This is a genomic window from Gordonia sp. DT30 (assembly GCF_049844915.1).
In the GTDB taxonomy this organism is placed as follows: Bacteria; Actinomycetota; Actinomycetes; order Mycobacteriales; family Mycobacteriaceae; genus Gordonia.
Genome location: NZ_JBNCLY010000003.1, coordinates 230,319 through 322,526 on the forward strand (window position 1 = coordinate 230,319; position 92,208 = coordinate 322,526).

At 67.0% G+C, this 92,208-nt stretch carries 99 protein-coding genes, 1 tRNA gene and 2 pseudogenes (1 of these 102 cut by a window edge); 41 read left to right on the plus strand and 61 right to left on the minus strand.

All coding sequences use genetic code 11. The features are described from left to right. The 4 genes from ACLQ3C_RS04775 to dapE all read right to left on the minus strand — a co-directional run. Positions 1 to 1,769: the 5' portion of a long-chain-acyl-CoA synthetase gene (locus ACLQ3C_RS04775; protein ID WP_425703880.1), read on the minus strand. The gene continues 1 nt to the left of window position 1, outside the view; 1,769 of the gene's 1,770 nt are visible here — the first part of the coding sequence; the start codon lies at positions 1,767 to 1,769; its stop codon straddles the left edge of the window (only 2 of its three bases are visible, at positions 1 to 2). Positions 1,770 to 1,849: 80 nt separating this feature from the next. Further along, the gene (locus ACLQ3C_RS04780) at positions 1,850 to 2,389 is read right to left on the minus strand and encodes a TIGR00730 family Rossman fold protein (RefSeq protein WP_425703881.1); all 540 of its coding nucleotides are present in this window, start codon (positions 2,387 to 2,389) and stop codon (positions 1,850 to 1,852) included. A gap of 2 nt (positions 2,390 to 2,391) precedes the next feature. Then, entirely contained in the window at positions 2,392 to 3,234 is an 843-nt protein-coding gene (locus ACLQ3C_RS04785) for a TIGR00730 family Rossman fold protein (protein ID WP_425703882.1), read from the minus strand. A 54-nt stretch (positions 3,235 to 3,288) separates the two neighbouring features. Further along, positions 3,289 to 4,386 (minus strand): succinyl-diaminopimelate desuccinylase, encoded by a 1,098-nt coding sequence (gene dapE / locus ACLQ3C_RS04790; RefSeq protein ID WP_425703981.1) that lies wholly within the window; start codon positions 4,384 to 4,386, stop codon positions 3,289 to 3,291. A gap of 39 nt (positions 4,387 to 4,425) precedes the next feature. Here dapE and ACLQ3C_RS04795 point away from each other — a divergent pair, with 39 nt between their 5' ends. The 4 genes from ACLQ3C_RS04795 (at position 4,426) to ACLQ3C_RS04810 (ending at position 7,443) form a co-directional block, all read left to right on the plus strand. Next, on the plus strand, positions 4,426 to 5,442 hold the full coding sequence (locus tag ACLQ3C_RS04795) for a zinc-dependent alcohol dehydrogenase family protein (RefSeq protein WP_425703883.1): 1,017 nt from the start codon (positions 4,426 to 4,428) through the stop codon (positions 5,440 to 5,442). A gap of 163 nt (positions 5,443 to 5,605) precedes the next feature. After that, positions 5,606 to 5,890: a hypothetical protein gene (locus tag ACLQ3C_RS04800; protein WP_425703884.1), complete on the plus strand. Its 285-nt coding sequence runs from the start codon at positions 5,606 to 5,608 to the stop codon at positions 5,888 to 5,890. A gap of 49 nt (positions 5,891 to 5,939) precedes the next feature. Next, entirely contained in the window at positions 5,940 to 6,905 is a 966-nt protein-coding gene (gene dapD / locus ACLQ3C_RS04805; protein WP_425703885.1) for a 2,3,4,5-tetrahydropyridine-2,6-dicarboxylate N-succinyltransferase, read from the plus strand. A gap of 91 nt (positions 6,906 to 6,996) precedes the next feature. Then, positions 6,997 to 7,443: a VOC family protein gene (locus tag ACLQ3C_RS04810; protein WP_425703886.1), complete on the plus strand. Its 447-nt coding sequence runs from the start codon at positions 6,997 to 6,999 to the stop codon at positions 7,441 to 7,443. Here the strand turns inward: ACLQ3C_RS04810 and ACLQ3C_RS04815 are convergent. From ACLQ3C_RS04815 to fdxA, 3 genes are read right to left on the minus strand one after another with little or no spacing between them, the layout of a single operon-like run. Then, the gene (locus ACLQ3C_RS04815) at positions 7,425 to 8,120 is read right to left on the minus strand and encodes a helix-turn-helix domain-containing protein (protein ID WP_425703887.1); all 696 of its coding nucleotides are present in this window, start codon (positions 8,118 to 8,120) and stop codon (positions 7,425 to 7,427) included. The genes ACLQ3C_RS04810 and ACLQ3C_RS04815 overlap by 19 nt on opposite strands. Before the next feature lie 17 nt (positions 8,121 to 8,137). After that, entirely contained in the window at positions 8,138 to 9,256 is a 1,119-nt protein-coding gene (gene dapC, locus ACLQ3C_RS04820) for a succinyldiaminopimelate transaminase (protein WP_425703888.1), read from the minus strand. A gap of 7 nt (positions 9,257 to 9,263) precedes the next feature. Then, positions 9,264 to 9,596: a ferredoxin gene (gene fdxA / locus ACLQ3C_RS04825; protein WP_425703889.1), complete on the minus strand. Its 333-nt coding sequence runs from the start codon at positions 9,594 to 9,596 to the stop codon at positions 9,264 to 9,266. A 358-nt stretch (positions 9,597 to 9,954) separates the two neighbouring features. Here fdxA and ACLQ3C_RS04830 point away from each other — a divergent pair, with 358 nt between their 5' ends. After that, positions 9,955 to 10,563 carry a cysteine dioxygenase gene (locus ACLQ3C_RS04830; RefSeq protein ID WP_425703890.1) on the plus strand — a complete coding sequence of 203 codons (609 nt, stop codon included), beginning with the start codon at positions 9,955 to 9,957 and terminating at the stop codon, positions 10,561 to 10,563. Between the two features lie 19 nt (positions 10,564 to 10,582). After that, positions 10,583 to 10,984 (plus strand): rhodanese-like domain-containing protein, encoded by a 402-nt coding sequence (locus ACLQ3C_RS04835; RefSeq protein ID WP_425703891.1) that lies wholly within the window; start codon positions 10,583 to 10,585, stop codon positions 10,982 to 10,984. Here ACLQ3C_RS04835 and cofG read toward each other — a convergent pair. The 11 genes from cofG to ACLQ3C_RS04890 all read right to left on the minus strand — a co-directional run bounded on the left by cofG (position 10,955) and on the right by ACLQ3C_RS04890 (position 24,572). Next, on the minus strand, positions 10,955 to 12,199 hold the full coding sequence (gene cofG, locus ACLQ3C_RS04840) for a 7,8-didemethyl-8-hydroxy-5-deazariboflavin synthase CofG (protein WP_425703892.1): 1,245 nt from the start codon (positions 12,197 to 12,199) through the stop codon (positions 10,955 to 10,957). The genes ACLQ3C_RS04835 and cofG overlap by 30 nt on opposite strands. Positions 12,200 to 12,205: 6 nt before the next feature. Beyond that, positions 12,206 to 13,717, minus strand: a complete 1,512-nt coding sequence (locus ACLQ3C_RS04845; RefSeq protein WP_425703893.1) for a flavin-containing monooxygenase — start codon at positions 13,715 to 13,717, stop codon at positions 12,206 to 12,208. Next, positions 13,714 to 14,901, minus strand: a complete 1,188-nt coding sequence (locus ACLQ3C_RS04850; protein ID WP_425703894.1) for an FO synthase — start codon at positions 14,899 to 14,901, stop codon at positions 13,714 to 13,716. The genes ACLQ3C_RS04845 and ACLQ3C_RS04850 overlap by 4 nt, the downstream gene beginning before the upstream one ends. 69 nt (positions 14,902 to 14,970) lie before the next feature. Then, positions 14,971 to 15,348: a facilitated glucose transporter gene (locus tag ACLQ3C_RS04855; protein ID WP_425703895.1), complete on the minus strand. Its 378-nt coding sequence runs from the start codon at positions 15,346 to 15,348 to the stop codon at positions 14,971 to 14,973. Continuing rightward, a complete protein-coding gene (gene mshB, locus ACLQ3C_RS04860; RefSeq protein ID WP_425703896.1) occupies positions 15,345 to 16,259 on the minus strand; it encodes an N-acetyl-1-D-myo-inositol-2-amino-2-deoxy-alpha-D-glucopyranoside deacetylase in 915 nt (304 codons plus the stop codon). Before mshB ends, ACLQ3C_RS04855 begins: the two co-directional genes overlap by 4 nt. A gap of 13 nt (positions 16,260 to 16,272) precedes the next feature. Further along, positions 16,273 to 18,210 carry an ABC transporter family substrate-binding protein gene (locus tag ACLQ3C_RS04865; protein ID WP_425703982.1) on the minus strand — a complete coding sequence of 646 codons (1,938 nt, stop codon included), beginning with the start codon at positions 18,208 to 18,210 and terminating at the stop codon, positions 16,273 to 16,275. Positions 18,211 to 18,264: 54 nt separating this feature from the next. After that, entirely contained in the window at positions 18,265 to 20,175 is a 1,911-nt protein-coding gene (gene typA, locus ACLQ3C_RS04870) for a translational GTPase TypA (RefSeq protein ID WP_425703983.1), read from the minus strand. 215 nt (positions 20,176 to 20,390) lie between these two features. After that, a complete protein-coding gene (locus tag ACLQ3C_RS04875; RefSeq protein ID WP_425703897.1) occupies positions 20,391 to 20,801 on the minus strand; it encodes a (deoxy)nucleoside triphosphate pyrophosphohydrolase in 411 nt (136 codons plus the stop codon). Then, a complete protein-coding gene (locus ACLQ3C_RS04880) occupies positions 20,798 to 21,826 on the minus strand; it encodes an ABC transporter ATP-binding protein (RefSeq protein WP_425703898.1) in 1,029 nt (342 codons plus the stop codon). Before ACLQ3C_RS04880 ends, ACLQ3C_RS04875 begins: the two co-directional genes overlap by 4 nt. Beyond that, on the minus strand, positions 21,826 to 23,529 hold the full coding sequence (locus ACLQ3C_RS04885; RefSeq protein WP_425703984.1) for an ABC transporter permease: 1,704 nt from the start codon (positions 23,527 to 23,529) through the stop codon (positions 21,826 to 21,828). Before ACLQ3C_RS04885 ends, ACLQ3C_RS04880 begins: the two co-directional genes overlap by 1 nt. Continuing rightward, positions 23,505 to 24,572, minus strand: coding sequence for a thiamine ABC transporter substrate-binding protein (locus tag ACLQ3C_RS04890; protein ID WP_425703899.1), 1,068 nt, complete (start codon positions 24,570 to 24,572; stop codon positions 23,505 to 23,507). Before ACLQ3C_RS04890 ends, ACLQ3C_RS04885 begins: the two co-directional genes overlap by 25 nt. A gap of 450 nt (positions 24,573 to 25,022) precedes the next feature. On the opposite strand from ACLQ3C_RS04890, the gene ACLQ3C_RS04895 reads away from it, so the two are divergent. From ACLQ3C_RS04895 to ACLQ3C_RS04910, 4 genes are all read left to right on the plus strand, one after another. Beyond that, positions 25,023 to 25,868 carry a hypothetical protein gene (locus tag ACLQ3C_RS04895; protein ID WP_425703985.1) on the plus strand — a complete coding sequence of 282 codons (846 nt, stop codon included), beginning with the start codon at positions 25,023 to 25,025 and terminating at the stop codon, positions 25,866 to 25,868. Between the two features lie 234 nt (positions 25,869 to 26,102). Continuing rightward, positions 26,103 to 27,059 carry a hypothetical protein gene (locus ACLQ3C_RS04900; RefSeq protein WP_425703900.1) on the plus strand — a complete coding sequence of 319 codons (957 nt, stop codon included), beginning with the start codon at positions 26,103 to 26,105 and terminating at the stop codon, positions 27,057 to 27,059. Between the two features lie 38 nt (positions 27,060 to 27,097). After that, positions 27,098 to 28,360: an alpha/beta hydrolase family protein gene (locus ACLQ3C_RS04905; protein WP_425703901.1), complete on the plus strand. Its 1,263-nt coding sequence runs from the start codon at positions 27,098 to 27,100 to the stop codon at positions 28,358 to 28,360. Continuing rightward, the gene (locus ACLQ3C_RS04910) at positions 28,357 to 29,043 is read left to right on the plus strand and encodes a lysoplasmalogenase family protein (RefSeq protein ID WP_425703902.1); all 687 of its coding nucleotides are present in this window, start codon (positions 28,357 to 28,359) and stop codon (positions 29,041 to 29,043) included. Before ACLQ3C_RS04905 ends, ACLQ3C_RS04910 begins: the two co-directional genes overlap by 4 nt. A 30-nt stretch (positions 29,044 to 29,073) precedes the next feature. Here ACLQ3C_RS04910 and ACLQ3C_RS04915 read toward each other — a convergent pair whose 3' ends face one another. Next, complete coding sequence (locus ACLQ3C_RS04915; protein ID WP_425703903.1) at positions 29,074 to 30,558, minus strand: sugar porter family MFS transporter; 1,485 nt, start codon at positions 30,556 to 30,558, stop codon at positions 29,074 to 29,076. Between the two features lie 178 nt (positions 30,559 to 30,736). Continuing rightward, positions 30,737 to 31,189 (minus strand): hypothetical protein, encoded by a 453-nt coding sequence (locus tag ACLQ3C_RS04920; protein WP_425703986.1) that lies wholly within the window; start codon positions 31,187 to 31,189, stop codon positions 30,737 to 30,739. A 95-nt stretch (positions 31,190 to 31,284) separates the two neighbouring features. Between ACLQ3C_RS04920 and ACLQ3C_RS04925 the strand changes: the two genes are divergently transcribed. Both ACLQ3C_RS04925 and ACLQ3C_RS04930 read left to right on the plus strand, forming a co-directional pair. Beyond that, on the plus strand, positions 31,285 to 31,869 hold the full coding sequence (locus ACLQ3C_RS04925) for an HhH-GPD-type base excision DNA repair protein (protein WP_425703904.1): 585 nt from the start codon (positions 31,285 to 31,287) through the stop codon (positions 31,867 to 31,869). Between the two features lie 9 nt (positions 31,870 to 31,878). Beyond that, positions 31,879 to 32,835 carry a hypothetical protein gene (locus ACLQ3C_RS04930; protein WP_425703905.1) on the plus strand — a complete coding sequence of 319 codons (957 nt, stop codon included), beginning with the start codon at positions 31,879 to 31,881 and terminating at the stop codon, positions 32,833 to 32,835. On the opposite strand, the gene ACLQ3C_RS04935 is transcribed toward ACLQ3C_RS04930, so the two are convergent. From ACLQ3C_RS04935 to ACLQ3C_RS04965, 7 genes are read right to left on the minus strand one after another with little or no spacing between them, the layout of a single operon-like run. Then, positions 32,825 to 34,198 carry a hypothetical protein gene (locus tag ACLQ3C_RS04935; RefSeq protein ID WP_425703906.1) on the minus strand — a complete coding sequence of 458 codons (1,374 nt, stop codon included), beginning with the start codon at positions 34,196 to 34,198 and terminating at the stop codon, positions 32,825 to 32,827. The two genes, ACLQ3C_RS04930 and ACLQ3C_RS04935, sit on opposite strands and share 11 nt — an antisense overlap. Continuing rightward, a complete protein-coding gene (locus tag ACLQ3C_RS04940) occupies positions 34,195 to 34,752 on the minus strand; it encodes a hypothetical protein (RefSeq protein ID WP_425703907.1) in 558 nt (185 codons plus the stop codon). The genes ACLQ3C_RS04935 and ACLQ3C_RS04940 overlap by 4 nt, the downstream gene beginning before the upstream one ends. Next, the gene (locus ACLQ3C_RS04945) at positions 34,749 to 35,351 is read right to left on the minus strand and encodes a DUF6286 domain-containing protein (protein ID WP_425703908.1); all 603 of its coding nucleotides are present in this window, start codon (positions 35,349 to 35,351) and stop codon (positions 34,749 to 34,751) included. Before ACLQ3C_RS04945 ends, ACLQ3C_RS04940 begins: the two co-directional genes overlap by 4 nt. Beyond that, on the minus strand, positions 35,348 to 35,905 hold the full coding sequence (locus ACLQ3C_RS04950; RefSeq protein ID WP_425703909.1) for an Asp23/Gls24 family envelope stress response protein: 558 nt from the start codon (positions 35,903 to 35,905) through the stop codon (positions 35,348 to 35,350). The genes ACLQ3C_RS04945 and ACLQ3C_RS04950 overlap by 4 nt, the downstream gene beginning before the upstream one ends. Continuing rightward, positions 35,898 to 36,080, minus strand: coding sequence for a DUF2273 domain-containing protein (locus ACLQ3C_RS04955; RefSeq protein WP_425703910.1), 183 nt, complete (start codon positions 36,078 to 36,080; stop codon positions 35,898 to 35,900). Before ACLQ3C_RS04955 ends, ACLQ3C_RS04950 begins: the two co-directional genes overlap by 8 nt. Next, positions 36,073 to 36,507 (minus strand): hypothetical protein, encoded by a 435-nt coding sequence (locus tag ACLQ3C_RS04960; protein WP_425703911.1) that lies wholly within the window; start codon positions 36,505 to 36,507, stop codon positions 36,073 to 36,075. The genes ACLQ3C_RS04955 and ACLQ3C_RS04960 overlap by 8 nt, the downstream gene beginning before the upstream one ends. Next, positions 36,507 to 36,998, minus strand: coding sequence for an Asp23/Gls24 family envelope stress response protein (locus tag ACLQ3C_RS04965; protein ID WP_425703912.1), 492 nt, complete (start codon positions 36,996 to 36,998; stop codon positions 36,507 to 36,509). Before ACLQ3C_RS04965 ends, ACLQ3C_RS04960 begins: the two co-directional genes overlap by 1 nt. 154 nt (positions 36,999 to 37,152) lie before the next feature. Between ACLQ3C_RS04965 and ACLQ3C_RS04970 the strand changes: the two genes are divergently transcribed. The 3 genes from ACLQ3C_RS04970 to ACLQ3C_RS04980 all read left to right on the plus strand — a co-directional run bounded on the left by ACLQ3C_RS04970 (position 37,153) and on the right by ACLQ3C_RS04980 (position 39,771). Next, entirely contained in the window at positions 37,153 to 37,860 is a 708-nt protein-coding gene (locus ACLQ3C_RS04970; RefSeq protein ID WP_425703913.1) for an RNA polymerase sigma factor, read from the plus strand. Then, positions 37,841 to 38,308, plus strand: a complete 468-nt coding sequence (locus ACLQ3C_RS04975; protein ID WP_425703914.1) for a hypothetical protein — start codon at positions 37,841 to 37,843, stop codon at positions 38,306 to 38,308. Before ACLQ3C_RS04970 ends, ACLQ3C_RS04975 begins: the two co-directional genes overlap by 20 nt. 191 nt (positions 38,309 to 38,499) lie before the next feature. Then, entirely contained in the window at positions 38,500 to 39,771 is a 1,272-nt protein-coding gene (locus ACLQ3C_RS04980; protein WP_425703915.1) for an AI-2E family transporter, read from the plus strand. An 11-nt stretch (positions 39,772 to 39,782) separates the two neighbouring features. Here ACLQ3C_RS04980 and ACLQ3C_RS04985 read toward each other — a convergent pair whose 3' ends face one another. Then, positions 39,783 to 40,580 (minus strand): enoyl-CoA hydratase, encoded by a 798-nt coding sequence (locus tag ACLQ3C_RS04985; protein ID WP_425703916.1) that lies wholly within the window; start codon positions 40,578 to 40,580, stop codon positions 39,783 to 39,785. A gap of 129 nt (positions 40,581 to 40,709) precedes the next feature. Further along, on the minus strand, positions 40,710 to 42,200 hold the full coding sequence (locus ACLQ3C_RS04990; protein ID WP_425703917.1) for an LCP family protein: 1,491 nt from the start codon (positions 42,198 to 42,200) through the stop codon (positions 40,710 to 40,712). A 375-nt stretch (positions 42,201 to 42,575) separates the two neighbouring features. Here ACLQ3C_RS04990 and ACLQ3C_RS04995 point away from each other — a divergent pair, with 375 nt between their 5' ends. After that, positions 42,576 to 42,905, plus strand: coding sequence for a transglycosylase family protein (locus tag ACLQ3C_RS04995; protein ID WP_425703918.1), 330 nt, complete (start codon positions 42,576 to 42,578; stop codon positions 42,903 to 42,905). Positions 42,906 to 42,980: 75 nt separating this feature from the next. On the opposite strand, the gene ACLQ3C_RS05000 is transcribed toward ACLQ3C_RS04995, so the two are convergent. From ACLQ3C_RS05000 to ACLQ3C_RS05015, 4 genes are all read right to left on the minus strand, one after another. Beyond that, entirely contained in the window at positions 42,981 to 44,204 is a 1,224-nt protein-coding gene (locus tag ACLQ3C_RS05000) for a cation:proton antiporter (protein WP_425703919.1), read from the minus strand. Positions 44,205 to 44,305: 101 nt separating this feature from the next. After that, positions 44,306 to 44,740 carry a hypothetical protein gene (locus ACLQ3C_RS05005; RefSeq protein WP_425703920.1) on the minus strand — a complete coding sequence of 145 codons (435 nt, stop codon included), beginning with the start codon at positions 44,738 to 44,740 and terminating at the stop codon, positions 44,306 to 44,308. Between the two features lie 114 nt (positions 44,741 to 44,854). Next, positions 44,855 to 45,508: a response regulator gene (locus tag ACLQ3C_RS05010; RefSeq protein ID WP_425703921.1), complete on the minus strand. Its 654-nt coding sequence runs from the start codon at positions 45,506 to 45,508 to the stop codon at positions 44,855 to 44,857. An 83-nt stretch (positions 45,509 to 45,591) separates the two neighbouring features. Continuing rightward, on the minus strand, positions 45,592 to 46,752 hold the full coding sequence (locus tag ACLQ3C_RS05015; protein WP_425703922.1) for a sensor histidine kinase: 1,161 nt from the start codon (positions 46,750 to 46,752) through the stop codon (positions 45,592 to 45,594). A 125-nt stretch (positions 46,753 to 46,877) separates the two neighbouring features. Between ACLQ3C_RS05015 and ACLQ3C_RS05020 the strand changes: the two genes are divergently transcribed. From ACLQ3C_RS05020 to ACLQ3C_RS05035, 4 genes are all read left to right on the plus strand, one after another. Continuing rightward, on the plus strand, positions 46,878 to 47,798 hold the full coding sequence (locus tag ACLQ3C_RS05020; protein WP_425703923.1) for an ABC transporter ATP-binding protein: 921 nt from the start codon (positions 46,878 to 46,880) through the stop codon (positions 47,796 to 47,798). Next, positions 47,798 to 48,604, plus strand: a complete 807-nt coding sequence (locus ACLQ3C_RS05025) for an ABC transporter permease (protein ID WP_425703924.1) — start codon at positions 47,798 to 47,800, stop codon at positions 48,602 to 48,604. The genes ACLQ3C_RS05020 and ACLQ3C_RS05025 overlap by 1 nt, the downstream gene beginning before the upstream one ends. Positions 48,605 to 48,709: 105 nt before the next feature. Next, positions 48,710 to 50,227 (plus strand): trypsin-like peptidase domain-containing protein, encoded by a 1,518-nt coding sequence (locus tag ACLQ3C_RS05030; protein ID WP_425703925.1) that lies wholly within the window; start codon positions 48,710 to 48,712, stop codon positions 50,225 to 50,227. Positions 50,228 to 50,876: 649 nt separating this feature from the next. Then, a complete protein-coding gene (locus ACLQ3C_RS05035) occupies positions 50,877 to 51,974 on the plus strand; it encodes a hypothetical protein (protein WP_425703926.1) in 1,098 nt (365 codons plus the stop codon). Positions 51,975 to 52,101: 127 nt separating this feature from the next. On the opposite strand, the gene ACLQ3C_RS05040 is transcribed toward ACLQ3C_RS05035, so the two are convergent. Both ACLQ3C_RS05040 and ACLQ3C_RS05045 read right to left on the minus strand, forming a co-directional pair. After that, positions 52,102 to 52,959 (minus strand): aldo/keto reductase, encoded by an 858-nt coding sequence (locus tag ACLQ3C_RS05040; protein ID WP_425703927.1) that lies wholly within the window; start codon positions 52,957 to 52,959, stop codon positions 52,102 to 52,104. 225 nt (positions 52,960 to 53,184) lie between these two features. Beyond that, positions 53,185 to 53,973: an SDR family NAD(P)-dependent oxidoreductase gene (locus ACLQ3C_RS05045; protein ID WP_425703928.1), complete on the minus strand. Its 789-nt coding sequence runs from the start codon at positions 53,971 to 53,973 to the stop codon at positions 53,185 to 53,187. A gap of 86 nt (positions 53,974 to 54,059) precedes the next feature. Here ACLQ3C_RS05045 and ACLQ3C_RS05050 point away from each other — a divergent pair, with 86 nt between their 5' ends. Next, positions 54,060 to 54,917 carry a helix-turn-helix transcriptional regulator gene (locus ACLQ3C_RS05050; protein WP_425703929.1) on the plus strand — a complete coding sequence of 286 codons (858 nt, stop codon included), beginning with the start codon at positions 54,060 to 54,062 and terminating at the stop codon, positions 54,915 to 54,917. A gap of 53 nt (positions 54,918 to 54,970) precedes the next feature. Here ACLQ3C_RS05050 and ACLQ3C_RS05055 read toward each other — a convergent pair whose 3' ends face one another. From ACLQ3C_RS05055 to ACLQ3C_RS05065, 3 genes are all read right to left on the minus strand, one after another. Further along, complete coding sequence (locus ACLQ3C_RS05055; RefSeq protein WP_425703930.1) at positions 54,971 to 55,234, minus strand: type II toxin-antitoxin system RelE family toxin; 264 nt, start codon at positions 55,232 to 55,234, stop codon at positions 54,971 to 54,973. Continuing rightward, positions 55,231 to 55,515, minus strand: a complete 285-nt coding sequence (locus ACLQ3C_RS05060; protein WP_425703931.1) for a type II toxin-antitoxin system Phd/YefM family antitoxin — start codon at positions 55,513 to 55,515, stop codon at positions 55,231 to 55,233. The genes ACLQ3C_RS05055 and ACLQ3C_RS05060 overlap by 4 nt, the downstream gene beginning before the upstream one ends. A gap of 195 nt (positions 55,516 to 55,710) precedes the next feature. Then, on the minus strand, positions 55,711 to 56,247 hold the full coding sequence (locus ACLQ3C_RS05065; RefSeq protein WP_425703932.1) for a TetR/AcrR family transcriptional regulator: 537 nt from the start codon (positions 56,245 to 56,247) through the stop codon (positions 55,711 to 55,713). 73 nt (positions 56,248 to 56,320) lie between these two features. Here ACLQ3C_RS05065 and ACLQ3C_RS05070 point away from each other — a divergent pair, with 73 nt between their 5' ends. After that, a complete protein-coding gene (locus tag ACLQ3C_RS05070) occupies positions 56,321 to 57,376 on the plus strand; it encodes an aldo/keto reductase (protein ID WP_425703933.1) in 1,056 nt (351 codons plus the stop codon). A gap of 26 nt (positions 57,377 to 57,402) precedes the next feature. Next, positions 57,403 to 57,759 carry a VOC family protein gene (locus ACLQ3C_RS05075; RefSeq protein WP_425703934.1) on the plus strand — a complete coding sequence of 119 codons (357 nt, stop codon included), beginning with the start codon at positions 57,403 to 57,405 and terminating at the stop codon, positions 57,757 to 57,759. 149 nt (positions 57,760 to 57,908) lie between these two features. Here ACLQ3C_RS05075 and ACLQ3C_RS05080 read toward each other — a convergent pair. The 10 genes and pseudogenes from ACLQ3C_RS05080 to ACLQ3C_RS05125 form a co-directional block, all read right to left on the minus strand. Then, positions 57,909 to 58,075 (minus strand): annotated as a pseudogene (locus ACLQ3C_RS05080) (hypothetical protein); the annotation flags it as partial. Further along, a pseudogene (locus tag ACLQ3C_RS05085) lies at positions 58,038 to 58,154 on the minus strand (type II toxin-antitoxin system VapB family antitoxin); the annotation flags it as partial. The pseudogenes ACLQ3C_RS05080 and ACLQ3C_RS05085, both read right to left, overlap by 38 nt. A 164-nt stretch (positions 58,155 to 58,318) precedes the next feature. After that, a complete protein-coding gene (locus tag ACLQ3C_RS05090) occupies positions 58,319 to 58,501 on the minus strand; it encodes a type II toxin-antitoxin system RelE family toxin (RefSeq protein WP_425703935.1) in 183 nt (60 codons plus the stop codon). A gap of 335 nt (positions 58,502 to 58,836) precedes the next feature. Next, a complete protein-coding gene (locus ACLQ3C_RS05095) occupies positions 58,837 to 59,274 on the minus strand; it encodes a type II toxin-antitoxin system VapC family toxin (protein WP_425703936.1) in 438 nt (145 codons plus the stop codon). Further along, complete coding sequence (locus ACLQ3C_RS05100; protein ID WP_425703937.1) at positions 59,271 to 59,504, minus strand: FitA-like ribbon-helix-helix domain-containing protein; 234 nt, start codon at positions 59,502 to 59,504, stop codon at positions 59,271 to 59,273. The genes ACLQ3C_RS05095 and ACLQ3C_RS05100 overlap by 4 nt, the downstream gene beginning before the upstream one ends. A gap of 803 nt (positions 59,505 to 60,307) precedes the next feature. Beyond that, positions 60,308 to 60,721, minus strand: coding sequence for a PIN domain nuclease (locus tag ACLQ3C_RS05105; protein WP_425703987.1), 414 nt, complete (start codon positions 60,719 to 60,721; stop codon positions 60,308 to 60,310). After that, positions 60,718 to 60,942 (minus strand): hypothetical protein, encoded by a 225-nt coding sequence (locus ACLQ3C_RS05110; RefSeq protein ID WP_425703938.1) that lies wholly within the window; start codon positions 60,940 to 60,942, stop codon positions 60,718 to 60,720. The genes ACLQ3C_RS05105 and ACLQ3C_RS05110 overlap by 4 nt, the downstream gene beginning before the upstream one ends. A gap of 206 nt (positions 60,943 to 61,148) precedes the next feature. Then, positions 61,149 to 61,652 (minus strand): AAA family ATPase, encoded by a 504-nt coding sequence (locus ACLQ3C_RS05115; protein ID WP_425703939.1) that lies wholly within the window; start codon positions 61,650 to 61,652, stop codon positions 61,149 to 61,151. Next, entirely contained in the window at positions 61,649 to 61,921 is a 273-nt protein-coding gene (locus ACLQ3C_RS05120; RefSeq protein ID WP_425703940.1) for a HigA family addiction module antitoxin, read from the minus strand. Before ACLQ3C_RS05120 ends, ACLQ3C_RS05115 begins: the two co-directional genes overlap by 4 nt. A 40-nt stretch (positions 61,922 to 61,961) precedes the next feature. Next, on the minus strand, positions 61,962 to 62,243 hold the full coding sequence (locus ACLQ3C_RS05125; protein WP_425703941.1) for a type II toxin-antitoxin system RelE/ParE family toxin: 282 nt from the start codon (positions 62,241 to 62,243) through the stop codon (positions 61,962 to 61,964). Between the two features lie 276 nt (positions 62,244 to 62,519). On the opposite strand from ACLQ3C_RS05125, the gene ACLQ3C_RS05130 reads away from it, so the two are divergent. The 6 genes from ACLQ3C_RS05130 to ACLQ3C_RS05155 all read left to right on the plus strand — a co-directional run bounded on the left by ACLQ3C_RS05130 (position 62,520) and on the right by ACLQ3C_RS05155 (position 68,588). Then, a complete protein-coding gene (locus ACLQ3C_RS05130) occupies positions 62,520 to 62,879 on the plus strand; it encodes a helix-turn-helix domain-containing protein (protein ID WP_425703942.1) in 360 nt (119 codons plus the stop codon). A gap of 445 nt (positions 62,880 to 63,324) precedes the next feature. After that, positions 63,325 to 65,952, plus strand: a complete 2,628-nt coding sequence (locus tag ACLQ3C_RS05135; protein WP_425703943.1) for a hypothetical protein — start codon at positions 63,325 to 63,327, stop codon at positions 65,950 to 65,952. A 64-nt stretch (positions 65,953 to 66,016) separates the two neighbouring features. Then, the gene (locus tag ACLQ3C_RS05140) at positions 66,017 to 66,328 is read left to right on the plus strand and encodes a hypothetical protein (RefSeq protein WP_425703944.1); all 312 of its coding nucleotides are present in this window, start codon (positions 66,017 to 66,019) and stop codon (positions 66,326 to 66,328) included. 178 nt (positions 66,329 to 66,506) lie between these two features. Next, positions 66,507 to 66,938: a hypothetical protein gene (locus tag ACLQ3C_RS05145; RefSeq protein ID WP_425703945.1), complete on the plus strand. Its 432-nt coding sequence runs from the start codon at positions 66,507 to 66,509 to the stop codon at positions 66,936 to 66,938. Then, positions 66,935 to 68,122: a relaxase/mobilization nuclease domain-containing protein gene (locus ACLQ3C_RS05150; protein WP_425703946.1), complete on the plus strand. Its 1,188-nt coding sequence runs from the start codon at positions 66,935 to 66,937 to the stop codon at positions 68,120 to 68,122. Before ACLQ3C_RS05145 ends, ACLQ3C_RS05150 begins: the two co-directional genes overlap by 4 nt. A gap of 97 nt (positions 68,123 to 68,219) precedes the next feature. Then, positions 68,220 to 68,588: a hypothetical protein gene (locus tag ACLQ3C_RS05155; RefSeq protein WP_425703947.1), complete on the plus strand. Its 369-nt coding sequence runs from the start codon at positions 68,220 to 68,222 to the stop codon at positions 68,586 to 68,588. Positions 68,589 to 68,649: 61 nt separating this feature from the next. Here ACLQ3C_RS05155 and ACLQ3C_RS05160 read toward each other — a convergent pair whose 3' ends face one another. The 3 genes from ACLQ3C_RS05160 to ACLQ3C_RS05170 form a co-directional block, all read right to left on the minus strand. Next, complete coding sequence (locus tag ACLQ3C_RS05160; protein WP_425703948.1) at positions 68,650 to 69,363, minus strand: HNH endonuclease signature motif containing protein; 714 nt, start codon at positions 69,361 to 69,363, stop codon at positions 68,650 to 68,652. A gap of 30 nt (positions 69,364 to 69,393) precedes the next feature. Beyond that, positions 69,394 to 70,338 carry a DNA adenine methylase gene (locus ACLQ3C_RS05165; protein ID WP_425703949.1) on the minus strand — a complete coding sequence of 315 codons (945 nt, stop codon included), beginning with the start codon at positions 70,336 to 70,338 and terminating at the stop codon, positions 69,394 to 69,396. Positions 70,339 to 70,447: 109 nt separating this feature from the next. Beyond that, positions 70,448 to 72,091: a recombinase family protein gene (locus tag ACLQ3C_RS05170; RefSeq protein ID WP_425703950.1), complete on the minus strand. Its 1,644-nt coding sequence runs from the start codon at positions 72,089 to 72,091 to the stop codon at positions 70,448 to 70,450. Between the two features lie 152 nt (positions 72,092 to 72,243). On the opposite strand from ACLQ3C_RS05170, the gene ACLQ3C_RS05175 reads away from it, so the two are divergent. Together ACLQ3C_RS05175 and ACLQ3C_RS05180 are read left to right on the plus strand one after the other, a co-directional pair. Next, entirely contained in the window at positions 72,244 to 73,071 is an 828-nt protein-coding gene (locus ACLQ3C_RS05175) for a serine/threonine protein kinase (protein ID WP_425703951.1), read from the plus strand. Then, positions 73,071 to 74,219 (plus strand): hypothetical protein, encoded by a 1,149-nt coding sequence (locus ACLQ3C_RS05180; protein WP_425703952.1) that lies wholly within the window; start codon positions 73,071 to 73,073, stop codon positions 74,217 to 74,219. The genes ACLQ3C_RS05175 and ACLQ3C_RS05180 overlap by 1 nt, the downstream gene beginning before the upstream one ends. Here the strand turns inward: ACLQ3C_RS05180 and ACLQ3C_RS05185 are convergent. From ACLQ3C_RS05185 to ACLQ3C_RS05200, 4 genes are all read right to left on the minus strand, one after another. Beyond that, on the minus strand, positions 74,175 to 74,930 hold the full coding sequence (locus ACLQ3C_RS05185; protein ID WP_425703953.1) for a hypothetical protein: 756 nt from the start codon (positions 74,928 to 74,930) through the stop codon (positions 74,175 to 74,177). The genes ACLQ3C_RS05180 and ACLQ3C_RS05185 overlap by 45 nt on opposite strands. A 141-nt stretch (positions 74,931 to 75,071) precedes the next feature. Beyond that, positions 75,072 to 76,169 (minus strand): redox-regulated ATPase YchF, encoded by a 1,098-nt coding sequence (gene ychF, locus ACLQ3C_RS05190; protein WP_425703954.1) that lies wholly within the window; start codon positions 76,167 to 76,169, stop codon positions 75,072 to 75,074. Between the two features lie 56 nt (positions 76,170 to 76,225). Then, positions 76,226 to 77,431, minus strand: coding sequence for an AI-2E family transporter (locus ACLQ3C_RS05195; RefSeq protein ID WP_425703955.1), 1,206 nt, complete (start codon positions 77,429 to 77,431; stop codon positions 76,226 to 76,228). Between the two features lie 57 nt (positions 77,432 to 77,488). Continuing rightward, positions 77,489 to 77,791: a hypothetical protein gene (locus ACLQ3C_RS05200; RefSeq protein ID WP_425703956.1), complete on the minus strand. Its 303-nt coding sequence runs from the start codon at positions 77,789 to 77,791 to the stop codon at positions 77,489 to 77,491. 132 nt (positions 77,792 to 77,923) lie between these two features. On the opposite strand from ACLQ3C_RS05200, the gene ACLQ3C_RS05205 reads away from it, so the two are divergent. The 4 genes from ACLQ3C_RS05205 to ACLQ3C_RS05220 are packed head-to-tail and all read left to right on the plus strand — an operon-like array spanning position 77,924 to position 82,527. Then, positions 77,924 to 79,495 (plus strand): Ada metal-binding domain-containing protein, encoded by a 1,572-nt coding sequence (locus ACLQ3C_RS05205; protein ID WP_425703957.1) that lies wholly within the window; start codon positions 77,924 to 77,926, stop codon positions 79,493 to 79,495. A gap of 11 nt (positions 79,496 to 79,506) precedes the next feature. Next, on the plus strand, positions 79,507 to 80,100 hold the full coding sequence (locus ACLQ3C_RS05210) for a methylated-DNA--[protein]-cysteine S-methyltransferase (protein ID WP_425703958.1): 594 nt from the start codon (positions 79,507 to 79,509) through the stop codon (positions 80,098 to 80,100). Positions 80,101 to 80,153: 53 nt separating this feature from the next. Further along, on the plus strand, positions 80,154 to 81,386 hold the full coding sequence (locus ACLQ3C_RS05215; RefSeq protein WP_425703988.1) for a DNA recombination protein RmuC: 1,233 nt from the start codon (positions 80,154 to 80,156) through the stop codon (positions 81,384 to 81,386). Between the two features lie 46 nt (positions 81,387 to 81,432). After that, positions 81,433 to 82,527: a DUF6542 domain-containing protein gene (locus ACLQ3C_RS05220; protein ID WP_425703959.1), complete on the plus strand. Its 1,095-nt coding sequence runs from the start codon at positions 81,433 to 81,435 to the stop codon at positions 82,525 to 82,527. Positions 82,528 to 82,542: 15 nt separating this feature from the next. Here ACLQ3C_RS05220 and ACLQ3C_RS05225 read toward each other — a convergent pair whose 3' ends face one another. The 6 genes from ACLQ3C_RS05225 to ACLQ3C_RS05250 form a co-directional block, all read right to left on the minus strand. Next, the gene (locus ACLQ3C_RS05225; protein WP_425703960.1) at positions 82,543 to 83,154 is read right to left on the minus strand and encodes a nucleosidase; all 612 of its coding nucleotides are present in this window, start codon (positions 83,152 to 83,154) and stop codon (positions 82,543 to 82,545) included. After that, positions 83,151 to 83,918 carry a fructosamine kinase family protein gene (locus ACLQ3C_RS05230; protein WP_425703961.1) on the minus strand — a complete coding sequence of 256 codons (768 nt, stop codon included), beginning with the start codon at positions 83,916 to 83,918 and terminating at the stop codon, positions 83,151 to 83,153. The genes ACLQ3C_RS05225 and ACLQ3C_RS05230 overlap by 4 nt, the downstream gene beginning before the upstream one ends. Positions 83,919 to 83,922: 4 nt before the next feature. Continuing rightward, positions 83,923 to 84,855, minus strand: coding sequence for an SDR family oxidoreductase (locus ACLQ3C_RS05235; protein ID WP_425703962.1), 933 nt, complete (start codon positions 84,853 to 84,855; stop codon positions 83,923 to 83,925). Between the two features lie 32 nt (positions 84,856 to 84,887). Continuing rightward, entirely contained in the window at positions 84,888 to 85,991 is a 1,104-nt protein-coding gene (locus ACLQ3C_RS05240) for an N-acetylmuramoyl-L-alanine amidase (protein ID WP_425703963.1), read from the minus strand. A gap of 219 nt (positions 85,992 to 86,210) precedes the next feature. Beyond that, on the minus strand, positions 86,211 to 87,281 hold the full coding sequence (locus tag ACLQ3C_RS05245; RefSeq protein WP_425703964.1) for a CobW family GTP-binding protein: 1,071 nt from the start codon (positions 87,279 to 87,281) through the stop codon (positions 86,211 to 86,213). A 10-nt stretch (positions 87,282 to 87,291) separates the two neighbouring features. Continuing rightward, the gene (locus ACLQ3C_RS05250) at positions 87,292 to 88,191 is read right to left on the minus strand and encodes a rhodanese-related sulfurtransferase (protein ID WP_425703965.1); all 900 of its coding nucleotides are present in this window, start codon (positions 88,189 to 88,191) and stop codon (positions 87,292 to 87,294) included. On the opposite strand from ACLQ3C_RS05250, the gene ACLQ3C_RS05255 reads away from it, so the two are divergent. From ACLQ3C_RS05255 to ACLQ3C_RS05280, 6 genes are all read left to right on the plus strand, one after another. Next, on the plus strand, positions 88,178 to 88,987 hold the full coding sequence (locus tag ACLQ3C_RS05255) for a hypothetical protein (RefSeq protein ID WP_425703966.1): 810 nt from the start codon (positions 88,178 to 88,180) through the stop codon (positions 88,985 to 88,987). The genes ACLQ3C_RS05250 and ACLQ3C_RS05255 overlap by 14 nt on opposite strands. Before the next feature lie 207 nt (positions 88,988 to 89,194). Then, the gene (locus ACLQ3C_RS05260; RefSeq protein WP_425703967.1) at positions 89,195 to 89,533 is read left to right on the plus strand and encodes a histone-like nucleoid-structuring protein Lsr2; all 339 of its coding nucleotides are present in this window, start codon (positions 89,195 to 89,197) and stop codon (positions 89,531 to 89,533) included. 65 nt (positions 89,534 to 89,598) lie between these two features. Then, on the plus strand, positions 89,599 to 90,393 hold the full coding sequence (locus ACLQ3C_RS05265; RefSeq protein WP_425703968.1) for a DsbA family protein: 795 nt from the start codon (positions 89,599 to 89,601) through the stop codon (positions 90,391 to 90,393). Between the two features lie 113 nt (positions 90,394 to 90,506). Beyond that, positions 90,507 to 90,579, plus strand: a tRNA-Ala gene (locus ACLQ3C_RS05270). 259 nt (positions 90,580 to 90,838) lie between these two features. Beyond that, on the plus strand, positions 90,839 to 91,378 hold the full coding sequence (locus ACLQ3C_RS05275) for a hypothetical protein (protein ID WP_425703969.1): 540 nt from the start codon (positions 90,839 to 90,841) through the stop codon (positions 91,376 to 91,378). Positions 91,379 to 91,571: 193 nt separating this feature from the next. Then, on the plus strand, positions 91,572 to 91,952 hold the full coding sequence (locus tag ACLQ3C_RS05280; protein ID WP_425703970.1) for a hypothetical protein: 381 nt from the start codon (positions 91,572 to 91,574) through the stop codon (positions 91,950 to 91,952). Positions 91,953 to 92,208 lie beyond the last annotated feature (256 nt).

A 92,208-nucleotide genomic window follows, 5' to 3' on the forward strand; every position in this document is an offset into this window, starting at 1 on the left:
CAGTTCTTGGGCGCCTTGGCCGCAGCGACGTCGTCGGGGTAGGCGTCGTAGTACTCCACGTAGCCCCCGGCCCGTCCGGCGAGCACGTAGAGCGGATCGTCGCCGACCTTCGCATACCCCTCGTCGCGCAGTTCGACCTTGCGGTTCTTGAAGGTCGAGGTGGCCTCGAGATGATCGACGATCCGGATGAACAGCGGAATCGCATACGCGGGCAACGTCTCGTACAGGTGATCGGCGACCGCCTTGCCGTCGAACGACACACCCTCGCGCAGGGTGGCCGCGGCCATCCCCGCCTTGCCGTCGGTACCGGGGACCTCCACCCCGAACACCACCGATTGGGTGATCGTCGGCACGCCGTCGAGGCCGGCCTCGACCTCGGTGGTGGCGACGTTCTCACCCTTCCAGCGGAACGTGTCGCCGAGGCGGTCCACGAAGGCGATGTGGTGCATGCCCTGATCACGGACGAGGTCACCGGAGTTGAACCAGGCGTCGCCTTCCTTGAACGCGTCGCGCAGGATCTTCTTCTCGGTCTCCTCCGGGTCGGTGTAGCCGTCGATCGGCACCCGGTCGTTGATCCCCGAGAGGAGCAGCCCGGTCCCACCGCGCTTGACCTTGGTCAGTCGGCCCTCGGCGTCGCGCTTGGGCTTGCCGTCCTCGTCGTATTCGACGATCGCGTACGGCAGCGGGCAGAAGCCAGCGGTCCGGCTGGCGCTGAAGGCGTTGACGAAGACCAGGTTCAGCTCACTGGCACCGTAGAACTCGACGATCCGGTCGATGCCGAACCGCTCCCGGAACTCGTCCCAGATGTCGGGGCGCATGCCGTTGCCGACGATCAGCCGGACCCCGTGGGCGCGATCGGTCGGCTTCGCCGGCTGCGCCAGCAGGTAGCGGCACAACTCGCCGATGTAACAGAAGGCGGTCGCGCGGTTGAGGATGACGTCATCCCAGAACTTCGACGCCGAGAAGTGCTTCCCGATCGCGATACAGGCACCCGAGGCGAGCACCGACGACAACGACACCGAGAGCGCATTGTTGTGATAGAGCGGCAGCGGGACGTACATGGTGTCGCTGGGCCGTAGCCGGACGGCCAGACCCCCGATCCCCGACAGGCTCGCCAACCACCGATTGTGGCTCATCACACTGGCTTTGGGCATCCCGGTCGTCCCGGAGGTGAAGATGTAGAACGCCTCGGTGGCGGCCGGCAGGGTCGCCGTCACCTCGGGGTCGGTGTCGGGGTGTCCCGCGGCGGCGGCGTCGAGGGCGCCGAAGTCGAGCACGTGATCGGGCAGCGCGCCTTGCGGAATCGATTCGAAGGCTTCGGCACAGTCCGGGTCATGGATGAGGACCCGCGCGCCGAGGAGCTTCATGCTGTGCTCGAGGACATTGCCGCGCTGGTTGTAGTTGATCATGCCGGCGATCGCGCCGAGCTTGACCGTCGCCAGCATCGTGAACAGGTCGGTCGGGCAGTTCTTCGACAGGATCGCGACGACGTCGCCGGTGCGCACCCCCTTCTCGGCGAGTACCGCGGCGTAGGTGTTGACGATGCGGTTGGCGTCCCCGTAGGTGACGGACTTGCCCTCGAATCGCACGAAGGGGCGATCGGGGTGGTCGGCGGCATGGCGTTGGAAGATCGAACCGATGGTCCGCTTGGCATCGGCCGGGCGCCGGATCAGGCCGGGAGCGTGTCTGATCATCTGATGGGCCTGCGGCGCCATCTTGAGCACACCTTTGACCAGGTCTGTGATTCCGACGGTGTCCTGAGACGACATCGACTTACTCGCTCTCGGGGTTGGACGACGATGGCGTGTGCTGCCCGGCGCGGAACGTCGCGGCAACTCGTTGGCACACCCTACCGGTCAGTAGCATGACGCAGCGCACCCTCCACCGTTTCGGTGACGACGAGCCGGTCGAGCGAGCTCTGTGCGACGAATCCCGGCGCCACCAGATCCTGCAGCCACGACAGCAGCGGCGTGTAGAAACCGGACGGGTCGAGCAACACGACAGGCTTGGCGTGCATCCCCAGAAAGCCGCCGGTCCACGTCTCGAAGAGTTCCTCGAGCGTGCCGATCCCACCGGGCAGTGCGATGAAGCCGTCGGCGCTCTCGTCCATCAACCTCTTGCGTTCCCGCATGGTCTCGGTGATGACGAGCTCGTCGGCGTCGAGATCGGCGACCTCGCGGTCCATCAGTGCCCGCGGGATGATGCCGACCGTGCGGCCCCCGGCGGCGCGGGTGGCCGCGGCGACCGACCCCATCATCGACACGTTGCCGCCCCCGGACACCAGGGTGTGCCCGGCCGAGCCGATGGCCGTGCCGAGCGTGGCGGCAAGATCGAGATACTCCTGCCCTACTCCGGTGCCCGATGCGCAATACACGCAGATCACGCTCATCGTCAGCCCTGCTTCTTTTGTTCCGCCCGGCGGACCGCGGCCGCCCGGATGATCGCCACCGCCTCGTCCGGCTCGTCGACGACGTGGAGTAGATCGAGATCGTCGGGGGAGATCATCGCCTTGCCGACCAGGACGTCGCGCATCCAGTCGAGTAGTCCGCTCCAGTGCTCGCGGCCGACGAGCACGATCGGGAAGCGGACGACCTTTTTGGTCTGCACCAGCGTCAGCGCCTCGAACAGTTCGTCGAGGGTGCCCAGACCGCCGGGCAGACAGACGAACGCCTGCGCATACTTCACGAACATGGTCTTGCGGACGAAGAAGTAGCGGAAGTTCATGCCCAGATCGACCCACGGGTTCAGATGCTGTTCGAAAGGCAGCTCGATGTTGAGTCCGATCGAGGTCGCCGACGATTCGAAGGCCCCCTTGTTGGCCGCCTCCATGGATCCGGGCCCACCGCCGGTGATCACGGCGTAGCCGGCCTCGCCGAGCGCGCGCCCCATACCGACCGCGAGCTCGTAGCCGGGCGAACCGGGTGTGAGGCGCGCCGACCCGAACACGGTGACCGCCTCCGCGACGTCGGACAGTGCGTCGAAGCCCGCGACGAACTCCGATTGGATGCGCAACACCCGCCAGGAGTCACGCATGGTGCGTTCGGCCCGGCGCTCGGCGTCGCGAGGATCGACCCATTCGAGCAACCGGCGGTCGGTGGTGTGTTCGTCGGCTTCGCCCGGGCGCAGCCGCATCGGCCCGACGTAGCGGGTGCCCCGCCGATCATCGACGATGCGCTCACCACCCGGCTGCTCGTCACGATCTGCTGGATCGGCATCGCTCGCGGAGGTCGTCATGGCGGTAACGCTAATGCGCCCGCGGGCACCGGCACCAACGGTAGGGACTGCGCGTCAGCCCAAGTAGTGCCGTAGCAGGTCGTTGACCTCACGGATCTGTTCGACCGGCACACGCTCGTCCACGCGATGCGCCAGGCTGGGGTCGCCGGGCCCGAGATTCACCGCGGGAATTCCCCGTGCCGAGAACCGCGACACGTCGGTCCAGCCGTATTTCGCGCGGAACCGGCCACCCGCGGCGTCGACGAGGGCGGCGGCGGCCGGATGTGCGAGTCCCGGTAGTGCGCCCGCGGCCGAGTCGGTCACTTCCATACTCACCGCGCCGGAATCGAGGGGGCCGGCGAACACCTCACGCAGATGTGCGAGCGCGTCGTCGATGCTGCGGTCGGGCGCAAAGCGGAAGTTGACGTCCACGTGGGCGGCATCGGGTACGACGTTGCCTGCCACCCCGCCACCGATCGAGACCGCGGACAGGCCTTCGCGGTACCCACACCCGTCGATGTCGACACGCCGCGGCGAGTAGTGGTCAAGGATGGTGAGCACCTCACCCAATTTGTGGATCGCGTTGTCGCCCATCCACGCTCGGGCCGAATGTGCCCGTGTCCCCGTAGTCGACAACCGCACCCGCACCGTGCCCTGACAGCCGGCCTCGATCTGGCCTGCGGTCGGCTCACCGAGGATCGCCACGTCGCCGGCAAGCCAGTCCGGTAGCTCTCGTTCGATCGCGCCGAGGCCGTTGAACTCGGCGGCGATCTCCTCGCAGTCGTAGAAGATGAGAGTGAGATCGTGGCGCGGGCTCGCCATGGTGGCCGCCAGATGCAGGAACACCGCGTCACCGGACTTCATGTCGACGGTCCCGCATCCGTGCAGCACGTCGCCCTCGGCGTCGTCGACGGTGCGGCGACTCGGCAGATTTCCTGCGACCGGCACGGTGTCGAGATGGCCGGCGAGGATGACCCGGCTACCGAGTCCGCGGTTGGTGCGCGCCAGCACCCGGTTGCCGTGCCGCAGGATATCGAATCCGCTGGTCTGCTCGCGCAACGCGGACTCGACGGCGTCGGCGATGACCGCCTCGCTGCGGGATTCGCTGTGGATATCGACCAGTGCCGCGGTCAGGTCGACGGGGTCACCGTGCAGATCGAGCTCGCTCACCACACCACCGTAACCGGGCACTCGAGCGTAGGCTGAGCGCCCATGCGCGCAACCGTCATCCACGCCCCGGGCGACATCCGGCTCGACGATCTCGATCAGCCCCGCATCATTGATCCCACCGACGCGATCATCCGGGTGTCGGCGACCTGCGTCTGCGGCTCCGACCTGTGGAATTACCGCGGTATCAACAAGATTGCGCGTCCGACGCCGATGGGCCACGAGTACGTCGGCGTCGTCGAGGACGTCGGTGCCGAGGTGACGACGATACGTCCCGGGCAGTTCGTGATCGGCTCGTTCACCGCCTCCGACAACACCTGCGCCATCTGCCGTGCGGGATATCAGACCGGATGCGTCCACGCCGCGCCCGTGCGCGGCGCGCAGGCGCAGTACCTGCGGGTGCCGCTGGCCGAGGGCACCCTGGTGGCGACCGACGAGATACCCGACGACGATCTCGTGCCCGACCTCCTCGCGGCCTCCGACGTGCTGGGCACGGGATGGTTCGGAGCGGTTGCCGCACAAGCGGGTCCGGGTAAGACGGTGGCGGTCGTCGGCGACGGCGCCGTCGGACTGCTGGGGGTTCTGGCAGCCCGCGAGCTCGGCGCCGAACGCATCATCGCGATGAGCCGGCACGAGCCGCGTCAACGCCTGGCGCTCGACTTCGGCGCGACCGACATCGTCACCGAACGCGGCGCCGACGGCGTCGCCGCCATCAAGGAGCTGACCGGCGGACTCGGGGCCCACTCGGTGATCGAGGCCGTCGGGACCGACGAATCGATGTCCCAGGCGATCGACTCGGCCCGGCCGGGTGGCCACGTGGGCTTTCTCGGTGTGGCGCACGGCGTCACCATCTCCGGGGACACCCTGTTCCGGCGGCTGGTACATCTCCATGGCGGTCCGGCCCCGGTGCGCCGCTTTCTGCCCGAACTGGTCGACCTGATCGTGTCGCGAAAGATCGCTCCCGGCAAGGTGTTCGACCTGACGCTACCGCTCGACGAGGTGGCCGAGGGCTATGCGGCGATGGACGAACGCCGCGCGATCAAGGCACTGCTCCGTCCATAGTGGGCACGTCCGTGGTGTCGACGAAGACGGTTGCGCCGTCAGAACGGCTGGACATCGCTCTCGGAAACCGCGATATAGATGTCTACCGATTTCCCTTCCGGTCGGCGGGACACGGACGTAGCCTGAGGTAAGCGGATTCTTCCACCTGAGGAGATGGTCACCCATGTCCGCACATCATCACCAGTCACACGGCCAGCACCCCATGGGTGTGATGGCGTTCTTCCTGCTCCTTCTCGGCTTCGCGGGTTTGGCCGTCCTGGTGGTCTCCGCGGTTGCCGGCAACGCGGCGCTGGCCGCCGTGGCTGCCGTCGTGATGGTGGCGGCATTCGCGGTGGCTGCCACGACGATGGCCATGTTGGGTCGCCGACTGCACCACAGCGCGTTCCTGCCCGATTACACCTCCGTGGAACAAGAGCATTACCTGCGCGACTACCGCCATCAGGTCTGAACCGACGCCCTCACGCCTGCCGCGGGTGTCACCGGTAAGCTCGGTTGCCGTGACAAACAACGGTGCACACGCAGTCGGAATCGCCACGGTGACCAACGGAGGGTCGGCCGACCCCGGCGTCGTCCTCGACGTCTGGTTCCCGGAGCCGCAGCTCGGCACGAACGGGCACAACGGCACCACGATTCTCGATGACGACGCGGTTCCCGGGGAGTTGCGCGATCTCGTCGGCGCGGATGCCGTTCGCCGCGTCAAGACCGTCCCCGTGGCGACCACCATCACCGATCTGGCCGCAGCACCCGTCGACGCCTACGACATCTATCTGCGCCTGCATCTGCTGTCGCATCGCCTCGTCACCCCGAACTGCACCAGCCTCGAAGGGATCTTCGGGTTCCTGTCGAACGTCGTGTGGACCAACCACGGACCGTGCCCGGTCGAAGGGTTCGAGAAGATCCGAACCGGACTCAAGGCGCGCGGCGCGGTAACCGTCTACAGCATCGACAAGTTCCCCCGCATGGTCGACTACGTGGCGCCCGGCGGCGTGCGGATCGGCGACGCCGACCGCGTTCGCCTCGGCGCGCACCTTGCCCCCGGAACGACGGTGATGCATGAGGGCTTCGTCAACTACAACGCGGGAACCCTCGGCGAATCGATGGTCGAAGGCCGCATCTCGTCCGGTGTGGTCGTCGGTGACGGGTCCGACATCGGCGGCGGCGCCTCCACGATGGGCACCTTGTCCGGCGGCGGCAAAGAGCTTGTCGCACTGGGCAAGCGCTGCCTGCTGGGAGCCAACTCCGGCTGCGGTATCCCGCTCGGTGACGACTGCGTCGTCGAGGCCGGACTGTATCTGACGGCAGGCACCAAGGTCGCCGGACCGGACGGGACGACGATCAAGGCCCGCGAACTCGCCGGCCAGTCGAACCTGCTGTTCCGCCGCAACAGTCTCACCGGCGCCGTCGAGGTGGTGCCGTTCAAGGGCGACGGAATCGCCCTCAACGCGGCACTTCACAAGAACTGAGGCGCTCGGCGAGAACTGTCGGCAGCGCTCGTGCGGGAGCGTGGCCGAAAAGTTCAAGACGCGCGGCCGGCGGCGGATCTATGTTCATGCCATGACAGATCCAGACATCTCCACCCCGCCCGTCTCCTCCCCACCCATCTCCTCACCGGCCCGTCCGGTTCTCGATGCCGTGTCCGTCGTGGTCGGCGATATGGCTGCGACCATCGCGTTCTACTCGCGGCTCGGCCTGCGGTTCGAGCCCGGCGCCGAGCAGGCACCACATGCGGAGACATCGGCGGGCTCGATGCGGGTGCTCTTCGATACCCGCGCCGTCATCGAGTCGTTCATGCCCGGATGGACACCACCGGCGGGCGGGCACCGACTCGCACTCGCCTTCGCGTGCGCCTCACCGGCCGATGTCGACCGAGACCACAAGGCGCTCGTCGCGGCGGGATACCGGTCGGTGCTCGACCCCTTCGACGCGCCGTGGGGACAGCGCTATGCGGTGATCGCCGATCCCGACGACAATCCCGTCGACCTCTACAGCGCGCCGGCCTGATCGGGATCGGTGAATGCGGTCGGCGGCGCACCCGCGAGCTCGACGAACTCGCGATACATGTGCGCGTAGTCGGCGTACCCCACGTGCTGGGCCACCTCCGACAAGCCTCGGCCCGTGCCGGTGATCAGCGTCAGGGCCGCGCGCATCCGCAATATCCGGGCCAGCGTCTTGGGTCCGTAACCGAAGCACTGCAACGAGACTCGGTGCAGCGTCCGCACCGACACCGACACCGCGTCAGCACACGCGGCGACCGGCGTCCCGTGGCGCAGATGTTCGGTGGCCGCGCCGATCCAGGGTGGGGCCGGCTCACCGGGACGTGCGGCACACAGCTCGACGAGCATCGCGCCGACGTTGTCGGTGGCCGACAGCATCTCCGACCAGCGCCCGACCTCGGCGGCCGGCCACACGTCGGACAACCGAATCCGCAGATCCCGGAACTCCGATGCCGGAATCCCGAGCAGCCCCGGGGCATGTCCGGGAGCGAACCGCAGCCCCGTCATGTCACGCGGGCGCCCGGTGCGAAAGGTGTTCGCCACAGTGTCGGGACCGGCCACCAGCAGGTCGTCGCCGGTCCAGATCAGATCCATGCACCCATCGGGCAGGATGACCGCCTCGCCGGCCGGGGCGTGGTTGCGCCACAGCGTTGCCGGTCGCTGCGGACGACCGGCGCGGTTCATCGGTTCCGGCTCGCGGCTCAGGCGGCCAGCCGCGCGACGGCCGCAGCGATACGCTCGTCGGTGGCGGTCAGCGCGATCCGCACGTGTTCGATGCCGGCCGGGCCGTAGAAGTCGCCGGGCGCCACCAGGATGCCGCGGCCCGCAAACCAGTCGACGGTCTCCCGGCACGGTTCCCCCCGGGTGGCCCACAGGTACAGGCCGGCCTCGGAGTGGTCGATGTCGAAGCCGGCACCGCGAACCGCCGCGGCCAGTTCGGTGCGACGCTTCTCGTAGCGGACGCGCTGCGCGTCGACATGTTCGTCGTCACCGAGTGCCGCGGTCATCGCCACCTGGATCGGATAGGGCACCATCAGACCGGCATGTTTGCGCACCGCGAGAAGCTCGGCGATCAGCTCCCGGTCGCCGGCGAAGAATCCGGCACGGTAGGACGCCATATTCGAGATCTTCGACAGTGAGTGCACCGCCAGCAGCCCGGCATGGTCCCCGTCGGAGACGCGTGGATCGAGGATGGACACCGCCTCGGCGTCCCAGGACAGACCCAGATAGCACTCGTCGGAGATGACGACGGTGCCACGTTCACGTGCCCAGGACACCACCTTGCGCAGATGGTCGACACCGAGCACCTTCCCGGTGGGATTCGACGGCGAGTTGAGGAACAGGACCGCCGCCCGGGCCGGACCCAGTGCCACCGTCGAATCGGCGCGCACCGGGGTCGCCCCGGCCAGCAACACACCCACCTCGTAGGTCGGGTAGGCGACCTCTGGGATGACGACCAGGTCGCCTGCTCCGACGCCCAGCGTGGACACCACTCCCGCGATCGCTTCTTTGGTGCCGATGACCGGCAGGATGCCCGACTCGTCGAGGCCGGCGACGCCGTAGCGGCGTGTCAGTGCCTCGGCGGCGGCCGTCCGCAACTCGGTGGTACCGGTCGTCGTCGGGTAGCCGGGGAACTCCGAGCCGCGTGCCAAACCGTCGCGGATCACCGGGTCGACCGGATCGACCGGTGTCCCGACCGACAGGTCGACGATCGCGTCCGGATGCGAATTGGCCAGCGCCTTGGCACCGGTGAGGGTGTCCCACGGAAAGTCGGGAAGGACGGCGCTGACCCGGCGCCGGGCCGGGCGGGAGGCGGTCACCGCGAACTCAGTCCTCGTCCTCGTTCATCGGGGGCAGCGCCTTGATGAACGGCGGGTCGTAATCGACCTTGCCGACCTTGCTCGCGCCCCCTGGCGATCCGAGATCGTCGAAGAAATCGGCGTTGGCGCTGACATACGGATCCCATTCGTCGGGGACGTCGTCCTCGTAGAAGATCGCCTCCACCGGACACACGGGCTCGCAGGCGCCACAGTCCACGCATTCATCCGGTTGGATGTAGAGACTGCGACCACCTTCATAGATGCAATCGACCGGGCACTCCTCCACACATGCCCGGTCCATCACGTCCACGCAAGGTTCCGCGATGATGTAGGTCACCACACACTCCTTTGTTGCAAGCACTCAGGCCGACCCACCGCTGTGATGGGCCGAGACGAACGCGAGGGCTGTTCGCGCCGAACACGCCCGCGACGGCACCCGCAGCCCCGGCCGCGCACACGTGTACCTCCACAGTATCTGCCTGCCGACGGGGCAACCGACACCCGGCCCCCGACCTGCGGATGACGGCCAGGGCGTCGGCCATCGGTGGCAAGTGGTTGCATTCACCCTGACGACAACCCTCGCGCCGGCGCCCGGCGGCGTTCACCCTGGTCGGGTGAGCACTCCGTCGCTTCGATGTAGCGGTCCCGCGTCACCGCACCCGGCCCGCTCCCATCGACCATCGATCACCGGAGGACACATGACCTCGACACTGCCACCGCGAACCGCACATACCCGTCCGGTCAATCGCCACACCGCCGCTCATCTGCCGACCCGCCTGCGCCCGGCCGACCTGCTACGCATCACCGATCAGGGAGTTGCCGACGTCCTCGACGGACGCTACGACCACCTCATGCCCACTGCCTGGGATCCGGTGGAACGGTGGTCGACACGCCTGGAAACCGACGACGACCTCGACCTGTGGCTGATCAGCTGGACACCCGACCGCTCGACCGACCTCCACGATCATGCCGGTTCGCTCGGCGCGCTGACCGTTCTGTCAGGCGCCCTGCGCGAATACCGGTGGACCGGCGACGATCTTGCCCTGCGGATCCTCTCGGCCGGAGATCAGGCGGCCTTTCCGCTCGGGTGGGTGCACGACGTCCAACATCACGACAGCACTCCCCCGGTGCGTGGACTCGCCGACGACCGGCCGGCCGCCCCCGCGCCCGGCGAGCTCACCTCGGCCGGGCCGACGCTGAGCGTGCACGCCTATTCGCCGCCGCTGACCGCGATGTCGTTCTACGAGGTCACCGAGTCGGGGACGCTGCGACGCAGCCGCACCGAGCTGACCGACGAACCCGAGTAGTCCGCTCTATCGTGAACTCATGCCGATGACCATCGACGACATGCTGTCCGCGGCACGCAGATCCCTCCGGCGCCTGCCCGCGGCACAGGTCGACGCCGAACTCGCGGCCGGAGCCGTCCTCGTCGACATCCGCCCGGCCGCGCAGCGCGCCGCCGAGGGCGAGGTACCCGAGGCCCTCGTCATCGAGCGGAACGTGCTCGAGTGGCGGTGCGACCCGGCCGGTGACGCGCACCTCGACGAGGCGACCGATCACGACGTGCGCTGGATCATCCTGTGCTCGCAGGGCTACACCTCGAGCCTCGCCGCGGCGTCGCTGCAGCAACTCGGTCTGCACCGGGCCACCGATGTCGTCGGCGGATTCGAGGCGCTGGCGCAGGTGCGCGCCGCGCGATCAGGCGAGGGCCGGCCAGGGGTGCGGTGACGGAATCCGGTCGGCAGCCAACCCGCTGACCGGATTACTCAGTGCGCCAACATGTTCGGCCAGCGCAGGATCGATCCACCTCGACGCGCCGCGGATATAGGGCGGCTGCGCGGTCAGACGTTCGGTCAGCGTGAATCCGCAGTCGGCGGTGATCTCGGCGAGGGCGTCCAGATTCGGCCACGGACGTTCGGGATTCACGTGATCGGGCGTCAGCGGTGACACACCGCCCCAGTCGTCGACGCCGGAGGCGATCAGCGCGGCACACTCGGCCGCCGACACCAGATTCGGCGGTGCCTGAATACGCATGTGCGCTCCGAAGACCACGCGGGCGGTCGCCACCGTCGCGAGGAATTCGGTCATCTCCGCATCGGGCGTGCCGCGCATCGCGGTGTCCGGCTTGGCCCGGAAGTTCTGGATGATGACCTCCTGGATGTGTCCGCCGGCACGGGCGATCTCGGCCATCGCGAGTAGCGATTCGGCCCGCTCGGTGAGATCCTCTCCGATTCCCACCAAAATGCCGGTGGTGAACGGGATTCCGACGTCGCCGGCGTCGCGCAGCACCTGCAGCCGCACCAGCGGATCCTTGTCCGGACTGCCGTAGTGCGGCATACCCTTCTCGGTGAACAGCCGTCGCGACGTGGTCTCGAGCATCATCCCCATCGACGGTGCGACAGGCCGCAGGGTCGCCATCTCCTCGGCGCTCATCACGCCCGGATTCAGGTGCGGCAGCAGGCCGGTCTCGGTGAGTACCGCCACCGCGGCCGCACGCACATAGTCCAGCGTGGAGGTGTAGCCACGCTCGGCGAGCCACTCGGCGGCCTGTGGCCACCGGTCCTCGGGCCGGTCACCGAGAGTGAACAATGCCTCCTTGCAACCGAGTTCGGCACCTCTGCGGGCGATGTCGACGACCTCGCCGAGCTCGAGAAACATGCCCTGCCCGGCGCGGGCGAGTTTGCCCGGCACCGTGACGAAGGTGCAGTAGTGACACCGATCCCGGCAGAGTTTGGTCAGGGGGATGAACACCTTGCGGGAGTAGGTGACCTGCCCGGCGCGCCCTGTCGCGGCCAGCCCCTCGTCGCGCAGTCCGGCCGCAACCTCTTGCAACGCTTGAAGTTCCGCGCCCGAAGACGACAGCAGCGTGCGCACCACCTCGACGTCGGGTGGGTCTTGCTGTGCCGCGGCGGCGAGTGCTGCGGTCTGTGCCGACTGCTGCATTGATCCTCACTCCCCTAGCTCGATGACGGACGGCTCGGTGACGGACGGCCCTGTGACGTATGGCGCTGGTTCGAATCTACCGTTGCGTTCCCGGAATGACACCGCGGTACCCGGCCACAGCAATGTCAGGCGCCCGCTGCCGGGATCGACATACCAACTGCCGCAACCGGTCAGCCACACCGTCTCGGCACTGCGGTCGTCGATCTCGCGGGTGTAGGCGCGTTCGGCCGCCGCGGTCACCTCCAGCGACCTGACGGTCTGCCGTGCCATATGGTCGAGAGCGCCGACGACGTAGTCGAGTTGAGTCTCGATCATGTAGATCGCCGAGTTGTGGCCGAGTGCCGCATTGGGGCCGTCGAGCACGAACATGTTGGGGAATCCGGCGACCACCGTGGACGCATAGGACACCATGCCGTTGCGCCAGTGCTCGGCGAGGACCTCCCCGTCGCGACCACGCACGCGCGAGGCCACCGGCGGGCGGGCGGCCTCGAAACCCGTTGCCATCACCACGATGTCGAGGTCGTAGCTGCGGCCACTGGCCGCCCGGGCCTTGGTTTCGACCACCGATTCCAGCGCACTGGGCTCGAAGACCACGTTCTCGCGCAGGAGTGCGGGATAGAAGTCATCGCTGAGAAGGATGCGCTTGCAACCGATCTCGTAGTCGGGCAAGAGTTCGGCGCGCAATACCGGGTCGGGGATCTGGCTCTGCAGATGTCCGAGAGCGCGGCCGCGGATCTCGGTGATGTCGGGGTGGTGCCGCAGTCGTTGGGCAAAAGCGTTGTCCGCGTTGCGCAGTAACTCGTCGCGGTGAGCTGCGGCCGTCGCCGGGTCGACGAGCGAGGCCCGCTCCTCGGCGTCGAGCAGGCGATCCGCACGCGGGACGATGTAGGGCGGTGTCCGGCTGAAGACCACGAGCTCGGCGGCATCGTGTGCCATATGCGGGACGATCTGGATCGCCGATGCCCCGGTGCCGACGACACCGACGCGCTTGTCCGTCACCTCGAGATCGGGATCCCATTGCGCGGTGTGCACCACCGGCCCGGGAAACGAGTCGAGCCCCTCGATGGCGGGGACCTTCGGTTCCGACAGCCGGCCCACCGCGAGCAGCAGCACCCGTGCGCTCAGCGTTGCGGGACCCGCCGCGCCGACGGTCGTCAGGTGCCAGCGCGCCGCCACCGCATCCCAGGTGGCCGACATGAGTTCACAATCGAGCCGGATGTGCGGATCGAGCCCCTCGTCGCGGACGGTCTGCTCGAGGTACTCGCGGATCTCCGCCCCGCCGGGATAGATCGCCGACCAATCGGCCGGGGGCCGGAAGGAAAACGAATAGAGGTGTCCCGGGATGTCACAGGCGATGCCGGGATAGATGTTGTCACGCCAGGTGCCGCCGACCGCACCGGCGCGTTCGAGTACCACAAAGGATTCACGTCCCCGCCGCGCCAGCTGGGTGGCCATGCCCAGCCCGGCGAACCCCGCCCCAACGATGGCGACGTCGATGGAGGTGACGGACCCGGTCACCGGCCTACCCGGTCGAGGCGAAGCAACTGCCCGGCGTCGGGTTGCCGATAGGCGGTGGTGCGGCGGCGAGGTACCCGCCCGGCCCGCTCGGCGAAGCCGGTGAGGGCCGCCGGGTCCAGCACCCGTCCGGCCTCCGCCCCGGCCGTTGGCAACAGCTCACCATCGAGCAGCATGCCGCCGATATCGTCGACGCCGCCGAGCAGCACGTCGTCGACGACGTCGGGATCGAGTTTCGTCCACGCGACCTGGACATGGTCGAACGCGCCGAGTGTGAGCAGCCGGGCCACGGCGTGCACCGCGCGGGATTCGCGCGGCGACGCCGTGCGCACCGCATGCGATCGCAGGTGCGGCGGCGTGTTGTCGGCGACCATCGGCATCAGGATGAGCTCACTGAAGCCGCCGGTACGCGACTGGATCTCGCACAGCCTGCGCAGATGAGCCACCTGGTGGGCGGGAGTTTCGACATGCCCGTACAACAACGTGGCCGTGGAAAACAGTCCCGCCGCGTGCGCCGCCTCGATGACCTCGATCCACTGGTCGGCAGCGGCCGGTACGCCCGGCGGAGCCAACACACGACGGACCTCGTCATCGAGGACTTGCGCCGCGGTGCCCGGCACGGACCCGAGTCCCGCCGATCGTGCGCGCTGCAGGAATTGGTCGATGCCGATCCCCATCCGGGACGCCGCATCGCGGATCTCCGGCGGCCGCAACGCGTGCAGATGCACCGGTGCAGCGGCGGCGATCCGTTCGATGAGCCGCAGATAGCCGTCGGCGGGGGCATCGGCGGGCAGCGGGCCCTGCATGCAGATCTCCGTGGCGCCGAGGTCGTGGGCCTCGACGACGAGGTCCTCGAGCCGCGGCCGCCCGGTGAGGCCGGCCGCGACGGCGGTGTCGAGGTTCCGGTTCACGACGAACGTCAGGGCGTCCGGATCGGTGACGGCGCGCCGGGCGGCGTCGGCGTGCGCGCACAGCTCCTCGAGTTGCTCGCCGTCGGCGCCGAGCAGCGCCACCCACTCGTCATCGGTGAGAGTCGGTGCGGTGGTGAGAGTCGGTGCGGTGACGGGATCCGGTGCGGCACCGTCGATAGGCGTGCGATCGGAGAACCACCCGCCGACCCGCTCCAGCGCCGCGGCGACCTGCTCGACGGGGGCTCGGTGCTCGACCGCCCACGCGCGCAAAACCATGTTCACACTGTAACCGTCGCGGCATTCCTGCCCGGTCGGGCTCGAGTGTCGCCCGACGCCGAGGACGACCTATGTCCGGTCGGGCCGTGGCAGGCGGCCCGACCAGATCACCGCCACCGGAATCCCGAGGCCGAACAGGACCAGCATCCCGGTGGCCGGAATCGTGGTGCCGCCCAGATAGAGGGCGGTGTCGCCACCCGGACCGGTGAACGCCGCGATGAGCAGCACCAGCACCCATGCCGCCAAGGGTGCGAACCGCACGGGCGAGTCGGTGGTTCGCGACGCGAGCCAGAGCAGCGCCACGTTGACCAATCCGGCGAGGACGGCCACGACCGGGATCGGCTGCCCCCACCATCGCAGGTAGCAGAATCCCACCGACATCAGCCCGACGACGAACCCGTCGACGACGAGTAGCGCCAGCATCAGGCGGTCGAACCAGCGTGTCACGGGTGTGCCTGCGTGACGTCGGTGATCACGCCGTCCGGCCGGAACAGATCGGTGCCGCGGCGCCCGGCGTCCGGGCTACTCGGGCTGTCCAGGCGGCGCAAGATGAAGTACTCCGTCGCCAGGATCGGCTGGGCGATGGTGTTCGACAGCGCGTAGTCGGTCCGCGACGGCGACACCGTCACCTGCGTCGCGTGCGCGGCCAACGCGTCGACCTTGCGTTCATAGACTGCGCTGACATCGAGTTCGGTGGTGACCTGCCCATCGGGATAGCTGGGCAGTTCGCCGTCGCGGGGCAGCCGCCAGCCGTCCGGGACCCGCTCGGCCGCCGCGCGGAGACCGGCGCGCAACGCGCTGTCCTCGGTCACCGACTCGTAGACGAGGTAATCGGTGCCGGTGCGCCGCGTCGCGATGGGCAGCGCCGCCATCGACGCCTCGTGGACCATCATGTGGTCGGGGTGTCCGTAGGTCCCGGCGGAGTCGTAGGTGACCACGACCTGCGGATCGAAATCGACGATCTCGTCGACGAGGGCGCCGACCACCGCATCGAACGGGCCCTGGGCGAGCGCCCGCGGATGCTCGGCCGAGGGCGTGCCGGCCATCCCGGAGTCCCGCCACCGGCCGGCACCACCGAGGAAGCGGGGTCGCAGCGGTGCGCGGCCCGGCGGCGTGAGCGCGGCGAGTGCGCTGGTGAGTTCATGGATGCGGTAGCCGCCGAGTTGGTCGGCCCCGCCGTCGGCGGCCAACTGCGCCCACTCGTCGCCGATCACCTCCCCCTCTTCGCCGAGGGTGAAGGTGAGCACCCGCACGTCGACGCCTTCGGCGAGATACCGGGCGATCGTGCCGCCGGTCATGATGGTCTCGTCGTCGGGGTGGGCGTGCAGCAACAGCAATCGCCGGCCGGGTGTCGTCATGTCAGATCCCAGCTCATTTCAGATCCCACGTTGCTGCGGTGCCGTAGATGGATGTCTGGATCGGGCCGGCCAGCGGGACGCCGGTCACCGCACGGGTCACCCCGACGAGCATGCTGTCCTGGTAGAGCGGCAGATAGATCGCCGCTCCGGCCAGCAGCGGCTCGGCCTCGGCGAGCATCGGGGCCGGGTCGTCGGCCGAGAGCGCCTGGCGGGCCAGTGTGATCAGTGCCGGATCACAGACTCCTGAGGTGTTGCTGGCGTAGACGGTGGTCGCGCCCGACGCATCCTGCCCGGGCGCGACGCTGGTCGGCGTCGGGGGGGTCGACAACGATGGCGCGGTGCCGGGTTTCGGTTGATCACAGTCGACCTGTGAGGCGAGCGCGGCCTCCGGCGGTACCCCGAGTCCGGTCCATCCGACGACCAGATCGACACGCGAGTCGGTCAGTGCGACCCCGTAGAGATCGCTGTTGGGCAACGACACCACTCCCGCCCGCACCCCGGCCGACCGCAGCTGGTCGACGATGTTGGCGGCCGCCGACGTCGAGCGCGGATCACCGCTGATCGCCCCGACGCGGACCACCAGGTCGTGCCCATCCTGCCCGTACGGGATGACGCCATCTGGCACGGGTGCGACGCTCGGCGCCGCCGATGACGGGGAACCGCCCGGACTCGACGAGTCGCTCGGACGCGACGCCGTCGTACTCGGCGCGGCGGACCCGGTCGATGTCTCGGTACCCGATGCCGGCGGACCAGATGCCGGCGGACCAGATGCCGGTGCGCCCCGCCGGTAACCGGCCGACGCGAGCAGGTCGTCGATCGCCTGCGACGACGGGCGCGGTCGATTCACCGGGAAATAGCCCGGATCAGACGGCGCGTACACCGTGTTGGCGTACTGCTGGATCACTCCCTCACCCGCACCGGCCAGCGACGCGAGGTTGGTGTCGATCATGCCGAGGACGGCGCGGCGCACCTCGACCCGGTTCATCACCGGGGTGCGCGCGTTCACACTGATCGTCAACGCCCGCGAGGTGGGACTGCGCTGACCGGTCAGGCCGGGCACCGCGGTGAGTTCGGCCGCGGTCGCCGGCCCGGCACCCACGGTCGCCAGCGCCGAGCCACCCGACCGGATCGAGTCGACCATCTGCGAGTCGGTACCTGCGCGGCGCAGCACCACCTGATCGAGTTTCGACGGCGTCATCCAGTAGCGGTCGTTGCGGATCAGCCGCACCTCGTCGCGGGTCGGATCGAGGGAGAAGATCTGAAATGGTCCGGCCGACACCGGCTTTCCCGAGTCCATTCCGGTCTGAAATCCAGCCGGGGTACCCCGCAGGACGTGACTGGGAAGCAGGTTGGTGAACAGTTCGCGCCACTGCGGATAGGGCTGGGCGAAACGCACCTCGACGACCTTGCTGCCGGCGCTGGAGGTCACCGAGTCGATCAGCCGGTAGCCGGCCGGTGCCACCACATTCGGCTGGCGCGACATCTGCTGCCACAGATAGTTGAAATCGTCCCCGGTGACCGGGAGCCCGTCGGACCATTGGGCGTTGGTGTGGATGTGGTAGGTGACGGTGAACGGCTGGGTGGAGGTGACCTCGGCGGAGGTCACCAGCGCGTCGTTGCGGTGCCATCGGACGCCGTCGGGGGTCTGAACGGGCAGGAAGGCACTGGGCAGCGTCATCGCCGCGATCGCGGTGGTCACCGGATTCTGGTCGGCGCCCAGATGCGGGTTGAACCCGGTCCCGATCGAGTCGGTGGCGACGTAGATCGTCTTCCCATCCGGATATTCGGTCGCGGTCTGCGGGGTCGCGGTGTCCCGGACGGGCGGCGGCGGATCGGCGGTGCAGGCGGCCACCCCGAGAACGGTGATCAGCACCGCCATCCCGAGCAGCAGCGGCCGCACCGTCGAACGCACCACCCGGTGCCGCGCCGCGCGCCCACATCCCTCTTCCATCACGTACCCACTCACCCCCGCCATCGCTCACCCCGACCGTTACCCTCTACGGGATCAGCCCGCAGCGGCATCCCGCGTCTTCGCACGGGAACGCTCCCGGGCCCGGGTGGACGCATCGAGATGCACCTTACGCACCCGCACCACCTCCGGTGTCGCCTCGACACATTCGTCGGCGGCGCAGAACTCCATTGCGCCCTCGAGCTCGAGATGCATCGGCTTGGCGAGGGTCTCCATCACGTCCGCCGACGACTGGCGCATGTTGGTGAGCTTCTTCTCGCGGGTCGCGTTGATGTCGAGATCCTCGGCGCGCGGGTTGATGCCGACGACGTGTCCCTCATAGGTGTCATCACCCGGGTTGACGAAGAAGGTGCCGCGGTCGGCGAGCTGGATCATCGCGAACGGCGTCACCGTGCCTGCGCGGTCGCTGACCAGCGACCCGGTGTGTCGGGCGCGGATCTCGCCGGCCCAGGGCGCGTAGCCGTCGAAGACCGCGTTGGCGATGCCGGTACCGCGGGTCTCGGTGAGGAAGTCGGTGCGGAAACCGATGAGGCCACGCGAGGGCACGGTGAACTCCATCCGCACCCAGGCCGAGCCGTGGTTGTTCATCTGATCCATCCGGCCCTTACGGGCGGCCAGCAGCTGGGTGACCGCGCCGAGGTACTCCTCGGGGACGTCGATGGTGAGGTGCTCGAACGGCTCGTGCACCTTGCCGTCGACCTTGCGGGTGACCACCTGCGGCTTGCCGACGGTCAGCTCGAAGCCCTCGCGGCGCATCTGCTCGACGAGGATGGCCAGCGCGAGCTCACCACGTCCCTGCACCTCCCAGGCGTCGGGTCGGTTGATGTCGACGACGCGCAGCGAGACGTTGCCGATCAGCTCGGAATCGAGGCGGTCCTTGACCATGCGCGAGGTCAGCTTGTGTCCCTTGACCCGGCCGGCCAGCGGCGAGGTGTTGGTACCGATGATCACCGCGATGGCGGGCTCGTCGACCGTGATGCGCGGCAACGGCACCGGATTCTCGGAATCGGCGAGGGTATCGCCGATCATGATCTCCGGGATACCCGCGATCGCGACGATGTCGCCGGCGACTGCCGACTCGGCCGGGGTGCGATCGACACCGACGGTGGCCAGCAGTTCGGTGATCTTGGCCCGCTCGACGACGGCCTCGCCGTCCACCTCGCGGCACCAGGCGACGGTCTGCCCCTTCTTGAGGGTGCCGTTGTGGATGCGCACCAGTCCCAGCCTGCCGAGGAACGGTGAGGCATCGAGGTTGGTGACGTGGGCCTGCAGCGGGGCGTCGGGATCACCCTTGGGCGCCGGGACGTACTCGAGGAGGACGTCGAAGAAGGGATCGAGGTTCTCCCCGGCCGGGACCTCGCCGTTGGCAGGTTGTTCGGTGCTGGCGATCCCGGCGCGGCCCGAGGCGTAGAGGACCGGCAGATCGAGTACGAGCTCGGCGGCCGAGGCGGCCTGCTCGTCGAGGTCGGAGGCCAGGTCGAGCAGCAGGTCGTGGGTTTCCTCGACCACCTCGGCGATGCGGGCGTCGGGGCGGTCGGTCTTGTTGACGACCAGGATCACCGGCAGCGACGCCGACAGCGCCTTGCGGAGCACGAACCGGGTCTGCGGCAGCGGCCCCTCGGAGGCGTCGACGAGCAGCACCACACCGTCGACCATCGACAACCCGCGCTCGACCTCGCCACCGAAATCGGCGTGGCCCGGGGTGTCGATGACGTTGATGACCACCTCGGTGCCGTCGGGCTGGCGACGGTGCACGGCGGTGTTCTTCGCGAGGATGGTGATGCCCTTTTCGCGCTCCAGATCACCGGAGTCCATGACACGGTCGACGAGCTCGGCGCGCTCGCCGAACACCCCGGACTGTCGGAGCATCGCATCGACCAGCGTGGTCTTGCCGTGATCGACGTGCGCGACGATCGCGACGTTTCGGAAGTTGGGAGCAGCGCTCACTGAGATCTCTTTCATGTACGGGGACGGTCGCTCGGCGCACGCACGACGGCGACGCCGACAGACTGACGACGCATAACAGAGTATCGGTTCATTGGGAGAGACCGCGATCACAGCGGGCGCAATCGGCGAAAACGCCAGGTCGCGGCGAGCTCGAGCCACTGTGAGTCTTCCATCGACGCTCTATCGCGCCGCGGCCAGGGGCTGACGCCGCGGGATCAGACGCCGCCCAAACCGGCAGCCAGTTCGGGTATCCACGCGGTGTCGGCGGGCACGAGTTCACCGCGCTCGCCCATCGATGTGAGTGCCTTCGCGTCGACCCACCGCAGGGCGCGGTGTTCGCGGGCCAGCGGCGCGCCGCCGACCACCCGCACCCAGCGGGCAATCAGCACGAGCTCGTCGTTCAGCACGACGTGTTGCCGCAGCGGCTCACCGACGGCGACGTCGATGGCCAGTTCCTCGGCGAGTTCGCGCCGAAGCGCCTCGTCGTCGCGCTCCCCCGGTTCGGCCTTGCCGCCCGGCAGCTCCCACAGTCCGGCCAGTTCCGCCGGCCGCGCACGCTGCGCCAGCAGCAGCCGGGTACCGGTGTCGTCGACGATGGCGCCGGCAAGCACGTGCCGCCTGCTCACTTCCCCACCACCGCAACCCGTTCCGGCACCAATGTCAGGGCCAGCCGGTCACCGACGGCCACGGGCACCGCGGCCACCGCGTCGACCTCGCCGAGGCCGGTGGCCACGCGCACGCGCGGCCCACCCGGCAGATCCGCGACCACCAACGCGGTACCCGTTGCCCCGCTACCGGTTTCGCCCACGGGTACCGGTGTGGCATGAACCGACTCGGCGCGCAGTCCGAGCCGTCCCGTCGATCCGGACAGCTCGACGGCGACCGGCCCGAATTCGGTATCGGCGCGCCCCGATCCGGTGCGGCGGGCGTCGATGATGCTGCTACAGCCCAAGAATCGCGCTGTCCACTCGTCGGTCGGCGTCCGCCACAGCTGGGCAGGCCGGGCGGTCTGCACGATCTCACCGGCACGCATCACCGCGATGGAGTCGGCCATCAACGCCGCCTCGCCATGATCATGGGTGACGACGATCGTCGGAATCCGTGCGGCCCGCACGATCTCGGCGATCTCGACGGCCAGACTGTCGCGCAGTCGACGATCCAGTGCCGCCAGCGGCTCGTCGAGCAGCAACAACCGGGGCCGGGGCGCCAGGGCCCGCGCGAGGGCGACGCGCTGCGCCTGGCCACCGGAGAGTTCCTCGACGCGCCGCTTCGACGTATCGGGCAGCCGCACCAGCTCGAGCATCTCGCCGATGCGATCCGCCATGTCGGATCGGGACCATCGGTGCACCCGGAGCCCGTAGGCAATGTTGGCGGCCACGGTTCGGCCCGGGAAGAGCTGGCCGTCCTGGAACACCACGCCGAAGTCGCGGCGATGGGCGGGCACGTCGGCGAGGTCGGCTCCGTCGAAGCGGATTCGGCCGGCGCCCGGGCGTTGCAGTCCGGCGACCGCACGGATCAGCGTGGACTTGCCGCACCCGGAGGGCCCGAGAAGAGCCGTGACGAGCGAATCCTGGCCTCCCGCAGACCAGTTGAGGTCACCGATCACGGTCTCTGTTCCGTAGCCGACGCTCATGTGCTCGATCTCCAGCATCAGATCAGTGTCCCCGAGCGTGGCCGGACGACCTCGACCGCCAGCACGGCGAGCGAGGTGATGATGACCAGCAGGGTCGATGCCGCCATCGCGGTGGCCAGCTCGGTGGCCCCCGGACGGTTCAACGCCGAACCGATCAGCACCGGCAGCGTGGTGGTGTCGGCACGGGCCAGGAAGCTGGTCGCACCGAATTCACCGAGCGCCATGACAAAGGCGAATCCGCCTGCGGCACCCACAGATCTGCCGATCAGCGGCATGTCGACGGTACAAAAGACCCGTAGCGGACCGGCGCCGAGCACCGCGGCCGCCTCCCGTAGCCTGCCGGGCACCGATTCCAGCGCGGGCAGGACGATCCGGATGACGACGGGAACGGCGATCAGCGCCTGCACACACGGGATCACCACCGGCGATGCGGCGACCTCGGCGGGCAGGGCGGCGAGCACGATCAGGTAGCCGAAGCCCAGGGTGACCGCACTGATGCCGAGGGGGACCATCGCGATCAGGTTGCCCAGGGCACCGGCGACACCGTGCGATCGGTGCAGGGCGATGGCCGCGAGTACACCCACCGCGAGAGCGATCACCATCGCCAGCACTGCGCTGGTCAGCGAATAGCGCAGCGTCGCAAGCGGTGTCACCCCGTTCACGGGCTCGGCCAAGGCCCGGTATCCGGCGAACGTCCATGCACCGCCGGCACTCGGGCGCACCGACCGCAGCGCCAGCACGACGATCGGCCCGAGGAGGACCAGCAGGCTCCAGGCCCAGGCGGCGGCGACCGGAATCCACGTCGGCCCCGTCACCGCCGCGGGCGTCCGACCCGCCCCCGCGGTCCCCGGGGCCCCGGCCGGGCCGGCAAAGATCCTGGTACACAACAGCACCGCGACCACCACGACGATCTGCAACAGCGACAGCATCACCGCTTCGGGGATGCGGAAGTACCCGATGGCCTGTGTGTAGATCTCGGTTTCCAGCGTTCGCAAGGTGCCACCGCCCAAGATGATGATCACCCCGAAACTGGTGGAGCAGAACAGGAACACCAGAGCGGCCGCGCCGCCGATCGCGGGTACCAGCCGCGGCAGCACCACCGAGAACCAGGCGCGCGTACGGGTGGCCCCGAGCGCTCGAGCCGCCTCCTCGGCACGGGTGTCCTGCGAACGCCAGGCCGCACCGACGACCCGCACCACCACCGCGACGTTGAGGAATGCGTGCGCGGCGAGCACCGCGGGCCAGCCGCTCCCCATCCCCAGACCGGCGAGCGGCCCATTCAGCAACGCGCGGAAGGCGACTCCCACGACCACGCTCGGCAATACGAACGGCACGGTCACGATCACCGTCAGCACCACCGATCCCGTACCTGGCAGACGGGCGTAGAGCCACACGATCGGCGCGGCGACGATCAACGCCACCAAGGTGGACGCACCGGCCTGCCCCAGCGTGACAGCGAGCAGGTGCAGCGCATGCGTCCGCGCCAGCAACGTGAACACCGAGTCGCCCGCGGAGTTGACGGCGACCGCCCGGCGCACCAGCGCCGCCACCGGCCACAGGAAGAAGATCCCGAGGAACAGCAGCGGAACGGCATTGCGCACCGTCGTCGCGATGCGCGTCGGGATCGCGTGGCCGCCGGAATTCCTGGATTCGATTGCCCCGCTGTGCGGTGTGCCGGGTTCGGTCGCCGATTCGATCAACGACCGACCGCGGCGCGCCACTGTTCGAGCCACGACTCCCGGTTGTCGGCAATGTATTTCGGCGGCATGCTGACCGTCCACTGCGGCAGCGGCGCCTGTTGCGCCCAGCCGTCGGGCAGTGGCGTGTTCTTCTGGACCGGGTAGACGTACATCGACGACGGCAACGCCCGCTGCACGTCCGGACTCAGCATGAAATCGACGGCCTTGCGCGCACCGCTCTCGTTCTTGGTGCCCTTGAGGATTCCGACGTATTCGACCTGCCGGAAACATCCGTCGAGCAGTGCGCTGGTGCCCGGTGTGGCGGCGGGCGAGGACGCATAGGACAGCACGATCGGCTTGGGACCCTTGCCTTCTCCAGCGCTGAAGAGCTGGTTGTAGGCGATCTCCCAGCCGGACACGATGCTTGCCCCGCCGGCGTTGACGGCCTGCCAGTAGGACTTCCAGTCGTTGCCGAACATGCCGATCGTGGCGAGCAGGAACGCCATACCGGGCGAGGACGTGCCCGGGTCGATCAGTGCCGTCTGCGCGGCATACGCCGGGTTGCGCAGGTCGCGCACGCTCGTCGGCGGTTGCTGGTGGTGGCTGGTGAACCACTTGTTGTCGATGTTGAGGCAGACGTCGCCGCGGTCGACGGCGGTGAGTTCGTGGTTCGAGTCGGGCACGGCGAACTGTGCGGCACCGTCGGCGGCTGCGGGCGGATCGTAGGGGGTGAGCGCTCCGGCATCGATCGGCCGTGAGGCGAAGGTGTTGTCGATGCCGTAGACGACATCGGCCTTCGGTGAGCCCGGCGTCAGCGACACCGTGGACGCGAGAGCGCCCGCGTCACCGGACTTCACGATCTTCAGCGTCAGCCCGGTGTCGGTGCGGAACTTGTCGAGTACCGACTGCGGCAGGCTGAACGAGTCGTGTGTGAGCATCGTGATCTCGGCCGACGACGCGGAGTCCTCGCCGCACGCGGTGAGCACCGTCGCCCCGGCGGCCAGGGCGAGGGCCGCGATCGACAGCCGCCGAAGCGTGGCGGCCACGGGACGAACGGGCCTGCGTACGAACGACTTGGTGCTCACGGGGCTCCCTGGACGATGTCGGTTCTCGATGGACACTTGAGTCCCGGCGCGCGACCGGGTTCCCCCCGGGACACGCCCAGCGGTCCGTACCGGTTTCGGCCCGGACCGGGCGCAACAATCGGCCCGACGGCACTCGCGTTGATCTAACCAGGTGATTCCCCGGCCGACGACCCGGCATCGCGACTTCCGCCGATAACAATTGCATCAACTGTCACTTCTGTAACACACTGGAGCGTTAGGCTGCCTGGACAGCGCCCCACCTTTGGGGCATAGAATGACCCGCGACGTCCGCGGTGTGCTCACCGAGCGCCGGGTCCGATTACTCGCCCACGCCGCAGTGTGTCCGGGTGTCGGGGGACGTCCGAGTCAGAGAACGCCAGCGTGGGCCGTGAATCATCTCGGCGCACACCGACATTGATAGGACTTCGCCTCGTGCGTCTGCCAGTCTCGATGAGCCGATCACGACGTCTGATCGCGGCCTCAGCCGTCGCGCTCGCCACGTCGCTCGCCATCCCCGCGATCGCCTCGGCGGCCCCCAGCACCGCCACCCCGGCAGCCCCGACCCAGCAGTCGCCCGACCAGCAGATCACCCGCCAGCAGCCCCCCGACCAGCGCACCCTCGATTCCCTGGGCGCGTTCGCACCCGCCATCATCGGCGCGGTCACCACACCGGGGCCCGACGGCCGCATCAACGCCGATCTGCTTCACCAGGCACAGACCCTGGCGGACAATCCGCAATTGCCGCCGCAGATCAAGGACATCTGGCGCCAGATCACCGACTTCCTCGGTGAGCCCGGGCGCCAGCAGCTCGCGGCCGCCCAGGCGCCGACCCGGGTGGCCAAGCCCGGCGACCCGGTGATCCCGCAGGGTCCCCACGCACCCCGCATCCAGCAGTTCCTCTATCCCACTCTCGGATTCGGCTGCATGCCCGGCAACGGCAACTCGCTGGGACGCGCGCTCGTCACCGCCGGCCCGCAGGCCGCCCCGGCACCCGGCCCCAAGGTCGGCGAGGCGGGCTATGTCTACACCAGCCTCGGCACCGGTCCGGCAGTCGACAATCCCGCACGCAAACTGTGGGTGAGCTGGCTCAACATCGACAACGGGCGTACCGGTCAGCAGCCACTGACGCGCAATGCCCGGATCAACGCCCAGGACGGGCCGGGCACGTTCACCGGTATCGCGCGCACAGGCAAGGGCCGCATCATCTCGACCATCTACGGTGACCTCACGACCAAGACCAAGGGCAAGGTCATGACCTGCACCATCGCACCGACGATCGGCACCGCGATCATCTGATCCCATCTGACAATCGCGACGGCGCCCCGGCCATTCGGCCGGGGCGCCGTCTGCGCTCTATCCCCGATCGTCGACGGTCTCTCGCCGGTCGCAGCCGCGTCACAACTCGGACTCGCGACTTGTCGATGTGACAACAGCCGTGCTTTGTTTTAACTTCAGCATCACCTGTCACAGTAGTATCAGCGGTCGTATCCGACTCGTGACCGCAGCCGTACCGCCGTTCGAGGAGAACCCATGTCCGCCGTGTCGCGTCCCACGCCGAGTTCATCACCCACCGCGCGCCTGTCCCCAACGACGCGACGCTGGGGACGAGGTGTCGCCGCGGCAGCGATGGCGACGACGCTCGCGCTCGGCGGCGCCGGCCTTGCACACGCCGCTCCCCCGGCCCAGACCGACCAGCCGTCGGGGACGGAACTGCTGAGCAACCTCGAAGCCGAGGCCGTCCCGCTCGACAGCGAACTCGCCGACGCCGTCCGCAAACTCAAGGCCGCCGGCGTCGATCAGGCCGCACTCAAGGCCGCCGAGGCCGTCAAGAACAGCCTCGGACAGATCTCGCCCGACCAGATCACCGGGTCCTTCGGCCAGTTGCCGCTCGGCGAACTCTCCACCGGCACCGCACCGGCCGCCGGAGCACGCCAGGTGGCCGCGGATGCCGATCCGCTGAGCCTGTTGCGTACGGCCGGAATTCAGACCTTCAGTCCGTCGGTCGCACCGTTCTGCGCCGCACCGACCGACGACAATCCGTTGGGTCTCGTCACCGCCGGGGCGGGTGCGGCGCCCGGACCCTGGCCACTCAAGCGCGAACCGACGAGCGACATCAACCAGATCTTGCAGCTGATCCCCGGTGTCAAGATCGATCCACTCGCGCCGATCAATCTCGTCCCCGACGGCCATACCGGATATGCATTCGTTCCCGCCGCCGACACCATCGACGGGAAGATCCAGGTGGCGTGGTTCAACACCACCACCCTGCAAGGTGGCTTCGCCGACCTCAACCCGGTGGGTGGTCCGCAAAGCGCCCTGTTGGCCAAGCTGGTACCCGGCCTCGGGGGCATTCGTCTCGCCCCGGTCAACACCGGCAAGGGCACCATCCTCTCCGCGGTGTACGGCACCGCCCGCAATGGCTCGCAGACCTGCTTCTTCCTGCCCGCCGTCGGCGTCGTCGACACCTCCATGACGACCACACGATGACGACCACACGATGACGACGACACGATGACGACCTCACCATGACGATCACCCTGCGCCGCCGACCCGGATGGGTGGCCACCAGAACCCGGCTGACCGTCGCCGCCCTCAGCACTGCGCTCGCGGTGTCCGGAGGTATCACCGGCTCGGTGATCGGCGTCGCTCACGCCGGCCCGGACGCGGACTCCGCGACCGCCTCCACCGGAACGACCACAACGACTACGACCACAACGGCTACGACCACAACGGCTCCCACCGCAGACCAGCAAGCCGGCTCGGTGTACGCCAACCGCCAGCTCCCCGGTTCTCGTCTCGTCGCCGGCGCACGGGCGGGCAACCTGTTCACCTATTGGAGTGCCGGCGCCGACGGCGACCGGCATCTGAGTACCGGAACGCTGTACCTGCCGACGCCATCGGCACCCGCGGGCGGTTACCCGCTGGTGGTGTGGGCGCATGGATCTCGTGGTCTCGCCGATGGTTGCGCACCCACCCTGCACCCCACCGACACCGATGTGGATCAGCTCCGCACCTGGCTCGGTCGTGGGTACGCGGTCGTGACCACCGACTACACCGGTCTCGGAACCAGCGGAACGCCACAGTATTACGACGTCGATACCACCGCACACAACATCGTCGACGCGGTCCGGGCCGGCCACGATCTCTCCGATCAACTCTCCGGCAAATGGGCGGTCGTCGGCGAGGGTCAGGGCGGGTCGGCAGCCATCGCGCTGGCGCGCACCGCCCCCGAACTACAGGGCGCGAACCTCGACTACCGCGGAAGCGCAGCCACGTCGATACCCGCCGAATTCGCCACACTGCTCACCGATCTCGGGCCCACTACCTCCATCACCGCGCCATCCGGGTGGGTCTCCGACGCGCTCTACACGCTCGCCGCCATCGACAGCGCACATCCCGACCTCGGCCTCGGCGGATACCTCACCGACACCGGCCGTTCCTGGATCGCCAAGGCGCGCAACCTCTGCGTCGGAGATCTCACACGCGCCGTCACCGGTGTCACGCTCGGATCGTTGTTCAGCAGGCCACTCGCCGACAACACCGCACTGACCCGGACGCTGGCGTCGGCGTCGACGCTGCCGACCCGCGGATTCACCCGCCCGGTCCTGATGACCCAGACATTGCAAGACCCCGATGTCGTTGTGCCGCTGTCACTCAAATACATCAATGAGGCCCGGACCGCCGACAGCCGCGTCGATGGCCGCACGTATCTGACCCTCGACGGGACGCAGGCAGCATCGCTGGCCGCCGACAACACCCGCGACTTCGTGTCCCGGGTGATGCGGTGAGACGCGCGGCCTACACCGTCGCCGCCGCGATCGCGTCGGTCGCCGGCGCCTACGGCTCACGACGTATCGCATCGCTGACCAAGCCGGTTCCCCTCGCGCTACTCGCCGTCGATGCAGCACGCGGATGGCGTACGCGGCCGGCGGTCGAATCGGCGTTGCTGGCGACCGCGCTCGCCTGCTCGGCGGCCGGCGACCGGGCGATGCTGCTCGAGGAGTTCGCCCCGATCGGCCCGGACGACCGGTACACACGGCTTCCACTCGCACACCCATTGACGCAGAAAGACTTTCGCCTGGCGCTGGGCGCCGCGTTGTTCGCCGGCGCCCAGGTCTCCTACAGCACGCTCCTGTGGCGGCGTGGTGCCCGAGCCGGGACGTCCGGCCTGGCGCCGCGAATGCTCGCACTCGCCGAGTCGGCAACCGTCATCGGTTATCACCGGCCCCGACTGCTCGCGATACTCGGCCCCTACGGCCACACACTCGCCCTGATGTCGGCGCTGGCAGGCGCCGCACCGTCGGGACAACCAGGTCTACGCGCGAGCGGAATACTTTTTCTCGCCTCAGATCTGAGCATCCTGAACCGACGCCATCTGATGCACGATCCGGCGCTGCGACGGGCAGCCGAGGTGTGGGTCCTCGCCTCCTACTTCACCGCGCAGGCACTGCTCGTCGAGAACCTCGGCTGACACCGACCCGCGAGCGACTCGACGAGAACCTCAGCGGGACTTGGCCTTGGCGGCGTAGCGCTCCTGCAATGCCGACAACTGCGAGTCGGCGACGGCGTCCATGTCCTCGAGTTCCATGCCCTTGGTCTCACGGACCTTGTACCGCACGAAGAAGAACGACGCGGCCGCGCAGAAGGCGAAGAAGCCGTAGATCCAGCCGAGGCCGAGGACCTTGCTCATCTGGGGGAAGAGCATCGAGATGATGAAATTGGCGATCCAGTTGAACGCCGTGCAGACACCGAGCGCCACCCCGCGGATGCGGTTGGGGAACATCTCCCCCAGCATCACCCACATGATCGGCCCCCAGGTAGAGGCGAAGGCCACCACGAACAGGTTGGCCCCGACCAGGGCCAGCGGACCCCACGGATCGGACAGCGAGGTCTTGGGCTCACCGTCGACCACGGTGGTAACCGCCTGGGTGAACGCCACGCACGCCATCACGAGGCCGATGAACATCCCCACCGATCCCCACAGCAGCAGGATGCGTCGGCCGATCCGGTCGACGAACAGAATGGCCACAAAGGTCATGACGACATTGATCACCGCGGTGATGACCGAGGTGGTGAAGGCGTCGTCGGTGGAGAATCCGACCGACTGCCACAGGGTCGTCGAATAATAGAAGATCGCATTGATTCCGACGAACTGCTGAAAGACGGCCAGCCAGATTCCGACCCAGATCAACGGATGCAAACCGAACGATGGTCCGCGGATGTCGCTGAGCGAGCTGGCGCGGTCGCGCTTGACGGTCAGCCGGATTTCTCGCACCCGCTCGAGCGGATTGGCCTCACCGGTCACCTCCTGCAGGATTCGCGCGGCCTCCTCATCTCGGTTGCGTCCGACGAGGTAACGCGGTGACTCCGGGATGGACAGCGCGAGCAGACCGTAGACGAGCGCGGGCACGACCCCGACGAGGAACATCCACCGCCACGCATCCAGGCCCCACCACAGTTGGTTATCCGGTCCCCCAGCGTGGTTCTGTAACAAGGTATCCGAGAGAAGCGCGGCGAAGATGCCCAGCGTGATCGCGAGTTGCTGCATGGAGGCCAGCGCACCGCGGTAGCGGGCGGGCGCGATCTCGGAGATGTAGGCGGGCGCGATCACCGACGCGATGCCGATGCCGAGTCCGCCGAGAATGCGCCACAGCAACAGATCCCACAGCGTCTGCGTATAGGCGGTACCGATGGCCGAGATGATGAACAGCACCGAACCCAACAGCATGACGCGTTTGCGGCCCCACATATCGGCCAGACGACCGGCGAACCACGCACCCACCGCGCAGCCCAGAAGGGCGACGGCGACGGCGAATCCGTTGAGCAGGAAACCCAGATGGAAGGTGTCCTGGATGGAATTGACCGCTCCGTTGATGACCGAGCTGTCGAATCCGAAGAGAAAGCCGCCCACCGCGGCGGCGATGGAAACGCCGATGACCTTCGCCGTGTGTTGTGCGTCGATCTCGGCGTTGTGCGCTTCTGACATGATCCGAACCCCATCTCTTCGGGCCCGGTACGGGGCCCCCTCGGGCTACCTGTGATCGCTACCTGTGATCACGCTACCCCGTCAGGTAAGCGGCCCCTGCGGAATTCGCGCACCGGCGTGCCAACAATTTCCGGTGGTGTCCGCACCCCGCGATCTCACCGATACATCGGCCGACGCATCAGGCGGTGGCCCGCCCGCGACAACTCGAATACTGCGGATTGACCATCGGGACAAATGCCAGCGCACCGATCTTCTGATCGATGCTGAACGCCACCGGACCGCTTCCCGGATGGAGCACCACTTCCCATGAGACGACCTGGTTTCGGGCCGGCACGTCGACGGTCCCGGTACGTCCGGTCGCCAGATTGCGCCACGACACCCGGACGTCGATGGTGTACTCCAGAACGCCGGGCCGATCCCGCGACGAGCCGACCAACGAGATCGCCGGTCCGGGTAAACCGTCGGACGGGAAGGCGATCTGGTTGTACACGTCGACCCACACGGGAATGCGGGGCGCCGGCCACGGATTGGCGCTGTCACACCGCAGGGTCGTGACGTGGTTCGGCTCTGCGTCGGGTAGAGCCGACGCAGAGCCGATGCCGGTCACCGCCAACCCGAGCGCAACGACCATCGATGACAGCACAGCAATGGCCTGCGCCCACAAACGTCTGAAATGCACGGACCCACGCAGCATGCGGCTCAGTGTAGGGGCACTACGCTGAGGTCATGGCGAAATTGCAGATTGCCCAGGATCCCGTCGCCGACGAGTTGTTGTCGTCGGATCCGTTCGCACTGCTCACCGGAATGCTGTTGGATCAGCAGTTCCCGATGGAACGGGCGTTCGCGGGCCCCGCCAAGATCAAGGACCGCTTCGGCAGCCTCGATCCGGCCGCGATCGCTGCCGCCGATCCGGCGGAGTTCGCCGACCTCTGCGCCACCCCGCCGGCCATCCACCGGTACGGCCGGTCGATGGCCGGCCGGGTACAAGAAGTGGCCCGCGCCGTCGTCGACGAGTACGACGGTGACGCGTCACGGATCTGGACCGAGGCCACCAGCGGTGCGCAACTGCTGGCCCGGCTGCGGGCGTTGCCGGGCTTCGGCGAACAGAAGGCCAAGATCTTCACCGCGCTGGTGGCCAAGCAACTCGGGGTGACACCGGACGGCTGGACCGAGGTCGTCGGGGATTACGGCAAGGACGGCTTCCGGTCGGTCGCCGACGTAACCGACGCCGACTCGCTGCAGCGGGTCCGCGAATTCAAGAAGGCGGCGAAGGCCGCGACCAAGGCCAAGTCCGCGGCCCGCGGACGCTAGGGTTCGCGCATGAATTCTTCCGACGCCGATCACAAGAACAGTTCGTCGGCCGACCGCGGAGCGACTGGGCCGATCGGTCTGCGTTCGCTGGTGGAGTTCCCGTTCCAGTTGGGCTTTGCGGTCACCGGCGTGTCGCTGACCGCTGCCGAATCGGCCATCAACATCGCCCGCATCACCGCAGGCAGCGTGCAGCACGAGGTGACCAATGCACTCGGCATCCCCGGCGGCGATTTCGGTGGCACCGGCGCCCCGTTGGCACTACTCGGGCAATTGGCCGACCTGCTCGGGCCGGACCGTCCGTTCGGCCGGATCATCGCTCCCGGCGGCCCGCTCGAACGGCTCCTGATTCCGGGCGGGGTGATCGATCGGCTGACCGCCAAGAACGGCCTCCTCGAGAAGCTGACGGCTCCGGGCGGCATCCTGGACCAGATGTCGGAGGACGGCGGCATCCTGACCCGGCTGACCGCCAAGGACGGCCCGCTCGACCGGCTCACCCGTACCGGCGGGGTGATCGACCAATTCACCGAGAACGAGGGCATTCTCGAACGGCTGACGTCGCCGGACGGCATCATCGACAAGCTCACCGCACCCGACGGCGTGCTGGAGAAGGTGAGTGCGGATGGCGGCATACTCGATCGGCTCGCCATCGACGGCGGCCTACTCGATCAACTCGTCGGCGAGAACGGCGCAGTGGAGCGCGCCATCGCCCCGGGCGGCCCCCTCGACCGCATCACCGAACTCACCGAGGTGATCGGCCAGTTGGCGCCGAATCTGCTTGCGATGCAAGACACCGTGCACGAACTGGCCGAGACGGTCGATCTGCTCAATCAGACCGTCGCGCCGCTGGGCGGACTGGCCGAGCGACTACCGAAGCGGCTGACACGCGGATCGAAGGGCGGCAACGTTCCCGGCACACCGGCCCGCGACCATGGCGGACACGAGGGGCCACCGCAGATCACGCCGTGATCCAACCGCCGCCGGCCGCAACCGCGTCGGACAACAGCGCCATGTACCGGTCGATGTCGGGACACACGTCGGGCGCGGCGATCACCGAAATACTCACGCGCCCACCGATTCCATGGATCCCATGATTGAGTCCGTGCACCGGCGAGAGCGCGGGAAATCCTGCGGTGACGACCGATTCGCCGCCCCCGAGGGCCAGATCGGCCGGCCCACGGTTCACCGATGACACGACGCTGATCCCGTCGATCCGTTCCGGCGGTTCGCCCCGCCCGGCCTGCCGCGCGCCGAGGATCCGCAGCGGGGCCGGAGTGACATGTTCGGCGCGACGACCCGCTTCGATCACCGGATCGGGCGCAGCGGCCCGGGCCGCGACGATGGCATCGGCAATCGCGGCCGCCCGCTCCTCGAGATTGTCGAGGTCGGTGCGCAGATTGATGCTGACGTTCCGAAAGTCATTGCGCGACAAGTTGCCGACGGGCCGGCGGTCGCCCTCGTAGGCCACGGCCAGCGTGACGGTGACCGGGGTCCTCGGATCGCCCAGATAGCGGGACAGCGCGATGGAGATCGCGATGAGGGCGCCGACGGTGACGCTGCGCCCCCGTGCGGTGAGTGCATCCGCCGGAACGGTCACAGTGCGTAACCGACGCTCGACGCCGTGCGGACGATTGATCGGGGTGGGGCCGACTCCCGTGGTCGTCGGTGCCGGGCGCCTGCGGTGACGCCCGAATGCCACTGCTCCCCAAGAGATCATGCGTGCCGTGTCGACCGGAAGGCGCAGGGCACCGATCAGCGCCGTAGCCGCGCGCCGCAGCGGCTCCGGACATACCCGCCCGTCGGGCACGGCCAGGGTATCGACGGGATCCGCAGCGGATGAACCGCCGCTCTCCTTCGCACCGAAGAGCTTTCGGGCAATTGCCGACGAGCGCCGGCCGTCGCCGAGTGCGTGTGCGATCTGCAGGATCGCCACGACCAGCGCGTCACCGGGTACACCCGCCGGCGCCGACACCGGGCCGTACAGGTGCAGTCGCCACATCCGTTGTCGCGCATCGAGTTGGTCGTCGATCGACGCGGCGACGCGGTCCAGGCAGCTCTGCCAGGTCATCGGACCATGCGTCAGTCGCACCTGGTCTTCGGTGACCGGAGCCCGACCCCAGTAGGGTCGGTCGAGGCCTACGGGTACGTCATCGACCCGCCTACACAGGTCGTCGATCGTCACCGCGTGGGTCCGGACCTGCGCGGCGATCTCCTCGAGAGATGCGCTCGCCGTGGCAAACCCATACAGCAGGAACTGGTCACTGCGCATCGTCGGCGACATCCAGTACCACTGGGCGTCGACCGCCGACATCCGAGCCGAACGCAACCTCACTTGTCCTGATTGCGCAGATGCACCAATGCCTGCACGTGGATGTCGGCGCCGTCGACGGCGCGTCGAATGTCGTCCACGGCGGGCCCGAGGACCTCGGCGATCTGGTCGTACGAGTACCGCGGCGGGGCGGTCACGTCGATCCGGATGATGCTGCGGCCGCGGTCGTCGAGTGCGCGCACCGACGCCTCGTCGAACATCGTCTTGCCCGACAGTTCGTCGGCGACGGCGGCGGCGATCAGCTTCGGTGGGACGGTCAGGATGCCGTCGGCACCGCTGCCGGTCAGGATCAGGTCGTCGACCTTGCCGGGACGTGCGGCGGCGCCGAGCAGACTCACACCCCACACCAGAGCGACGACCACGGCGCCCAGAAGTGCCGCCCACCACCAGTCCGCGGCGGTTGCGGTGGTCGCCCACGTCGGATCGAGCGCGTCGACCCAGCCCTTGATCGGGGTGATGTCGAGTTGCCAGCCGAGGGCGCCGATGCCGATGACAAGGCACGCCAATCCGATCACGGCGGCGGTCAGCCGGTGCACCATCACGGGAAGTCGGTTCATGAACGCACCTCCCTGCTTCTGACGACGCGTCGGATCTTGACCCGGGGTGGGTGTTTCAGTGGCGAGATGGCCTCGGTCGCCCGGTCGTGCAGGAGCGCTTTGTCGACCTCGCCGGAGACGGTCACGGTGACCTTGGCCCGGCGACGCCCGACCACTGTGGTCGCGTGCTCGACGCCGGTCACCGTCAGCAACGCCGCGCTCGCCCGCCGGGCGACGTCTCCGCGGCGCGTCCACATCACCTGATAGTCGCCGAGCTGCACATGTGTGCGCCGCCGCGGTTTGACCGCCAGCCACAACAACCACAGTCCGAGCAGCACCAGGATGACCGCGACCGGCCACATCCACGTCTGCCAGGTGCGTTCGGCGATCCACGCCGCGGAATTCTGTGTCCAGGAACTCCCGTCGAGCCAACCGACACGGACGATGAGATCCCGGATCCCGATACATGCCAGTCCGATGAGCAGCAGACCGAGCACCGCTCCGACGATTGCGGCACCGGGATAGGCAGCCGGGGCGAATATCTTGCCCTCGGCGAGATCCTGGTTCTCGGCGACGATCTCCTCGCGTGAACGCTGCGCAGAATCCGGAAATGCGGTCATGAGTCGATCCCTTCCTCCGCCGAATCGGAAGTCGTTGTGTCCCCGGCACTCTGGGCGGATTCTGGCGCGCCGGCAGGCAGGGCCGGCAGTTCGATGAATCCGTTCCGGGGCCCTGAGTCGTCGGAGTCGGTGGTGATCGTCGCGACCGTGACGTCGACCCGGGACGGCCGGATGCCGGTGAGGCGGGCCAGTTCGTCGGCGACATGCGTACGTACGTCCCGGCATACCTGCGCCACTGCACACGGCCACCTCACCGCGATGGTCACCTCCACCTGCGGTGCCGTATCCGACATGTCGACCCGCACCGAAGGATATGCGGCACCGAGCGAGCCGGGTCCGAGTAGTGATCCGATCGCGTTGCTGTGGCGGATGACGCCGTCGATCCCCAGCGCCGCGCGACGGGCGATCTTGGCACCGACGCGGTCGGCGATCACCAACGCCCCCTTGGCATCTCCGGTGGCCGGCGCTGCGGTCCCGACGACACCCGGGTCGTGGGTACGCGCGCCGCGGGTGACCGTCACCCGCGACCGTGATGCGGTTGCCGACTCAGCCACGATTCCGGCCCCGCAACAGAGCACCGATGTCGATGGCCCCGTCTCGCTGCAGACCCAGCGCCAATCCGATGCCACCGAGAACGAGGGCCAGCACGAAGCCGCCGAACCCGCCGGTGGTAACGGCCAGCGCGAGCAGCAAGCCCACGAACAGACCGACAATTGCGTTGTTACTCATCGTTGTCCACCTCTGTCGTACCAGGCCGGTCCGGCCCGCCCGGCTGCCGCGGAGCGGCAGAACTACCGTCGGGGCCGGCCGGGCGGGATTGTTCGGTTGCCGCTCCCGGGATACTGACGTCCTCCACCGTGACGTCGATCGGCATCGCGGCGACGTCGCTCGCGACGCGCGCCACCTGCGCCGCCACCGCGCGCAGATCATGGTCGATATCGACGATCACATGCACTTCACCCCGGCCGTCGGAGAGTTGGACCCCGCTGACGCGGCCGCCCGGCAGATAGGTGGCGATCTCGCCGAACACCCCACCGTGCAGATCCGCCACGCCGTCCACGCCGGTCGCCGCATCGGCGACCCGCTGGGCGAGGTCTGCGGGGTCGCCGGACCGGGCGGCGGGACGGTCACCCACGGATTCGCCGTGCACGGTCATCACTGGACGCGCGGCGTGGCGTCGGAGTCCTCGTCGTCATCGTCGTCGCCGAAGCTGACGTCGTGGACGGTCACGTTGACCTCGGTGACCTCGAGTCCGGTCATCGATTCGATCGCGTTGATCACGTTGCGCCGGATCGCCGCCGCCAACTGGTGAATGGCGACACCGAAGTCGGCGACGATCGACACGTCGACCGCGGCCTGTTTCTCGCCGACCTCGACGTTGATGCCCTGCGTGGTGCTCACCGAGGTGCCGGGGATGACCTCGCGCACCCTTCCGACGACGCGTTCGGCGGCACCACCGACATCATGGACACCGTCGATCTCGCGGGTCGCGATCCCGGCGATCTTGGCGACCACGGCGTCGGCGATCACGGTCTTGCCGCGAGCACCCGGCGCGCCGCTCTCACTGCTCAGTGCCAGTCCCTTGCCGGTCGGCTCGGTGGTCGTCGCGGCTTCGGTCTTCGCCTTGCTCTGGGCTGATTCGGTCACGAGAACTCCTCTGTACTCATTCCACTTTCACGGACAGTGCTTCGGTATGCCTCCCGGGCGGACGTCCACGACCGTGACGACCTCATCGTTGTCCTGGCCTGGGGCGGGCGACGCCGATATAGGGTGAGTCGTAGTGGAACCGAAATGTGCACGCGTGAATTCGAGTGAATTGGATCACAGTCCCCCGTCGGCCGCAGGACGTACCGGCGCCGGGACGGCCGACCCGGCCGGTCCGGATCTCACTCTGACCGGGGTGACCGACGAGGAACTCGCCGGTGCCGCGGCCGCGGGCGACACCGAGGCGTTCACCGAGCTCGTCGCCCGTCTGTCCCCGCCGTTGTTGCGCTATCTGCGCCGTATGGTTCCCGACCCGCAGACGGCCGAGGATTTGGCCCAGGACACCCTCCTCGACGCGTGGCGCGGGCTGCCGGACTTCGCATTTCGCAGCAGCACCAAGACGTGGGTGTTCGCCATCGCCCACCGCAAGACCGTCGACTTCCGGCGCCGGCGACGCGACATCCCCACGGCCGAAGAGCAATTCTTCGACGTGGCCGCGCCCGAACCGTTACCGTCGGACGAGGCACTGCGAAAGACATTGGTCGAGGCGTTGGGTGGTGAACTGAACACACTCCCGCAGAACGCCCGGGCGGTGTGGTGGTTGCGCGAGGTCGAAGGTCTGTCCCTCACCGAGATCTCGCGGGTCCTGCAGATCAGTACGGGGTCTGTGCGCGGCCACCTCCAGCGAACTCGCCGCTACCTGGCGGCCCGACTGGCACCGTGGCGGCCCGGCGGCGGCGAACCGACGTCCACCGATTCCCGGCACGGCGGAAAGGAGTCCAGGCGTGAACAGCGAGATCGATGACGAACAGACCGACGCCTGGCTCGTCGCCGCGGGCCGGGAACTCGGCGGGCCCGACAATTCCTTGAGTGCCGACGCGAACCGCCTCGTCGGCGCCATCACGGCGAGTCTCGGCACCATCCGCCGTCCCGGGCGCGCCTTGGACACCGACACCTCCGGAGTCCGGATCTCGGATCGGGTTCTCAAGCAGCTCTTGGCAATTCGCATCCGACGTACGCTCGGGCGACTGGTCGTGCACCTCGTCGTCGACGGCGCGGACGGGGCCGTGGACCGCATCCGGATCGGACTCATCGCGCGTTATCGTGACGTCCTGCCCACCGATTCCGAACGGGTACGCGACACCGTCACCGACGTCCTGAACGCCGTCCTCGGCCCCGACCACTCCGCCACTGCTGCACAACATCTGGACGTGCGCTGGCAGGACCTGGAGACGCACGAGTGGTCGGCGTGAACCTCGGGCCGACCGCGGATCGGTGATCGCCTCACCGATCAGCTGACCGTCACCCCTCCCGGGTGATTGTCCACCGTCGATGGCGGCGGAACCGCCCACGACGGGCACCCGGCACTAGTCTTCTTGCCAGACATCACCAACTCGGCAGCCGCACGATCTGCGGACCGCCGCCGCCGGAGGAGAGGACCTCGATGGCCAGACGCCGGACCCCGATGGCGGCGCGACGCGATCCGCCCGCGTGGTCGATACCCCGTGGCACGATCGTGCTGCTCTCGCTGGGCGGCCTGGTCGTCGCGGTGGGCGGCGTCCGGGAGGTGTCGTCCCTCGTGGCACCGACCTTCCTGGCGTTGATGCTCACCGTGGCGGTGGCTCCGGCGGCGAGTTGGATGCGGCGCAAGGGTTTACCGGCGTGGTCGGCATTCATCGTGGTGCTCGCCCTGGTATACGGGATCCTGATCGGCCTGTTCGCGGCGCTCGCATATTCGGTCGCCCGGTTCGCAACGATCCTCCCCGACTACCAGGACAAGTTCGATAACCTGGTCAAGGACTTCCAGCACTTCCTGACCGATCATGGCGTCAGTGAACAGAAGGTGCAGGACATGCTGCACCATGTCGACTCCGGCAAGGTCCTCAGCGCGGCCACCGACGTGTTGCAGTCGACCGTGGGAGTCGCGTCGTCGCTGATTCTGGTTCTCGCACTGCTGCTGTTCATGGCGGCCGACACGGTCGGATTCGGCGAGCGCATGGAGTATCTGCGGACCGAACGTCCCGACATCGCCTCGGCCTTCACCGCCTTCGCCCATGCCACGCGCAGCTATCTGTGGGTGTCGACGCTGTTCGGTCTGATCGTCGCGGTCTTCGACAGCGTGGCCCTCGCCATCATCGGTATTCCGCTGCCGATCCTGTGGGGCCTGCTGTCGTTCATCACCAACTACATCCCCAACATCGGCTTCGTCATCGGCGTGATCCCACCGGCGTTGCTGGGGTTGCTCGACGGCGGGGTCACCCAGATGCTGGTCGTCATCGTCATCTACAGCGTCCTCAACATCGTGATCCAGTCGGTGATCCAACCCAAATTCGTCGGTGACGCGGTCGGGTTGTCGACGACGGTCACCTTCGTCTCCCTGATCTTCTGGGCGTGGGTGCTCGGCCCGCTCGGGGCCATCCTCGCGGTACCGCTGACCATCATGTGCAAGGCGTTGCTGATCGACATCGATCCGTCGACGCGCTGGGCCGATGTCCTGCTCACTTCGACGGTGCCGTCACAAGGCGACACGTCGAAGGGTTCGAAGGTCGAGAACTCGAAAACGGAGCCGGAGACAGCGAGTTCGGAACAGAAGACGACCACGGCAGGCGAGGAGGCGACACCACCCGACTCCCCCACCGATGCCGGAACCGGGGCCGACGCCTCGTCATCGGCGCACAACACCCCGCCGGCGGACAGGGGTCCCGACAAACGCTGAGGTGCCCGCGCTCAGCGGTCGGTCCACACCGGCGTGCGTTTGCCCAAAAACGCCGACATGCCTTCTTGCGCATCACATGTCATCGCGTTGGCGGCCATTGTCTCGGACATCAATTCGTAAGCGCGGGGCTCTGTTTCATCGATCTGCCGATAGAACGCCTGCTTCCCGATGGCCAGCGTCGAGGCGCTCGACCCGGCGATCCGTTGCGCCAGATCCCGTACGGCGTCCGTCAATTCGGCCGGTGCGACGACATCGTTGACCAGCCCCCATTCGGCGGCGGTGCCGGCGTCGATCGGGTCACCGGTGAGCAGCATCGCCATGGCGCGTTTACGCCCGATGGCGCGGGTCAGGGCGACCATCGGGGTCGAGCAGAACAATCCGATCCGCACGCCCGGGGTGGCGAAGGTCGCCGTGTGGGCGGCGATCGCGAGGTCGCAGGTGGCCACCAGTTGGCATCCGGCGGCGAAGGCCGCCCCGGACACCTCGGCGATGACGGGACGGTCGAGCTCGTGGACGGCGGTCATCATCTCCGAGCACGTGTCGAACACCGCGCGTTCGTCCTCGAGTGTCCGGTCGACGAGTTCGCCGAGGTCGTGCCCGGCGGAGAACGCGGGGCCCTCGGCGCGGATGATGACCACTCGCACGGCGGTGTCGGAGCCGAACCCCCGCAGCGCGTCGATGATCGAGCGCATCGCCTCGGTCGAGAGCGGGTTGCGCCGCCCGGGCCGGGTGAGGGTGATGATGCCTAGCGGGGCGTCGACACTCACCTCGATCGGGCTGGCGTTTCCGTCTGTTGCCGCGCGTCCCATTGCCGCCTCCTCACCGGGGCACCCACCGGCGCCTGCCACTGTTGCCGGTTCCAGTGTGCCCGTCGGGGTGCGGTGCATCGGGTCGATCGACCTGAGCGGAGCGAACGATCTACACCTGAGCGGAGCGAATCAATCCACACAGGGGATCGTGCCGGTGTTGACCACTGCCGGGCCGCTGTCGGGTGGCGGGCCGGCGTCGGCGCCGGTTGTGTCCGAGCTGTCGTCGGTCTGGGCGCCGTCGGTCTGGGTGCCGTCGGTCTGGGTGCCGTCGGTCTGTTGATCTGCACCGGCCGCCGACGAGGTGGGGGTGCTGGTGCTGCTGGGGGTGGTCGCCACCGGAAGCCCGAAGGTGCGTCGTACCTCTGTGCGGATCGCGGTGGGGTCGATGATGTTGACGGACTGGCCGTCGACGGTGGCGTACCGGACGACGGGCAACGTCTGGAAGCTGATCTTCTGGCCGGGAACCCCGACCATGTCCTGGGCCCATGACACGACGTCCCAACCTTGGGAGAAGACGACGTCGTCGTCGACCACACCCATCAGCCGATTCATCTTTCCGACATCTGTCAGTGTCCCCGCGCTCTGCATCTGGTGCAGCGCGGACAGCAGGAACGCCTGCTGTCGGTGCGTGCGGTCGAGGTCGCCGCCGGCGAGTCCATGCCGCTGCCGGACGAAGGCGAGGGATTGCGCCGCCGACAACCGATGGAAACCGGCGCTGAAGTTGGCGCCCGAATAGTCATCGGAGACTGCATGATTGAGGCATACCTGGACTCCGCCGAGCGCCTTGGCGACGTCGTAGAAGCCGATCAGCGACACCTCGGCGAAACGGTCGATGGGCACGCCGGTCAAGGTGCGAACCGCGGCGATGGTCGCGGCGCGGCCGGCGTCACGCCCCTTCGACTCGAGTGTGCTGCGGTCGGTGTCGCCGTTGTTGACCAACTTGTCCTCGGTGGCCGCCTTGGTACGTCCGTACACCTCCTTGATCTTGGCCTGCGAGACGTCGAGGTCCGGTGTGCGGACGAGGTCGTCACGTGGGATGGAGAAGGCGACGATGTTCTTCCGGTCGGCCGGGATGTGCATCAGGATCAGCGTGTTGGTGTTGTAGCCGCCCGAGTCGCCGTCGCCGGCGTGTAGCTGCCGCATCACGTCATCGGGCAGATCGTTCCCGTTCCTGTCTTTGCGGGTGTCGAGCCCGATCAGCAGGATGTTCTGGGCTCCGTCGGTCGAGTGCGGTGCGCCGTCAAGGGCATTGGAGTAGCCGAGCCCGCCACGGACCGAATTGGCGCCCAGCCACATCACCCCGGTCACCAGAAAGGCGATCACCGAACACACGACCACCGCCGCGCGCGCGACGCCGATGGGGCTGCGCCGCCGCCCCCGCGTCCGGCCCGTCCGGCCCGACCTGCCCGACGTCTTCGGCTCGTCCTGCACGGCCGGGACGGCGACGGGCCGGAACGCATCGGTCGCCCGCGCATCCGGTTCGCGATACGCCGACGACCACGACGCCGGGCCCGGTGCCGCCCGGCGATAGACCTCACCCGCGGTGAGACGGTCGGGGCGGGCGGGGCGGTGACGCCCCGTGGCCGCGCGTGAGCGACGGCGATCGAACTCGCTCGACATCGTTCTCCATTCGTCGTCACTGTCTCGCACGCAAACCGGATCAGGCTAGCGTCTCGGGCTGTGAACCGGCTGAGCCGCCGAAGCGAAGCCGACCGAAGCAATCGCCGGCGGGCAGGACTGCGCCAGAATCACAGTGATACAGCACACATACTCGATATGGCCTTCATCACAAATCGCCTTTGTTTGCCGGCCGACATGCAGAAGGCGACACGCCGAAATGCGCAGGCATTTCCCATTTGATTCACAGCGTTATCGCACCGTGATCAGCTCTGCGCAGGTTGGCGGTGTGACGTGACCTCACCGTTATCGATCCGTAGGGTCGCCACCGGTCCGAGAATCACCTGCCCACCACCGGGCAGATGAGAGGAGGAAACGATGACGACCACCATGAAGAAGCTCGCCGTCCGCGCGGGAGTGATCGGCGCGCTGGCCGTGGCACCATTCGGTGTGGCCACCGCGACTGCCTCGGCCGATACCGGCCACAACTGGGATGCCGTCGCACAATGCGAGAGCGGCGGCGACTGGAGCATCAACACCGGCAACGGCTACTACGGCGGCCTGCAGTTCACCCAGTCCACCTGGGAGGCCAACGGCGGCAGCGGTAGCGCGTCCAACGCCTCACGCGACGAGCAGATCCGGGTTGCCGAGAACGTCCTGGCCACCCAGGGCCCAGGTGCCTGGCCGGTCTGCGGCCAGTACCTCTGAGCCGATAGCGAATCCACCTGAGCGTGGAACCGCCCCGAGGAGGCGACCCGGCACGGGTCGCCTCCTCTGCGCCTTTCACACCCCTTGCGCAGCCACCGGGCCGCGTCGGGTGATCAGCCGAGCCGCCAGCGGGAACACCAGCACCGTGGTCGCGCCGGCCGCGACGAGCGTCGAGGCCAGCGACGGCGACATGAGTTCGCTGCGCGTGGCCACCTGGGTCACCGCCACGATGATCGGTAGACCCGTTGCGGCATACAGCGCCAACTGAATCCGCTCACGCCCCACCCGCAGTGAGGCGTCGTGTGTCACCAGCCGCTCGCCCACCCACACCGGCACGCCACGTGCCACACCGATTGCGAGTACGAGCAGCACCCACAGCGCCGGCGATGATGCCACCGCGGACGGGTCGATGTTCATTCCCGAGGTCACGAAGAAGACCGGGATCAGCATCCCGAAGCCGATCACCTCGAGTCGATCGACCACCGGGCTGTCTTCGGGGATCAGCTTGCGCAGGGCGATCCCCGCCGCGAACGCCCCCAACACCACGTCGAGGTCGAAGACGGCGGCGACCGCCATGAACGACGCCAGCAGCGCGATCACGACGCGGACCGGCAGTTGAAAGGTCCCGCCGCTCATCTCCGTCAACGACGCCTGCAGGGCCGGTACCCGGGCGAATCGTCGCGGCACCACGAACAGGATCACTGCGGCCAGCGCGAAGAGCACCAGCACGATCACCGCGCCCAGGATGTTGCGGCTCGTCAGCAACAACGACATGGCCAGGACCGGTCCGAGCTCGCCGACCGCGCCGTGGGCCATCACCGCACGCCCGAGTGGCCGGTCGAGCAGACCGTCGGATTTGATGATCGGCAGCAGGGTGCCCAGCGCCGTGGAGGTCATCGCGATCGCGACCGCCACGTGCGCGGTGAAATCTCCCGGTGTCGCCATCAGCGCCACCGCCACCGTCGCGATGATCAGACTCAACAGCCAGATGCCACCGGCGAGCGCACCGGGCTTGCCCCGCAACAGGTTCGGATCGAGTTCGAACCCGGCCAGCAGGAACAGCATTCCCAGACCGAGTTCACTGACCGCCGAGACCGAGCCCGGGTCGGCCATCCCCAGCACGTGCGGACCGAACAGCATCCCGAGGACCAGCAGCACCACGACCTCGGGAACGTACCGACGGGTTGCGCGGGCCACCAGCGGAGCGACCACCGCAGCCGACGCGATCCAGAAGAGCGTGACGGCAGTCGTGCGGTCGGGGTCGGCAGCCGCCTCGGCGAGAACGCTCACCTGCGTCATCCTGCCTCACCGGCCTGCGCCGGGTGGTCCGATGACCTCACCGCGCGTCGACCTCAACCGCCGCCGGGGTCACCGCGCCGGGAAATCACCCGATACCGCAATCAGCCGTTCTTGCTGCCGCTTTCGTCCTCGCCCCGATCGGCCGGCTTCGGCTCTGCCGTCCCGATGGCCGATCCGTCGAGCGCGCTGACCGCGATGCCATAGGGCAAGAACCGCACTCGGCGCCGCGGATCGGTGTTGTGCTGATTCGCGCGCAGGGCATCGACCTCGGATGCAAAGACCTGCTCGACCCGCGCATCGCCACCGTCATCGACGACGAAGACCGCCCACACGCCGGCCCCGACCTCACCTGCGGTCGGGGGTGTGGGCGCCGACCGTCGACTCGTGGTGGCGTCGACGAAGGTCGAGAACATGCTCGACGCAGCGGGTTCGGAGACGAACCGCCCGAACACCTGCCGAAGTCCGTCGGCGGCCTCCCGCGCGAAACGATCGAAGTCCTCGGGATCGAACCCGAAGGGTTGATTCTGACCGGCCATCGGCAGCCTCCCGTTCATGGGCCTGCCATCGGGGTCAGGCACTGTGACTCCAGTGTGGCCACCGCCCACCGCGTTCGCCACCACGCGGCCCGTCGCCGGTGGGAGGCCGCACGTTCAGTCCAGTCCGGCGTCGTGGACGAGGATCGCCACCTGCACGCGGTTGGCCGCGCCGAGTTTGGTGAAGATATGGGAGATATGGGCCTTCACCGTGGCCACGCTCAGGTAGAGCTCGGCACCGATCTCCGCATTCGACGCGCCCTTCGCCAGCGCGACGGCCACCTCACGCTCGCGCTCGGTCAACTCGTCGAGCGCCGCCCGGGCCGCCGGCGCCTCCGCACGATCCCCCGCGTCGACGACCTGTTTGATCAGGGCGGCGGTCACCGAAGGACTCAGGGCCGGCTGGCCGTCGAGCACATTGGTGATCGCCGCGACGATGCCCTCCGGCGGGGTGTCCTTCAGCAAGAACCCGTCGGCGCCCACCGCCAGTGCGCGCACCACATAGTCGTCGGCGTCGAAAGTCGTCAGCACGATGACCGCGGGCGCGGGCGCGGCCGCCTTCAACTCGGTGGTCGCGGCGATACCGTCCATCACCGGCATCCGCAGATCCATCAGCACCAGGTCGACCGGTGCCGCGCGGTGGGCGTCGACCGCCTCGCTGCCGTTGGCCGCCACCGCCACGATCGACAGCGTCGGCTCGCCACCGAGCAGAAGTTGCAGACCCGACCGCACCAGCGGATCGTCGTCGACCACCATCACGCGTGCGACCACTCTTGTCTCCTCCGCATTCGGTTCATCCTCGCCACCCTCGCATCGCAGTCTGAACGTCCGGCCACGCGCGCGGCAAGCCGGTGTCAGGTCCGCGCGGGCAGCCAGACATGCAGGATGAACATCCCGTCGTCGGTGCGAGTGGTCGAGTGCCGCCCGCCACTCAACTCCACTCGTTCGGCGAGGCCGATCAACCCCAGCCCGGACGGCGGCAGCGAGGGCGAGCGGTCCCCGATCGGCAGCGGGTTGGCGACCAGCAGATCGATCCCGTCGGCTCGCCCCGGCTCGATGCGCACCGTCACCGCCGAGGCCGGGGCGTGTTTACGCGCATTGGTCAGCCCTTCCTGCAGGCAGCGGTACAGCGTTCGCACCGTGGTCGCCGCCACGGTCGTCAGGTCTGCGGTGCGGGTATAGGTCACCCGCATCCCCGCAGCCGTGCTCTGCGCGACCAGGTCGTCGACGTCGCCGCCGCCGGCCTGGGGCTGCTCGGGGTCGGCGTCGCCGGGTCCCTCACGCAGCACGCCGAGCACCTCGCGCAATTCCGTCAGCGCCAGCCGCGAGTTGGCCTCGATGGTCTCGGCGGAGTCGTGTACCTGATCCGGGGTCAGATCCCTCCGGTAGGCCAACGCTCCGGCATACATGCTGACCGTCGAAATTCGGTGCGCGAGAACATCATGCATTTCCCGCGCGATCCGCGCACGCTCCACCGAGCGGGCCTGGGCCACCTTGGCCTGCTGTTCCTGTTCGGCGAGCATCGCCCGCGATCGCCAGGTGGCCAGCAGTTCGCGCCGCGACCCGATGTACATGCCCCACGCGACCAGTATCGCGGTGATCGCCACCAGAAATGCGTAGCGCTGCAAGCGCGGATCGCTCGACGAGCCGGTGAGGAACTCGTCCCCCACTGCGCCGCAGACGATACTCAACGCGATCTGCGGGACGATCTCGCGCCACCGGCGGCGCGTGGACAGCGAGACCATGGCCAGCGCACCGGCACCGGCGGAGCTCATCGAGATCATCGCGGCCAGATTCGTGAACGTACACACCAGTACCGGGTGCGAACGGCGCCACCACGTCGCCACATAGCAGGCCACCCCGACGACGAGGTCGGCGCCGATAAACCACATCGCATGGGGCAGATGGTTTTCGCCGTGACCGGCGAACGCCAGCACGGAGATCGCGAGCATCAGCAGCAATCGCCAGGTGTGACTCCACCACGTCAGCGCTGGCTGATAATCCTCCGGGCGCACCCTCTCACCGTAGTGGGGGGCAACCCGCACGCGCGTGCATCCATCGGCTGGGTCGATATCCGACTTTGGTCGTAGACCGATTCCATCCTCGTGCCCGATGTCCTCGGCCACCGGTTCCGACGAGCATGAATCCCATGATCACAGTCGAAAACCTCACCAAACGCTATGGCGACCACATCGCCGTCGACGATGCGTCGTTCACGTGCCGGCCCGGACAGGTCACCGGCTTCCTCGGCCCCAATGGGGCAGGTAAGTCCACCACCATGCGGGTGATGACGGGTCTGACGCCGCCGACGTCGGGAGCGGTCACCATCGACGGCCGGCCCTACCGGGAGATCCCCAACCCGTCCATCGAGGTCGGGGTACTGCTCGACGCGTCGGCACAGCATGCCGGCCGTACGGGCGAGGAGATCCTGCGCCTGACCGCGATGACCATCGGCATGCCACGCACCCGGGTCGACGAGATGCTCGAGCTGGTCAGCCTGACCCCCGACGAAGCCGGGCGACGCGTCCGCAACTACTCGCTCGGGATGCGTCAGCGTCTGGGAATCGCCAACGCGCTCATGGGAGATCCGCGGGTGTTGATCCTCGACGAGCCGGCCAACGGCCTCGACCCGGCCGGTATCCACTGGATGCGCAGTCTGTTGCGCGGATACGCCGATCGCGGCGGCACGGTGCTGTTGTCGTCGCACCTGCTGAACGAGATCGAGATCGTCGCCGACGATCTCGTGGTGATCGGCAACGGACGAATCGTGGCCCAGGGCACCAAATCCGAGCTGCTCGCCGGCACCGGCACCAGCGTCCGTTCGCTCGACGACGCCGCTCTGGCGACGGCACTCGACGCGGCCGGGATCGTCGCACATCCCGATACCGCAGGCGGCCTGCACACCGACGCCGACCCCGAGCAGGTCGGTCGGGTCGCCGCCGCACACGCCATCGCGCTGACCGAGTTGCGTGCCGGCGACGGAGCCAAACTCGAGGAGATGTTTCTCTCGCTCACCGCATCCACCCAACGTGAACAACCACTGACCGCAGGAGCATTCTGATGACCACCCTTGCCGCCACCCAACCCGCCACCGCGGTCGGCACCCGCGATGCCACGGGTATCCCGATGTCCCGCCTCATCCGGGTCGAACTCCGCAAACTCGTCGACACCCGGGCCGGATTCTGGCTCGCGGCCTCGATCGGCGTGCTGTCGGTGGTCGTCATCGGGGCGATGCTGATCGCCAATCGCAACGATCTCACCGCGCTGAGCTTCGGTCAGATCTTCGGAATGGTGAACATCCCACTCGGGGTCATCTTGCCGGTGATGGCCATCCTGCTGGTGACCGGTGAGTGGAGTCAGCGGTCGGCGCTGACGACCTTCACCATGGAACCCCGCCGCGAGCGGATCGTGATCGCGAAGCTGGCGACGGCCGTCATCGCGTCCGGGATCGCCGTCGCGGTGGCCCTCGCCCTGGGGGCGCTCGGAAACGTGATCGCCGGTCTGGTTTTCGCCGATCCGGCGGGCGCGTGGTCGGTCACCGCAGCCGGCTTGGTGAATTCCTTTGTCCTGCAACTATTCGGGTTACTCCTGGGCTTCGGCTTCGCCGCGTTGTTCCTGAACACACCCGGTGCCATCGTCGGCTACTTCGTGTTGCCGACCGCACTGACTCTCGTCAGCCAGCTGGTGCCGTGGTTCAAAGGTCACCTCGGCACGTGGATCGATATCGGAACGACCAACGCGCCCTTCCAGTCCGAGCACTGGGCCTCCGGTGGCGACTGGGGCAAGCTCCTCGTGTCCGCGGTCCTGTGGATCGCGATCCCGATGGCCTTCGGGATCATGCGCATCATGCGCGGGGAGATCAAGTAGCGATCGCACCGTCCCGACGAGCCTCCGGCGCAACCCAGCGAATTGACAGCGAATTCACCACAAATCTCTCGGGCAGTTCTCAGTCACCGTGGGCAGCGTGGTCTGATGACCACAGATCGCCATCCCGACAACAACATTCCGGACGGATCGGACAATCCGGTGCCCTCCGGTGGCACGGAGCACGACCCCGTGCCACCGGATTTCACTGTTCCGGCCGGCCGGCCGGCCGGTCCGACGGGTCCGCCCGCCGGCACCGCACCCGATGCGTCCGCCACACCCGATACGTCTGCGCAGTGGCAGCACACCGCGCCGTTCGGTGCTGCGACACCCGACGCCCGCCCGGCCCCGACCGACGCGCACGGTCCGCACCCCTACGCCACCTCACCGCTGGGACAGCCCTATCCCGGCCCGGCGGCGACCGGTCAACTGCCACCCGGACCGCCACCCTTCTCCCCGATGACCACCATGGCGCCGCCGCCGGGCGGTCCGCGCCGTTCATCGATGAAGCCGATCATCGCGACCGCACTGATCGCCGGATTGCTCGGCGGCGCAGTAGCTCTCGGCGGCAGCGCCCTGGTCGGCCACACCACCGGGTCCGCCCCGCAACTGGGCGCACCGGCCGCGGCCACCGCCGCACCCGCCCAGCCCGGATCGGTCACCTACGCCGCGCAGGCCGCCTCCAAGTTCACCGCCGACATCGAGGTGTCCGCCGGTCAGGGCACCGCGATCGGCAGCGGCATCGTATTGTCGCCCGATGGCTACGTCCTGACCAACAACCATGTGGTCGCCGGCGTCGGCGATGGCGCGACCATCCGCGTCACCACCGCAGACCAGAAGACCTATGCGGGCTCCGTGGTGGGCACCTCACCGTCCTATGACCTCGCGGTCGTCAAGCTGGCCAACGCATCCGGTCTCCCTGCGGCCGCCCTCGGCAACTCGGACGGACTCCAGGTGGGACAACAGGTGGTCGCCGTCGGCAGCCCGGAGAACCTGTCCAACACGGTCACCTCCGGCATCATCAGCAACCTCTCGCGCACCGTCACCGCCGGTGACGAGCAGGGCTCGCAGGTCACGGTCTACAACGGACTGCAGACCGACACGGCGATCAACCCGGGCAATTCCGGTGGGCCGCTGGTGAACCTGTCCGGTCAGGTGATCGGCGTCAACTCCGCCGTCGACACCGGATCGGACTCCCAGGGTGGTGTCCAGGCGTTCGGCTTGGGCTTCGCGATCCCGGTCAACACCGCACGCCGCGTCGCCAACGAACTCCTCGCCGACGGACACGCCACCAAACCCGTTCTGGGCGTGACCGGTTCGCTTCAGGACACCGACACCGGTGCCACCACCGGCGGCGGCACCGCCGGCGCTCGGGTCACCGGCGTACAGAGCGGCAGCGCGGCCGACGCGGCCGGAATCTCCGCCGGTGACGTCATCACCAAGGTCGGTGACGAGCGGGTGACCGGCTACGCCGATCTGATGGCACAGATCCTGACACATCAGCCGGGGCAAACGGTCCCGGTCACCGTGTCCCGCGGCGGCCAGGAACGCACCGTCACGGTGAAACTCGGCAGTGCCGTCGACACCGCACAGACGACGGTGCCCAGCACCCGCGGAACACGCTGACGCGCAGGTATTCCGGTCCGACTGATGCTTCCCGCGCACCGTACAGCGCGCAGGAACACGTGCGAAGTCCACCACGCGCGCCACATCCGGATGCTTTGCTCAGCGAGGCGTTTCTTCACCGAAGGGGTCGAGTCCTCTGACGACGATGGACGACATCGCTACACCTCCAGGACTTCGATATCGGCCATGACATCACTTTGAGTCCAAGTCGACGCCGCCGTACGGTCGGGGCGCTTCGGCGGCTGCGAACCGGCCCGTGTCCTGGACGTCGAGCTATAACGTGCGGCTATGGCGACGGTCGAGACGATTATCGTCTCGACCGTCGCTATAGGCGCATCCTATATTCGCCCCGTGCGCCTGACCGGTGTGATGTGCGGCCGTCACCCGCTTCATCCGCAGCAGTGAGTAGGGCCTGCCGTCGTCTCGACAACACCGGCGTCTGTGCTGCGTCCATTGCGCTGCGCCATACCGCCAGAAGCCGGTGACCGACCAGGCCGGCCTGATGGTGTAGCGGTCCACATCAGCCGGAGGCAGTCCGTTCAGGTGACCGCAACGCGGCCGGAGACGTTGACCGCGACGCGGCGGGAAGCACTCAGTGGCGTTCCCGACGCCGTGGACGCACCGCGACCCAGATGCTTAGCTGATCGGTGTGAGTGACAACGCCGTCTCCGGGCCGATAGCGCAGGTCCATCCCGACACGCCCACCCGCTCGGGCGATGCTCCGGGACGGTCCATCTCGGCCGAGATCGACGACCTCGCCGAGGAGATCGAGAAGCTGGCGGGCATGGTCGCGACGATGGCCGATGACGACGCACTGCGTGCACCTCTCGTCGCCGATGCCGTCCGCAGCGCGCGACTCGACATCGTGCTGGCCGGCGCCGCCCTCACCGACACGACGGCGGCCGACACGATCGGCCATGGCGCCACCTTGCGACTGATCGGCATCGCCGTGCGGCAGTTGTCACAGCGCAGCGCGCGTGAGATGGTCCACGCCGTCCGATCCCGGCCACCCGCGGTTCTCATCCGAGTGGTGATCACCCTGGCCGTCAGCATGTCGCTCGTCACGTTCTACAGCCTGACCGGGTGGGCCAGTTACGACAAGACCGGTTCCTCAACGCTCTACGTCTTCGGCGCGGTGGTCGGCAGCGTCATCTGCACCAATGCACTGTGTTTCGACGCGAAGCGGGTGTGGGCGGACATGCGCGCCGGACAGCGGCTGTGGCGGATACTGGCCGCCAAGAACCTCGCAGTCTTGGTCGGCGTGGCCATCGCAGCCACTCCCGTGATCGTATACCTCAGCGCCACAACGGATCTCTACGCTCCCGCAATGATCGATCAATTCATCGTCATGGTGCTGATCTGGCTGGGCGTCGGCAACCTGCTGTCGGTCCTCGCACCGCTCCGGCATGAGTCGCTGTCTGCGCGACTGAAAGACGGAACATGGCGACAATATCTGGCATCATTCGGCGTCTCCTATCTCGTCGGGATCACGGTGAACCTCATGATCTACTGGCGGCTATGGGCCCGTCAGCTGGCCTCGGACGAGATCAGTGCGCCGACCTGGACATTGCAGTTACTGCTCTTCGCCAGCGGTGTCCTGATGTGGATCTGCATGACGGTGGTCGCGATATCGGTCGCCGGATTACCCACGGTGCGAACCGCACTCATTCGCGAGATGCTTGCCGCCCACCCCGATCACGACGACGCCGGGGCCACCGCACAGTCCTCGTCAGTTCGAGTGGTCTGACCCGCGCGTGGTGTCGACTGCGCTGCGCCACACGTCCACGAGCAGGGGCGTCACCGGCGACCAGAGCGCGTTGCCCGGACCGGGAGTCGACCGGCGCGGATCGCCTTCTCCGCCATGGTCCTACACGTCACCTGCCGCTGTAGACAGGGAACGCGGCATTCTCGCCGTAGTCCCGGGCGTCGAGGTCTCTCAGCGCCGCCATGTCCGCGTCCGAGATCTCGAAGTCGACCTCGGCATTGGCGCGCATGTGCTCCGGGTTCGCCGTCTTCGGCAGCGACACCGTACCGAGCTGCAGCGTGTAGCGGATGCACAGCTGCGGGACGCTCACGCCGTACCGTTCGGCCATCGCCGCCACGTCGACGTTCGTCAGGATTTCGCCGTGCGCGATCGGCGAGTACGACTCGACGAGGATGCCCTTGCTCTCGCAGAAGGCGATCAGCTCGCCCGGGGTGTTGCCCGCATGCACGAGCAGCTGGTTCACGTGCGGCGTGACCGTCGCGCCCGCGAGGATGTTCTCGAGGTCGGACTGCTGGAAGTTGGAGACACCGATCGAGCGGATCTTGCCTGCCTTGTGCGCCTCTTCGAGTGCACGCCACGCCTCGCGGTTGCCCTCGGCGTAGTCGCCGCCGCGGAAGTCGTCCCACGGCTGCGGCGAATGGATGAGCATCAGGTCGACGTAGTCGAGGCCCATCGCCTCGAGGGACCCGTCGATCGCGGCGACCGCGGCGTCGTACTCCTTGATCTCGGCGGCCAGCTTCGTCGAGACGAAGAGGTCCGGGCGCGGGACGCCTGCAGTACGCACGCCCTCGCCGACGCCACGCTCGTTGCCGTAGGCCTGCGCGGTGTCGATGTTGCGGTAGCCGATCTGCACGGCGTCACGGACCGCCTGCGCGGCTTTGTCGTCGTCGATGAACCAGGTGCCCAGACCCAGCTTGGGAATCCGGACGCCGTTCGTGAGGGTGTAGGTGTCGTTCAGGATGCTCATCGGTTGTCTCCGTTCTTTCCGAATTCGGCCGTACACCTCGTCGGTGACCGACTCGAGCCATTCGTTGCCGACGCCCTCGCCGCGCGTCAGTCCTTTCCGCTGCTGAAGATTCAGCGGTCGTGCGAAGGGCGACCAGTACCGATTACTACACCTGTATGGAGCAGTGCCGCATCCAGGTCGGCGCCGGGCACCGCGGGCGGGTCCTCGTGTTGCGGCACAGATCGGTCACGCGCCGGCCCCTCCGTCGACCGGGACGATCGCCCCGGTGACCATGGATGCGCGGTCACTCAACAGCCAGGCAGCGGCCTCGGCGACCTCGCGGGGCTCGGCCAGACGGCCCATCGGGCTACTGGCCGCGCTTGCCTCGATCACGCCGGGGCTGGCCTCATCCCACTCCTGCATCAATTCCGTCGCGGTGCCGCCCGGAGTGATGCCGTTGACGCGAACGCCGTCCTTGGCCCAGCTGACGGCGGCGGATTCGGTGACGCTGTTCAGGGCCCGCTTCATCGCCCCGTACACGGGAAGCAGCGGGTTCGCGCGGCGGGCACCGATGCTGGAGGTGTTCACGATCGCCCCGCCGCCGCTTTCACGCATGAGTGCGAATTCGGCGTTCATGGCGATCAGGTGCGACCGGAAGTTGACCGCATACTGCTCGTCCACGTCGGCGTCGGTCGCGCCATCCACCGGACCGGCTTGCTGTTGCATGATTCCGCCGTTGTTGAACGCGCCGTCCAGCCGGCCGTGCAGCTCACGAACACGGGTCACCCCTGCCCGGATGCTATCGGGGACGGCGAGGTCGACGGTGACGGCGTCGGCGGTTCCCCCGCCGTCACGGATCTCGGTGACGATGCGGTCCAACGCATCTCGGCTGCGCGCCGCGAGGACGACCGACGCGCCCTCCTGGGCGAAGAGGTGCGCGGCCGCGGCACCGATACCGCGGCTCGCTCCCGTGATGAAGATGATCTTTCCCGCAAGCAGCCCGATCGATGTGGTGGCGGTGTCGTTGTGTGTCATGTCGACCAACCTGCCCCGGCCGTCGCCGCGGATGCAGGCACAAGCTGTACCACCTTCCCCGCTCGCCGCGAGCGCACACTGGAGCAATGGACAAGCGGGAGTTGGGGGCCTTTCTCCGAAGCCGACGCGAGCGGCTGCGCCCCGAGGACGTCGGTCTGCCCTCCGGGCCCCGCCGCCGCACCCCTGGGCTGCGACGCGAGGAAGTCGCCGTCCTCGCCCACATCTCGACCGAGTACTACATCCGCCTCGAACAGGGCCGCGCTCCGCGACCGTCGGCCGACGTCTTGGCCGGAATCGCCGGCGCGCTACGGCTGACGGACGTCGAAGGCGACCACCTTCACCTCCTCGCCGGGACCGCACCGAACAGGACCGGATGGCATCGCCGCGACGTACGGCCGAGCATCCTGGCACTGCTGGCACGACTTCCACAGACAGCCGCGTTCGTGATGTCGGCAGCCTTCGACGTCCTCGCCTGGAACGACCTGACCGCGGCACTCATGGAGGACTTTTCCCGACGGGCACCTGATGACCGCAACCTCGCCCGCCGCGCCTTCTTGCCCGATCCGTCGGAAGACCAAGCGCCCTACGGGATCTCGAATGCCGCCGAGTTCCGTCAGCAGGCGGTCATGGAACTGCGCTCCGCTGCCGCCCGGTATCCGACCGATCCCGCCATCGCCGGGCTCATCGAGGAACTCCGCGAGGAAAGCCGCGAGTTCGCCCGCCTCTGGGAGCGCAACGACGTCCAGCCCGCACCGATGCTGACCAAGACGTTCCACCACGCGACCGTCGGGGCGATCACGGTGGACTGCGACGCCCTCGCCTTGACCGACCGCGATCAGCATCTCGTGCTCTACAGCGCGGCCGCCGGTTCTCCCGCCGCCGAGTCGCTGCGTTTCCTCGCTGCCATCGGTGCGGAGGGCCTATCGAAAGAGCGCACCCGATAGCGACGATCCATCACGGGTTCTCGCGTCCGAACATTGATCGATGGCACGTTCGGTCACCGGTACACATCACGACGATGCCGTACGTCGATCACGCGGACAACGACAACATCCTCGTGGATCTCGTAGACAACCCGGAACTCGCCGCGCCGCGCCGACCAGCGGCCGGCCAACTCGCCGCGCAGGCGTTTACCGACCCGATGCGGATTCTCGGCGAGCGGCCCGCGAATGAACTCCCAGCACGCCGCCGCAACAATCTCGGGAAGGTCCTCGGACAGACTTCGACGTGCGCGTCGAGTCAGTTCGACCCGGTAGGTCATGAACCGATGGTGCCCTTCGCGCGGAGTTCGGCCTCCACCTCATCAAGCGGGTAGACCCGGCCGGCAGCGATATCGGCGTCCGCCTCGCCGATGGCCTCCATTGCTTCCCGGTCGCCCAGAATGTCTAGCGTCTCCATGAGAGAGTCGTAGTCGTCGGCGCTCATCAGCACGGCGGCACGCCGCCCATTCCTGGTGAGCTCCACCCGCTGATGGGTACGCACCGCCTCGTCCACCAACTTGGAGAGGTTGGCGCGCACGTCTGCGATCGGCAATGTCGTCATGTACAGAATTCTAGCGTGCTGTACCCGTCCCTGACCTCGGCTTATGCCGCGAGGCTGCCCAGCACTTCGATCACCTGGCCAGGCGTAGATGACCCACTCGAGCGTCAGCAGCCTGAGCCATCACCCGAACCCCAAGCGCCACCAGGGATTCGAACTCGTATGCCAATACGGCCGCGTCCGAATGCCGTTGGGACGTCACAGCTTCGCAATCCTGACGAGGGCTGCTGCGTAAGGGCTCGGATCGACGTCACCTCGCACGGCGAGCTGCTGGGTGTAGCCATGGCAGAGCGCGACGAAAGCCTCGGCGATCTGCTGCGCATCGACCGGCTCGCGGTCCGGCAGGAGTCCGACGATCGAGGAACGTAGCTGGTCGAGCTGAGCCTTCACCACGTCGCCGAGGGCAGGCGACACCGCCGCCTCGGCATAGATCTGTGCGACGAGCCGGGCGTGGTTCTCTTCGCGGGCCAGGGCGCGGATGTGCTGTAGAAACCGGTGGATCACGTCGGGGGTCAGATCAGCCGGGAACGCATGGGTGGCCTGGTCGCAGATCGCCGTGATGATTTCGTCCTTACTGGCGAAGTAGCGGTAGATCGCACCGTTGGACAAGCCCGATGCGTTGACGAGGTCGCTCATCGACGTTCGAGCGAACCCCTGAGTGGCGAACAATCGACGTGCGGCATCGATGATCTGTTGTCTGCGTGCGTCGAGGTGGTCCTGCGTGACCTTGGGCATAAAGAGTGACCGTTCGTTTTTTGTGTTACCTTCTCACCATACATAGTTCGCCACACCAGTTTGGAGACCTCGCGTGCGGTACCAGCCCTTCGGAAGACTCAGCGGACTGCGCGTCTCGCAGTACGTCTTGGGCACCGCCAACTTCGGATCGAGCGAGACATCGACCGGACTCGACGGGGCCAAGGACATCTACCGCGCGTTCCTGGATGCCGGCGGAACCACCTTCGACTCCTCGAATATCTACCAGGTCGGGGAGGCCGAGGCGGTCCTCGGGGATCTTCTCGGAAGTGATCGCGACGACATGGTCGTGATCACCAAGTACAGCGGCACCCGTCGGGCCGATGCCCGACCGGGCACCACCGGCAACAGCAGGAAGGTCATGTTCCGGTCGTTGGACGAAAGCCTGCGTCGCCTGCAGACCGATTACGTCGACGTGTTCATGCCGCACTTCCCCGATGGCCTCACCCCGATGTCGGAGATTCAGCAAGCGCTCGAAGATCTCGTCCGGGCCGGGAAGATCCGGTATTACGGCTTGTCGAACTTTCCGGCGTGGCGGGTCGCCGGCGCCGCCGTGAGGTCCGAGCTGACCGGAGGCGGTCACCTGCTGGGCATCCAGACCGAGTACAACCTGGCCGAGCGGTCTGCCGAGCGAGAGCTCCTGCCGATGGCACAGGCGCACGGGCTGGGCGTCGTGCTCTATTCGCCGCTCGCCGGTGGACTGCTCACCGGCAAATATCGCAACGGCGAACAGGGGCGTCTCAGCACGGCAGCCGAGTCGACCACGCCCGGGGAGGACACCGAGCAGCGGACCACCGTCCTCGATGCGGTGATCAGCGTGGCCGACCAGATCGAAACGGGCCCGGTACAGGTCGCGCTGTCCTGGCTGCACGAGCGGGCCGCCCGCTCCGGCACCTCGATGATCCCGATCGTCGGACCCCGCACATCAACTCACCTCCAAGGTTATCTCGACGCACTGGACGTCGATCTCGACGATGCGCAGTACGCGCTGCTCGACGACGTCAGTGCAGTTCCGCTCGGAACACCGCACGACGATGTCGCCGCCGCCCTCACCCACGGAATCGACGGCAACCGCCAACTCATCGACGATCCCGCACTCCCCGTGACCTGAATGTCCCCCTATCACCGAGGAAACCCATGCCTGACTTCCGTATAGCCTCCATCAACTTCGAGTGCACCGACCCGAGTGCGCTCGCGCACTTCTGGGCACAGATCCTCGACGGCGAGGTCGCCGTCGAAACGCCCGCTTTCTGCGCGGTCAAAACCGCTGACCTGTTCATCGGTGCAGTCCGCGTGGACGATTACCGGCCGCCGACCTGGCCGTCAACGGACCAGCCCCAGCAGATTCACCTCGACCTTGCGGTCGACGACCTCGACTCCGCCGAAGCAACCGCACTCCGGCTCGGTGCGACCAAGAGTGAGTACCAGGCCGGCCCGGACCACTCACGCGTACTGCACGATCCCGCCGGACACCCCTTCTGCCTCCGCGGCTGATATCTGGTGAATCATCGCCGGACCAGCGAAGCGCACCACCACAATTCAAGTCTCCGCTAGACAACGTCGCCGACGAGCGTCACTCGACGGCGCGAAAGACCCGGCCTCGACGCACGCGGCTCTCAAACGTTTGTCGCGTGTCTAGAGCGTCCCAGTGCGAGTTCTTCCACAACCAGTGGGTGACAGCCGATCTCGCCGTCGGCAAGGAGTGCCATCGTGCCGTCAGCTGCTCGTTCCCGGTGTGCAGATGGTCGATCCAGACCGACGTATCGACGAGATCATCCGACCGACGACCGACGACGCGGAGTCGCCGCACCTGTCGAATCGGTGCCGCCGAGCGCTGCAAGGCGGCGCGCACTTTCCATGCGAATCAACGCCCGCAGCCCATCGCGGCTTTCCGTCCTTCGCGGTCGAGGTCAACATCGCTCGCAGCGCGGCCCGCCGACTGGCCTGGCGCACCGAACTTGCAGCTCCTCGTCGACGGAATCGCCAGGTTAGGCCGCGGAAAATTCACGATAGACAATTCTCTCCGTCGACCGACGGCAAGTTCGAGACTCTTTCATCGGTATACCTCTCGACGGTGTCCAAGCCTGAGCACGAGGACCACCAGTTCATCGTCCTGAATGTCATAGATAATTCGGTAATCGCCGACGCGGATTCGGAACTCACCGCCCCCACCCTTCAGCTGGATGCACCCGGACGGGCGTGGGTCGCTTGCGAGTGAGTCGATCGCATCGAGCAAGCGGCGCGCGGTCGACTTGTCGAGCTTCCGGATCGCCTTCGCAGTTGACGGGACACTTCGTCGGCATCGTAGACCGCGCGGAATTCGTCGAACGTGGTGTCTCTGCCGGAAGTCGTCGTCGCCGAGGTGTGGGAGCCCGGCTGGAAGTGCCGGGCGTAGCCGGAGAACCGGTAGCAGTGTCGCTGCGACAAAACGGGCGCAGGCGGCCTCGTCGGGGAGGAGCGAGACCTCGGCTGACCATGAGGGCGACCTACTCGTCCCAGGACAGCGACGACTTCATGCGGCACTCCGGAAAACAAGAAGCCCACTCCACCGCGTTTCGATGGATAAGGCCATCACGACGCCGGCTGTTCCTCACCCGTCCATGGGTTGATCAGCGCGACTCCGGCATGGATGAAGTCCTTCGTGTTGCGCGTCGCGCAGACCGCGTCCTCGGTCCGGCAGATAGCCGCGATCTGCGCATCGCCGGTCGCAATCGTTAGGCCGGCAGCTCCTCGCGCGATAAGGGTGTCGGCGTAGCGGGAAGCCGCTCCGGCATCGAAAGCGATGACCGATCCAGTGTCGCGATAGGACCGGATCGCGGCCTCGACCCGGGAGGCGAGGTCATCCTTCCGCTTGCCATCAGGCAGCCGACCGAGGCCCGCTAGGAGTTCGGCGAGGGCGACCGCAGTGATGACCACGTCATCGGTCAGCGACTCCAGCCAGGCGACGACACACGCATCGGGCTGAGGCTTGAGCACCTCGGAGACGACGTTGGTGTCGAGGACGATCACGATAAGCTGGCTGCCCGAGCGATGTCATCACGTGCCGGAATCGGCAGCTCGTCGACGCCGCCGACCGACTGCCCAGCCTGCAGGAGCGCCAGCCCGATATTCGGACGGGTCGCGGCCTTGGTCAGGATCTCACGGACCTCGGCCTCCATGGAGCGGCCGTGCTGTTTGGCCTGAGCGACAAGCCGGGCCTTGACGGACTCGTCGAGTCCGCGAACGACGATCGACGACATGCCAATCACCTCCTCATCAGGATGATTGCACTGATGCTAGGACCTGATGCATCGAGCCCGGGCACGACCAAGCCCCGCTGTACAGGCGGGCGCAACGACCCGCACCGGTTGGAGCCACACGAGCCAGAAGCCCGCCCGGCGGGACGGATTGTCATACCATCGACCCATGCCCGACGTGACGAGTACCGTTGTTCTCTCGCATCCGGTAGCCGTGGTCTGGGGTACATCAGTCGGCCCGAGAATCTGCCCACGATCATTCCCGGGATCGTCTCCGCAACCGCAGGCAAGGAGCCACCCTACGAACCCGGCGACGTCTGGCACGGGGCGAGTCGCTCATTCGGCATCACCGACGAATGGACCGGAGCGTTCACACGCTTAGACCCCCCGAACGGAATGGAGTTCCGACTGACAGAGGGACGCGTGCTTGTCACGACAATCGACACCCTCGAACGAGTCACTGGCGGAACCCGATACACGCTGCAAATCGCGGGTGAGCCAGCATTTCGTGGCGCTGTCGGCCGATGGGCCGACACCGTGAACTCACTCGTTCTTCAACGGATGCTCAACCGCAGTTTCGTGAAACTCCCGCCACATGTCGACAAATGGGCTGCCGACCAGCCTACCTAGGCCAGCAGAGTTTCAGAGCCTGCAACCCATGATTCACCCGATCGATCAGGTCTTCACGATCGGGCCAAGCGCCATGGGTCGCAGCAGCCAAGCGAGACGACTATCCGTGCCGGAACACCACCGATTTCCGGCACATACAGCCATCTCATGACCTGACGGCACAAACCCGCAACCGGTCAGCCCAGCGCGAGTGTCTCCACGGACTGGCCAGTGACCTCGGCGATCAGATCGAAGTCCTTGTCAACCGCGAGAACCGTCAGCCCTGCCTTCTCCGCAGTCGCCGCGATCAGCAGGTCGGGAATGGACGGCGCGCGGTGCTGGCCGCGATCCGCGAGCAGCATCTGCACCTCCCACGCCCGTTCCTCCATGGCCGGTGTCAGGTGCTCGATCGGCATCAACGAGAGCGGCGGCAACCTGAACGCCTCGCGACCCGCCTCACCCGAGCGAGCCGAAAAGCCCAGCTCGAGTCGAGTCACGGCCGAGAGGCGAAGCAGCCCACGTTCGATACGCAAGTTCCACTCGGCGAGGTCGGCTGCCTGCCCTGCCTGCATGCGCACGTACGCCGACTTGTCGACCAGCCAGCTCGTCATCGCCACGCGGCCTCCATCACGTCAGGATCGGCAAGATCGCCGAACACCGCCGCCGAGCGAGTCCAGTCCTCGACCGTGACCGTAGCGGCAGCCGGGGCCGAAGCATCCTGCTCCAATCGCCGGCGCAGGAACTCATTGCGCGACAGCCCCAGCGCAGACGCCTCCGCGTCGATGCGCTCCACGGCCGCCTCACTGAGCCCACGGATCAGTACGTTCGTCATCAAAACCACCTCCCACCCTTGATGATATCGCGATATCACTCCCACTGCAGCATCGCTGCCCGCGTACAGCACTACAGGCTGCTTGACTTCTCGCCTCCAATGAAGCGGTCCTGCAGGTATCCCCCCACAGAGTCGAGCACTGCGCGGCACATGCCTGCAAACTCGACCGAGTTCCGGCACGGAGAACCATCAGCGACGACGTGGCCTCATCTCGCGCCGACCCGCGCGGAAAGTGCGTCTGCGACCTCATCCACAGTCCGCGCTGCCGTGTCGAACTCCAAGACCTCATCGGACCACGCGGCATAGTCGGCTCGACGGCGCTGCACTTCCGCCCAGGTCGGCTCGCCGACGTATGCGAGACTGCGATCCCTGCCGCTGAGCCTTCGTTCATGCTCTTGCGAATCCGCGACCACCAGGTGTACGAAGTCGATACGAGGACTGGTGCGCGCGGCCGCAGCACGCCAGGTCAGCCTGGCATCCTCGCTGTCGTTCACCGCATCGATGATGACGCTACGACCGAGGCGAAGGTTCGGTTCCGCCATCGCGCGAGCCGCTTCGTACGCGGCGACGCCGACTTGCCATCCTCTCTGCAAACCGCAGGCGAGAATAGGCTCCTCGACGGCATCGATGGACAGATGCACCGAGGCTGTGCGCGCGGCGGCGATCTCAGCAACGCTTGTCTTTCCGAAGCCCGGAAGACCGGAGATCACGATGAGATGCCCGGTCGTGCGACGTGCAACGGCGTGATCGCAGCAACCTTGTCGCGCAGTGCACGGCGCTCGAGCCGGAGCTCGTAGTTCGACTGCAGATTCATCCAGAACTCCTCGGACGTTCCGAAGTAGCGCGCCAGACGGATCGCCGTATCAGCGGTGATCCCCCGCTTGCCGTGCACGATCTCGTTGATCCGGCGCGGCGGCACACCGATGGACACGGCAAGCTTGTTCTGCGTGATCCCGAAGCCCTCGATGAAATCTTCCATCAGGATCTCTCCCGGGTGGATCGGCTCGATCAGGTCACTCTCAGTGGTAGTCGACGAGTTCGACATTGTCCGCACCTCCATCTCTCCAGACGAAGCACAGACGCCATTGCGCGTTCACGTGGATGCTGTGCTGCCCGCGCCGGTCGCCGACCAGACGCTCCAGGCGGTTGCCTGGCGGGACCCTGAGGTCCTCGACGTCCTTCGCCGCATGAACAAGCTCGAGCTTCCGCAAGGTCGCCCGCTGCACCGTCCGGTCAACGCGCTTGACGTACTGCTCATGCCAGATGCGCTCGGCGTCCTTGCTGCCGAACGATCTGATCACGAGACCAGTGCGTAACGGACACCGTCATTAACGCTAGACGTTGAACCGGAACTCGACCGCATTTCGTAAGTTTGGCATAACTGAGCGCATACCCGCTGGTCAGTCGCGAGTTGGGGTATAGTGGTCGTCACTGCACGCTACGCATAAGCGACCGTCTTCAGACGCGAATTTGCGGCTACGGCGGCAGTCCGTACGAGGTCCTGGTGTAGCTATCCGTGAACCAGGGAAGCAGCCGGCGACGCACTCCTCCCGGAGATTCCAACATGGGAATTTCCGATGACACTGGCGACCTCGAACGCTCATACCCCTCAGGTCGAACCTGGCCACGACGATCCGTACCGATGGCTCTGGCTCTCCGAAGCTGAGGCCGAACACTATGGCGCCCGGTCCACGCTGCGCCGCTACGTCAACGAAGGCCGCTTCCCGACCGCCGAGAAGGTCGGTCGGTCCTGGCGTGTGCGCAAGTACGACCTCGACCGGCTGACCCGGCGGGCGGTGCCGCCTTCTTACGACGACGTGGAAGCGGCTGCGTCAGCCGTGGCTGGCCAGGCACCGGCCTTCTCCGATGAGCAGGTCCGCGCGCTCTCCAAGGCGTTCACTGAGCAGCTCGCTCGGCGTCAGGCAGTCGGTGCCTGATGATTGCGAAGAAGAACCCCGCCAGCGATGCTGACGGGGCCTCCGAGATCTCTATTTCTCCCGACCATCCTATCGCGGTGACACGCTCCGACGTCGATCTGAGCCATCCCGCGACTGACGTGCTGGCCGCCGACGGGTGGACCGTCCGGGAGCTCCAGGACAGCATTTCGGGGGCTCTCACGCCCCGTTCCTGGTGTTGTCGAAGCGTGCGATACGAGTGGGTGAATCGACTTTGAATCCGACGCAGCAAGAATCGCTGCGTCAAGAGATCGTCGCAAAACCGCAGGTCAAGCATGGGGGTCATAAGCGCCCATGGGAGGGAACCTGTGACCCCGACCCCGTCGGGGTCACAGAGTCCGGTTCCGGCGGCTGTGACGGACGCTCGCGTGCGTTCGGTGACCTGGCTACGATCCGGGCCGCTGGGACCGGTGAGGCGGTCATCCCGGTGTCGTTCGACACCGAGTTCGTGCAGACCGCCGACAACCACCGCGCCATCGTCTCGTACCAGTTCGCGACGCCTGATCCGGCGGACCCATCTCATATGGTGCTCGTCGTCTTCCTGCCGTTGTCGCTGGCGCGGCTGCGGCTGGCCACCGCGCTCCGGGAGGTCTGGCGCGAGGCGGAGCTGTGGCGACATCGTCTGGGTGCGAAGTCGGGTATCGGTGCGCGCGGTGTGCGCATGGATGGGTTCGCGGCCGAGGGAGACGACGAACTCGACCGCGACGAGCGTGACCGGGCACGCCGTCGCCGCGCCTACAGGCGTCACGGCGTGTCGATCGATCTGCGCTGCCACTTCGGCAAGGCGGACATGACTGCGTTCCGGCGAGTGCAGCCGGACCCGATGAAGAACCTCACGTCGGCCGCCGGTGGATTGGTCACGCTGCAGAGCTTCCGTGTCTGTGCGATGGACGATGCCCGCAACAACTGGTTCCCGTTCTCGGTCACCGTCAGCGACACAATGTGCCACGCGCCGGCCGGCTCCAAGACGCTCGACGCACTGGGTGCCGCCTGCGGCCAGCCCAAGGTCGCACTGCCCGACGGCGCGATCTCCCGGATGGACCTGCTGCGTCGGGAGGACCTGGTGCTGTTCCTCCGGTACAGCGCCAATGACCCCGTTGTCGTGCATGAGTACACCGAGCGTCTCTACGGTCCCGACACTAAGCCACCAGTCACGCTGTCCAGCGGCGCGGCCAACGCCTTCAAAGAATCGGTCAAGGGTTACTGGGGCGGTCTGACCGACGACGAGTTCTCGCTGAAGTTCGGTGGTCTGGTCAAGCGCGACCCCGAGGTCAAGCGCGACGAGAGTGACCGCTCGTACTACGAGAAGCGCGGCAAGGTTCCCGTGGACGGTGCGGCGCGGGCGGTCATCGACATGTGCGCCAACGGCTACCACGGCGGGCTGAATATGTGCCCGATGCCGGGCTACCACGACGACGCGATGACGTTCGACTACGACCTCCAGGGGGCCTATCCGACGGCGATGTCCCTTGTGCGGGACGTGGATTGGGCGCATCCGGACGGTGTCATCGAGACGTTGATCCAGAACCGGGACCTCACCCTCAACGACGTCCCATCGCCGGTGACGCCGTTCGTCGCCTGGGTCGAGTTCGAGTTCCCCGACGAGACCCGGTTCCCGTGCCTGCCGATCTTCACCGACGGTGCCCCGATGTACGTCCTGTCGTCGGCCGGCCGGTCAGGCACACACGCCATGGCACCGGAGATCCATCTCGCGCTGAAGGTCGGCGCTCGCGTGCACTGCCAGCTCGGGTTCGCGCTGCGGCCGCTCGACGATCAGTACGGCGAACCGTCTCACGCTCTGCGCGAGGGCGTCATGCAGATGGTCAAGGACCGTGTGATTGCTCGGGAGTGGTTCGGCAAGAAGTCGTTGGAAGAACTGGCGATCAAGACCATGGCCAACAGCACCTACGGCAAGACCGCGCAGGACGTCTCGCAGCAGAATGCCTGGGACGCCTTCGAGCAGATCATGGATGCCGTCGGCGGCTCTGCAATCACGTCTCCCTACCACGCCGCGATGACCACAAGCTTCGTCCGCGCGGAACTGCTCGCTGCGGCAATCCAGCTGTCCGACGCGGGCTTCCGGTTCTTCTCGGTGACGACCGATGGGTTCATCAGCGACGCGCCGTTCGACGTCGTGAGCGGCCTCGACCTGTTCGGCCTGTCCGCGCTGGCCGCGAAGTCGCGCGCACTGCTCGCCGACGGTGACAGCTCGGTCTGGGAGGTCAAGCACGAGCAGGCCGCTCTGCTGAACATCACCACGCGGGGGAATGTCGCTCTCAACGAGGGTGGCGTGCTGGCCAAGAACAGCTACAAGACCCCGGACGTGATCCGGAAGTCTGGCGGCGAGCGTCAGCACTTCCACGATCTGGTGATCTCTCGGTCCGGCCGGGTGGCTGCGCCGGTGAAGGTGTTCCCGTCGTTCCGTGTGCTCTCGTACAACGACGGCCGTCGTGAGGACTTCATCGCCTCGACTGAGGACCGCCACCTGTCGATGGACTACGACTGCAAGCGTCAGCCAGACCTGGACAGCATGACAGTCGCGCGCCCGTTGGACAGTGCCGGGACCGCGCACGAAGTCGCGTCGTTCGACACCCGCCCGTGGGACACCATCGATGAATGCGTTCGAGGTCGCGAGGTCGCCAAGAACAACGCTGACGCGGGTTACTGCCTGCGGACTGTCGAGCAGTGGCGCCAGTGGGAGCTGCGCCGCTCGCACGGCCAAGGGCACCGGATCGCGGACCCGTACCGCTCGATCCTGCTGAGCTTGCTGATCGGCCACCGTCAGGGCGTCGTCGGCTTCAACGTGCCCGCGCTCGACGCTTCGGCCGGTTCGGTTAGCAAGCGCCTCGAATGGCTCTCCGGCTGGGGACTCGGCGCTGTCAAGGAGTCCGACTGGAAGAACTCCCGGCGGCCTGATCGCGTCGGTCAAATGCTCCCGGCGTCGGCCTGCGAACCGTACTTGTCGGTGATCCGCGCTGCCACAGCCGAGACCGCGCCGTGGGACCTGCTGGCTCCCGACGACGGGGGTGATGACAGTGCCCAACGCGCCGCCTGAATGGCCTCGCCCCGACCACCAATTCCCGCCGGGAAGCACCCGGCAATCAACGAGAGGACATCCAATGACCGATAACAAGAACACCCGCAAGAACCTCGACGAGCTGCTCGCCGAGGCTGAGGCCCGCGTTGCCGAACTGAAGCGGAAGCAGAAGGCGAAAGACGCCCGCGAAGCAGCCAAGCTCGGTAACCGCCTGCACTCCAAAATCGGTGACGGACGCGCTGCCTTCACCGCCGAGTTCAAGCTCATCCGCGACGAGTTGTTCGGCGTCGACGACGCTCCGGCCGATGGGCCGGCGGCGACGCAGGAGCCGCCTGCCACCGCGTCGGCCGGGGTCGGCGAAACCGCCTGGGGCGGTGATGGTTATGGCCAGTAGTACCGCTGCGCGCATGAATGGCGCGGAAGCAGAGACCCCGCCCGCAGTGAGCGAAGCGAGCGAGGACGGGGCCAGCGGTAATTGGAAGGCGAGCGGAGCGATGTCTGACAATTACCCTGCTGGCCGTGGGGGAAGTGCCGCAGAAGCCGCATGCGAATCGGACCGGCTGTCCGCCCGCGTGACGGTGCGCTTCAGCGCTCCGGAGCGGGCGGCGATCGACGCGCGCGGCGCGGCGCTGGGCGTCAAGCCCGGCGCGTGGTTGCGCGCCTTGGCGCGCGACGGCCTCGACGCTCGGCGCGATGAGGTCGAGAGGCTTCATCGCGCCGCTGCGCGGCGTCCGGACCCGGCGCGGGCCGCGCTGGTGGAGCAGCTCCGGCGCGCTGGCTCCGTGCTCTGGCGGGAGCGTCGGCGTGACGAGCTGGCGGTCAAGTTGCTCACCGAGATCCGGGATCTGCTCCTCGACGGCGGCCAGCTCGACGAGACGCGGGCAGTCGCTCTCGACGAGGCAATGGAGGTACTCACCGATCCCGACCGGGCGAAGGTTCTCGCGCCGATGATCACTGCCGTCGAAGCACTGCGGGCTGACGCCGGGGATCGGATCCGGCTATGAGCACTGTCAATGTCCGTTCGTCGCACTCGGCACAGTCCAGTGTCGACTACGCCCTGTACGGCGACAGCGGCCAGCAGAAGGAAGAGCACCGGCGGCGTGGTACCAGCCGCGCCGCCGCGCTCTCCTCATCCGTGAATGATCCCGACGAGTTCATCGCTCGCTGTGAAGACCACCGGTGCAGGGTCGAGCTGTACAGCTACACGCAGAACTTCAGCCCCGACGAGTTCGACGTGCGCAACCCCGACGACGTCAAGCGCGTGAACGATCTGGGCCGGATGCTCGCCGAGGACATGCACAGCGCGGACTACCTCGTGGTGACGCACGTGGACAGCAAGGGCGGTCACCTCCACAACCACGTCTACGTCTGTAACAACGACAACATCACCGGGAAGTCGTTGCAACGGAACACCTCATGGGCGAAAGGAGTCCGCCAGACCAACGACGCCCTTATGGAGCGCGAGGGCTGTCAGGTGCTCGACTCCCCCATGCAGGCGAAGGTCGACTGGTCATTGCAGCGGGAGCAGTACGAAGTCGGCGGCTTCGAGCGGAGCCTGGGCGACAAGATTGCTGCCTCATTGCGTGATCCGCGCTCGACCGGCCGTGAGGCGTACAAAGCCGTGCTGGCTGAGCACGACGTGAAGTTCAGCGTGGCTAAGAGCGGTGAACACCGCTACAAGCTGCGGCACCAGAACGGGAAGCTCCTGTCGAAGTCCGGTAAGGCACTTTCCCCCGACTTCAGTGTGAGGAGTGCTGACGAGATCTTCAACTACCACGCAGAGAACAAGACGAAGGAGCTGAACAATGCCGTTGCTGAACGACATGAAGAACGAGGATCTGGCCACGCAGGCGAGCGCCGAGAACTTGGAGCTGTTGCGCGAGTTGCTGACTCGCCAGGCCCGCGTCGAGGAACACGTCGCCGGGTTGACGACGACGATCAACAACCTCATCGAGAAGCAGGGCAGCGACACGCGGAGCCTGTCCGGGCGGTTGACGAAGATGGAGCAGCAGCGGCAGAGCACGCCGCCGCCGTCCAGCGCGGCATCCGAGATCGGACCCGTGCGGAAAAGGCTCGACGAGATCGAGAAGACGTTGAGCGTGCTCGCCGACAGCGTCAGCGGCAAGGATTTGGCCAGGGCCACGACGGAGCTCAAAAGCGAAGTGAAGGGTATTACTTCGGCCAGTAAGCAGGCCGCCACTGACGCTCGAAAGGCTGCCGACGCTGCCGAGAAGGCCACTGGCGCCGTCGCTGGTGTGCGGGCCGCTGCCGCGAAGGAGATCCGCGTGGTGGCCAATGCAGTCGTCGACAAGGCCGAGAAGGTGATGGACGACGGGGAGAAGGCGAAGACCGCCCGCGTCGAGAAGCTGATCGCCGCTGCCGACAAGGTGGCCGCGCGGCGGTACTGGGACGCCCTTGGCGCGCTCGTCCTGGCGCTGGTCCCGGCGGCCGCGATCCTGATGGCTTGGACGGTTCTCATGGGTGGTGTGTTCTACGCCTGGGAGCTGGTAACCACCGACGGTTCCAAGCCGGAACTGATCTCGAAGGGACTCTTGTTCGTCATGGCCGTGGGCGCTGCACTGTGGGGAGTGTGGCGCTCGACGGTGTGGGCTTACGGCGTCGTGAGCGACTGGAGGCGTCGGGATCGGGTCTAGAAGTGGAGCAGTCCATCGGCCTGCCGCTTGCGGCCGGCCGGTGGGGCGCTTTGCAATGCGCTCAGCTATCTCCGGCAAGCCGCTCGATAGCTTCCGCCTGGATTGTTCGGCTGGCCGCTGAGGCTTCTTCCGCGAGCTGGTCGTAGATTGCTACGTCGTCGTTCTGGAAAGTCAGCGATAGCCGACGTTCCGAGCTGCCTGCAACGTGTTCATAGTCCTCCGGGTGCGCCCAGAAGCAGGTCTCGCACATCTCGACGTCTTGCGCTGTCCAGTTCTCGCAGTGCTCGCAAGACCAGCTCTTGGCGCGGTTGTCACTGGCGCACAGTGGCATGAAGTCGATGAACTCGAAGGTCGGCTTGTCTCCGCCGATCATGAAGGGCACGCGGTGGTCGGCCTGCAACTCGCGACCTGCGAAGACCCCCGAGCAGATGGCGCACCTGTAGTCGGCCTGCTTCTTCAGCTCGTCAGAGAAAGGTTTGGGGATCACCACGCGGCCAGCTGCGTTCTTGTTGGCTGCGCCGGTGAAGAAGTACTCGGCCATCCTCTTGCCGTCGACCATGACCATTCGGGAGCCTACGCCGACCCCTGCGTCCTGTAGATCGCCACGGGCCCGGGGCGGGTGGGTGTAGTCGTAGACGTCCGAGAGCACCTTCGTGGTTATCGATCCGTGCTCAAGGATGTGATCGCGGACGACCCTTGCACGCTTCGACATGGGAACAGACTTGAGCCATTCAATCTCTTCGGCGGTCAGCTCGACGGGTGCTTGTTTTGCCACCCATCGAGTGTAGAGGCCGCGCCGTACGCGTCAGAACAACGTAGCCGCTGCCAGCCTGTCCGTGTCGAGGCTCTCGGCGAGAGCCGGTGAGAGGTACAGCGACTCGACGCTGAGCTGCTTGCGGCCGAGCAGAGTCGCCTGCGCGGATGCCCCGGCGGCGACGTGCAGGTGCTTTAGGCCCAGGGACTCATCCAACGGGTCGCCGTATTTGGCATCGTCGGTGATCACGTCGTAGCTGACGATGAAACGGACGCCGTTGTCAACTAGCTTGCGCAGCTCGTCCTCGAACGCCTCGCGTTGCAGGTTGGCGATGTAGCGGTGATCCGGCGAGGTGCTGGTGCCCTGGTACGGCGGGTCCATGTACACGACGTCGGTGGCGGGGTCGACCTTGGCGAGCACCTGCTCGTAGGGCGCCGCGATGACCTCACTGTTCTGCATGAGTCGAGAGGCACCCGTGACTCGGGCACGGACCGTGGCGGGCTTGGCACCGAGTCGACGGTGGTCAGCTCCCTGGTTCATCCGGCCGTCGCGGCCATAGCGGACTGCGCCTTTGACGATCCGGTTGAGCAGGTACAGCAGATCGGCTGGTTGGTGGGTGTCGTTGAAGCGGTCGCGCACTTGGTTGAAGAATGCGCGCGGGTCGTCGCGCTGTTCGATCCAGAGCGCTTCGTACTCGTCGGCGAGGTTCTCCGGCTCGTCGATGATCGCCTGCCAGAGGTTCATCAGCGGCCCGTTTACGTCGGCGATGACGCCGGATTCGGAGATTCCAGCGAGTCGGGCAGCGATCGACAGCGCCGCCGAGCCTGCGAACGGCTCGACGACGCGCACCGATTCGCCCATCAACGGGATGATCGCGGATGCCAGGGCGCGCTTGCTGCCCTGGTAGGGAAACGGCTGCACGTCACCGGAGCGGGCGAGCTTCGGGTGCTTGGGAAACACGGTCGGCTCGATGACTACGTTCGGTGGTGGGGTCATGGTTGTTCTCCGAGTCGGTGCGATCGAGCGGGCGTCCGTTGTAATCGTCATGGTTGTTCTCTTTCGAGTCAGTAGCAAGTGCGACTGACGGGCCTTGTGGATAACTCGGCTATTTCCAGGTGATTTGCACAGTGCCTGGATCGAATCCCCGTCGGCCCTGTGGGACCGGAAGCAGGGTGACGGCGGCGATGATGTCGATGATCCGGCGACGGCCTTCTAGGTCTGCGCTCTTGAACAGTCCGGCCGGATCCGACGTCCCCAGCAGGGGCACCGTGGTGGCGTTGCGCGTGAATTCCAGCCGTTCGCGTTCCAGGCGCTCGATCTCCGCCCGCGCGGTGTCTCGCACCCGCTTCAGGTCGGCGGCTTCGATGAGGTTGGTGGCGTAGTCCTTCTCTGCCCGCTGAATGCGAGCGTGCAGCCCGTCGAGGTCGGCGACGACTGTGGCCAGCTGCGGCGAGTCGCTCGTGGGTACCGTGGCGCTGGCCTCCGGCGCGGATGCCAGCCGTTCTGCGATCTCATCCATGACGTATTCGTCGATGGGCGCGCCGGTGCGGTTGACGTGACCCTCTGTCCGGCATCGGTAGCCGCGGGATGACCCGCGTACGGGCAGCCCGCAGACCCCGCACAGATACAGGCCTGATCCCGTGTGCTTGCGTCGGGTGCTGCCGCTGTTCGTCACCCGTCTGTGGTCGTCGAGCTTGGCCTGCACCGCTTGCCAGGTCTCCACGTCGATGATCGGTTCCCATTGCCCCATGATCGGCTGACCGTCGTCATCGGTAACGATCTGATCGCGCCACGACCGGCGCCGGCCGCGCTGCCTGTCCTCGTCGGTGGCTGTGCCATTGTCTAGACGAGCTTGCTTCTCCGCATTCTCGGCGACGGCCTGCCGCCGGTCCTTCTTCTGCGTGTAGACGGCGTATCCCGCATACCGGGGGTTCCGCAGGATCTCTAAGACGCTACTCTCCGGCCACGGCGCGTCTGGTGCGCATGGCGGTTTGCGCAAGGGCTGCTGCTTCTCCTTCGGGAGCTTCTTGTTCTCCCGACGCCTGCGGGCGTTGCGCTCATCGTTGAGAGTCCAGCTGTGGCGTGGGAGCTGGGGAACGTCTGCGTGCTGCTCGTCGGGCTTCCCGGACAGCGCCCGGGCAATCCCTCGCAACGTCCCCTTGTCGTCGTTGAAGGCTCGGTAGATTGCGTTGACGGCCTTCGCCTCGGCCGGGATCTGGTGGCCAGCGGTGTCATACCCCAACGGGCGCACGCCTTTCGGTGCTCTCCCCTGCCGGGCGCGCTGCTGGTGAGCTGCCTTCTGCCGGGCCGACTTCCGTTCCATCTCGGCTCTGGCCACCGCCGCTTTGATTCGGGCGTACATGCGACCGCCGTCGGTGCTCAGGTCCGCGTCGCCGTTCGCGGTCACCAGCGCCAGGCCGCGTTCCTCCGCTCGATCGATCCAGTCTTCGAGTTGGCGAGGCTGTCGGGTCAGCCGGTCGAGGTCCCAGCAGATGATCGCGTCGAACGCTCCGGCCTCGTAGTCGGCGATCATGTCGTCGTACTCGGGCCGCACAGCGGTCTTGTCCGTGGCCGACTTGGACTGATCGGTGTAGGTTCTGACGACCTCCCACCGCCGGAACTTGGCCAGGTTCTCGCAGTCCTCACGCTGACGGCTGAGCGCAAGCCCGTCCGCCTCGCGGTCCTGGCTGATCCGGAGGTAGATCGCTGCTCGGGTAGCACTTCCGGCGCTTGTACTGCTAGTGACCATAGAACGATCCTACTCTCAGATGAGCCTTGGTTACGGAACTCGAAACAGTTCCCCAGAGATGACATCACGGTTGATCGGCCCGGTCTCCGCGCGCTCGCTCGACACGCCTGCGCGGAGCACGTCTGGTGACCAGTTCATGCGAAGATCTGTGGATGACCGATCTAGTGCAGGTAGCGTGCGCCGAACTACGCGCCGCGCCGGTTCGACCCCTCGTACAGGGCGGGCAGAAACAGGTCCACGTCGTCTCGCTCTCCGATGGAACAGAGAGCGTCCTGAAGTTAATCGACCTTGGAATGGCCACCGATCCGTCGGCGTTTGAACGGGCGCGCCGCGAAGTTGGGCTCCTCAAGAGCATTCAACATCCCAACGTGGTTGCCGTCAGATCTGACCTCCAACAGATTGGCGATCCCCCAGTCGCCGTGTATTGGCTTGAAGAGTTCCTTGAAGGTAGCGACCTGCGATTCAGCGGCTCACGATGGCCCGAACAGCATTTGCACACGTTGGGCGCTGATGTCGCCGCCGGCCTAAGCGCGCTTCACGCCAAGGGCGTGATTCACCGCGACCTGAGTCCGGGGAACGTTCAGAGATTGACTTCCGGAAAGTTCGTTGTGATGGACCCCGGCTTCGCGAAGCACACACTACGGAGTGGACTGACAGTCGGTGGGCAGCCCGGCACTCCCGGCTACATGACACCCGAGCATTTGCAATCGTTCTCCGGCTCACCAACGGCAGCCTCCGACGTGTTTGCTTGCTGTGCGTTGGTCTATCTTGCCGCAACCGGACAGTCACCCATCCCGTACAAGGGCGACGAGAACGAGTACCTACAACGCCTCCGAACTGCGCAGCATTCTCCGCTCCACGACGTGCGCCCTGATCTCTCCGACGCACTAGTTTCCGTAGTCGAGCGGGGGCTGCACCCGCAGCCCGCACGCCGGTACAGAAACGGCTCCGTGCTGCAACGCGCATTTGAGGCGGCGTGATGGGCGTATTCCTGCAGGACACCGCTCGCAACGCCCTTCCCCGGTGGACGCAGAACGCCGTTAAGGGTAACTATGCAATCGGCGCGTACCTATCTCCATTCACGTCCCCGCAGGCGGCCAACGGATACAAGCGGTCAGCGCAAGAAACTGCCGATTTGATTCGTGATTCCAGTGGGGAATTCTGGTTCGACCCGACAACATACGCATTGACAATGCCGAGGGCCGGCGACTTCCGTCACTACGACACTTGGGGGCTCTGGGATGGCACCCGTGGCGACCTATCGACGCACGCAGTCAGAGAGGATCACATCGGTCGCGTCTACGAGATTCAGCGCCAACTCTCAAGCCCACTTCTCGCCCCGTCGCTTCTTGTGTCGTACCCGGACACCCCAGTGAGCCAGCGCGCGCTCGAACTCAGCCAAGAGTCGACCAAGTTAAATCCTTCGACTTGGCTGACGATCTCTGGCGACCAGCAGTTTTGGAGTGCAGGGGCCGAACTCGATGCTCATATCGGAGCACTTGATCAGCTAGAGCCCAGCGGGTGGCTCCTCGTTGTCACTAGATCAGACAATGCAATGCCGCCCGGTGCAACGGCTGAAGAAGTGTATGGACTTATGCGCACCACCTTCGCTCTCAGCCAAGACAGACCAGTTAGAGTCGCGTTCGGTGACGTCGCCGCACTACCAGCGGTTGCTGCTGGTGCAGAGGCGATCGGCACCGGATGGGATGTCCGGCAACGGATCTGCGCCTACCAAGACTTCGAAGAACGCGATGGTGACCAGGCTGGGGGCGCCTGGTATCAGCGTCCGACACTACGCGGACTTATGGGCGGCCTATCCAACGGCGAGCACACCATTCTGACCTCAGAAGATTCGGCTCTCTCGACCCGACTGACCCCGGGGACGATCGGCCCGAAGCCTGAACAAGCATTCAAGCATCACGCTGTGGTCCTGACCGAAATAGTCGACGAACTGAATCAACTATCAGGCCGTAACCGTGTGGATACGCTGCGCCGTCGCTATGAGGCCGCTCGGCCCGAGTGGCAGGCGGTCACGCGAGTAACCGGCACGAAAATCGGTCCCGCCCGGTGGATCAAGCCCTTCCTAGATGGACTCAATTTGTTCGCCGATTCCGAGGGTTGGCACTGAGGATGTCGCGGCGTACAAATACTCAAACCCACGCAAGCTACTAGCAGCCGCCGGTCGGCGTGTGCGCGGTCGGATGACCCAGCCTGAAGCCGAATAGAGGCCCGCACCGTCATCAGATACACGTTCAGCAGCGCGTCGCTCCGCGAGCTGCCCGACGTCGCCTAGCACGATGACATAGTTGTGAGCCCATGTGCGGTATGCACGGCCCTGAAATACCGCCTTCTGCCAATCCTTAACCTTGACTTCAAGAGCTATCACTGAACCCTGCGGCACCAGCGCGGGGTGAACCAGCAGGGCTCCGCCGGGTGTCGCACAGACGGCTCCAGCTCGCTCCAGACGAGTCAACACCGGGCCGAGAGACTCAAACGACCAACCAATCCGCCGAGCAACAGTGTCGGCCGAAAGAGGACGAGCCGAATGCAGCGCCGAGAGGACAATGCAATCCGCTTCAGCCAGAATCGGCTGAATCCCGGCTCTTCTGCGCACACTCAGCCACTCCTGCCCCCCCACCAACGCGGTGAAGTCTGGTAACCCTAGAGGGCTTGGCATCTCGGGGACCAGGAGCACTTCATCTGTTCCACCCGGCAACGCCGCTGCGGCTGCATGTGCGAGGGTGTGCAGTGCAGTCTCGGCAAGGGGCTGAAACCTCTGCCCACCGAGTGAAGCTGACGAAGTTACGGTGATCACATTGCGCATGGTGCAATCTCCCATTCATCGTCCTGCCACCAAACCGGTCGAGATCCGGCACGACGGGCACCGTGATCGTCGTGTGACGAACGACCGAAGTCAGTAGTCACGACCGAAGTTCTAGCCCGGTTGATCGACTCCGGGGTTGGTTCCTCAGAAGCCAATCTACTTCTTACTGCCAGATGGCACTCCGCTGCGGAACTCGACGACGTCACCGTCGGCCATGACGTAGTCCTTGCCCTCCATCCGGACCTTGCCCGCTGCCTTGGCCGCGGCCATCGCGCCGGCGGCATCGAGGGCATCGAAGGAGACGATCTCGGCCTTGATGAAGCCCTTCTCGAAGTCCGTGTGGATCACACCGGCCGCCTTGGGCGCGGTGTCGCCCTTGTGAATCGTCCACGCGCGCGACTCCTTTGGGCCGGCAGTGAGATAGGTCTGCAGGCCGAGGGTGTGGAATCCGGCGCGCGCGAGCGACCGCAGTCCGGGCTCCTCCTGGCCGATCGAATCAAGCAACTCCTGCGCGTCGGCCTCGTCGAGTTCGAGGAGCTCGCTCTCCACCTTGGCATCGAGGAACACCGAATCCGCCGGCGCCACAGCCGCTTTGAGTTCCGCCTTGCGCGCATCGTCGGTCAGCACCGACTCATCGGCATTGAAGACGTAGAGAAACGGCTTGGCGGTCATCAGGTGTAGTTCCCGCACTGATGACAGATCGAACGAATCCTTCTGCGAGAAGAGGGTTTTCCCGGAATCGAGAATCTCCTGCGCCTTCTGTGCGGCGGCCAGGACCGTGGCGGTGTCCTTGTTCTTGCGGGCTTCCTTCTCCAACCGCGGGATCGCCTTCTCCAGCGTCTGCAGGTCGGCGAGGATCAGCTCGGTGTCGATGACGCCGATGTCGGCGAGGGGGTCGACGCGTCCGTCGACGTGCACGACGTCGTCGTCGGCGAACACACGCACCACCTGACAGATGGCGTCGGCCTCGCGGATGTTGGCCAGGAACTGATTGCCCATGCCCTCGCCCTCCGAGGCGCCCTTGACGATGCCGGCGATGTCGACGAACGACACGGTGGCCGGCAGGATGCGCTCACTACCGAAGATCTCCGCGAGCCGACCGAGGCGTTCGTCAGGCAGTTCGACGACACCGACATTGGGCTCGATCGTGGCGAAGGGGTAGTTCGCGGCGAGCACGTCGCTGCGTGTCAGCGCATTGAAAAGGGTGGACTTGCCGACGTTGGGTAATCCGACGATACCGAGGGTGAGGCTCACGGGCGCCCAGTCTATCGGGCGGTGATCGACGCGGCGGGGGTGACCGGCCGCGGAGGTCAGGCGGTGCCGGTGGCCGCCTCACCGGTGCCACCGGGATCGTCGGCCGCACCCACGCCGGGACCGCCGTCGTCGGTGGCCTCATCCTTCGGCGGCGGCTTCTCACCCGCCCGGATGGCGATCTGCTCGTTGATATACCTGAGCACGACGGCGATGGTCGCTGCCGCGGGCACCGCGAGGAACGCGCCGATGATGCCGAACAGGCTGCCGCCCACCGTGACCGCCAGCAACACGATCGTGGCGTGCAGATCCATCGACTTCGACTGCAGCCACGGCTGCAACACATTTCCCTCGAGCTGCTGCACGGCGATGATGATCGCGAGCACGATGAGGGCAGAGGTCAGACCGTTGGACACGAGCGCGATGAGTACGGCCAGCGCGCCGGCGACGAAGGCACCCACGATCGGGATGAAGCCGCCGAGAAAGGTGATCACGATCAGCACCCAGACCAACGGAACCTGCAGGATGAACAGGCCGGCGCCGATCAGGCTGGCGTCGACGAAGCTGACGATGGCCTGCGTCCGGATGAATCCGCCCAACGAGTTCCACATCCGCTGCAACACCTCGGCGACGTGCCCGCCGGCCGGATGTCCGACCGTGCGCTGCAGCCACGGGACGAATCTCGGCCCGTCCTTGAGGAAGAAGAAGACGAGGATGAGTGTGGTGAACAGGGTGATCAGCACCGATGTCGCCGCGCCGATCCCGCTGAACACCCCGGCCGCAATGGTGCTGGCGCTCGACTGCACCTTGTTGGTGATGGCCGAGACGAGTCCGTCGATCTGCTCGTCCCCCAGATTCAACGGCGGACCCTGCACCCACTCCTGGAGCTTGTGGACACCCCGCACCGTCCGGTCGGCCAGCTCAGGTGACTGGTCGACGATCGACGGCACGATCAGCCCGATCACCCCGGCGAGCAACCCGACCGCGATGAGCATCATCAGCAGCGACGCCCCCGCCGGCGGAACACGATGGCTGCGCAGCCAGCGCACCGACGGCCACAGCAACGTGCACACGATGATCGCGAGCAGCACCGGCAGCAGCGCCACCCAGAACCGGCCGACGACCCACATCACCACCCACAGCGCGGCGACGACGAGGACGAACTGGAGTCCCACGATCGACGTCGACCGCAACCCCCTGAGGAACACCTGCGTACGCGTCGGAGCGGAGACGGACGGTGGTGGCGAATCGGCAGAATCGGTCACGCCACGATCCTCACATATCGCCCCTGCGGGGCGCCCGATTCGGCGCGGCGCGCGCCGTCAATACCGGCGTGGCGTGTCCCGGTGTCGGCGAAGCAAGCGCAGAAGGAACGTCCCGAGAGCGTCGGCGGCGATCAGCTCCGCCTCGAGCTGAGAGATCGGCCGGTCGAGGTCATCGCCGTCGATCACGACGTCATACCGAGTCCGGACCGGACGCGTCCGGCATTGGCGTTCACGTTCGGCGTCGACCGTCTGCGGGCCGTACAGCCCGTACATGATGTCGAGCGCCCACTCGGGAAAGTCCGCGAGTGATAGTTCCTCTCCCCGACCACGATGTCGAGGTCCCCTGAACTGTGTGGTCATGCTGACATAGTGGCACGTTGTGTTACCTTCGTCACTCTTTTGGGTAATCGACGATGTCCGACGATGTCGGCGTCGCGTCGCGATGGCCGATTCCCGCCAGAACTCGTCGGCGAAGGATGTCATCGTGGACGCATGACGACCCTCGACTTCGACCGGTGCTATCGCGCATTGCAAGCGCGTGATGCCCGCTTCGACGGCCAGTTCTTCGTCACCGTCCGCACCACCGGTATCTATTGCCGACCGTCCTGCCCCGCACAGACACCGCGACCGGAGAACGTCGCCTTCGTCACGACGGCCGCAGGGGCGCAGGCCGGCGGATTCCGGGCGTGTCGGCGCTGTCTCCCCGACGCGGTACCCGGATCACCGCGCTGGAATCTGAGCCGGGATCTCTCGGCGCGCGCCATGCGGCTCATCGTCGACGGCGTCATCGAGCGCGACGGCGTCGACGGACTGGCGTCGGGGCTCGGGTATTCCACGCGTCACCTCACCCGCGTACTCACCGGCGAACTCGGCGCCGGACCTCTCGCCCTGGCGCGGGCACACCGCGCCACCAATGCGCGAATCCTGATCCAGTGCACCGAACTTCGCATGTCCGACATCGCGTTTGCAGCCGGCTTCACCAGCGTTCGCCAGTTCAACGACACCATTCGGGAGGTCTTCGGGCTGACACCGCGTGCGTTGCGTTCGCTGCGCCGGACGAATTCACGAAGTGACGTCGAGTCGGCGGCACATCCCCTGCCGAATCCCGGGCAGGCATCGGGAATCACCCTGCGACTGGCCTACCGGGAGCCCTTTGATGCGACGTGGTTCGGATGGTATCTGGGCGCGCATGCGGTCGTGGGTGTCGAGAGCTTTCACCCGGATACGCACTGCCAGTGGAGGTATCAACGGGTACTCAGTCTGCCGCACGGCCCCGCGCTGGCCGAGGTCACCCCGGGCGGCGGATTCTTGCGTGCGCGCCTCGACCATCTGGACCTGCGTGACCTGAGCGCAGCGGTGAGCCGCCTGCGCCGCTTGTTCGATCTCGATGCCGACGTCGTCGCGGCCACCGAAGCCCTTGGCGCCGACCGATTTCTGGGGAGGATCATCGGCGCGGCACCAGGCCTGCGCGTCCCCGGCAGTCTCGACGGCGGCGAGTCGCTCCTGCGCACCATGATCGGCCAACAGATCAGCGTCGCGGCGGCGCGACACCACGTGACACGACTCGTCGGGGCGCTCGGTGAGCCCACCAGTTGGGGCGGGTCGTGGCGGCAGTTCCCGACCGCCGCCGCAATAGCCGAACACGGCGACGACGTCCTCACCGGCCCGCGCAGGCGAATCGCGGCCATCGTGGGGGCCGCGACGGCAATTGCCGAGCATTCGGTGGAACCGCACGTGGGGGTCGCTGCGTCCGACCTATATGCGCAATTGCTCGCCCTGCCCGGCGTCGGCCCGTGGACCGCCGACTACGTCACGATGCAGGTGACCGGCGACCCGGACGTCCTGCTTCGGCATGACCTCGTCGTCCGGCACGCCGCCCGCGATCTCGGGATCGACCTCGCCGCCACCGCACATTGGGCGCCCTGGCGTTCCTACGCCTCGATGCACCTGTGGCGTCATCGACTGCTGCCACCGACAACCACCGCCGACGTCCTCGGCCCCGCCAATTCCGGACCCGGCGGCAATTCACCCGACCGGTCCACGCTCTGCCGCACCATCCTCTGACAGGAGTACCCATGCCCGAAACGATCACCACCGACCCTGCCGACGCCCAAACCGCCGTTCCCACATCCACTTCCACCGGCATCGGCCTCTGGACGACGGTGTCGACACCCGACGGGCCGTTCACCGTGGTCGCCGACGAGGACGCCGTCGTCCTCGCGTCGGGCTGGACCGATGCACCCGAGTATCTGGTCGCGCTCGTGAACCGGGGTCTGCGCCCGGTCGGCCTGCTGAGCCCGGCCGAGTTCCGGCGCACCGCCACCCTGGTCGCCGTCACCGACGCCGTGGCGGCCTACTACGCCGGCGAATTCGACGCCCCGGCCGCGATCACCGTCCGTCAACGCGGTGGCCCGTTCATCGAGAGGTCGTGGGCGGCGCTACGCAATGTTCCGGCCGGCGCCCCCGTGACCTACTCCCAGCTTGCCGAGCGCGCCGGTGAACCGGCCGCGATCCGGGCGGCGGCATCGTCGTGCGCGCGCAACGCCGCCGCGCTGTTCGTGCCGTGCCATCGGGTACAGCGTCGCGACGGCGCCCTGGGCGGCTTCCGCTACGGACTGCCGATCAAGCGAGCACTCATCGACCGGGAGGCGCCGCCCGCCGACGAGTGACCCGCGACGCGACTGTTCCGGTTCTGTCGGTGGCGGCAGGCAGCATCACCGACATGGTCGGCATCGTCATCGCATTCACCATCGGCATCATCTGTGGCGTCGCCCTCGGCTGGCTCGCCTGCGTGAGCCGGTCGGCAGGAGCCGTCGCCGCCGCACGTGCCGAGTCCGCGGCGCTGCGTTCCTCGCAGGATCTCGTCGGACGCTCACTGGCGGCGGCCTCCGAGGATGCGGCGCGCCGGCAGTCGAACGCGATCGGGGCCCAGCTCAGCCATATCGTCGACCCGCTGCAGTCGCTCGTCGGGCAGATGGCCGACGAGTTGCGGCGGGTCGAACACGACCGGACCAGCGCCTACGCCGGGCTCTCCGAGCAGGTGCGTGGCATGCAGATGATGTCCACCCAGCTGGGCGACCAGACTCGGGCGCTCACCAACGCCCTGCACACGCCGCACCTGCGTGGGCGGTGGGGTGAGGTGCAGCTCGAACGGGTCGTGGAACTCGCCGGGATGTCACGTCACTGCGACTTCAGCACCCAGGTGTCGGCGCACTCGGACGTGGCCGGCGACGTGCGCCCCGACATGGTGGTCCACCTGGCCGGCGGCCGTGACATCGTCGTCGACGCCAAGGTGCCATTGCAGGCCTATCTGCAGGCCGCTGAATGCGACGACGCGCAAATGCGTCGCGACCTGCTCTCCGACCACGCCCGTGCCCTGCGCACCCACATCGCATCGCTGTCGTCGAAGGCCTACTGGTCGGCGTTCGACAACACCCCCGAGATGGTGGTCCTCTTCGTCCCCGCCGACGCCGTCCTCGAGTGGGCGGTCCGCGCCGACCCCACCCTCATCGAATTCGGCATCACCAAAAACGTGGTACTCACCACACCGTCGAGTCTGGTGTCACTGCTGCGAACCGTCGCCCTGGGCTGGCGCCACGACGCGATGGCCCGCGACGCCGCCGTCATCCACGAACTCGGCGTCGAACTGCACCACCGGCTCGAGTCGGTGCTCGGCCACCTCGACCGTGTCGGCACCTCATTGCGTCGAGCGGTGGATGCCTACAACTCCACTGTGGGAGCGCTCGATTCCCGGGTGGGCGTCACCGCGCGGCGGTTGGCGGCACTCGAGGCACTCGGCGATCTCGACGAACCGACCAGTCCGCGCCCGATCCACGACACCGTCCGCGGCGCCCGGCCCCGCGGCGCCGTGTCCCATGAGGCAGCAGACCCCGACGGACACATCGAACAGAACGGACACATCACCCCGATCCGGTCGGCCGATCGGCCAACATGACCCGTCGGTTGGCGGGAAATCGTGCGTCACCCGGTACCGTCGACATGTGCACTTTCCGCAACGAAGCTCGTCCGCGGTGCCCCTGGACCAGCAGTCGGTGCTGCCGACCGTCCGTGGGGTCCCCTGGTGGGGCGCCGTCATCATCGCGACGGCGCTGACCGCGGTCGGCGCCATCATCGACGCCAAGAGCAACGGCAGCCTCGGCGCGGTCTTCAATTTCTGCCTGCTGGTCGGATGCTGTCTCGCCGCGCTCGCCGTCCGCCGGCGCGCCCTGTTCACCGCTGCCGCGCAACCGCCACTCATCGCATTCTGTGTCGGCGTCCTCGCCCTGTACAGCCTCAACGCCGGCAGTTCGTCGGGGTTGCGCTCGCTGGTTCTCAAGGTCCTGCTGCCGATCGCCGCCAACTTCCCCTGGATGGTGGTCGCCTTCGTCGTGACCCTGGTCCTCGTGCTGCTGCGCTGGGTGTTGACCCGCCCAGAAGGATGGAACGCCAAGCTCACCCGCCCGAAGAGTGACAAGCGCACCACCGACCGTGCGCCCGCACGCCGTAGCGCGGGCGCACGCACCCGGTCCGAGGCCGAACCGGCCCCACGCAACCGGTCGACGTCGACCCGCTCGAAGTCGCGACCATCGGAGTCGCGACCATCGGAGCGCACCGGCAAGGCAGCGCGGGAGGCCAAGGCAGTTCGGGACACCAAGGCAGTTCGGGACACCAAGGCAGCGCGGGACACCGGCCAGAAGCCGTCACGCACGACCCGCCAGAAGAGTTCCGACATCCCGAGCAAGTCGCGGGATGACGAACGGCAGGCCACCCGCAAGAGCGTTTCGGTGGTCGGTGCAGCGGCGGGCACGGCCACCGGCGACCCGGTGAGCGCGCCGCCACGTCGCACGCGTGCCGGTGACGCCACGCGCGGCGTCGCCACGGAAACCGTGGGCGCACCTCCGCGGCGCCGCGCAGGCGACGCGGCCCGGGCCGCCGCTCGATCTTCCCGGGTGACACCCGAGGAGACGACGCGGATTCCCGCCGACGCGGGCGAGCGTCCGGTGTCACGGGCTCGCGCGGGCGCCGCCGATCCGGACCGCAACGGTTCCGACGCCGCGGCACCTTACCGGTCGACGCGATCGCGCAACCGCGGCTGACCGGCCGGCCGCAGGTCAGGGCGTATTGTCTCCGTCCAACCAGTTGCCGAGTTTCCGGGCGGCGTCGTCGACCCGTGACGGCCAATCCATCGCGTCCTCGTCGGCGCCGTCGGTGACGACCTTCACCAGCCGGCACGGCACGCCGAAGAGCGCGGCGACATGTGCGATGGCCGCACCTTCCATGTCGACGAGGTCGGCCACCGCCGCCAGTTCCGCGCGGCGTGCCGGGTCGGCGACAAAGGTGTCACCGGTGGCCAGGACGGTGCCGTCACCGTCGGGCAGCTCCCACCGATCGGTGACGGCGTAGCCCATGGCGCGCAGTTCGGCGCTGCTGAGGTCGTGCTCGAACACCGCCGAGGGCAGGAACAGACCGTCGTGTCCGAGCGGCAGATGGTGGTCGTGCAGGGCACCGACGGTGCCGATGTTGATGATCCGGTCGGCCGCGGGCCCCGTGGCCAGTTCCCGGGTCAATGCGACCGATGCCGCGACCTTGCCGATGCCGGTGATCAGCAGTCGGGTGCCGGTCGGCACGTACCGCGCCTCCGAGCGGGTCGCGGATACGACGAGCACAGCGGGATCGGGCGGAGTGTGGGCGTTCACCGCATGATTGTCCGCAGCGGTGCTCACCGAAGCAACGCGAGGGTCGCCCGCGCTGCCCGGCCCAGCTCGGCACCGTAGGACGGTCCGTGGCCGGCCGCGTGCACGGCGAGCGGATGCAGTTGATGCAGCGGAACGCGATCACGCCATCCAGGTGCCAGCGGGGTGGTCTCGTCGTAGGCGGAAACAATGGTCTCGAGCTGCGGACATCCGAAGAGCGCGAGCATCGCGAGGTCGGTCTCGCGGTGCCCGCCGTGTGCCGCGGGATCGATCATCACCACGCCGTCGGGTGTCCAGATCACGTTGCCGCTCCACAGATCTCCGTGCAGGCGCCGCGGCGGCTCGTCGTCATCGAAGGCGCCCTCGGCGATGGCGTCGCACGCCTGCCGGGTGAGCGCCTCGTCGGCGGCGTTCAGGAATCCGGCCCGGCGTGCCGGCTCCAGATACGGTTGCACGCGCTCGACGGCGTAGAACTCGCCCCAGCGGTCGTGGGTGCGTGAACTCAGCGGTCGCTCACCGATGAACTGCCGTCCGGTGTAGCCCGTCGGCGGCGACCCGAACGCGTCGGCGCCGGCGTCGTGCATCCGGGCCAGCGCCGCACCGAATACTCCGGCGGCCTCCCGGTCCGGTGCGGTGGAGGTCAACCGGTGCAACTCGATGCCGGAGTCCCAGCAGGCGAGCACCTCGACGACGGGCGCCCCCGCTTGCGCCAGCCAGCGCAACCCGGCGGCCTCGGCGGCGAAGAAATCCGGGTCGGCGTCTCGGCGAGTCTTGCGAAAGACGTTGTCACTCAACAGCTCATCGACCCCGCGCGACGTCGGTATCGGTGAGGGACGCGTCGCCCTGGGCGGTCGCACTGATGCGGGCGAGTTTTGCGAAACGGTCGTTGGCGATCCGCATCACGATCTCATACGGCAGGGCGAACTTTCGTGCCCACCAATACCCGAATCGGATGTCGAAAGAGGTGTACACCAGGAATCGATTCTTCTTGACGCCCTTGATGATCGCGGCGGCAGCTTTCTCCGGGGATGCCGCGACGCGGTGGAAGTTGTCGATCTGCTTCGATACCCGCGGATCGTTGCGGTCGACGCCGACTATATCGACGGTGTTCACCAGCGGTGTGGCGACCGCTCCCGGGCACACCAGCGATACCCCGATGCGATGGCGGCGCAGGTCGAATCTCAGCACTTCGGAAACACCCCGGATACCGAATTTGGACGCACTGTATGCCGAGTGCCACGGCATCGCCAGCAAGCCGGCCGCCGACGACACGTTCACCAGCTGACCACCGTGGCCCCGGCGAACCATTTGCGGCACAAAGCATTCGATGATGTGGATGGGACCCATCAGGTTGACGTCGACCATGGAGCGCCAGTGCCGATGTTCCAGGTTCTCCACCGTGCCCCACACCGAGATGCCTGCGACGTTCATCACCACGTCCATGACGCCGACCTCGGCGTCGACCTCGCGGGCGAAGCTTCGCACCCACTCGTAGTCGGATACGTCGCCGGCCGCGTGGAACAGCACCTCGCCACCGGCGCCCGCGATCTCCGCGACCGCGGCGTCAAGCTTGTCCGCGTGCAGATCGGTCATGACCAGCTCGGCACCGTCACGCGCGGCCGCGGTGGCCGTGGCCAGCCCGATACCGCTGGCGGCGCCGGTGATCAACACCTTGCGGCCACGAAGCGTCGGTACCGGCGGGTCCATCCAGATCAGGTCTCGTAAAGCCATGACACCGACCCTAAACCGCCGACCCCCGGGGCTCAGCCGATCGGCAGCTTTCCACCGAACAGACCGTAGATGACCTGCAGCATCGCGTTGAGCACCTGCGCCGACGCATCCTGCCCCTGGGTGAGCATCAGTTGCATGATGGCCGCGGGATCTTTCGTGCCGAGCAACTGCTGGATGAACGGCAGCACCGCCGACAGCTCGGTGTCGTCACCGGAGGGCGGGGTCGTGGTGCCCGGGGTCGTGGTGCCCGGTGTCGTGGTGCCCGGTGTCGTGGCGCCGGGGGCCGACGGCGTCGTCACATTCGGAATCGGGCCGGCCGCAGCGCCTTTGACGTAGTTGATGATGCCGTCGGTGATGGCCATCGAGTACTTGAGCTGTCCGTCGCGGGCGGCGAGCGTCGCGGCCTCCTGCGGGTTGGACAGGTTGCCCATCTCGATGAAGACGGCCGGCACCTTGGTCAGGTTCACCCCGGCGATGTCGGAACGGGTCTGGATGCCGTTGTCTACGCCGGCGTAGTTGGCCGCCGGGAAGCCGGCCTTGAGGAAGGCGTCCCGCATGATCGTCGACGCCTTACGCCCGGGCCCGCTCTGCACCTGGTTGACGGCCGCATCCGGGATCGGCAACGTCGGCACGATCATGTGGAATCCCTTTTTGGACGTATCGGCGCCGTTCGTCGTGGAGTCCGCATGCAGGCTGACCGCGACGGCCGCGCCGGAGCGGCTCGCGGCGGCGGCCCGCTCGTCGACGCAGCCGCCCCATCCCGTGTCGTCGGGACGGCTCAACACCACGCGCGCCCCCTGGCTCTCCAGGCCGGCCTTCACCAACTGCGTCACATCCCAGTTGACGGTGTGTTCGGGAACCCCGTTGACGCCGGTCGCACCGGTCGTCTGGCAGTCCTTCTTGCCCCCGCGTCCGTCAGGAACCTGCTTGGCGAGGTCGTGTCCGGCCGCGGCACCCTGATGTCCGGGATCAAGGAAGATCGTCTTGCCTGCCAGGCTGGTGCCCGCGGCCGGCGCAGCAGTCGCGGGAGCGGTCCCCGCGGTGGCGGTCAGCGTCGCGGACCCTGCCATCAGGGCGACGGCCACAGCCGTGACCGCGAGTCGCGTGCGCGACCCTCGTCTCCGGGCGATCGACATGTTCGGCATCCTCTGCGTCGTTGGTTCTGGCATCGCCGTCTTTGTCCAGACAGCAACACTGGCCACAATAGCCACAGCTTTCACACAGTCAAACAGTCGCGCACGAGGTGCGTAAATCGCGGGCCGGGCCGCACGCGTATTCGTTAGCCACCTGTGACTCGACGGGCATTCGACCGAGACACTGGGGCGAGGCGCGCCGAATCGGGGCCTATCGGCCGCTCAACGCACCGGAAGATGCCGCGTGATGTGCAGGATTCCGTGCACGTCGGCTGCCGTCGCCGCATCGGCGACCGCAGCCCTCAGTGCGTGATGCACCTCGACGCGATCGATGCCGGCCCCGATCACCACGATGGTCGTCTCGCGCGCGCTCCCCGACCACGGTTCGCGCCGCACCTCGACGAACCCGCCGACCCCGTGGACGACGTGACGTTGCCGATGACCCGGCAGATCGAAATGGGCGACGCCCTTGATGCGATAACAGCCGGTGGGTGGACGTTCGAGGAAGCCGGCGAGCCGGCGCGGATCCATCGGCTCCGGTGAGGTGAACTCGACAGAGCCGAAGCCGTCGTGGAGATGTCGATGACCGTCGTCGGCATGATCGCACGATTCCTCGTTCTCCGACAGCAGCGCGTCCAGGGTGAGCTGCCGGGGTGCACCGAGTTCGGCGGGTTCCGGCGGGGACACCGGATCGAAGAGGATTGCCGGATCGATCCGTGCATCGGTCACCGCGATGTGTGGCGCGGTTGGGTTCAGTGCCACGACATCCGCACGGACCGAGGCCAGCTCGTCGTCGGATACCAGGTCGGACTTGTTGAGTACCAACAGATCTGCGACCGCGACGTGCGCGTCGATCTCCGGATGTTCACGACGTGTCCAGGCGAACATCGGGGCGTCGACGACGTAGATCAGTCCGCCGTAGCGCAGTCGCGCATCGTCGGAGCCGGCGACCATGCGGATCAACGATTTCGGCTCGGCGATCCCGCTGGCCTCGATCACGACCGCATCGATCCGCGCCGACGGACGCAGCAGGGTGTCGAGGGCCGTGTCGAGTCCATCTCGGTCGACCGAGCAGCACATGCATCCGTTGCTGAGGCTGACGGCTCCGTCGGCCTGCCCCGCGACCAGCATGGCGTCGATGTTCACCGAGCCGAAGTCGTTGACCAGCACACCGATTCGTGCGCCGACCGATCCACCCTCGCCGCCCGCTCGCAGAAGATGGTTGAGCAGCGTCGTCTTCCCCGATCCGAGGAAGCCGGCGACGAGGATCACCGGGACAGCCGCCCTGCTCACCGCTGCCCCCTCACCGCGGCCGCACCGACGCCGACCGCTCACCCGACTCCGGTGCAGCGCCGGACGCGGTGAGGCAGTGATCACAGATCACCGTGAGCTCACGGTCGAGCCGATCCGGATGATTCGAGACGTTGCTGGTGGGATCACCACATTGCGCGCACGTCGCGATCACGCGCGCACGGTCACTGAATTCGACGGTCATCCGCTTGTCGAAGACGTAGAGCGAGCCCTCCCACAACCCGTCGTCGCCGAACTCCTCGCCGTATCGCGCGATGCCGCCGTCGAGTTGATAGACCTCCTCGAATCCGCGGTTGCGCATCAGCGCGGTGAGCACCTCGCACCGCACGCCGCCGGTGCAGTAGGTGACGACGGGACGGTTCTTGAGGTGGTCGTAGGCGCCGCTGTCCAGCAGCGGCACGAAGTCACGGGTGGTCTCGGCATCCGGGGTGATCGCACCGGCGAATCGGCCGATCGCCGACTCGATGCGGTTGCGTCCGTCGAAGAACACCACGTCCTCTCCCCGCTCGTCGACGAGCCGGTGCAGGTCGTGGGGATCGAGCCGCCGGCCGCCACCGATCACTCCGGCATCGTCCACCTCGAGCTCTTCGGGCGTCCCGAACGTGACGATCTCCGGCCGCACCCGCACCGACAACCGCGGGAAGTCCGCACCGGTGCCCGCAGACCATTTGACGTCGACATCTGCGAACGGCGGGTAGCCACGCGTTGCCCTGACGTACCGTTTCACTGCGGCGAGGTCGCCACCTACGGTGGCGTTGATGCCGTGCCGTGACAGGATGATCCTGCCGCGCAGCCCGAGCGACTCGCAGATGGCCTGTTGCCACAACCGGATCGCTTCGGGATCGGGCAACGCGGTGAACGCGTAGAACAGGACGATCTTGGGGGTCGACACAGTGCAAGGGTACGGATCGCGCAGGCAGCGACGTGCAGCGATCCTGCTCGCCGCCATCGGGGTCATCCTCCTCGGCGCAGGCGTCACCGCATGCTCGCTTGGCGCCGACAACGGCCCTTCGACGATCGTGCTCCCACCGACCGATCAATTGACCACGCAATCGGAGACGACGACCGTGCCGACGACGAGTTCGTCGATTACCGATACCGCCACCGAATTGCCGGACTGGAGCCTCGGGCGGGTGATCTCGCTCGCACCGCGCGCCGACAATTCCAGCTATCACGATGGCGCAACCGGACCGACGGACCCGCTGGAGGAAAGCTCTGGTTTCCATTTCTCCACCCCCGACCGCAACCTCAGCTGTTCGACCGGCACCAACGGTCGTGGCACGCTCGCCTGCCGGATCAACGACGCCGATTCACGCGGCAGCCGCCCGGCGTCGGCACCGGCGAGCTGCAAATGGGCGGGTAACCTGATCACCTTGAGCTCCAATGGGCCCACCCATGGCGCGTGCGCGAACGAGTACCCGGTGCTGTACCGGAGTGCAATCGTCGATTTCGGCACCACCATCGCGATCGATCGATTCTCCTGCCTGGTGTCGCCGGACGGAACATATTGCCTCGAGTCGAGCTCGAAGACCGGATTCGCCGTCACCGCAACGGGTTACCGCAAGATCTACGCCAATGAGCGAGCCCCGCGCGCACTGCTCGGCCTCGAGGGAATGGATACCAGCACCGAGTCCGGCTCCGCGTCCCAGACGGATGAATCGTCGACGACTCCCGCCACCCCAAGCTGAGGAATCCTTCACATTCCGCGGCACCGCATCTGCGGTTTTCGTCGCGTGGGACCTCCGGCCGCGCTCAGAACGGGACCGTTCAGCTTTTTCTTATTGAATCCCGGTTATCATGCGAATACGCTTCCGTTCCGGCACCGTTCGAATCTCTATTTCGATAACGTGCAGGCGAGGATTCACGGTGGCGACAGCGAGTAAACGGAGGGTTTCATGGCAAAAGTTCAGTCTGTGCAGATCATCGACGACGTCGACGGCAACGTTCTCGACGAATACGAGACGGTGCGCTGGTCCATTGACGGCAAGGATTACGAGTTCGATACCTCGGCGCGTCACGCACAGCAATTCCGGACTGCGATCGCCAAGTACGTGGAGGTGTCTCGCACCGTGGGGGCAGCACGTAAGCGCACCGCCAAGCGGACGATCGGCGGCGCCCGCAGCAAGGAGCAGACGCAGGCCATCCGCAACTGGGCTGTGCGGAATGGGTTCGAGGTGAGCAGCCGAGGCCGCATCCCGGCCAACGTTCTCGAGGCATTCGAGGCCGCGCACTGACGTGAGCCTGCGCCGGGTTGCGGGCGTGGGACTACCCGCCCACCGCACCCACTACAGTCGAGTGCGTGACTGAGCGGCGGAAGACATCAAACGCGTCGCGCCCGAAGCCCTCGGCCGCGTCGGCGCGGCATCCCGACGGCACCTCAGGTCATCGGCCTCGCTCGACGTCGAGTACCGGCACCTATGTACTCATCGGTGTCGCCGTGGTGGTGGTCGCCGCCCTGGTGGTCCTCGGTTTCGTCTGGAATGCCAATAAGAAGGATCTGGGCCCGGTCAACGACACCGTCCTCAACGAGAACGCCGCCCTGATCGTCGGCGAGCCGGCCGCCACGACCACCATCGACGTGTTCGAGGACTTCCTCTGCCCGGTGTGTCAGCAGTTCGAGAAGCAGTCCGGGCAGGCGATCGTCGATGCGGTCAATACCGGCAAGCTGCGGGTGCGCTATCACATGCTCACCTTCCTGAACTCGCGATCGGCGTCGGGCGACTACTCCGAGCGCGCCGCCGGGGCGCTGCAATGTGTCGGCGACGCGAAGGACCCCGCATTGTTCTTCCGCTTCCATTCCGCACTGTTCGCCGACCAGCCCAAGGAGAACGGCGACTCTGATCACTCCAACGCACAATTGGCCCAGATCGCCGCCGCCCAGGGGGCCACGCCACCCACCCAGCAGTGCATCACCACCGGCGCAAAACTGGCCGAGGCGAAGCAAGCCGCAGCGCAGTCGCGAACGCAGCTCGAAAAGGCGATGGATACCACCGCGGTCGGCACGCCGACTGTGCTCCTCAACGGCGAACCCGTCGACGGGATCACCAACGGACCGGCCTGGCTGGCGGCAATCCTCACCAAGCAAACCCAATGACGCCGGCGAGCGGGCCGGTTAGGGGCGCACGGCACTGACAAGGCGATTTGTTACCCGTTCACGCGATGGTGTAACTTCGCCAGTGCCCTTTGGAGGGCGCGAGAACTGAATACGGGGCTATGGCGCAGCTGGTAGCGCACCACACTGGCAGTGTGGGGGTCAGGGGTTCGAGTCCCCTTAGCTCCACTTCTCGAAGGGCAGGCAGATTTTTCTGGCCTGCCCTTCGTCGTGCCGAACACCTGAGTGTGGAACCCCACCACAGCGCGCCGACAACAGCCCCATTTGATCTCGAGTGGTTTCTTCACAAAATAGACCAGGCATGTCACGCGGCTTTCGAGTCCGGATACGGGGATGGATCAGATGTCGTAACGTCTGCAGGCCCCGATGCTATTAGTTAGTTAGCGTCACAAGATACTCCGATGGCATCGACGTTAGGACGTGGCACATGAAGCACCTGACCGTGAAGAACTCGCCTGTGGCCGGCTCACCGCGGGCGAAGACGAGGCGACGAATGGCGGCGGCCACCCTGGCGGTCGCTCTCGCGGGATCGATCGCGACCGGGACCGCATCGACCGCGTCTGCGGCACCCCCGGCCCCCGCCGCCGTACACGACGTGAGTCAGCTCGACGACATCACGTACAGCGCGGCTTTCGGTCTCGGCGTGCAGATATACGAACGGACCGGCATGTATCCGCAGCCGGGTGGCGCAGTTGCGATGATGCTCCGGCGTGTCACATCCCCTCGCGACGGTGACCCCAGGCTGCCGAAGTACGCGTTGGTCGGCAGCCCGCTGCCCAGGGAGTTCGCGTCGTACAACGGGGCCGACGAACCCGACGTCCTGTATCAACTCGGCTATACGATCGATCCGCGCACGGGCAAGCAGGTGTCGCCACCACCGCCACGGTTGCGACTGGGCCTCGCCGTCGGGCGCGTCGGTCCCTTCGCGGGTGCCGCGGCAGTGTGGCCGAGTCTGCTGCCGGGATAGGCCGCCGGAGAATTCGGCGACGTCGCATCACCGTCCTGTCCTTGTCGTAGCTCCTACGATTGCGGGAGCCGACTCGACTCGAAGAGGACTCATGGGCAGCGGCACATCGTTGACGCCGTTGCTCGAAACCGGGCATCACGAGATCGCCGTCGGCATCGAGCAATTCACCGCCGCCCCGGGGCAGTAGGTGGCGATGCTCGCCGCAGGCGCTCGAAATGCGCTCGCATGTCTGTCCGATGGATTCGTGATCGCGGTGGGCGACAACCACTCTGGTGAGTGCGACGTCGACGGGTGGGACGAGATCGTGGCGGTCGCCGCAGGCGATGTGCACACCGCCGCCAACACCGGACGCTCCCACAGCGCCGGCCTCCGCGGCGACGGCGCCGTCGTCGCGGCCGGGTGGAATGGTGCCGGACAATGTGAGGTGTCGACCTGGCGCGCGATCGTCGCCGTCGCCGCCGGGTCGAGACACACATTGGGCTTGCGAGCCGACGGCAGTGCCGTTGCGTTGGGCGACACCACTTTCGGACAGCGCGATGTCGGTGAATGGAATGTCGCGGCGGGCAGCGGCTGAGGGACAACGCGGGTCGGTGCCATCGGCCACCGTGCCGGTACGGCATTGGGAACCGGCAGCCCGGAGCGCTGCCGGGGTTTGTGACAACTGTTCACTGGTGTTGCGAAAGTGATTGCTGCCCTTGTTAATTAGTCGACAAACCCCTACGCATCGAACAAATTTTCTGCTACACTGAACCTATCGCAAGATCATCCAGGGGGGAATCCATGATCGACGACACCACCACTCTTTCCGCCGAACTGTACGGGCACCTCAT

Coding starts and splice junctions, on each gene's coding strand:
- ACLQ3C_RS04780 (WP_425703881.1), bottom strand. CDS start 2,389: ATGAGCGTGATCTGCGTGTATTGCGCATCGGGCACCGGAGTAGGGCAG.
- ACLQ3C_RS04785 (WP_425703882.1), bottom strand. CDS start 3,234: ATGACGACCTCCGCGAGCGATGCCGATCCAGCAGATCGTGACGAGCAG.
- ACLQ3C_RS04795 (WP_425703883.1), top strand. CDS start 4,426: ATGCGCGCAACCGTCATCCACGCCCCGGGCGACATCCGGCTCGACGAT.
- ACLQ3C_RS04800 (WP_425703884.1), top strand. CDS start 5,606: ATGTCCGCACATCATCACCAGTCACACGGCCAGCACCCCATGGGTGTG.
- ACLQ3C_RS04810 (WP_425703886.1), top strand. CDS start 6,997: ATGACAGATCCAGACATCTCCACCCCGCCCGTCTCCTCCCCACCCATC.
- ACLQ3C_RS04815 (WP_425703887.1), bottom strand. CDS start 8,120: ATGAACCGCGCCGGTCGTCCGCAGCGACCGGCAACGCTGTGGCGCAAC.
- ACLQ3C_RS04830 (WP_425703890.1), top strand. CDS start 9,955: ATGACCTCGACACTGCCACCGCGAACCGCACATACCCGTCCGGTCAAT.
- ACLQ3C_RS04835 (WP_425703891.1), top strand. CDS start 10,583: ATGCCGATGACCATCGACGACATGCTGTCCGCGGCACGCAGATCCCTC.
- cofG (WP_425703892.1), bottom strand. CDS start 12,199: ATGCAGCAGTCGGCACAGACCGCAGCACTCGCCGCCGCGGCACAGCAA.
- ACLQ3C_RS04850 (WP_425703894.1), bottom strand. CDS start 14,901: ATGGTTTTGCGCGCGTGGGCGGTCGAGCACCGAGCCCCCGTCGAGCAG.
- mshB (WP_425703896.1), bottom strand. CDS start 16,259: ATGACGACACCCGGCCGGCGATTGCTGTTGCTGCACGCCCACCCCGAC.
- ACLQ3C_RS04865 (WP_425703982.1), bottom strand. CDS start 18,210: ATGGAAGAGGGATGTGGGCGCGCGGCGCGGCACCGGGTGGTGCGTTCG.
- ACLQ3C_RS04880 (WP_425703898.1), bottom strand. CDS start 21,826: ATGCTGGAGATCGAGCACATGAGCGTCGGCTACGGAACAGAGACCGTG.
- ACLQ3C_RS04895 (WP_425703985.1), top strand. CDS start 25,023: ATGAGCCGATCACGACGTCTGATCGCGGCCTCAGCCGTCGCGCTCGCC.
- ACLQ3C_RS04900 (WP_425703900.1), top strand. CDS start 26,103: ATGTCCGCCGTGTCGCGTCCCACGCCGAGTTCATCACCCACCGCGCGC.
- ACLQ3C_RS04905 (WP_425703901.1), top strand. CDS start 27,098: ATGACGATCACCCTGCGCCGCCGACCCGGATGGGTGGCCACCAGAACC.
- ACLQ3C_RS04915 (WP_425703903.1), bottom strand. CDS start 30,558: ATGTCAGAAGCGCACAACGCCGAGATCGACGCACAACACACGGCGAAG.
- ACLQ3C_RS04920 (WP_425703986.1), bottom strand. CDS start 31,189: ATGGTCGTTGCGCTCGGGTTGGCGGTGACCGGCATCGGCTCTGCGTCG.
- ACLQ3C_RS04925 (WP_425703904.1), top strand. CDS start 31,285: ATGGCGAAATTGCAGATTGCCCAGGATCCCGTCGCCGACGAGTTGTTG.
- ACLQ3C_RS04930 (WP_425703905.1), top strand. CDS start 31,879: ATGAATTCTTCCGACGCCGATCACAAGAACAGTTCGTCGGCCGACCGC.
- ACLQ3C_RS04940 (WP_425703907.1), bottom strand. CDS start 34,752: ATGAACCGACTTCCCGTGATGGTGCACCGGCTGACCGCCGCCGTGATC.
- ACLQ3C_RS04945 (WP_425703908.1), bottom strand. CDS start 35,351: ATGACCGCATTTCCGGATTCTGCGCAGCGTTCACGCGAGGAGATCGTC.
- ACLQ3C_RS04955 (WP_425703910.1), bottom strand. CDS start 36,080: ATGAGTAACAACGCAATTGTCGGTCTGTTCGTGGGCTTGCTGCTCGCG.
- ACLQ3C_RS04960 (WP_425703911.1), bottom strand. CDS start 36,507: ATGACCGTGCACGGCGAATCCGTGGGTGACCGTCCCGCCGCCCGGTCC.
- ACLQ3C_RS04980 (WP_425703915.1), top strand. CDS start 38,500: ATGGCCAGACGCCGGACCCCGATGGCGGCGCGACGCGATCCGCCCGCG.
- ACLQ3C_RS04985 (WP_425703916.1), bottom strand. CDS start 40,580: ATGGGACGCGCGGCAACAGACGGAAACGCCAGCCCGATCGAGGTGAGT.
- ACLQ3C_RS04990 (WP_425703917.1), bottom strand. CDS start 42,200: ATGTCGAGCGAGTTCGATCGCCGTCGCTCACGCGCGGCCACGGGGCGT.
- ACLQ3C_RS04995 (WP_425703918.1), top strand. CDS start 42,576: ATGACGACCACCATGAAGAAGCTCGCCGTCCGCGCGGGAGTGATCGGC.
- ACLQ3C_RS05000 (WP_425703919.1), bottom strand. CDS start 44,204: ATGACGCAGGTGAGCGTTCTCGCCGAGGCGGCTGCCGACCCCGACCGC.
- ACLQ3C_RS05005 (WP_425703920.1), bottom strand. CDS start 44,740: ATGGCCGGTCAGAATCAACCCTTCGGGTTCGATCCCGAGGACTTCGAT.
- ACLQ3C_RS05020 (WP_425703923.1), top strand. CDS start 46,878: ATGAATCCCATGATCACAGTCGAAAACCTCACCAAACGCTATGGCGAC.
- ACLQ3C_RS05025 (WP_425703924.1), top strand. CDS start 47,798: ATGACCACCCTTGCCGCCACCCAACCCGCCACCGCGGTCGGCACCCGC.
- ACLQ3C_RS05030 (WP_425703925.1), top strand. CDS start 48,710: ATGACCACAGATCGCCATCCCGACAACAACATTCCGGACGGATCGGAC.
- ACLQ3C_RS05040 (WP_425703927.1), bottom strand. CDS start 52,959: ATGAGCATCCTGAACGACACCTACACCCTCACGAACGGCGTCCGGATT.
- ACLQ3C_RS05045 (WP_425703928.1), bottom strand. CDS start 53,973: ATGACACACAACGACACCGCCACCACATCGATCGGGCTGCTTGCGGGA.
- ACLQ3C_RS05050 (WP_425703929.1), top strand. CDS start 54,060: ATGGACAAGCGGGAGTTGGGGGCCTTTCTCCGAAGCCGACGCGAGCGG.
- ACLQ3C_RS05055 (WP_425703930.1), bottom strand. CDS start 55,234: ATGACCTACCGGGTCGAACTGACTCGACGCGCACGTCGAAGTCTGTCC.
- ACLQ3C_RS05060 (WP_425703931.1), bottom strand. CDS start 55,515: ATGACGACATTGCCGATCGCAGACGTGCGCGCCAACCTCTCCAAGTTG.
- ACLQ3C_RS05065 (WP_425703932.1), bottom strand. CDS start 56,247: ATGCCCAAGGTCACGCAGGACCACCTCGACGCACGCAGACAACAGATC.
- ACLQ3C_RS05075 (WP_425703934.1), top strand. CDS start 57,403: ATGCCTGACTTCCGTATAGCCTCCATCAACTTCGAGTGCACCGACCCG.
- ACLQ3C_RS05100 (WP_425703937.1), bottom strand. CDS start 59,504: ATGTCGTCGATCGTCGTTCGCGGACTCGACGAGTCCGTCAAGGCCCGG.
- ACLQ3C_RS05105 (WP_425703987.1), bottom strand. CDS start 60,721: ATGACGAGCTGGCTGGTCGACAAGTCGGCGTACGTGCGCATGCAGGCA.
- ACLQ3C_RS05110 (WP_425703938.1), bottom strand. CDS start 60,942: ATGACGAACGTACTGATCCGTGGGCTCAGTGAGGCGGCCGTGGAGCGC.
- ACLQ3C_RS05120 (WP_425703940.1), bottom strand. CDS start 61,921: ATGGAAGATTTCATCGAGGGCTTCGGGATCACGCAGAACAAGCTTGCC.
- ACLQ3C_RS05130 (WP_425703942.1), top strand. CDS start 62,520: ATGACACTGGCGACCTCGAACGCTCATACCCCTCAGGTCGAACCTGGC.
- ACLQ3C_RS05140 (WP_425703944.1), top strand. CDS start 66,017: ATGACCGATAACAAGAACACCCGCAAGAACCTCGACGAGCTGCTCGCC.
- ACLQ3C_RS05150 (WP_425703946.1), top strand. CDS start 66,935: ATGAGCACTGTCAATGTCCGTTCGTCGCACTCGGCACAGTCCAGTGTC.
- ACLQ3C_RS05165 (WP_425703949.1), bottom strand. CDS start 70,338: ATGACCCCACCACCGAACGTAGTCATCGAGCCGACCGTGTTTCCCAAG.
- ACLQ3C_RS05170 (WP_425703950.1), bottom strand. CDS start 72,091: ATGGTCACTAGCAGTACAAGCGCCGGAAGTGCTACCCGAGCAGCGATC.
- ACLQ3C_RS05175 (WP_425703951.1), top strand. CDS start 72,244: ATGACCGATCTAGTGCAGGTAGCGTGCGCCGAACTACGCGCCGCGCCG.
- ACLQ3C_RS05180 (WP_425703952.1), top strand. CDS start 73,071: ATGGGCGTATTCCTGCAGGACACCGCTCGCAACGCCCTTCCCCGGTGG.
- ACLQ3C_RS05185 (WP_425703953.1), bottom strand. CDS start 74,930: ATGGGAGATTGCACCATGCGCAATGTGATCACCGTAACTTCGTCAGCT.
- ACLQ3C_RS05200 (WP_425703956.1), bottom strand. CDS start 77,791: ATGACCACACAGTTCAGGGGACCTCGACATCGTGGTCGGGGAGAGGAA.
- ACLQ3C_RS05205 (WP_425703957.1), top strand. CDS start 77,924: ATGACGACCCTCGACTTCGACCGGTGCTATCGCGCATTGCAAGCGCGT.
- ACLQ3C_RS05210 (WP_425703958.1), top strand. CDS start 79,507: ATGCCCGAAACGATCACCACCGACCCTGCCGACGCCCAAACCGCCGTT.
- ACLQ3C_RS05215 (WP_425703988.1), top strand. CDS start 80,154: ATGGTCGGCATCGTCATCGCATTCACCATCGGCATCATCTGTGGCGTC.
- ACLQ3C_RS05235 (WP_425703962.1), bottom strand. CDS start 84,855: ATGGCTTTACGAGACCTGATCTGGATGGACCCGCCGGTACCGACGCTT.
- ACLQ3C_RS05240 (WP_425703963.1), bottom strand. CDS start 85,991: ATGTCGATCGCCCGGAGACGAGGGTCGCGCACGCGACTCGCGGTCACG.
- ACLQ3C_RS05260 (WP_425703967.1), top strand. CDS start 89,195: ATGGCAAAAGTTCAGTCTGTGCAGATCATCGACGACGTCGACGGCAAC.
- ACLQ3C_RS05275 (WP_425703969.1), top strand. CDS start 90,839: ATGAAGCACCTGACCGTGAAGAACTCGCCTGTGGCCGGCTCACCGCGG.
- ACLQ3C_RS05280 (WP_425703970.1), top strand. CDS start 91,572: ATGCTCGCCGCAGGCGCTCGAAATGCGCTCGCATGTCTGTCCGATGGA.